General features: G+C 59.0%; 91 protein-coding genes (2 of these 91 cut by a window edge). 58 read left to right on the forward strand and 33 right to left on the reverse strand.

Annotated elements, in window-relative coordinates; translation table 11 throughout:
• Both rph and FAES_RS23880 read right to left on the reverse strand, forming a co-directional pair.
• Nucleotides 1-2,482, reverse strand: the 5' portion of a protein-coding gene (gene rph / locus FAES_RS23875) for a rifamycin-inactivating phosphotransferase (protein ID WP_229364527.1). It extends 134 nt beyond the left edge of the window; the window shows 2,482 of its 2,616 coding nt (coding positions 1-2,482); its start codon is at nt 2,480-2,482; the stop codon falls past the left edge of the window.
• Nucleotides 2,483-2,484: 2 nt separating this feature from the next.
• Nucleotides 2,485-2,940 carry a MarR family winged helix-turn-helix transcriptional regulator gene (locus tag FAES_RS23880; protein ID WP_015333767.1) on the reverse strand — a complete coding sequence of 152 codons (456 nt, stop codon included), beginning with the start codon at nt 2,938-2,940 and terminating at the stop codon, nt 2,485-2,487.
• 327 nt (nt 2,941-3,267) lie between these two features.
• Here FAES_RS23880 and FAES_RS23885 point away from each other — a divergent pair, with 327 nt between their 5' ends.
• Nucleotides 3,268-4,260 carry an NADP-dependent oxidoreductase gene (locus FAES_RS23885; RefSeq protein WP_015333769.1) on the forward strand — a complete coding sequence of 331 codons (993 nt, stop codon included), beginning with the start codon at nt 3,268-3,270 and terminating at the stop codon, nt 4,258-4,260.
• Nucleotides 4,247-5,155 (forward strand): helix-turn-helix domain-containing protein, encoded by a 909-nt coding sequence (locus FAES_RS23890; protein ID WP_041258343.1) that lies wholly within the window; start codon nt 4,247-4,249, stop codon nt 5,153-5,155. Before FAES_RS23885 ends, FAES_RS23890 begins: the two co-directional genes overlap by 14 nt.
• Nucleotides 5,156-5,258: 103 nt before the next feature.
• On the opposite strand, the gene FAES_RS23895 is transcribed toward FAES_RS23890, so the two are convergent.
• Entirely contained in the window at nt 5,259-7,766 is a 2,508-nt protein-coding gene (locus FAES_RS23895; RefSeq protein WP_015333771.1) for a phosphocholine-specific phospholipase C, read from the reverse strand.
• A 236-nt stretch (nt 7,767-8,002) separates the two neighbouring features.
• On the opposite strand from FAES_RS23895, the gene FAES_RS23900 reads away from it, so the two are divergent.
• The 6 genes from FAES_RS23900 (at nt 8,003) to FAES_RS23925 (ending at nt 17,765) form a co-directional block, all read left to right on the forward strand.
• Nucleotides 8,003-9,673: a carboxylesterase/lipase family protein gene (locus FAES_RS23900; RefSeq protein ID WP_015333772.1), complete on the forward strand. Its 1,671-nt coding sequence runs from the start codon at nt 8,003-8,005 to the stop codon at nt 9,671-9,673.
• A gap of 127 nt (nt 9,674-9,800) precedes the next feature.
• Complete coding sequence (locus tag FAES_RS23905; RefSeq protein WP_015333774.1) at nt 9,801-10,583, forward strand: phytanoyl-CoA dioxygenase family protein; 783 nt, start codon at nt 9,801-9,803, stop codon at nt 10,581-10,583.
• Nucleotides 10,584-10,984: 401 nt separating this feature from the next.
• Entirely contained in the window at nt 10,985-14,176 is a 3,192-nt protein-coding gene (locus FAES_RS23910; RefSeq protein ID WP_015333775.1) for a SusC/RagA family TonB-linked outer membrane protein, read from the forward strand.
• 21 nt (nt 14,177-14,197) lie between these two features.
• On the forward strand, nt 14,198-16,045 hold the full coding sequence (locus FAES_RS23915) for a RagB/SusD family nutrient uptake outer membrane protein (protein ID WP_015333776.1): 1,848 nt from the start codon (nt 14,198-14,200) through the stop codon (nt 16,043-16,045).
• 9 nt (nt 16,046-16,054) lie between these two features.
• Nucleotides 16,055-16,726: a DUF3823 domain-containing protein gene (locus FAES_RS23920; protein WP_015333777.1), complete on the forward strand. Its 672-nt coding sequence runs from the start codon at nt 16,055-16,057 to the stop codon at nt 16,724-16,726.
• Between the two features lie 79 nt (nt 16,727-16,805).
• The gene (locus FAES_RS23925) at nt 16,806-17,765 is read left to right on the forward strand and encodes an arabinan endo-1,5-alpha-L-arabinosidase (RefSeq protein WP_015333778.1); all 960 of its coding nucleotides are present in this window, start codon (nt 16,806-16,808) and stop codon (nt 17,763-17,765) included.
• Nucleotides 17,766-18,061: 296 nt separating this feature from the next.
• On the opposite strand, the gene FAES_RS23930 is transcribed toward FAES_RS23925, so the two are convergent.
• Entirely contained in the window at nt 18,062-19,069 is a 1,008-nt protein-coding gene (locus FAES_RS23930) for an SDR family oxidoreductase (RefSeq protein ID WP_041258344.1), read from the reverse strand.
• A 282-nt stretch (nt 19,070-19,351) separates the two neighbouring features.
• Between FAES_RS23930 and FAES_RS23935 the strand changes: the two genes are divergently transcribed.
• Nucleotides 19,352-21,994, forward strand: a complete 2,643-nt coding sequence (locus tag FAES_RS23935; RefSeq protein WP_015333780.1) for an alpha-L-rhamnosidase — start codon at nt 19,352-19,354, stop codon at nt 21,992-21,994.
• A 99-nt stretch (nt 21,995-22,093) separates the two neighbouring features.
• Here FAES_RS23935 and FAES_RS23940 read toward each other — a convergent pair whose 3' ends face one another.
• Together FAES_RS23940 and FAES_RS23945 are read right to left on the reverse strand one after the other, a co-directional pair.
• Complete coding sequence (locus FAES_RS23940; protein WP_015333782.1) at nt 22,094-22,966, reverse strand: oxidoreductase; 873 nt, start codon at nt 22,964-22,966, stop codon at nt 22,094-22,096.
• Between the two features lie 82 nt (nt 22,967-23,048).
• The gene (locus FAES_RS23945) at nt 23,049-23,951 is read right to left on the reverse strand and encodes a helix-turn-helix domain-containing protein (RefSeq protein ID WP_015333783.1); all 903 of its coding nucleotides are present in this window, start codon (nt 23,949-23,951) and stop codon (nt 23,049-23,051) included.
• A 237-nt stretch (nt 23,952-24,188) separates the two neighbouring features.
• On the opposite strand from FAES_RS23945, the gene FAES_RS23950 reads away from it, so the two are divergent.
• The 5 genes from FAES_RS23950 to FAES_RS23970 all read left to right on the forward strand — a co-directional run bounded on the left by FAES_RS23950 (nt 24,189) and on the right by FAES_RS23970 (nt 30,516).
• A complete protein-coding gene (locus FAES_RS23950) occupies nt 24,189-24,977 on the forward strand; it encodes a 2Fe-2S iron-sulfur cluster-binding protein (RefSeq protein ID WP_015333784.1) in 789 nt (262 codons plus the stop codon).
• 120 nt (nt 24,978-25,097) lie between these two features.
• The gene (locus FAES_RS23955) at nt 25,098-26,105 is read left to right on the forward strand and encodes an FAD binding domain-containing protein (protein ID WP_015333785.1); all 1,008 of its coding nucleotides are present in this window, start codon (nt 25,098-25,100) and stop codon (nt 26,103-26,105) included.
• 34 nt (nt 26,106-26,139) lie between these two features.
• Nucleotides 26,140-28,260, forward strand: a complete 2,121-nt coding sequence (locus tag FAES_RS23960) for a xanthine dehydrogenase family protein molybdopterin-binding subunit (protein WP_015333786.1) — start codon at nt 26,140-26,142, stop codon at nt 28,258-28,260.
• Nucleotides 28,261-28,418: 158 nt separating this feature from the next.
• Nucleotides 28,419-29,531 carry an acyltransferase family protein gene (locus FAES_RS23965; protein WP_015333787.1) on the forward strand — a complete coding sequence of 371 codons (1,113 nt, stop codon included), beginning with the start codon at nt 28,419-28,421 and terminating at the stop codon, nt 29,529-29,531.
• 187 nt (nt 29,532-29,718) lie between these two features.
• A complete protein-coding gene (locus FAES_RS23970; RefSeq protein WP_229364528.1) occupies nt 29,719-30,516 on the forward strand; it encodes a DoxX family protein in 798 nt (265 codons plus the stop codon).
• A 25-nt stretch (nt 30,517-30,541) separates the two neighbouring features.
• Here the strand turns inward: FAES_RS23970 and FAES_RS23975 are convergent, their stop codons facing one another.
• The 3 genes from FAES_RS23975 to FAES_RS23985 form a co-directional block, all read right to left on the reverse strand.
• Entirely contained in the window at nt 30,542-31,276 is a 735-nt protein-coding gene (locus FAES_RS23975; protein WP_148289442.1) for a hypothetical protein, read from the reverse strand.
• Between the two features lie 165 nt (nt 31,277-31,441).
• Complete coding sequence (locus tag FAES_RS23980) at nt 31,442-31,822, reverse strand: hypothetical protein (RefSeq protein WP_041258346.1); 381 nt, start codon at nt 31,820-31,822, stop codon at nt 31,442-31,444.
• 206 nt (nt 31,823-32,028) lie between these two features.
• Complete coding sequence (locus FAES_RS23985; protein WP_015333791.1) at nt 32,029-35,475, reverse strand: ThuA domain-containing protein; 3,447 nt, start codon at nt 35,473-35,475, stop codon at nt 32,029-32,031.
• 210 nt (nt 35,476-35,685) lie between these two features.
• Here FAES_RS23985 and FAES_RS23990 point away from each other — a divergent pair, with 210 nt between their 5' ends.
• On the forward strand, nt 35,686-36,432 hold the full coding sequence (locus tag FAES_RS23990) for an NUDIX hydrolase (protein ID WP_015333792.1): 747 nt from the start codon (nt 35,686-35,688) through the stop codon (nt 36,430-36,432).
• A gap of 323 nt (nt 36,433-36,755) precedes the next feature.
• Here FAES_RS23990 and FAES_RS23995 read toward each other — a convergent pair whose 3' ends face one another.
• The 3 genes from FAES_RS23995 to FAES_RS24005 all read right to left on the reverse strand — a co-directional run bounded on the left by FAES_RS23995 (nt 36,756) and on the right by FAES_RS24005 (nt 39,243).
• On the reverse strand, nt 36,756-37,670 hold the full coding sequence (locus tag FAES_RS23995; RefSeq protein WP_015333793.1) for a helix-turn-helix domain-containing protein: 915 nt from the start codon (nt 37,668-37,670) through the stop codon (nt 36,756-36,758).
• 12 nt (nt 37,671-37,682) lie between these two features.
• Nucleotides 37,683-38,576 carry an NAD(P)H-binding protein gene (locus tag FAES_RS24000; protein WP_015333794.1) on the reverse strand — a complete coding sequence of 298 codons (894 nt, stop codon included), beginning with the start codon at nt 38,574-38,576 and terminating at the stop codon, nt 37,683-37,685.
• 109 nt (nt 38,577-38,685) lie between these two features.
• Nucleotides 38,686-39,243, reverse strand: a complete 558-nt coding sequence (locus FAES_RS24005) for a cupin domain-containing protein (RefSeq protein WP_015333795.1) — start codon at nt 39,241-39,243, stop codon at nt 38,686-38,688.
• A 269-nt stretch (nt 39,244-39,512) separates the two neighbouring features.
• Between FAES_RS24005 and FAES_RS24010 the strand changes: the two genes are divergently transcribed.
• Together FAES_RS24010 and FAES_RS24015 are read left to right on the forward strand one after the other, a co-directional pair.
• A complete protein-coding gene (locus tag FAES_RS24010) occupies nt 39,513-40,469 on the forward strand; it encodes a UTP--glucose-1-phosphate uridylyltransferase (RefSeq protein WP_041258347.1) in 957 nt (318 codons plus the stop codon).
• Nucleotides 40,470-40,596: 127 nt separating this feature from the next.
• The gene (locus FAES_RS24015) at nt 40,597-43,935 is read left to right on the forward strand and encodes a UTP--glucose-1-phosphate uridylyltransferase (protein WP_015333797.1); all 3,339 of its coding nucleotides are present in this window, start codon (nt 40,597-40,599) and stop codon (nt 43,933-43,935) included.
• A gap of 232 nt (nt 43,936-44,167) precedes the next feature.
• On the opposite strand, the gene FAES_RS29775 is transcribed toward FAES_RS24015, so the two are convergent.
• Both FAES_RS29775 and FAES_RS24020 read right to left on the reverse strand, forming a co-directional pair.
• Nucleotides 44,168-44,710, reverse strand: a complete 543-nt coding sequence (locus FAES_RS29775) for a CbrC family protein (protein ID WP_083891507.1) — start codon at nt 44,708-44,710, stop codon at nt 44,168-44,170.
• A 231-nt stretch (nt 44,711-44,941) separates the two neighbouring features.
• The gene (locus FAES_RS24020; protein ID WP_158408810.1) at nt 44,942-45,511 is read right to left on the reverse strand and encodes a hypothetical protein; all 570 of its coding nucleotides are present in this window, start codon (nt 45,509-45,511) and stop codon (nt 44,942-44,944) included.
• Between the two features lie 422 nt (nt 45,512-45,933).
• Here FAES_RS24020 and bla point away from each other — a divergent pair, with 422 nt between their 5' ends.
• From bla to FAES_RS24060, 8 genes are all read left to right on the forward strand, one after another.
• On the forward strand, nt 45,934-46,695 hold the full coding sequence (gene bla / locus FAES_RS24025) for a subclass B1 metallo-beta-lactamase (RefSeq protein ID WP_015333798.1): 762 nt from the start codon (nt 45,934-45,936) through the stop codon (nt 46,693-46,695).
• A 39-nt stretch (nt 46,696-46,734) separates the two neighbouring features.
• Nucleotides 46,735-47,334 (forward strand): class I SAM-dependent DNA methyltransferase, encoded by a 600-nt coding sequence (locus FAES_RS24030; protein ID WP_015333799.1) that lies wholly within the window; start codon nt 46,735-46,737, stop codon nt 47,332-47,334.
• Between the two features lie 204 nt (nt 47,335-47,538).
• Complete coding sequence (locus FAES_RS24035) at nt 47,539-47,940, forward strand: MerC domain-containing protein (RefSeq protein ID WP_015333800.1); 402 nt, start codon at nt 47,539-47,541, stop codon at nt 47,938-47,940.
• Nucleotides 47,937-49,187 carry a GTP-binding protein gene (locus FAES_RS24040; RefSeq protein WP_015333801.1) on the forward strand — a complete coding sequence of 417 codons (1,251 nt, stop codon included), beginning with the start codon at nt 47,937-47,939 and terminating at the stop codon, nt 49,185-49,187. Before FAES_RS24035 ends, FAES_RS24040 begins: the two co-directional genes overlap by 4 nt.
• 18 nt (nt 49,188-49,205) lie before the next feature.
• A complete protein-coding gene (locus tag FAES_RS24045) occupies nt 49,206-50,141 on the forward strand; it encodes an NAD(P)/FAD-dependent oxidoreductase (RefSeq protein WP_015333802.1) in 936 nt (311 codons plus the stop codon).
• Between the two features lie 90 nt (nt 50,142-50,231).
• Nucleotides 50,232-50,537, forward strand: coding sequence for a hypothetical protein (locus tag FAES_RS24050; protein WP_015333803.1), 306 nt, complete (start codon nt 50,232-50,234; stop codon nt 50,535-50,537).
• Nucleotides 50,538-50,673: 136 nt separating this feature from the next.
• On the forward strand, nt 50,674-53,079 hold the full coding sequence (locus tag FAES_RS24055; protein ID WP_015333804.1) for a glycoside hydrolase family 95 protein: 2,406 nt from the start codon (nt 50,674-50,676) through the stop codon (nt 53,077-53,079).
• Between the two features lie 55 nt (nt 53,080-53,134).
• Entirely contained in the window at nt 53,135-55,639 is a 2,505-nt protein-coding gene (locus FAES_RS24060; RefSeq protein ID WP_015333805.1) for a glutaminase family protein, read from the forward strand.
• A gap of 112 nt (nt 55,640-55,751) precedes the next feature.
• Here FAES_RS24060 and FAES_RS24065 read toward each other — a convergent pair whose 3' ends face one another.
• The gene (locus tag FAES_RS24065) at nt 55,752-56,312 is read right to left on the reverse strand and encodes a carboxymuconolactone decarboxylase family protein (protein WP_041258350.1); all 561 of its coding nucleotides are present in this window, start codon (nt 56,310-56,312) and stop codon (nt 55,752-55,754) included.
• Nucleotides 56,313-56,463: 151 nt separating this feature from the next.
• Between FAES_RS24065 and FAES_RS24070 the strand changes: the two genes are divergently transcribed.
• The 4 genes from FAES_RS24070 (at nt 56,464) to FAES_RS24085 (ending at nt 64,063) form a co-directional block, all read left to right on the forward strand.
• Nucleotides 56,464-57,513, forward strand: coding sequence for an LLM class flavin-dependent oxidoreductase (locus tag FAES_RS24070; RefSeq protein ID WP_015333806.1), 1,050 nt, complete (start codon nt 56,464-56,466; stop codon nt 57,511-57,513).
• 239 nt (nt 57,514-57,752) lie between these two features.
• Nucleotides 57,753-58,589, forward strand: a complete 837-nt coding sequence (locus FAES_RS24075; protein ID WP_041258351.1) for an alpha/beta hydrolase — start codon at nt 57,753-57,755, stop codon at nt 58,587-58,589.
• Nucleotides 58,590-59,168: 579 nt separating this feature from the next.
• Nucleotides 59,169-62,948: a PAS domain S-box protein gene (locus tag FAES_RS24080; RefSeq protein WP_015333808.1), complete on the forward strand. Its 3,780-nt coding sequence runs from the start codon at nt 59,169-59,171 to the stop codon at nt 62,946-62,948.
• A 14-nt stretch (nt 62,949-62,962) separates the two neighbouring features.
• Entirely contained in the window at nt 62,963-64,063 is a 1,101-nt protein-coding gene (locus FAES_RS24085; protein ID WP_015333809.1) for a hybrid sensor histidine kinase/response regulator, read from the forward strand.
• A 51-nt stretch (nt 64,064-64,114) separates the two neighbouring features.
• Here the strand turns inward: FAES_RS24085 and FAES_RS24090 are convergent, their stop codons facing one another.
• From FAES_RS24090 to FAES_RS24120, 7 genes are all read right to left on the reverse strand, one after another.
• A complete protein-coding gene (locus FAES_RS24090) occupies nt 64,115-66,562 on the reverse strand; it encodes a TonB-dependent receptor (RefSeq protein WP_015333810.1) in 2,448 nt (815 codons plus the stop codon).
• Between the two features lie 295 nt (nt 66,563-66,857).
• Nucleotides 66,858-67,556 carry a DUF4097 family beta strand repeat-containing protein gene (locus FAES_RS24095; protein WP_015333811.1) on the reverse strand — a complete coding sequence of 233 codons (699 nt, stop codon included), beginning with the start codon at nt 67,554-67,556 and terminating at the stop codon, nt 66,858-66,860.
• A 33-nt stretch (nt 67,557-67,589) separates the two neighbouring features.
• A complete protein-coding gene (locus FAES_RS24100) occupies nt 67,590-68,366 on the reverse strand; it encodes a DUF4097 family beta strand repeat-containing protein (protein WP_015333812.1) in 777 nt (258 codons plus the stop codon).
• A gap of 51 nt (nt 68,367-68,417) precedes the next feature.
• Nucleotides 68,418-69,218, reverse strand: a complete 801-nt coding sequence (locus FAES_RS24105; RefSeq protein WP_015333813.1) for a HEAT repeat domain-containing protein — start codon at nt 69,216-69,218, stop codon at nt 68,418-68,420.
• Entirely contained in the window at nt 69,202-69,720 is a 519-nt protein-coding gene (locus tag FAES_RS24110) for a GFO_1088 family ECF-type sigma factor (RefSeq protein ID WP_041258352.1), read from the reverse strand. Before FAES_RS24110 ends, FAES_RS24105 begins: the two co-directional genes overlap by 17 nt.
• Nucleotides 69,721-69,829: 109 nt before the next feature.
• Nucleotides 69,830-70,300 carry an RES family NAD+ phosphorylase gene (locus tag FAES_RS24115; RefSeq protein WP_015333815.1) on the reverse strand — a complete coding sequence of 157 codons (471 nt, stop codon included), beginning with the start codon at nt 70,298-70,300 and terminating at the stop codon, nt 69,830-69,832.
• An 8-nt stretch (nt 70,301-70,308) separates the two neighbouring features.
• The gene (locus FAES_RS24120) at nt 70,309-70,719 is read right to left on the reverse strand and encodes an Xre family toxin-antitoxin system antitoxin (RefSeq protein WP_015333816.1); all 411 of its coding nucleotides are present in this window, start codon (nt 70,717-70,719) and stop codon (nt 70,309-70,311) included.
• Nucleotides 70,720-70,930: 211 nt separating this feature from the next.
• Between FAES_RS24120 and modA the strand changes: the two genes are divergently transcribed.
• From modA to FAES_RS24135, 3 genes are read left to right on the forward strand one after another with little or no spacing between them, the layout of a single operon-like run.
• A complete protein-coding gene (gene modA / locus FAES_RS24125) occupies nt 70,931-71,674 on the forward strand; it encodes a molybdate ABC transporter substrate-binding protein (RefSeq protein ID WP_015333817.1) in 744 nt (247 codons plus the stop codon).
• Nucleotides 71,675-71,685: 11 nt separating this feature from the next.
• On the forward strand, nt 71,686-72,351 hold the full coding sequence (gene modB / locus FAES_RS24130) for a molybdate ABC transporter permease subunit (RefSeq protein WP_041258353.1): 666 nt from the start codon (nt 71,686-71,688) through the stop codon (nt 72,349-72,351).
• On the forward strand, nt 72,348-73,160 hold the full coding sequence (locus FAES_RS24135; RefSeq protein WP_015333819.1) for a sulfate/molybdate ABC transporter ATP-binding protein: 813 nt from the start codon (nt 72,348-72,350) through the stop codon (nt 73,158-73,160). The genes modB and FAES_RS24135 overlap by 4 nt, the downstream gene beginning before the upstream one ends.
• A gap of 8 nt (nt 73,161-73,168) precedes the next feature.
• On the opposite strand, the gene FAES_RS24140 is transcribed toward FAES_RS24135, so the two are convergent.
• Complete coding sequence (locus FAES_RS24140; protein WP_015333820.1) at nt 73,169-74,074, reverse strand: SDR family NAD(P)-dependent oxidoreductase; 906 nt, start codon at nt 74,072-74,074, stop codon at nt 73,169-73,171.
• 174 nt (nt 74,075-74,248) lie between these two features.
• Here FAES_RS24140 and FAES_RS24145 point away from each other — a divergent pair, with 174 nt between their 5' ends.
• The 7 genes from FAES_RS24145 (at nt 74,249) to FAES_RS24175 (ending at nt 80,778) form a co-directional block, all read left to right on the forward strand.
• Nucleotides 74,249-76,519 (forward strand): glycoside hydrolase family 88 protein, encoded by a 2,271-nt coding sequence (locus FAES_RS24145; protein ID WP_015333821.1) that lies wholly within the window; start codon nt 74,249-74,251, stop codon nt 76,517-76,519.
• Nucleotides 76,520-76,573: 54 nt separating this feature from the next.
• Nucleotides 76,574-77,338, forward strand: a complete 765-nt coding sequence (locus tag FAES_RS24150) for an SDR family oxidoreductase (protein WP_015333822.1) — start codon at nt 76,574-76,576, stop codon at nt 77,336-77,338.
• Nucleotides 77,339-77,459: 121 nt separating this feature from the next.
• Nucleotides 77,460-78,578, forward strand: coding sequence for a glycoside hydrolase family 130 protein (locus tag FAES_RS24155; RefSeq protein WP_015333823.1), 1,119 nt, complete (start codon nt 77,460-77,462; stop codon nt 78,576-78,578).
• A gap of 70 nt (nt 78,579-78,648) precedes the next feature.
• Complete coding sequence (locus tag FAES_RS24160; protein ID WP_015333824.1) at nt 78,649-79,308, forward strand: DUF6766 family protein; 660 nt, start codon at nt 78,649-78,651, stop codon at nt 79,306-79,308.
• Between the two features lie 204 nt (nt 79,309-79,512).
• On the forward strand, nt 79,513-79,884 hold the full coding sequence (locus FAES_RS24165; protein ID WP_015333825.1) for a VOC family protein: 372 nt from the start codon (nt 79,513-79,515) through the stop codon (nt 79,882-79,884).
• A complete protein-coding gene (locus FAES_RS24170) occupies nt 79,881-80,315 on the forward strand; it encodes an EVE domain-containing protein (RefSeq protein WP_015333826.1) in 435 nt (144 codons plus the stop codon). Before FAES_RS24165 ends, FAES_RS24170 begins: the two co-directional genes overlap by 4 nt.
• A complete protein-coding gene (locus FAES_RS24175; RefSeq protein ID WP_015333827.1) occupies nt 80,308-80,778 on the forward strand; it encodes a MarR family winged helix-turn-helix transcriptional regulator in 471 nt (156 codons plus the stop codon). The genes FAES_RS24170 and FAES_RS24175 overlap by 8 nt, the downstream gene beginning before the upstream one ends.
• Nucleotides 80,779-80,822: 44 nt before the next feature.
• On the opposite strand, the gene FAES_RS24180 is transcribed toward FAES_RS24175, so the two are convergent.
• From FAES_RS24180 to FAES_RS24195, 4 genes are all read right to left on the reverse strand, one after another.
• On the reverse strand, nt 80,823-82,442 hold the full coding sequence (locus FAES_RS24180) for a hypothetical protein (RefSeq protein WP_015333828.1): 1,620 nt from the start codon (nt 82,440-82,442) through the stop codon (nt 80,823-80,825).
• Complete coding sequence (locus tag FAES_RS24185) at nt 82,439-83,146, reverse strand: hypothetical protein (RefSeq protein ID WP_229364529.1); 708 nt, start codon at nt 83,144-83,146, stop codon at nt 82,439-82,441. Before FAES_RS24185 ends, FAES_RS24180 begins: the two co-directional genes overlap by 4 nt.
• Nucleotides 83,147-83,378: 232 nt before the next feature.
• The gene (gene aac(6') / locus FAES_RS24190) at nt 83,379-83,819 is read right to left on the reverse strand and encodes an aminoglycoside 6'-N-acetyltransferase (protein WP_015333831.1); all 441 of its coding nucleotides are present in this window, start codon (nt 83,817-83,819) and stop codon (nt 83,379-83,381) included.
• A 26-nt stretch (nt 83,820-83,845) separates the two neighbouring features.
• Complete coding sequence (locus FAES_RS24195) at nt 83,846-84,280, reverse strand: energy transducer TonB (RefSeq protein ID WP_015333832.1); 435 nt, start codon at nt 84,278-84,280, stop codon at nt 83,846-83,848.
• A 199-nt stretch (nt 84,281-84,479) separates the two neighbouring features.
• On the opposite strand from FAES_RS24195, the gene FAES_RS24200 reads away from it, so the two are divergent.
• The gene (locus FAES_RS24200; RefSeq protein WP_015333833.1) at nt 84,480-85,127 is read left to right on the forward strand and encodes a hypothetical protein; all 648 of its coding nucleotides are present in this window, start codon (nt 84,480-84,482) and stop codon (nt 85,125-85,127) included.
• A gap of 3 nt (nt 85,128-85,130) precedes the next feature.
• Here the strand turns inward: FAES_RS24200 and FAES_RS24205 are convergent, their stop codons facing one another.
• Entirely contained in the window at nt 85,131-86,651 is a 1,521-nt protein-coding gene (locus FAES_RS24205; protein WP_015333834.1) for a GH3 family acyl-acid amido synthetase, read from the reverse strand.
• A 226-nt stretch (nt 86,652-86,877) separates the two neighbouring features.
• Entirely contained in the window at nt 86,878-87,225 is a 348-nt protein-coding gene (locus FAES_RS24210; protein ID WP_015333835.1) for a nuclear transport factor 2 family protein, read from the reverse strand.
• A gap of 106 nt (nt 87,226-87,331) precedes the next feature.
• On the opposite strand from FAES_RS24210, the gene FAES_RS24215 reads away from it, so the two are divergent.
• The gene (locus tag FAES_RS24215; protein WP_015333836.1) at nt 87,332-88,528 is read left to right on the forward strand and encodes a sensor histidine kinase; all 1,197 of its coding nucleotides are present in this window, start codon (nt 87,332-87,334) and stop codon (nt 88,526-88,528) included.
• A gap of 117 nt (nt 88,529-88,645) precedes the next feature.
• On the opposite strand, the gene FAES_RS24220 is transcribed toward FAES_RS24215, so the two are convergent.
• Nucleotides 88,646-89,542 carry a porin family protein gene (locus FAES_RS24220; RefSeq protein ID WP_015333837.1) on the reverse strand — a complete coding sequence of 299 codons (897 nt, stop codon included), beginning with the start codon at nt 89,540-89,542 and terminating at the stop codon, nt 88,646-88,648.
• Nucleotides 89,543-89,729: 187 nt separating this feature from the next.
• Nucleotides 89,730-90,800 (reverse strand): sensor histidine kinase, encoded by a 1,071-nt coding sequence (locus tag FAES_RS24225; protein ID WP_015333839.1) that lies wholly within the window; start codon nt 90,798-90,800, stop codon nt 89,730-89,732.
• 247 nt (nt 90,801-91,047) lie between these two features.
• On the opposite strand from FAES_RS24225, the gene FAES_RS24230 reads away from it, so the two are divergent.
• From FAES_RS24230 to FAES_RS24240, 3 genes are all read left to right on the forward strand, one after another.
• Nucleotides 91,048-92,175, forward strand: coding sequence for an NHL repeat-containing protein (locus FAES_RS24230; protein WP_015333840.1), 1,128 nt, complete (start codon nt 91,048-91,050; stop codon nt 92,173-92,175).
• A 132-nt stretch (nt 92,176-92,307) separates the two neighbouring features.
• Nucleotides 92,308-93,420 carry a glycoside hydrolase family 18 protein gene (locus FAES_RS24235; protein WP_041258355.1) on the forward strand — a complete coding sequence of 371 codons (1,113 nt, stop codon included), beginning with the start codon at nt 92,308-92,310 and terminating at the stop codon, nt 93,418-93,420.
• A 77-nt stretch (nt 93,421-93,497) separates the two neighbouring features.
• A complete protein-coding gene (locus FAES_RS24240) occupies nt 93,498-94,883 on the forward strand; it encodes a DUF4403 family protein (RefSeq protein ID WP_015333842.1) in 1,386 nt (461 codons plus the stop codon).
• 38 nt (nt 94,884-94,921) lie between these two features.
• On the opposite strand, the gene FAES_RS24245 is transcribed toward FAES_RS24240, so the two are convergent.
• Complete coding sequence (locus FAES_RS24245; RefSeq protein WP_015333843.1) at nt 94,922-96,310, reverse strand: sensor histidine kinase; 1,389 nt, start codon at nt 96,308-96,310, stop codon at nt 94,922-94,924.
• 139 nt (nt 96,311-96,449) lie between these two features.
• Here FAES_RS24245 and FAES_RS24250 point away from each other — a divergent pair, with 139 nt between their 5' ends.
• The 14 genes from FAES_RS24250 to FAES_RS24320 all read left to right on the forward strand — a co-directional run bounded on the left by FAES_RS24250 (nt 96,450) and on the right by FAES_RS24320 (nt 115,191).
• Nucleotides 96,450-97,772, forward strand: a complete 1,323-nt coding sequence (locus FAES_RS24250) for a glycosyltransferase (protein ID WP_041258356.1) — start codon at nt 96,450-96,452, stop codon at nt 97,770-97,772.
• Between the two features lie 79 nt (nt 97,773-97,851).
• Nucleotides 97,852-99,558 (forward strand): gamma-glutamyltransferase, encoded by a 1,707-nt coding sequence (ggt, locus tag FAES_RS24255; RefSeq protein WP_015333845.1) that lies wholly within the window; start codon nt 97,852-97,854, stop codon nt 99,556-99,558.
• Between the two features lie 471 nt (nt 99,559-100,029).
• Complete coding sequence (locus FAES_RS29310; protein ID WP_158408811.1) at nt 100,030-101,094, forward strand: sensor histidine kinase; 1,065 nt, start codon at nt 100,030-100,032, stop codon at nt 101,092-101,094.
• Nucleotides 101,091-102,125 (forward strand): sensor histidine kinase, encoded by a 1,035-nt coding sequence (locus FAES_RS24270; RefSeq protein WP_041258358.1) that lies wholly within the window; start codon nt 101,091-101,093, stop codon nt 102,123-102,125. The genes FAES_RS29310 and FAES_RS24270 overlap by 4 nt, the downstream gene beginning before the upstream one ends.
• A 193-nt stretch (nt 102,126-102,318) precedes the next feature.
• On the forward strand, nt 102,319-102,762 hold the full coding sequence (locus tag FAES_RS24275) for a response regulator (protein WP_015333847.1): 444 nt from the start codon (nt 102,319-102,321) through the stop codon (nt 102,760-102,762).
• 5 nt (nt 102,763-102,767) lie between these two features.
• On the forward strand, nt 102,768-103,520 hold the full coding sequence (locus FAES_RS29315) for a polysaccharide biosynthesis/export family protein (protein ID WP_158408812.1): 753 nt from the start codon (nt 102,768-102,770) through the stop codon (nt 103,518-103,520).
• A 65-nt stretch (nt 103,521-103,585) separates the two neighbouring features.
• A complete protein-coding gene (locus FAES_RS24285) occupies nt 103,586-105,781 on the forward strand; it encodes a GumC family protein (RefSeq protein ID WP_015333849.1) in 2,196 nt (731 codons plus the stop codon).
• Nucleotides 105,778-107,067: a lipopolysaccharide biosynthesis protein gene (locus tag FAES_RS24290; protein WP_015333850.1), complete on the forward strand. Its 1,290-nt coding sequence runs from the start codon at nt 105,778-105,780 to the stop codon at nt 107,065-107,067. Before FAES_RS24285 ends, FAES_RS24290 begins: the two co-directional genes overlap by 4 nt.
• Complete coding sequence (locus FAES_RS24295) at nt 107,019-108,140, forward strand: glycosyltransferase family 4 protein (RefSeq protein ID WP_015333851.1); 1,122 nt, start codon at nt 107,019-107,021, stop codon at nt 108,138-108,140. Before FAES_RS24290 ends, FAES_RS24295 begins: the two co-directional genes overlap by 49 nt.
• 15 nt (nt 108,141-108,155) lie before the next feature.
• On the forward strand, nt 108,156-109,463 hold the full coding sequence (locus FAES_RS24300) for an O-antigen ligase family protein (protein ID WP_015333852.1): 1,308 nt from the start codon (nt 108,156-108,158) through the stop codon (nt 109,461-109,463).
• Between the two features lie 126 nt (nt 109,464-109,589).
• Nucleotides 109,590-112,010, forward strand: coding sequence for a hypothetical protein (locus FAES_RS24305; RefSeq protein ID WP_041258359.1), 2,421 nt, complete (start codon nt 109,590-109,592; stop codon nt 112,008-112,010).
• The gene (locus FAES_RS24310) at nt 112,007-112,783 is read left to right on the forward strand and encodes an acyltransferase (RefSeq protein WP_015333854.1); all 777 of its coding nucleotides are present in this window, start codon (nt 112,007-112,009) and stop codon (nt 112,781-112,783) included. Before FAES_RS24305 ends, FAES_RS24310 begins: the two co-directional genes overlap by 4 nt.
• Nucleotides 112,770-114,092, forward strand: coding sequence for a glycosyltransferase (locus tag FAES_RS24315; RefSeq protein WP_015333855.1), 1,323 nt, complete (start codon nt 112,770-112,772; stop codon nt 114,090-114,092). Before FAES_RS24310 ends, FAES_RS24315 begins: the two co-directional genes overlap by 14 nt.
• The gene (locus tag FAES_RS24320) at nt 114,040-115,191 is read left to right on the forward strand and encodes a glycosyltransferase family 4 protein (RefSeq protein WP_015333856.1); all 1,152 of its coding nucleotides are present in this window, start codon (nt 114,040-114,042) and stop codon (nt 115,189-115,191) included. Before FAES_RS24315 ends, FAES_RS24320 begins: the two co-directional genes overlap by 53 nt.
• A 4-nt stretch (nt 115,192-115,195) precedes the next feature.
• Here the strand turns inward: FAES_RS24320 and FAES_RS24325 are convergent, their stop codons facing one another.
• Nucleotides 115,196-115,343 carry the end of a PAS domain S-box protein gene (locus tag FAES_RS24325; RefSeq protein WP_015333857.1) on the reverse strand. Its footprint extends 3,236 nt past the window's final position, so 148 of the gene's 3,384 nt are visible here — the last part of the coding sequence; its start codon lies beyond the right edge, outside the window — the gene reads right to left on this strand; it ends in the stop codon at nt 115,196-115,198.

The raw sequence follows: 115,343 nt of genomic DNA on the forward strand, positions 1-115,343 counted from the left end.
TCAGCCCGCCGACCTCGGTAATCAGGCCTTTGATGGTAACGAATAAGGGCGTCCAGCCGGGGTCGGTGAAGGGCGTAACGAGAATATCACCCTCTTCCAAATCGGCCGCCTCCAGGCTGAGCACCACGCGGGCCCGCCCCTCCACGACGCCCGCCGAAACCGCCAGCCCAACTATCGCCCCGGCGGGTAGATCATCACGCCGGTAGCGCCCCGTCAGGATTTCCCCCTCCGAGGTAATCACCCGGGGTGGGCTGAGTTTTTCGAAGCGTTGGTAGTCGGCTTTTCGCTGGTTGATAAGCGCGTAGTCCACCGTCTGGGTACGTATCGTTTCGGCCAGTTCGTCGAACGTGAGGTAGTAACTATCTTCGCTGTCGTGAAGCACCCCCGCCGCCACGAGTCGTTCGGCTTCGCGGCGCAAGGCCTGTTTATACACGAAATAGCGGCTGATGATGTCGTATTTGGGGTATTCGCGGTAGCCAGTCAGGTTGCGGACCAGATCGATCATTCGCTTGGTTTCGTTCGCTTTGCGGTCGCCATCCGGCAATTGGGTCAATCGGGCCAGCAGTTCCTGTTCTTTGGCCAGCGCTTCCTGTTGGCCCTGCTCGAATTTTCGCTTCCCGGCATTCGGCTCAACGTTTTTGATGTTGTTGAGAATCAGGGGCACCAGGGTGCTGGGCCGTTCGCGCCAGCGGGGTCGAGTGATGTCGATCTCACCGGGGCAGCGCATGCCGTATTTGTCCAGAAACGCATCGATGGCGGCGCGGGCTTCCGGGCCACCCGCCAACCGGGGTAGTTCGTCCAGAAAGGTGTCGTCTTTTCCGCACTGTTGTACGTACTGGATCACGGCCGGGTAGGGCCGTAGCGCATCGGCCACATCCAGCAGGGCCAGCCCCATTTCCGAGGTAATGTTGTTGGGAACGGATTGGGTCAGTGTGTCGGCGACGTTTTTCTCGCCTAACCACGCGGCGATGTGCTCATTGAGCCATAAGGCTGCATTCATGGCCGTCATGATGACCCCGAAGCTTTGTGGGATGCTCCTCTTCACGGCCCCGACGTCTTCCCGAATGCACTGGATGAGCGCCGGCCCCTGTTCCGTTTCAACGGCTTGCTTCAGGGCGGCGAGGGCGGCCTGACTACGCTGGATCAGGTCAGCCACGATGGCCGGGTCGTAGTCCTTCAGCGTCTGGTAGTCTGGCAGCGAGGACGCCGGATGGCTTGTCCCGGGGTTCGGCTCGTGATCGGGTAAGGCGGGGATAAAATCGCCCCGCTCCAGAATGGTCGTCAGGGCGTCTTTAATGAGCGGATCGAATCGCCCCAGCACATCCAGGATATTGGCTCGGCCAGCCGGTGACGCCAGCATCGGGGCGACATCCACAAACAACCGACCACCCGCGACACGCATCGGGGCGTTGGCCATGAACTGCCAGGTAGACCAGCCCAGGGGTTTCATGGCGTCGGTCATCATCTGCTGGTGACCGACGGATATGTAGACGTGGTTTTCGGGGTCAGTCGCGTCGGGTATCGGGTACAGCGTGGTGATTGGCCGACTCTGAACAATGTGGAACGTGTCGCCCACCAAACACCATTCAATATCCTGCGGACAGCCGAAATGCGCTTCGATCTGCCGCCCGATGCGCTCAAGCCGGATGGCCTGCTCGTCGGTCAGCGCCGGACGCTGTTGCTGGTCAGGCGCAATCGGCTGCTGTTCCGTGCCACCTCCGCTTACCGCATAGCTGGCCCGTTCCTTGGTCGCTAGCTGCCTGCTGATTACCTCTCCGGCTCGCACGCTGTAATTATCGGCGTTGACCAGCCCACCCACCAGCGCCTCGCCCAGCCCAAAACTGGCGTCGATGGATGTGATCGTCCGGTTCGACGTGACGGGATCGGCCGTGAACAGGATGCCCGATACCTGCGGCACGACCATCTGCTGTACCACCACCGCCAGTTGAACACTTCGGTGGTCAATGCCGTGCTGAAGGCGGTACAGGACGGCCCGCTCGGTAAACAGCGAGGCCCAGCATTTGCTGATGTGTTGCCGAATAGCCGCCTGCCCAATAATGTTCAGGTATGTATCCTGCTGACCGGCAAACGATGCCGTGGGCAGGTCTTCCGCCGTGGCGCTGGACCGCACCGCAAAGGCATGTTGTTCGCCAAAGGGTTTGAGATGCCCGGCAATCGCATCCTGCATGTCCTGTGGCATAGCGACCGCTTCGATCGCGTCACGAAGTTGGCCGCTCAGGGTAGCGATCAGGGCGCGGTCGGCCACCGTCAGCAGGGCTAGCTGGGCCAATAAGTCGTCTATCGACGGCGCCTGCTCGATGATCCGCTTGTAAGCTTCTGTGGTCACACAAAATCCGGGCGGCACCCGGATGCCCTCGATCCGGGTCAGCTCGCCCAGGTTGGCCCCCTTACCTCCCACAAGCGCTCCGCTTGTTTGATCAACGGCTTGCAAACCGAGCACCAGCGATTGCATCGTATCCATCCTTAGTTGTCGTTGAGTGTCTGGGTGGTGTCATTCATGATGGCGATGGCCTTCAGAAAATAGGTTTCAAGCGTGGCGATTTCCTCGGCCGAAAACGACGCCAGCAGCGCGGCCGACTTTGCCCGAAAGTCTTTGTAGAGCGGGGCCAGCAGCGCCATAATCGTCTCGGTGTTCGGGACGATGATCACCTTACGCCGATCGCCTTCGGCCAACTGGCGCTGCACCAGCTGTTTCTTTTCAAACCGATCGATCAGGCCCGTTACGGCACCCGTCGTCAGGCCGGTCAGGGTGGCGAGTTCACCGGCGGTCATCTGTCCTTTCTCGATCAGAAAACCCAGGTATTTGTGGTCGGTACCCGACAGCCCCGCCCGACGGCCAACTGCTTCGTGCATCTGAATCGACGTGTAGGCATATTGCTGGCTCAGCTTTCTAATCCGGGTGAGTGAATCACTATCCATTTAACTTAGCTTCTAAATATCTTAGCAACAAAGATAATTAGATAATAGCGAAAAAAGCAAACCGGGCGGCACCTACTAGTGGTTAGGTGGCTCTAGGGCGGATTGGCGCCAACGTACCTGATCAGGGTCAACAGCAGCCTTCAGGTACGTACCTAGTGCAGTGGCAAACCGCCATAAAACGGCCCGTGCCATGGCTGGGTTACCAGACAGGCTATTCCAAGGCAAGGCTTACCGGCTGTTTTGGCTAAGACAAAGGGCATTCTTACTAAATCTGCTTTCGACCGGGCGGTGACCTTTGCAGCATCAACCAATGAAAAACGATTTAGTATGAAAGCGATTCGAGTTCATGAATTTGGCGGTCCTGACGTGATGAAGCTGGACGAGATCGAACGGCCCGTTCCGGCACCCGACGAACTCTTGATAAAAGTCTATGCCAGCAGTGTTAATCCGGCCGACTACATCATTCGCCAGGGTGGCAACGAAGCCCTTCGGTCGTACCTGACATTACCGTTGGGCCTGGGTCTGGATGTGGCGGGTGTCGTTGAGGAGATCGGCAGTGCGGTAACGACGTTTAAAAAAGGCGATAACGTGTACGGCGTCCCGAATTTCCCCGGCGACGGCAGCTACGCCGAATACGTTGCTGCCAAAGCCAGTCAGTTCTGGATTATGCCCAGCCACATACGCTTCAATGAGGCTGGCGCGCTTCCTTCCTGTGCCCTTATTGCCTGGAACGGCATCGTCGATACGGGTAAAGTAAAACCGGGGCAGCGGGTACTAATTCACGGGGCAGCGGGCGGAGTCGGGAACCTGGCGGTCCAGTTTGCCAAAGCCATGGGCGGGTATGTAATCGGAACGGCCTCGGCTCATAACGCTGCTTTTTTGAACGAGTTAGGAGCCGATGAAGTGATTGATTACCGCAACCAGCCTTTTGAAGACCTGTTGCGCGATGTGGATGTGGTATTCAATGCCTCGCCCGTTCGTGACGAGAGCGTCAGGTTGAAATCGGCGGAGGTAATCAGAGAGGGCGGTATCTTTGTGTGTACTCACCTGGATGAGCCCTTCTCGGACGCTTTTTTGGCCGCGATGGCCAAAAAGAACGCCACGGCCACGATGGTTGGCGAAGGCAGTATAACCGCCTACACATCCTCACTGGATGGGGTCACTCAGCTCATCAATGAGGGTAGAGTAAAAGCCGTTGTAAGCCAGGCATTTCCCCTGGAGCAAGTGGCCGAGGCCCACCGCCAGAGCGAGACTAAACATGTGCGCGGTAAACTTGTGCTGGAGATACAGAAAGAAGACCGACTCGATGAAACGGTTTAAAACGATCAGTGAGTTTCATGAATTCAGGCAGTTGCCTAAGCCGCTGCACCCGCTCATCGGCCTCATCAATGTGGGCGATGTAAAGGAATTGCATCCCGATGAACCGACGAGCCTGGTCTTCGATTTCTACAGTATTTCGCTGAAACGGGTAGCCAATGTAGCGGTGAAGTACGGGCAGCAGCCGTTTGATTTCAATGAAGGTGTGCTGTCGTTTGTAGCCCCCGGTCAGGTCATCCGGCTCGCCCTTGCCGACGGGGAGAAAGCCTTGAACCAATCAGGATGGATGTTAACCATCCATCCTGATTTTCTATGGAATACGTCGCTGGCCAAAACCATCAGGCAGTATGATTTCTGGAGCTATGCCCTGCATGAGGCCCTGTTTTTGTCGGAGAAAGAAGAAGCTTTTCTTCATCAGATTATTCAGACTATTCAGCAGGAATACAACGCCAACATCGACCGTTTCAGCAAGCCGATTATTATAGCGCAGCTGGAAACGATGCTGACTTATTCGGATCGATTTTATCATCGGCAATTCATCACCCGGGAGAAAGCGAACCACCAGATACTGGATCGGCTGGACGAATTACTGAATGCTTATTTTGACAATGACTCGCCAGACAAAGGCGGGTTGCCATCGGTACAATCCGTAGCCGACCAGTTAATTGTTTCCCCCAAATACCTCAGTAATCTGCTCCGCACGCTGACGGGACAAAACACCCAGCAACACATTCACGATAAGCTGATTGACAAAGCCAGGGAGAAACTCTCAACCACCGATCTGTCAGTGAGCGAAATCGCGTATGCGTTGGGCTTCGAGCACCTGCAGTCGTTCAGCAAACTGTTCAAGACCAAAACCAGCCTCTCGCCGTTGGCCTTCAGGGCGTCGTTCAATTGACGGTGCGACCTTGCCCGCTGCCGGGCGCTCACCGACGCCGGTTGACGGCCTGGCGCCTACCTACTCAGGTACGTATGGGTCGGCTGTGTGATGGAACTGTGTTTTAGCTCAGCAGCGGATCGCTGACGCTGCTGTTACCCGTTTCGATACGGCCGGCGTAGCGCTGCTCAAACGTCGTGTCGCCCACCACCCGGATGCTGACATCGTACCAGCCGCCGCTCTTCGCCACGGCCAGTCTGAGCGTCGTTTGCCCGGTTTGTTCTCCGGCCGGGCGCAGCACCTGCCGTTGCATCGGGTAGCCATAGGCGTTCGATACCAGTTCGACGGTTACGGGCTTCGTGCTCCGGTTGGTCAGCCGAAGCAGAAGGTCTGCCGACGTGCTACCGGCAGTTACCGCCTCGTCGCACTGGATGCTTACTGCCTTGGGGCTTCCCTGCCCGGTAAACTCACGAAAGAACCCATTCGGGCCATACACCCGAAAGTGGTAGGCCGTCCCCACCGCTACGGGCCAGGCGTCGGTTAGTTGGTCGCCGGGTTTTACGGCATAATTCCGCACCGAAAAATCAGCCATGTTGTACACCATGAACGGGGCACCCGCTGCGCGTTTCCCAAACCGATCGGCCTTGATGGCGAACGTCATGCGAAACTGCCCGTCGGCCGTTAGTTGGCCATCTACGCGCAGGTCGTAGGGCAGGGCGCAGGCGGGGCGGCTCCCTTTCTCCTGCTGGGGCATCAGCGCCGTAGGGTCCTGCTCCTGATTGAGGCGGGCGACGTCGTCGGCCGACAGGGCGCGGAAGTTGGCGGGCGCCTCCTTGAATTTGGCTTTATGGATGCGCTCCACGAAAGCGTCTTTCGGCACAAACGTCGGCAGCTTAATGGGCTCGCCCTGATACGGCCGGAATACCGACGTCAAGTCGCCGCAGACCGTGCGCCGCCAGTCGCTGATGTTGGTTTCGCGAATGGCTTTTCCCGTCTTGTGGCTCAGGAAACCTTCCAGAAATTGGAGCGTCGAGGTGTGGTCGAACACCTGCGAGCAGACGTACCCACCCCGGCTCCAGGGCGAGGCCACCACCAGCGGCACCCGGTACCCCAGGCCAATGGCACTGGCACGAGCCCCTTTTTCGGGCTGGCTGACGGGCCGTTTCAGCTCCTGCTCCATGCTGACGTGCTCGGTGCGCGTGTCGATACCAGCCGAGGTCAGGCCCGTGTCGGGGCGGTCGGGATGGGGTGGTACAAAGGGCGGTACGTGGTCGAAATAGCCGTCGTTTTCGTCGTAGGCCAGCAAGAAAATGGTCTTCTGCCACACCTCCGGGTTTTGGGTCAGGATATCCATCACCTCTGATACGTACCAGGCGCCATACCAGGGCGCGCCGGGATGATCAGAGAAGTTTTCGGGCGCCACCAGCCACGATACCGTGGGCAGTTGCCCGCTTTGCACGTCGGTTCTGAACTGGTGTAGCACGTCGCCTTTGGGCACCGTCATGTCGCGGGTGTCGGCCCCATCCTGATACGAGAGGCTGGCCAACTCGCGGTAATGCGGGTCGTTGGCGTTGGTCGTAAAAGCTTTCTGATGCAGGGCTTTCTCCCGTTCCGGCAGTTTCTCAAACCGGTCGGCCTGCCAGTGGTCACCTTCCGCCGTCAACAAGGCCAGCAGGTCTTTTTTCTGTTGCAGCGACCGCCGCAGCGCCTTGCCTTCTTTAGTGCTGTCGGGCAGGGTAGGCACCTTTTGTTCCAGCGCGCTGATTTCGGCGGGTAGCTGCTGAAGTCGCGCCTGCCGGAACCGCTGGTAATTGGCCGAAAACCGCACGTTGTACTGAGTGAACCATTCCAGCGGGTTGTCGCTGAAATTGGCCAGCCACGCCTCTTCATCGCCCGATAGGCCTGTCGACAGGTTGATCTCGTTCTGGTAGATGCGCCACGAAATGCCGTTGGCTTCCAGGCGCTCGGGGAAGGTGGGCCAGCTGGCGGGTTTGTCGTAGTCCAGTTCTTCGTTGCGCACCCGCGCCGGGGCGTTTTCGTCTTCGCGGATGGTACCGCTCCAGAAATACAGCCGGTTGGGCGTCGTGCCGGTCAGCGACGAGCAGAAATTCTGATCGCAGACGGTAAAGGCATCCGCCAGGGCGTAGTAAAACGGAATATCGGTCCGGTCGTAGTAGCCCATCGTAAGGGGCATGTGCGCGTATTCGGGGTGGCCCGAGGGTTTGGCGTCGAGCCAGCGGTCGAATTTTCCCTCGTTGCGGGCGTCGACCTGATTGGCCCACGAATGGGGCAGCGAGCTCATCCAGGTGGCTTTGGTTTCCCACATGTTCAGCCGAAACGGGGCAAACGTCTGACCGGCGGCGTTGGTCTGTAGCCACACCTTGTTTTTGTTGGGCAGCGTAATGGCCCGTGGGTCGTTGAAACCGCGTACGCCCCGCAAGGCCCCGTAACAGTGGTCGAACGAGCGGTTTTCCTGCATCAGGATCACCACGTGTTCGGCATCCAGGTACGTCGTGCCCGGCTTAGGGGCGATCGCCAGCGCTTTCTGAATGGAAGCAGGCAGGCCGTCGGGCAGGGCGGCACTACCCGCCAGCAGGGCCGCTTTTTTGAGAAACTCGCGTCGGGTATCCATCGTGCAGGGAGTATGCAGAAACAACTACAAACCTACAGCTTACCCGCGTTCCTTGTCGGCGTATCGGGGCGTTTCGCTTCAGTTTAATAATTTCATTACATGCCGCCCCGCCCCCGGCGCGCAGCCTGTTCATAATTGGCTGGTTTAGACTAGTAAAAAGGCCCAACCAAACCCCTTTGGTAACTAGCTCTCCCCTAGCCGGTCAGCTTATTCCAAACCGTTATTCTTCTTCGCTTATGAAGCCGTCAAGACGTAATTTTTTACAGTCGCTGGGTGTTGGCGCCGCCGCCTCAGCGACGGGGTTAGGCGTTGCAGCGCCCGCCCTCGCCACCGGGACACGCCCGCCCAAAGCGGCAAAGCCCACTGCCGATGAGCAAGTGCTGTTTGTGGGAGATACCATCGCCATTGCCAACACCGAATCCGGCAAGGTCAGAGGGTTTATCCTGCGCGGCATCCATCAGTTTCTGGGCATTCCGTATGGCGCCGACACCTCGGGCAAAAACCGGTTCATGCCCCCGCAGAAACCCACGCCCTGGACCGATGTGCGCCCGGCGCTCTGGTGGGGCAATTCGGCTCCGCAGATTATGGACAAGCGCTACGCCAACCCGTATGCGTCGTTTGTCGACCACTGGAACTACGACGACGTGTCGGAAGACTGCTTGAAGCTAAACGTCTGGACGCCCGCGCTCGACGGCCAGAAACGGCCCGTCATCGTGTGGTTGCACGGGGGCGGCTTCACCAACGGCAACGGCATTGAACAGGACGGCTATCACGGCGAAAACCTGGCCCGGCTGGGCAACGTGGTGTTCTGCTCGCTCAACCATCGGCTCGGGCCGCTGGGCTACACCCATTTGAAAGCTGCCGGAGGGCACCCGGCCTCGGGCAACGTGGGCAATCTGGACATGGTGGCCGCGCTCGAATGGGTGAAGACCAACATCGCCAATTTTGGCGGTGACCCCGCCAACGTCACCATCATCGGGCAGTCGGGCGGCGGGGCCAAAGTGACGAGCCTGATGAATATGCCCTCGGCCAAAGGGTTATTTCACAAAGCCGTGGCGCTGAGTGGCAGTTCGCTGTCGGGCACCAATCCCGAATACGCCGAGAAGCTGGGCTTGAAGGTACTGGAAGAAGCGGGGCTGAAACCCGGCGACATCGAGAAGCTCCAGCAGATTCCGTGGCGGGAGTACATCGACATTGCCAACCGGGCTGCCGACAAAATGGCCGCCGAAGCCAAACGGCTCAACCTGCCGCGCGGTGGCTACGCGCCCGTAGCCGACGGAACGTACCTGAACGGCGGCGCTTTTTTCGCCGATGCCAATCAATTCTCGGCCGACATTCCGCTGCTGATCTGCTCGACCTTCCACGAGCAAAGCCCCAGCCGGACCGACGCGGCACTCGAACAGATTTCGCTGGCTGAGGTGAAGGAGAAAATCAAACCCCGCTTCGGCGACAAGTCAGGCGAGATCGTGGACGCCTACGCCCGCAACTTCCCGAAGGCACGCCCCATCGAGATCTGGGCACTGGTTATGTCGAACCGGAAAAACGCCGTTGCCGCCGCCGATGCCAAAGCGGCGCAGCAGAAAGCGCCCGTTTACGTAGCCTGGTTTGGCTGGCAACCGCCGCTGTTCGATGGCCGGATGCGGGCCTTCCACTGCGACGATATCTGCTTCTGGTTCTATAACACCGACCTGATGCTGACGCACACGGGCGGCGGCAAACGCCCCCGCGCCCTGTCGGAGAAGATGGCCAACTCGTTTCTGAACTTTGCCAAAACGGGTAACCCCAACGGCGGCGGCCTGCCCAACTGGAAGCCCTACACCAGCCAGCACGGCGAAACGATGGTGCTCGACGACGCCCCGATGCTGGTGAACGACCCTGACCGCGAAGCCCGCAAAACGCTGGCCTAGCCAGTAAGCCCGTTGCTTTACGCCGCTACTGAACGTACCTGACAGGCTGCCGGGTACGTTCAGTAGCGGCGTTTTCACGAATGCTGGTTGCTTCTGAACGTACCCAGCACACACACGCTATCACGTTATGCAAAACGACCTCACTTCCGACCAAATCGACCAGTTCATCCAGAACGGTTTTGTTCGAATCGACAACGCCTTTGCCACCGACGATGCAGCGGCTGCGCGGTCCCTTCTCTGGCGCGACCTACCCGGAAAACCCGACGACCCAACGACCTGGACCCAGCCCGTCGTTCGGCTGGGCATGTACGATCAGCCGCCGTTTGTTCGGGCGGCCAACACGCCGGTGTTGCATCGGGCGTTCGATCAGCTCGTTGGGGCGGGTCGATGGCTGCCTTGCCGACAGCTGGGTACGTTCCCGATCCGGTTTCCATCGCCTGCAGATCCGGGCGACACCGGCTGGCACGTCGACGCCAGCTTTCCGGGGGCCGACCCAACCAACTTTTTCGACTGGCGCATCAACGTACGCTCGACCGGCCGGGGCCTGCTGATGCTGTTTCTTTTTTCGGACTGCACGGCGCAGGACGCGCCCACCCGGCTCCGGGTTGGCTCCCACCGCGACGTGGCCGCGCTGCTGGAACCCTTCGGTGCCGCCGGGCTCTCATTTATGGAGCTCGCGGGTAAGCTATCCGACCTGCCCACGCGGCCCGAGACAGTAGCTGTCGGGGCGGCTGGCACCGTTTACCTCTGCCATCCTTTTCTGGTCCACGCCTCCCAGCCCCACAGCGGCACCGAACCCCGGTTTCTGGCGCAGCCCCCACTCCTGCTCCGTCACGAACTGACCATCGAGGCATCGGCCACGGGCTACACGCCCGTCGAACAGGCCATCCGCTCCGGGTTGCGCCGTTAACCACCTCATCCGGCCTCGTTACCAAAGCCGCGCCAGCCAAAGCTGGACGCGGCTTTGGCTTTATAAGGGTAGCTCAGGTACGTGTTGAACGCTCACAGAGACGCTTACCGGCGTGCTTTCTACCTGCGTATCGCCTGAGTCGTTTTATAACCATTAATTAACTTATCCTCATGTCAAATTTGAGTCAATAAATGCCATTTATTTATATATGCTCTTTTCAAATTTCTATTCTGATAGCCACTATTGATCGATACTGACTCTATTTTGATCTTAATTTCGATTTAATCATGCAGTATTATAGCTTTGATTTTTAGGATTATTCTGCTTCAGCTGAAGCACTACACACCGCCTAGTTATCAGTACCATTCAGCGTTTAATAAACCCGTTAAACAGTCAGACTCATGAGACGATCAGTACCTCGCAAGACGACGCTATGCGCCCTCATCTCGCTGGCCTGTGGCATGATGGTGAACACGACCTTAGCCAGAGCCCCCGGCGGCGCAGCGTTTGGCAACGAACGGCGCACGACAACCAGCCCCCTCGCCGACATTGTGGTAACGGGCAAGGTGACCGACGAAAAAGGGGAAACCCTGCCGGGTGTCAACGTAGTCATCAAAGGCACCGTGCGCGGCAGCACCACCGACAACCAGGGGCAATTCTCGATTACCGTGCCCGACCCGAATACCGTGCTGGTGTTCTCGTTTGTGGGCTATCAGAAACAGGAAATCACGGTTGGCAATTCGGTCAAATTATCGGTCACGCTGCTGGCCGAAGATCAGTCGCTCGACGAAGTGGTGGTGGTGGGCTACGGCACGCAGTCGCGCGGTACGGTGACGGGGTCGGTCGCGGCGGTCAAGGCCGATGACATCATCCGGACACCCGCCGTAGCCACGTCGAGCGCGCTGGTTGGGCGCGTACCGGGCATCACGGCCCGGCAAACCGATGCCCGGCCGGGGGGCGGCACCAACATTCAGATTCGCAACATGGGCGCGCCGCTGTACGTCATCGACGGCATCGTGGCCGATGCGGGCCAGTTCAACAACTTAGGCATCAACGATATTGAGAACATCTCCATCCTGAAAGACGGCTCGGCCGCCATTTACGGGCTACGGGCCGCCAACGGGGTCGTGCTGGTCACCACCAAGCGGGGCAAGGCCGGGCAGAAACCCGTCATCAGCCTGTCGGGTTATTACGGGCTGCAAAACTTTACGCGTTACCCCCGGCCCGCCAACGCCTATCAGCACGTGCGGGCGCTGGCCGAGTCGGATCAGAACCGGGGCATCGCCACCTCGATTACCCCCACGGAACTGGAAAAATGGCGCGTCGGTACCGAGAAAGGGTTTCAGAGCTTCGATTACTACAACATGGTGATGCGGCCAAACGTACCGCAGGCCTACCTCAACGCCAGCGTGTCGGGCGGGTCAGACAACGTTACCTACTATGTATCGGCCAGCCATTTGACCCAGGACGCCCTCATTCGGGACTACAACTTCAAGCGGAGTAACTTCCAGGCCAACGTGGAGGCGGGCCTGAGCAAGCGGCTACGGATCGGGACGCAGATCAGCGGGCGCATCGAAGACCGCTTTCAGGTGGGCGTACCGGGGCTCGACGATTACTTCAACCCCTTCCTGAGTATCTTCTCGATGTGGCCAACCGAGCGACCCTACGCCAACGACAACCCGAACTACATCGCCCAGACGCACAACGTGAACGTGAACCCGGCTACGTACCGGAAAGAAATTACTGGAACGATCAGCGAAATCTGGCGGGCGGTCAAAGCCAACTTCACGGCGCAGTATGACCTCGACTTCGGGCTGAACGTGAAGGGAACGTATTCGTACAACTTCACGAACTTCGATTTCGACGGGTTCGAGTACACCTACGACGCCTATACCTACGACGCCGCTACCGATACCTACAATGTAGTGCCGGGCGGGGGCAACCAGAACCCCTGGCGCGAGCGCCGGAAGCGCAACATTGCCGACCGGTTCATGCAGTTGCAGGCCACCTACAACAAGCAGTTTGGCAACCATGGCCTATCGGGTGTGCTGGCCTATGAACGCTACGATACCGATAACAAATACTTAGTGGTGCATACAGTGCCGCCCAACAACTACATCCCGCTGATGTCGTTTGCCAACCAGGACGTGCTCATCGACGAATGGAACGTGTCGGCGCGGGCGGGTTACATTGGCCGGCTCAACTACAATTTCAAGCAGCGGTACCTGGTCGAAGTGCTGGGTCGGTATGATGGGTCGTTCCTGTTTGCGCCGGGTCGGCGGTACGGCTTCTTCCCCGGCGCCTCGCTGGGCTGGCGGCTGAGCGAAGAGCCGTTCTTCAAGGATAAGGTGGGCAGCACGATCAGCGAACTGAAGCTGCGGGCCAGCTACGGCCGGACCGGTAGTGACCTGATCAACGACGCCTTCATTGTGGCGCCGTTCAGCTACCTGCCTGGCTACAACTTCCTGTCGGGCAGCGCCATCTTCAACGGTAACTACGTCATTGGCGTGCAGCCGCGCGGCCTGCCCATCACGACCCTGTCGTGGGTGAACAACATCGCCACCAACGTGGGGATCGACTTCGGGCTGTTTGGTGGTAAAATCTCGGGGCAGTTCGATGTGTTCGAGCGCAAGCGCACCGGCTTGCCCGCCGCCCAGTATGACGTGCTGCTGCCGAGCGAAGTAGGCTACACCCTGCCCAACGCCAACCTCAACTCCGACGCCATCCGGGGCATCGAGGGCGCGCTGTCCTATTCGGGTAAAGTAGGTGGGCTCACCTACACCCTGGGCGCCAACGCCACGCTGGCCCGGCAGCGGAGCCTCGACATCTACAAACCCCGCTTCGGCAACTCGTGGGATCAATACCGCAACTCGGCCGTCGATCGCTGGTCGGGTATCAACTGGGGCTACCAGGTCGAGGGGCGGTTCCAGTCGCAGCAGCAGATCGATGAGTACCGGGTCGACAACGACGGGCAGGGTAATCGCACGCAATTGCCCGGCGATTTTATCTACAAAGATGTCAACGGCGACGGCACCATCAACGCCCTCGACGAGCGGCCGATTGGCTACGCCGAAGGCGCTACGCCCTACTTCAACTACGCCTTCAACGGCACGTTTGGTTACCGGGGCTTCACGCTCCAGGTCGACGTTGTCGGGGCGGGGTTGCAGACGTTCCGGCGCGAAGTGGAGCAGAAGATTCCGTTCCAGAACAACGGTACGTCGCCGTCGTACATCTTCGAAGACCGCTGGCACCGGGCCGATCCGTTCAACGCCGACAGTCCGTGGGTGTCGGGTACGTACCCGCCCGTTCGGAAAGACAGCCCCAGCCACGTGAACTACAGCCGCCGCAGCGATTTCTGGGTGACCAACGTGCGTTACCTGCGCCTGCGCAACCTCGAGATCGGCTACAACCTGCCGAAAACGTTCCTGGGCAAATTCGGTGTGTCGGCCATGAAAGTGTACGTCAACGGCACCAACCTGGTCTCGTTCGACAACCTGAAGGCCATCGAGGTAGACCCGGAAATTTCGTCGAACGGCGCCCTGGTGTATCCGCCACAACGCCTCTACAACGCTGGTTTCGCGCTGAGTTTCTAACCCATTTGACACGACTTGTCCATGAAACGCATTCATAAATACCTGTCGCTTGGCCTGCTGACCCTTGGTCTGACCGCCTGTAAGGACGACTTTCTGGAGCGGCAACCGCCCAACATTATCCTGGAAAGCCAGGTCTGGAACGATACCAAGCTGATCACGAGCCTGCTGGCCAACTACTACGACCGGCTGCCGGCCCACACCCAGATCGACAACGGCTGGGATCAGTTTGCGGCCTACGACGAGGCTATGTGGTCGGGCAACAACGATGGCCCCAACAACATCATCTCGTATGGGTTCGACCGCTGGCGGCTGTGGGATTACGGCCTGATCCGCGACATCAACCTGGCGCTGGAAAACATCGAAACCAAGAGTACCGCCCTGAACGCGGCGCAGAAAGCGCAGTTTTCGGCTGAATTCCGGTTTCTGCGCGCCTACATGTATTTCGAGCTGGTAAAACGGATGGGGGGTGTGCCCATCATTACCAAACAGCTCATCTACGACTTCAGCGGCAACCCCACGTCGTTGCAGTTTCCGCGCAACAAAGAGTCGGAGGTGTATGATTTCATCGCTACTGAACTCGACGCCATCAAAAACGACCTGGGCAACGCGGGCAGCAACACCCGCGCTAACCGGTACACGGCCATGGCGCTGAAAAGTCGGGCTATGCTCTATGCGGGCTCTATTGCCAAGTACAACAACCGCATGGGCGCGCCCATCAGCACACCGGGCGGCGAAGTGGGCATTCCGGCGGCACGGGCGCAGGAGTATTATACTAAGGCGCTGGAAGCGTCCAAAGAAGTAATCGCGGGTCCGTACCGGCTCTACAAGGCCAACCCCAACCTGGGCGAAAACTTCTTCGAGGCGATCACCAAGAAGCTGAACAACTCGGAAGTAATTCTGGCGAAGGATTTCCTGACGGCCAAAGACAAACGCCACAGCTTCAGCTACGACAACATTGCCCGCAACATCCGCGAAGACAACCTGTCGTCGTCCAACGTCACGCCCGTGCTGAATCTGGTGGAGGCCTATGAATACCTGGATGGCAGCGCCGGTACGTTGAAAACCCGCACGGCCGACGACAAGGACTACATCTACTACGATAACCTGAGTGGCCCCTTTGCCAACAAGGACGCCCGCCTCTACGGCACGGTGATCTACCCCGGCACCAGCTTCAAAGGGCAGGAGGTGCAGATTCAGGCGGGGGTGATGGTCTGGAACGCGGCCAACAGCACCTATCAGGTGGTCGAGGGCGGTACGCTGGGCTCAAACTACACCGATGGCAAACTGCTGACGGGTGGCTCGGGCCCGCAACGCTCGCAAACGGAGGTGTCGAACACGGGCTTCTACCTGCGGAAATACATCGATCCGGCGCCGCTGTCGAGCACGCGCGGTATTCGCAGCGACATGTGGTGGGTACGTTTCCGGCTGGGCGAGGTGTTGCTTAATGCCGCCGAAGCCGCCTTTGAACTCGGCCAGAACGCCGAAGCCCTCACCTACGTCAATCAGGTACGTGAACGGGCGGGTTTCCCGGCCAACAGCCTCACTACGCTCACGCTGGCCCGGCTCCAGAACGAGCGGCGCGTGGAGCTGGCCTTCGAAGACCACCGCGTGTGGGATCTGAAACGCTGGCGTATTGCCCACGAGCTCTGGAACGGCAACACCACCAACCCCGACGCGATGATGTATGCGCTCTACCCCTACCGCATTGTGCGGCCCGGCGACGCCCGCGACGGCAAGTATGTGTTTGTGAAACTGCTGGCTCCACGTTTCCGGGCGCCGCGCCTGTTCCAGTTGGGCAATTACTATTCATCGATCGATCAGGCGGTTATCAATAACAACCCGAAAATTATCCGTAACCCCTTTCACTAAGAACCGACTATGAAAGCGATCTATCTTGGTCTGCTGGCGGGCAGTCTCCTGCTGGGCGGCTGCGCCAAAGACAATTTCGAACCACCTACCTCCACCATCACGGGGCGGGTCGTTTACGAAAATCAGCCGGTGGGGGTACGGACCAACGGCGTTCAGCTGGAGTTGTGGCAGCCGGGTTACCAACTCTACACCAAAATTCCGGTCTACGTAGCGCAGGACGGGTCGTTCGCGGCCACCGTCTTCGATGGCGACTACAAGCTGGTACGGCTGCGCGGCAACGGTCCCTGGGTCGACAACACCGATACCATTCAGGTGCAGGTACGTGGCGCGGTACAGGTCGACGTACCTGTGCAGCCCTATTTCGTGATCCGAAACCCGGCGATTCAGCGGAACGGTACCAACCTGACGGCGAGTTGCACGGTAAATCAGGTGGCGACCGGGCGGGCAATCGAACGGGCGACGCTCTACGTGGGTACGACGCAGTATGTCGATGCGACCAACAACGCCGGGGCCGTCAACCTCAGCGGCACGGCCCTCGCCGACCTGACCAAAAGCCTGGCGTTCTCGCTGGCGCTGCCCGCTTCGCTCAGTGGCCGGGGGTACTTCTACGCCCGCATCGGGGTGAAGACCGTCGGGGTGGCTGAGCTGATTTACACGCCCGTGCAGAAAATTTCGATTTAACTGAAGGCACCAATGGAGCGGATAAGCCTGATTTACCGGGTTTATCCGCTTTGTTTTTGGCTTTCCTAACGCCTCCTTTATGAGAATCCGATTTGGCCCCTGGATCGGCCTGCTGGCCCTGCTGTGCGGCGTCGCGGCGCGGGCGCAAGACCCGGACATCGTGACGCACGACCCCAGCACGGTGCTGAACGAAGCCGGTACGTATTGGTATTTCGCGACGGGCAACGGCATTCAGGTGGTTAGTTCGCCGGACCGCAAACGCTGGACACCCCAGAAGCCCATCTTCGAGAAAGGCACCTGGCCCAACTGGATCGACAGCACCGTGCGCGGGTTTAAAGGCCATTTCTGGGCTCCCGACTGCATTCGGATGAACGGGCGGTATTTTCTGTACTATTCCTGCTCCACCTTCGGGTCGCCGGTGTCGGCCATTGGCGTGGCCACTTCCCCCACCCTGAACCCGCAGTCGCCCGACTACCGCTGGACCGACCAGGGCATGGTCGTCTCATCAAAAGTCCGGACGGATATCAACGCCATCGACCCCAGCCTGTTGCGCGACACCGACGGCCGGGTGTATCTGGCTTACGGTTCCTTTCATGGCGGATTGGGCGCCGCCGAGATCGATACACTGACGGGCAAACTCAAAGCCGGTGCCACCATAAAGACCGTGGCGGGTGGGCGGCAATCCGATTGGGAAGCGGCGGCACTAATTCGGGAAGGCAATTATTACTACCTCTTCGCCAACAACGGCCTGTGCTGCAAAGGCCTGAACAGCACCTATTACATCGTGGTCGGGCGGTCGACCAGTCCGCTTGGGCCATTCGTCGATCAGTCGGGTCGCGACCTGACGGCTGGCGGAGGCACGCTGGTACTGCGCACCGACGGCCGCTACATCGGGCCGGGTCACGTGGGGCTGCTGCGCGATGGTAACCGGCAACTGGTCTCCATTCATTTCTACGATGCCGACGACAAAGGCAAAGCCCGGCTGGCATTCCGGCAACTCACCTTCCGCAACGGCTGGCCGGTGTTGGCACCCGAGTGAGCGCCAGAGAGGAGTTCGTCAATCACGACAGGCAACGATCAGCTCCGTAAGTCGTTGTGGCCTATGAACGTAGTCGTTGGGGAAATAGCCTATTCTTTATCATCCCCGCTTTTTTGTTACGCCTCCTTTTTTGTCATCCCGACGTCAGGAGGGATCTTGATGTATCCCTGCTCACAAGTCAGGATACCTCAAGATCCCTCCTTGCGTCGGGATGACAAAATAGCCTACGTACTACTGGCAGTCAGCCTATTACTGATAGCCAACCAGTTAATCCCAATCAATACTCGCAAACCTCGTTACGGCTGGCCGTTGCCACCGGCAGCGCCGTAAACCTGCCCTGTAGCGTAGCTGGCATCGCTGGCGGCCAGTTGCACGTAGATCGACGCCAGTTCGGCGGGTTGGCCGGGGCGGCCCAGTGGAGTATCACCACCAAAGGTTTTGAGTTTCTCCTGCGTGGCGCCGCCGCTGGGTTGCAGGGGCGTCCAGATTGGCCCCGGTGCCACACCGTTGACCCGAATACCTTTCGGCCCGAGCTGCTTGGCCAGCGACTTCACGAAGTTCATGTTCGCCGCCTTGGTCTGGGCGTAATCAAACAGATTGGGCGACGGATCATAGGCCTGCTCCGACGTTGTGCTGATGATCGCCGAACCCGGTGGCATGTGGGGCAGGGCGGCCTTCGTGAGCCAGAACGGCGCGTAGATGTTCGTTTTGATCGTGGCATCGAAATCCTCCGACGTCAGCTCCAGAATCGACGCCCGCTGTTGTTGCCGGGCCGCGTTGTTGACCAGAATATCCAGCCCGCCCAATCCTTTCACGGCCTCGTCGACCAGGCGTTTGCAGAAGGCTTCGTCGCGCAGGTCGCCGGGAATGGCAATCGCTTTCCGGCCCGCCGCTTTGATCAGCGCAACCACTTCCTTGGCATCCGGTTCTTCGGCGGGCAGGTAGTTGATGGCCACGTCGGCCCCTTCGCGGGCGTAGGCAATCGCCGCCGCCCGACCCATACCCGAGTCGCCGCCCGTGATGAGCGCCTTCCGGCCCGTCAGTCGGCCCGAGCCTTTGTAACTCTGCTCGCCGTGGTCGGGGCGGGGGTCCATTTTACTGGCGAGGCCCGGCCACGGCTGCGGCTGCTCTTTGAAGGGCGGCTTAGGGTATTTGGTCGTGGGGTCCTGCAAGGCAGGCGCAGACGGTGCGTTGGTCGGTTCGGGGGCCGCGTTAGTCAATATAGGCGTTGCCATCACGGCAGCCAGGCCACCGCCAATGCCACCGATCACCTGGCGTCGGTTCAGTTGATTCTCCTTGTTCATGGTTGTATGCGATTGTTGATTACTGTTGATCGGCTTTTCATACTTTACCGATAGACTATAACAGCTAACTAACATGCGTGCAGAAGGTTGCCGGTTGGGGCTTCTTTTGCTCTGTCGCATTTGCTTAATCGAGCCTCTGGTCGATAGTATCGCTCAGGTACGTTGCCAACGGCGCCGGGTACGTTCCTGAAGGGCAATCGGCCAGGAAGTTTGGGGCTGAGGGGTTAAAAAGGGGGCAGTAACTGGCTTTGTCGTGATGGCACCTCCCCTGTCACGCGCCCCATGATCAAGCGACTCCTGCTCAACCTCGTCTCTATTTATTCGCTCACGTTTTTTGTTCTGTTCGTCGCGCGGGCCGGTGAAGCAGCCCCGGCCCCGCCCTGCCTGCCCGTTGGCTTGCGCTGCGAATACCTGGTGAATCCGCTCGGCATCGACTCGCCCGAACCCCGGCTTACGTGGCGACTGGCCGACACCCGCAACGGCGCAAAGCAGACGGCCTATCAGGTGTACGTCGGCACCGATTCGCTCGCGCTGGGCAAGGGCTGGACATCGGGGCGCATCGACGCCGACGCCCAACTGGTGTCGTATACCGGGCCGGCGCTTCAGCCGTTTACGACCTACTACTGGCGGGTCGAGGTGTGGGACAAAGACAACAAGGCGTCGACCTCGGCGGTGGCCCGTTTCGAGACCGGCATGGGCAACAGCCGCAACTGGCAGGGTGCCTGGATCAGCGACGGCAACAGCATCGACCTGAAGCCCGCCCCCTACTTTCGGAAGACGTTTTCGGCGACCAAAGCCATCCGATCGGCGCGGGCCTACATTGCAGCGGGGGGCTTGTATGAGCTATACCTGAACGGGCAGAAGATCGGCAATCACCGCCTCGACCCCATGTACACCCGCTTTGACCGGCGGACGCTCTACGTTACTTACGACGTGACGCAGCAGCTACAAGCGGGCAAAAACGCGATTGGCGTGCTGCTGGGCAACGGCTGGTACAACCATCAGTCGACCGCCGTCTGGTATTTTCACCAGGCCCCATGGCGGGCGCGGCCCACCTTCTGCCTCGACCTGCGGATCACGTACACCGACGGGTCGGTGGAAACCATTTCGTCGGGCAAAGGCTGGAAAACGAGCCTCAGCCCCATCGTCTTCAACAGCATTTACACCGCCGAACATTACGACGCCCGCCGCGAACAGCCCGGCTGGAACACCGCCGCGTTTGTCGATTCGACCTGGAAAGAGGTGGCCTACCGGGCGGCCCCCTCGACAAACATCGTGGCGCAGGCGATGCACCCCATCCGGAACGTGGAGGCCATTCCGGCCAAACGCATCACCCGCATCAACGACACCGTTTTCGTGTATGACCTGGGCCGAACCATCGCCGGGGTGAGCCAGTTCCGGATCAAGGGGGCGGCGGGTACGACCATCCGCCTCAAGCACGCCGAACGATTGTATCCCAACGGCCGGGTCGATCAGTCGAACATCGACGCGCATTACCGGCCCGTGGGTACGTCGGACCCGTTCCAGACCGACATATTCATCCTGAGTGGCCGGGGCGAGGAGACCTTCATGCCGCATTTCAACTACAAGGGGTTTCAGTACGTGGAGGTGACCACGAGCCGCCCGCTCGCCCTAACGAAAGAGGCACTCACGGGCTACTTCATGCACAGCGACGTGCCGGTGGTGGGGCAGGTGACGTCGACCAACCCGACGCTGAACAAGATCTGGGCGGCGACCAACAGCTCGTACCTCTCGAACCTCTTCGGCTACCCCACCGACTGCCCGCAACGCGAAAAAAACGGCTGGACGGGCGACGCGCACATTGCGGTAGAAACGGGCCTGTACAATTTCGACGGCATCACGATCTATGAAAAATGGCTAGCCGACCACCGCGACGAACAGCAGCCCAACGGCGTGTTGCCCTCCATCATCCCTACGGGGGGCTGGGGCTACGAATGGGGGAACGGCCCCGACTGGACCAGCACGATCGCGCTGATTCCGTGGAACGTGTACCTGTTTTACGGCGACAAGAAAATCCTGGCTGATAACTACGACAACATCAAACGCTACGTCGATCACATCACCGAGATCAGCCCGACCGGACTAACTACCTGGGGCCTGGGCGACTGGGTGCCGGTGAAATCGAAAGCGCCGGTCGAGCTGACCTCGTCGATCTATTATTTCACCGACGCGTCGATTCTGGCGAACGCGGCCCGGTTGCTGGGCCGGCAGGCCGACGCCGACCGGTACGTGGCCCTGGCCGCAAAAATCAGGGATGCGATCAACGCCAAATACCTTAACCAGACGGCGGGCAGCTACGGCACCGGCATCCAGACCGAACTGAGCGCGCCGCTGCATTGGGGCGTGGTGCCCGACAACCTCCGGGGCCGCATCGCCACGACCCTGGCCAATCGGGTCGTGGCCGACAGCGCGCACATCGACGTGGGCCTGCTGGGCACCAAAACGATCCTGAACGCGCTGAGTGACAACGGGCAGGCCGATCTGGCCTACCGGGTGGCAGCGCAGGAAACGTTTCCGTCGTGGGGCTGGTGGATCAAAAACGGCGCGACGACCCTCTACGAAAACTGGCCCATCGACGCCAAAAGCGACATTTCGATGAACCACATCATGTTTGGCGAAATCGGGGCGTGGTACTACAAGGGGCTGGGCGGCATCAAACCCGACCCGGCCCGGCCGGGGTTCAAGCACGTGCTGCTGGAGCCGCATTTCGTGGCGGGCCTCGATGGCTTCGACGCGACGCACGAGGGGCCCTACGGCACCATCCGGTCGGCCTGGAAACGGACGAAGAAGGGCGTCACCTACAGCGTGACCATCCCGCCTAACTCCACAGCCACATTGCGGCTGCTCGGCTCAGGTACGTTGCAACAACTCGACGCCGGTACGTATCAGTTCGACAACCTGTAGGTACGTTCAGGTACGTTGGGGGAGCCATCGGCCAGCCCGTAACAAAGAAGCCGGACCACGTAGCTACGCAGTCCGGCTTCTTTATTGTAGGTCAATACGTTACGCCATAGCCGGTTCCGTAAAATCGGTCGATTGCGTGAGCGTTTTCCACGTAGTCATATCGGCCTGCAACGAGGTGATCTTCGCTTCGGTCACGGCGTAGGCATCCCGCCCGAGTAGCAGGTGCAGGGGTGGGTTGGCTTCTCCCGCAATCTGAATCATGGCTGCAACGGCCTTTACCGGATCGCCCGGCTGGTTACCCCTGATTTGCGACTGATGCGCTTCCTCCGACTCACGTACCTGCGTGTAGTCGCTCAGCTTGTCGCCGGCCGTCCGCAGCGACCCCGACGCCAGGAACTCGGTGCGGAAGTAGCCCGGCTCTACAATCGTGACCTTAATGCCAAATGGGGCCGCTTCGGCCGCCAACGATTCCGACAAGCCTTCGACGGCAAATTTGGTGGCGCAGTAAATGCCCCAGCCTGGAAAGGCGCCCGAGATACCGGCAATCGATGAAAGGTTCAGGATATGCCCGGACTGCTGTTTCCGCAGCTGCGGCATCACCTGCCGGATCACGTTCAGGGTACCGAAGACATTCACCTCGAAATTGGCGCGGGCCTCTTCGTCGGTCAGCTCTTCCAGGGCACCGACCTGCCCGTAGCCCGCATTGTTGACGACCACGTCGATCCGGCCAAAGTGGGCAATGGTTGCCTGAATCGCCTCCGCGACGCTTGCTTCCGTGATCAGGTCGACCGTCATTGGCAGAAAATCAGCCGATTCGATACCGGCAGCCCGGCGTAGCTCGGCCCCGTCGCGGGAGGTAGCCGCCACCCGATGCCCCTGCTGGATTAGTTGATGAACGAGTTCGAGCCCGAAGCCTTTCGAGGCTCCGGTTATAAACCATACTTGGATTTGCTGTTGTGATTGATTGGTCATGTTCGTACCTGGTTAACGGTCACAAAAGTAGCCGCTCAGTCAGCGCAGGCGCTTACTCGATTCAAGCAGATACTTACCAAATTCAAACACGACGAAAAGCAGAAGGGGCCATGCCCGCTCGCTTTTTAAAGAAATAATTGAAATGCGCCGGTTCGTCGAACCCCAGGCTATAGCCGATCTCGGCGATGTTCCAGTCGGTATGGCGCAGCAAGGCTTTTGCCTCGCCCGCCAGGCGGTCGGCAATGTGGTCGGTGGTGGTTTTGCCGGTCGTATCGCGGACGCAGCGGTTAAGGTGGTTGACGTGCACCGAAAGTTGCTGGGCAAAGTCGCCCGCCGAACGTAGGGTAAACCGCTGCCCCGGCGACTCGATGGGAAATTGCCGTTCGAGCAGCTCGATAAAGATAGCCGTTAACCGCGCCCGGGCGTCGGGGTGGTGATACAACGCATCGGACGGGCGCAGCTTGAGCGCGTAGTGAATCAGCTCGGAGACGTACGTCCGAATCAGCTCATATTTGAAGGCATAGCCCGATGTGAGTTCGGCGAGCATCCGTTCGTAGAGGGCACTCACCTCCCGGTCCTGATCGGTAGTAAGTGGGTAGGCGGGCTTACCGGCCGGGCTGAAGACCGGCAAATCGGTCAGGTTGGCGCTAAACCGACCCGCAAAAAACGCCTCCCGAAAAATGCAGAAATAACCCGACGTGTCTTCGGCCACCGGTTGCCAGGTATAAGGCACCTGCGGGTTGAAAAACAACAGCGTGGGGCCGTCGATCTCGATGCTTTTGTCAGCGTAGTGATAGACGTTTTGGCCCCGGATGAGCGAAATCTTGTAGAAATCCCGTCGGCTATACTGCACCGGACTGGCGTTGGGGGCCAGGCATTCTTCCAGCCGAAACACGTTCACCTGCCCAATGATGGCCTGTAGCTCGTCGGGTAAGTGGTTGAATTTGTGCTGATAAAACTCCTCGAGGGTCTCTGTCTTGGGCATAGCCAAAATTACTAAATTCAAATCAAAACCTACAGCCAGGCACCACTTTGCGGCTGTACCCGTGACCCCGTTTATGGCGGGCGGTTCGCCGCAAAACTACCCGATGCGGCCAAAGCGTGGGCTTGTTGGTAACAACCAGTCGTTTAGATCGTTTTATACCCTAGTTATACCCTAGGCGGCTTATCCCCGCCACGCCTTGGTGCAACGTACCCAAACCTTGTTTTTCAGAAGAAGCGCATGCTGGACGAAAACGAAACCCCTGACCTGACGGAGGACGAGAAGAAACTGTTTGCGGACCTGATGCCCGACGACCTCAGCGAGATCCTCGACACGGGCGTCAACCGGCGGCATTTTCTCAAACTAATGACCCTCGCGGGCGGCGGCATGCTGGCAGCGCAGTCTGCAGTGGCCGAGCAGTTGCTGACCCGGCCATTGAGCGAAACGCCCGCCGCCGACCTCGCCCCCACGGCGATTGAAAACGGCGTCGAGGTGGCGTTTAAGGTAAACGGAACAGCCCGCAAGCTAACCGTCGACTCGCGCATGACGCTGCTCGATACGCTACGCGAACGCCTCGACCTGACGGGCTCCAAGAAAGGCTGCGATCATGGTCAATGCGGCGCCTGCACGGTCATCGTCGACGGGCAACGGGTGCTGTCGTGTCTGACCCTGGCCGCGAGCTGCGAGGGCAAAACCGTACAGACCATCGAGGGACTGGCCAAGGGCAACACCCTTCATCCCATGCAGGAAGCCTTCCTGAAACACGATGGGTTCCAGTGTGGCTTCTGCACGCCCGGCCAGATTTGCTCAGCCGTAGCGGTGCTCGACGAAGCCCGGCGCGGCGACGCGAGTTACGTGACCACCGACGTGCGGAAGAAGCCTGGGCCGGTACAACTATCACCCGACGAAATTCGGGAGCGCATGTCGGGCAACCTGTGCCGGTGCGGCGCTTACCCCAACATCGTGGCGGCCATCCAGGAAGTGCATACCGGCAAACCCGTTGAGCAACAATTCCGCTTTACGGCCTAGCCTACCAACGAGATCCAATTCCATCTGCTGCCAGTCAGCAATTCATAAAGCAACAAAGACCTCCTCAACTCCCCTCCCCTGTCTTTCAGGGGAGGGGCTGGGGGTGGGGTCCACTACTCGATGCGACCGTTCACCTATTCCTGTGCCAAAGACGCCACCAACGCGCTGACGCAACTGGCTGGCAACCCCACCGCTAAATTCCTGGCGGGCGGCACCAACCTGCTCGACCTGATGAAGGAAGACGTGGAGCGGCCTACCGCCCTGGTCGACATCAGTGGGCTTAAACTCACCGAGATCAAATCCATCACGATGGGCGCTACCAGCGGCGGCGTGTCGATTGGCGGACTCGGCAAAAACACCGACGCGGCCAACCACCCGCTCATTCGGCAGCAGTACCCGTTGCTGACGCAGGCGATTCTGGCGGGGGCGTCGGGGCAGATTCGGAACATGGCGACCAACGGCGGCAACCTGTTGCAACGGACCCGCTGCCCTTATTTCTACGAGGTGTCGATGCCCTGCAACAAACGGGCGCCCGGCTCGGGTTGTGGCGCGCTGGAGGGCGTCAACCGACTCCACGCCATCTTCGGTTGGTCGGAGAAATGCGTGGCCGTGTATCCATCGGATATGGCCGTGGCGCTGGCGGCGCTGGATGCCGTGGTGCGGGTGCGCAACGCGCAGGGTCAGGAACGTACTATCGCCTTCACCGACTTTCACCGGCTGCCGGGCGACAAACCTGAGCAGGACACTAACCTGCAACCGGGCGAGCTGATCACGGCGATCGACCTCCCCAAAAACGCCCTTGCGGACCATTCGTATTACCTAAAAGTGCGCGATCGGGCCTCCTACGCCTTTGCCCTGCTATCGGTAGCGGCCGGGCTGGAACTAAGCGGTAACACGATTAAGCAGGCGCGAATTGCGATGGGCGGCGTGGCGCACAAACCCTGGCGCGCCCTGAAAGCCGAGCAGTTTCTGGTCGGCAAAGAAGCCACGGACGAGAACTTTAAAGGTGCCGCCGACGCCGAAATGGCCGACGCCAAACCGCTGGAACACAATAAATTCAAAGTAGAGCTAGGCCGACGAAGCATCGTGCTGGCCCTGCAAACAGCCCTGAACGGCGGCAAAGCGTAAAAGAGTGCCTACCCGGTTAACCGCAACAACTCGCATGAACACCAAATCCATCGGCACGCCCGTTAGCCGCATCGACGGTATCGCTAAAGTGACCGGCAAAGCCACGTATTCGACCGATTTTCCGGTGAAGAACCTGGCCTATGCCGTACTGTTCAAAAGCACCGTTGCCGCCGGCACGATCCGCGACATCGACACCGCCGCAGCCGAAAAAGCACCCGGCGTACTGGCTGTGATTACCCACAAGAACGCCCCGAAACTGAACGTAAACGGTGGTCTGCGCGGCGGTGCCCTGTTGCAAAGCCCCGAGATCGAGTTTCACGGACAGCATATCGGGCTGGTAGTCGCCGAGACTTTCGAGCAGGCCCGGTACGCGGCGCGGCTGGTGACGACCACTTACGATAAAAAAGACGCCAAGGTCGACTTTGAGAAGCTAATGGGGCAGGCCCAGATGCCGAAAGACAAAGACAAGGCCGACGCCAAACGGGGCGATGCCAAAGCGGCGTTGCGTCAGGCAGCGATTAAGGTGGAGGCGGTCTACGAAACACCTATCGAGCACCACCACCCGCTGGAACCCCACGCCACCATTGCCGACTGGAACGGCGACCGGGTCACGCTTTACAACAGCTCGCAGATCGTCAACGGGGCGCAGAGTGCCGCTGCCGCCACGCTCAACCTGAAACCCGATCAGGTACGTATCGTGTCGCCCTTCATCGGCGGCGGTTTTGGGTCGAAAGGCGGGCAGTGGGCCAATCTGGTGCTGGCGGCCGTAGCGGCCAAACAGGTGAACCGGCCCGTGAAGCTGGCACTGACCCGGCAGCAGATGGTCAATTCGGTGGGACTACGGCAACACAACGTACAGAAGGTGAGCCTGGCCGCCACGCCCGACGGCAAGCTGACGGCGCTGGCGCACGAAACCACCACCCACAGCGCCATCAACAACGAGTTTATCGAACCCTGCGGCGACTGCTCGAAGATCCTATACGACGTACCCAACTCGCTCATCAGCTATCGGGTGGTGCCCATGAACCTGATTCTGCCGACCTACACGCGCGGCCCCGGCAAATCGACGGGTAGCTTCGCGCTTGAATCGGCGATGGACGAACTGGCCTACGCGCTGAAGATGGACCCCATTGAGCTGCGGCTGAAAAACGAGCCCGAACGCGACCCGTCGAACGGCAAACCCTGGTCGTCGCGAACGGTGGTGCAATGCCTGCGCGAGGGAGCCAAGGCGTTTGGCTGGGACAAGCGAAAAGCGGAACCCCGGCAGAATCAGCAGGGCAACTACCTCATCGGCTACGGCGTCGCTTGTGGCACGTACCCAGCGCATCAGCGGCCCACGTCGGCCATTGTGAAGCTGAAACGGGCCGGCAACGATGTGCTGGCGACCGTCGAGCTGGCCGCCGCCGACCTCGGCACCGGTACGTATACCATCCTGACACAGACCGCCGCCGACGCGCTGGGTATACCCATCCAGCACGTGAAGGTGCTCATCGGCGACTCCAACCTGCCCCCGGCAGCCGGGGCGGTGGGTTCCGTGGGCGCGTCGAGTTACGCCAATGCCGTCAATGAAGCCTGCCAGAAGATTACGTCGGAACTGGTGCTCCGCTCGGGCAAGCAGTTTTTTGCACCACCGACCGCCATGCAACTGATGCTGGCCGAGAAAATCACCGAGTACCAGACGCGGGTCGATACCAAACCGATGGAAGAAGCGGAGCAGTATTCGGCGCATAGCTTCAACGCCAATTTTGCGGAAGTCGCCGTGAACGCCTCGACCGGCATGGTGCGCGTGACCCGGTTTCTGGCCGTGACGGGCGCGGGCACCATCCTGAACCCCAAAACCGCCCGCTCACAGATTATCGGCGGCAACATCTGGGGCATCGGCATGGCCCTGACCGAAGAATCGGTAACGGACCCGCGCTGGGGCAATTTCGTAACCCGCTCCTTCGCCGATTACCACGTACCCGCCAACCTCGACATCGGCGACCTCGACGCCATCTTCATCCGCGAAGACGATCAGCGGGCCAACAAAATGGGCGTCAAAGGTATCGGTGAAGTGGGTATCGTGGGCGTAGCTGCCGCCGTCGCCAATGCCGTGTTCAACGCCACCGGAAAGCGGGTACGCGAGCTCCCCATCACCCCCGACAAGCTGTTGTAACATACCTGAACAGCAGAGGCCCTGTTTCAATTGTATATGAACGATATACAGGAAACGGCGTGCCCCAACGTGCAGCTGTAGCGATAAAGTAACTAAAGATTGTCGTCCATTCCTTCTTTAGTCTGTTTATCGCGTTGTGGTGACGCGTCGCTGTCTTGATGAATAACAACGAACTGAGTACAAAGCCGCATTACCAGATTTTGGATGGGCTGCGGGGGGTAGCCGCCATCATCGTGGTGCTGTTTCACCTGACTGAGCCGCTTGCCAGCAGCCACCTCGACAACAAGGTCAATCATGGGTACCTGGCCGTCGATTTCTTCTTTCTGCTGTCCGGTTATGTCATCGGGTATGCCTACGATGATCGATGGGACACCTTAACCATCGGTGGCTTTCTCCGGCGCCGGTTCGAGCGGCTGCAACCCCTCGTTGTGCTGGGCATGACGCTCGGGGCCATCGGCTTTTACTTCACCGACTCAACCATCTGGCCGCTCATTCACACCGTGCCCGTCTGGAAGCTGCTCGTCGTGATGCTCATCGGCTACACGCTGCTACCCATACCGCTGTCGATGGATATACGCGGCTGGCAGGAAATGCACCCGCTCAATAGTGTCGGCTGGTCGTTGTTTTTCGAGTATATAGCCAACATCCTCTACGCCCTGGGGCTCAGGAAATTATCGAATACAGCCCTGTCTTGCTTTGTCACGCTGACGGGGGCGTTGCTGGTCCATTTTGCACTGACGAACCCCAACGGTGACGTCACCGGCGGCTGGACACTCAACGTCGAGCACATGCGCATTGGCATAACGCGCACCCTGTTCCCTTTCTTTGCGGGGCTGCTGCTGTCGCGGGTAGCGCGGCCGACTCGCATCAGGCATGCGTTCGGCTGGTGCAGCCTGCTGGTAGCGGCTGTCTTGTTTATGCCACGAGTGGGCGGGGCCACCCACCTCTGGCTGAATGGCCTGTACGAAGCGGGTTGCATCATCGTTGTTTTTCCGCTCATTGTCTACATCGGGGCCAGTGGTGTAGTACACAGCCGGACGGAAGAACGGATCTGCCAGTTCCTCGGTACCCTATCTTACCCCCTATACATGACCCACTACGTGCTGGTCTATTTCTACGTGGCCTGGGTCAGCAACCACAAGGGCATCACGTTGGGGCAGGCGTGGCCCTACGCCCTGCTCACCTTTTCGGGCGCTATCGTCTTGGCCTATGCCAGTTTGAAGCTGTACGATGAGCCGGTACGAGCCTGGTTGCGCAGAAAGCTGGCGTAACCGGCAGAAGCAAACCGGCCAGGTCACCCCCCTGCCTACAGAAGGCTAGCCTTGGGCGAGCCGTGCCCGACCGGCGGGGCTTTTTTTTCGTACAACATTCTACGAGTTACCTGTTGGAATTGAGTGAATTTAAAAAGTACTTTGCTTTACAAAGCACTAGAACGTACCTAGCGCAGCCGAGTGCGTCATGGCAACGACTGCGCTGGGTACGTTCCGCCAAAACCAACGTCTATCCGCACCCCGACGGGTGCTGCTCGCTATGGCTCTTTCTTCTACGCTCGACCGGATTCATGCGCAGGTAACCCACAACCGCTGGCTGCGGTACTTTACGGTATTCGTCCGGCTGGCGCTGGCGGCGGGCTTCTTGCCATCGGGGTACGTGAAAATTGCGGGGGAACGGTTTACCTCGCTGTCGGTGAACCACCCGATGGGCAACTACCTGGAAGCGCTGCACCATACCGGCTATTACTACACGTTTATCGGCATTGCCCAGATGACAGCCGCCGTTTTGCTGCTCATTCCGAGAACGGTGCTGCTGGGGGCGCTGCTTTATTTTCCCATTATCCTGAATATCTGTATTCTGTCGTTGGCGGTCCGCTTCGAGGGGTCGCTGGTGACGTCGCCGCTGATGGTGCTGGCCGACCTGTATTTGCTTTGCTGGCATTACGACCGGCTAAAGTTCATCCTTGTGCCGACTCCGGTTGCCGACGCGGCGGCTCACAAACCCGTATTGAGTAACCGCTTCCCGATCGGCTTTCTGGGCGGTGTGTTCGCCACGATGGTCCTCGTCGTGCTGACCGTCACGACCATATACGACCTGATGCCGCGCAACACCCTCGGCGACTGTCAGCGGCAGTGCCCGGACAGCAGCAACCCCGCCGCCTGTGAGCAATTCTGCGACTGCATCCATACGCAGGGCAAACCCCTCTCCCACTGCCTCGACGCCTACAACAAAGCCAACGCGCTGGTGGGTCAGGCCAGGTGAATTACGCAGACACCTTCCGGTACCGTCACTTGTTTTTGGCTGCTTGTATGCCAATAAATTGAAAGTGGTCGGCTGTCAACTGATACAGTATACGCCGATTCGATACCTTACCCTCGTCATTGACAACGGGTATGGCGACGATTTTCTGCTTCGCATCATACGTGATCAGTTGAAGCGGACGTTCGGGCCGGTCGACGACACTGGAAAAATCAAAGTCGACATCGATTCGGGCGAATGATTCGCGTTTGGTTCTGAATAGCGCGTCTGTGGTGATGAGCCGGTTCTTGTCGACGCGGTAAACGGCGATGGACTGCCGGGCATCTTTCGTCGAAAAAATGCTGTTTTCCACGGCCAGATAGTACCGCCCCTTACCCACGTCGACGGTAAAGATGGCCGAGCAGAAACTGCCCGCATCGCCTTCTTCCTTAGCACGGCTAGGTACGTTCACCACTACCTGACTACCATTCTGCCATTGATAGGCTGTATTGAAAGAGCGCATCGTCCCACCCAATTGATCGTCCCAACTGTATATCCTGAACCTCCCGTCGGCTGACGTCACCACGCGCACACCATTGTTGGCCGACAACTGCCGGAATGGGTAGGTGAGCGTTTGCGGGTTTGCCTTTAGCAAGCTTACAAATGCCTTGTCGAATTGAATGCTGTAGCGGGTCCGTTTGTCGTAATCGGTCTCCCCAAGTCGCGCCCGCAGGGCGACCAATCGCGTTTCGTCGGCCACTAACTGCCCGGCTTGTTGCGCCACTGCCTCCGAGGAACTGGCAAATAGCCATACTATAATTCCTACTAAAAAAACGCTCGTTGGCCCCATACCCGTTCTCTTTGCTTGACCGTTGGCAACAAAAAAACCTATAAGGTCTGGACGGGGCCGCCCAGACCTTATAGGTTTAATAAAAAGGCAATCGTGCTTTTAGTTCTTAATGCGCTTGGCAGTGGCGTCGAACATACCGTTCATGATTGAGCCTTTCAGGTTATCATCGTCGACTTTGTTCAGCTCCATCGCAATGTTATATCCCTGCGCCGTAAACGTCAGGTTCAGCTTGTTGGCACTTTCTTCGATGCTTTCGATGGGAATCTTCGCAGCGTTCGCGTCAGCCGGGGTCAGTTGGCCGGTCAATTTGCCGTCTTTGCGGACCAGATCGGCCACCATTTTGGCATCACCATTCGGCGTACCCACGATCACGATGTCCCACTTACCGGCGTAGAAATCGTCGGGGGCGATCCGCGACGTAAAACCCATGGCAGCTACGCCAATGAACAACAGGAAAAGGAACAGATTTAGCTTTTTCATGAGGTAAACGGTTAGAAGGTTATTAGTGGTCATTGGTAGTCATTAGCCTTCGGCGTCATTTGCTGCGCGTCATTCATGGTCATTGGCTACGCCGTTGTTGGTTGCATTTACGACGAATGACCATGAATGACAACCAATGACAATGAATGACGGCGCAGCCAAATGACCACCAATGACGCCGAAGGCTAATGACGGCGCAGCCTAACTTATTGCCCGACGGAGCCCAGCATCACTTCGGTACCCATCACAATCATCAGGGTGCCCGTTGGTTCGGCGGGGTTCACGAAAACGAGGTACACATCGTGCGGTTTGTTGTCGAACGGCGTCGGCAGCTTCACCGGGATCATCAGTTGCGACGGGTTGAAATCCATCTTCTCCGAGGCCGTCAGCATGGGCGATTCACCGATCAGTTTGCCGGTCGGGCTGTCGAGCCGTAGTTCGATCTTACCGCCTTTAGCGTTAACCTGCGGCTTGGGGGCCATCGCCATCACGCGCACCGCCGTTACACCGGTCAGGTCGGTCTGTTTGAGGCTCATGTACGCACCCGACTTGGCCGGCATCGCCAGGTTATTGCCCCCGAACGACATCTTGTTCACGTTGTCGTACTGATCGAAGCCGTGGGCATCGACTTTGGCGTTCCGCAGCACATACGTTTGCTCCGACCGCAGCGATGGCAACCCTTTGGCGCCTTTGTCTTCGTACGACGCCCGCACGATGTATACGCCTTTGCCTTTGTCACCAGCGGGCAGCTTGGCCGTGTAATCGCCCTTCACCGGCAGCGAATTGGTAGCCGCATCGCCCGACAGGCTCAGAATGTACTTGACCATGTCGGCCGCATCGGCGGTTGCCAGTTGTGGGTGGGCCGACATCGGCGTTTCGCCCCAGACACCCGCGCCACCGGCGATCACTTTCTTCGTCAGGCGTTCCACCGCCGAGTTGTCGCCTTTGTACTTCTTGGCCACGTCTACGTAGGCCGGCCCGATCGACTTCTTCGAGATGCTGTGGCAGCCTTTGCAGTCGCTCGCTTCGATCAGCTTCTTACCACCGGCAAACAGGGCGCTGGCATCGGCCGAGCGGTGCCCCTGCGCAATGGCCACTTTGTCGTAGCCTTCGGCCAGGTAGTCGATGTTGACCGCTACGCGCTCGGGGTCGATGCCCTTGCCGAGCGTGCCGTCTTCTTTATCCCGCACCTTCACGTCGTAGCTAAACGGCTTATCAGGCGTGAAGAACGACTTGTTGCCGCCGGGCATATCCACGCTCAGCACGGGCGGTTCGTTACCCACCGTGATGTCCATCGATTGGCTCGACACGCCACCTTTGCCGTCGTTGACCGTGAGCGCCGCCTTATACGTACCTGGCTTGGCGAGCGTCAGGTTGGCATCGGGCGTGTTGATGACCTTGGTAAAGCCGTTTTTCGACGTGATTTTCCACGTATACGTCAGGTTATCGCCGTCGGCATCGGTCGTGCCTTTGGCCGTGAGGTTCAGCGCCAGCGGGGCCGAGCCACCCTGCTTGTTAGCCGCCACCTGAAGCTGTGGCTTGCGGTTACCGCCGTTGTACTCGATCCGAATCAGCCGGGCGTCGTCGTTGGCCGAAAACCAGCCCGAGCCGTATTCGAGCATATACAGGTCTCCGTTATCGGCAAACTCCATATCCATCGGGTTGCTGAATTTATAGCTCGGCATAAACCGCTCCATCGACTGGTAGTTGCCGGCTGCGTCCATCGTTACGGCCATAATCCAGCCGCGCATCCAGTCGTAGGTCAGCAGCTTGCCGTTGTAATAGGCCGGGAAGGCGTTGGGTGATCCCTTGAAATCGTCGGCATAGAACACCGGCCCGGCCATGGCGTTGCGACCACCGGCGCCCACCAGCGGAAACTCGGGCGAGGCGTCGTAGGGATACCAGATAAAGGCTTTCTGCGCCGGGGGCAACGTGGTCAGGCCCGTGTTGTTGGGCGAGGTGTTGGAAGGCGCATTGGCGTCCCACTTCTCACCTGACTTGGACGCGGCAAAGTCGTATTTATTGTAGGCTTTGTTGTCGCCCACAAAGTGCGGCCAGCCGAAGTTACCAGCTTTGCGCGCCTGCCCGACCTCATCGTGACCGGCCGGTCCGCGATCGGCGCCGGGTTTGGCGGCGTCGGGGCCAACTTCACCCCAGTAGACGTACCCAGTGCGGGGGTCGACCGAAATGCGGAACGGGTTACGGTGGCCCATCGTGTAGATTTCGGGGCGGGTCTTTTCGGTGCCTTTGGCAAACAGGTTACCCTCGGGAATGGTGTATGTGCCGTCGGGTTGGGGCTTGATGCGAAGGATCTTGCCGCGCAGGTCGTTGGTATTGGCCGACGATTTCTGGGCATCCCAGGCGCTGCGGCCTTCCCGCTCGTCGCTGGGGCTGTAGCCGTTCGAGCCGTGGGGGTTGGTGTTGTCGCCCGTCGAGAGGTACAGGTTGCCGACCCGGTCCCAGGCAATGGAGCCGCCCGTATGGCAGCACTCCTCACGCTGCGTGGGTACGTCGAGCATTTTCTTTTCTGACGCCATCACCAGCTCATCGCCGCGCAGTTCGAAACGCGACAGCACGTTTTTCGACTCCTTGGGGTCCGAGTAGTACAGGTAGATCCAGTGGTTCTGGGCAAAATTGGGGTCTTTATTGAGGCCCATCAGCCCATCTTCCCCCATCGACTCCTTGCCTTCCTTGCTCACGTACTTGATGCTGACCGGCAGCTTGGCGATGGTTTTCAACTCCTTGGTTTTGGTGTTGTAGAGCCGCACTTCGCCTTTGCGCTGAATGAACAGGATCCGGCCATCGCCCAGCACGCTCAGTTCCATCGGCTCGTCGAGTTTCTCTTCCAGCACTACCTTGGCAAAGCGGTTTTCTTCGGGACGGGCTTTGGCAAAATCCAGTGATTTGGGCGAATCGCCACCCGAGGTGTAATTGATACCCGCCCACAGGTGATTCAGGAAGAGCGTCTCCGAAAACGACTCGTCGGTATGGCCCATCGCCGTGTAAAACGAGCGCCCGCCGTCGAACTCCTGATACCAGCTCATGGGGTGGAAATCGGGATTCTTGCCGCCGGTGTAGCTCTTTTCATCGATCGTCAGCAGCACGTTGATCTTCGGCGAAATGTTCTTGAAGCTGTAAAATTCATCCGAGCGCTCAAACTCGTCGGGCATGCCTTGGGTGGCCCAATGGTTTTTGAGCTTGACCATGAATTTGCCCTTCTGCACGTTGTTGGGCATCGGGTGATCCAGAAAATAGGCTCCGGCCAACTGGCCATACCACGGCCAGTCGTATTCGGTGTCGGTGGCGGCATGGATACCCACGTACCCACCACCCGCCTGGATGTAGCGCTCAAAGGCCGACTGCTGCTCGTTGGTGAGCACGTCGCCCGTGGTATTCAGGAAAACAACGGTGTTGAACTGCTTCAGATTCGACTCGGCAAACTGGGCAGCATCTTCCGTGAAACGTACCTCGAAGCCCTTCTCCGTAGCCATTTTGGCCAGCGCTTTCTTGCCCGCGTCGATCGACTGGTGGCGGAAAGCGGCCGTTTTGCTGAAGACGAGTACATTACGTTTGGGAGCCTGCGCGAAGGCAGTCTGCACCAGACACCACATGCCAAAAGCCAACAGGCTGATGGTAAAGGACTTTTCTCGCATATTGATTGGCGTTTTTACTCAACGAATGGAGCAAAGGTAAACGAGAAACTTTCGTATTGTCTGAAATATAGACAATAAATTTTGTCCAATTCAATACATTTGTAGTACCACCCACTGGCACTTGCCTAAGCACCATCGTACGGGCGTATTCGCCGTTTCCGATGTAGTCCCTAGTTTACGAATTCCCCACAGCGGCCAGCCAGACCAACCATGCACGCACAACCAGCCATCAATTACATCCATCAGCTTTCCATCGATTGCGTCATCTTCGGCTATCAGGACAAACAGCTTAAAGTGCTAGTGCCCAAACTGGACTTCCGGGGCGATTTCTGGGCGCTTCCCAGCGGCTACATTTTGCAGGACGAAGGCATCGACGAAGCCGCCCGCCGCATTCTGGAGGAGCGCACCGGCCTGCGGGCCATTTACCTGGAGCAGTTCAGGGTATTTGGTAACGCCCATCGGAGTAACCGGGATTTCATGGATCGGTTGCTCCGGCAAAACGAAGCCCGGATGATCGAGCGGGGCCTCGACCGGCAAGCGCTCGAATGGGTGACCCGTCGGTTTGTGTCTATCGGCTATTACGCGCTGGTTGACATCAACAAAGTGATCCCTCAAAAAAACCACATCGACGAGTCGATCGAGTGGTACCCAATCGGGCAATTACCCACGTTGATCATGGACCACCACGACATGGTGACGCACGCCCTCGATACCCTGCGGCTGCACCTGGATGAGCACCTGCTGGCGTTCAACCTGCTGCCCGAGACGTTTACGATGAAGGAGTTGCAGGAACTCTACGAAGCCATTTTCGACAAGCCGTTTGCCCGCAATAATTTTCAGAAAAAGATGCTGGATATGAACGTGCTGGAACGCCTCGAAAAGAAGTTTACGGGCGCGGCCAACAAAGCGCCCTACCTCTACCGCTGGCAACGCCCCGAGCGGGCACTGATCAGTTGAACGACCAGTTCAGTGTGAAACAGATGGCGGCCCGTTCAGGACACTAAGAATCAACCTTGGACGCCGACTTTTCTACAGATTGAGACAGAAACGTCTTAAACCGATCGAAGGTCATACCGTACGTTTCCTGGGAGATGCGCTCTCGTATTTCACGAAACGTCTTGACAGTGTCAAATGCTTTATGTTTTCTATTCTTCGTTTTCATACCCAATAATATCTTTTGGCGAACGGATTTCAAGGGTCTGATACCGATACCTCCCTCAAAAACTGACGTGTCCAAATAGTAGCGCTGTGTCGTATCACGAAAGTAGCCAATAGCCTGCTCAGTTGAACGACTGCCGGAAGGCCAGGGGCGAGAGGCTGGTTTTTGCCTTGAATAACTTGCTGAACGACTGCGGGTGCTCGAACCCTAACGCGTAGGCGATTTCGCTAACCGACAAATCAGTGATCGACAATTTTTCCTTCGCTTTTTCGATCAGCTTATCGTGGATGTGCTGCTGCGTGCTTTGGCCGGTCAGGGTGCGCAGCAGACCACTCAAATAGTTGGGCGATACGTTCAGCGCGTCGGCAATGTACTGCACCGTAGGCAACCCGTTTTTCTCGATCGAATCACCGTCGAAACAAGCCGCGAGTAACGCCTCCAACCGGTCCAGGATCTGGTGGTTGGTTATTTTCCGGGTGATGAACTGCCGGTGATAAAACCGCTCGGAATAGTTGAGCAGGGTTTCCAGCTGCGAAATGATGATTTGCTGGCTGAATTGATCGATGTTGGCCTGGTACTCCTGGTTGATGGTCTGGATGATGCCCGTTAGGGTAGCCTCTTCTTTCTCAGACAGAAACAGGGCTTCGTTGGTAGAGTAGTCGAAATACTCGTACTGCTTAATGGTTTTGGCCAGCGGCGTATTCCACAGAAAATCGGGGTGGATGAGCAGAATCCAGCCCGAGTGGTGAAAGCCAGCCCCCGGATTGATCGAATAGACTTGACCGGGGGCCATGAAAAACAGCACGCCTTCCTCAAAATCGTAGACCTGCTGACCGTATTTCAACTGGCCGTTGGTCATGCGTTTCAGGGCAATGGAATAGAAATGCTGCACCAGGGTCTTCGGCTCCTCATCGCCTTTCGATTGGATATCCGCCACGTTGATCACGCTGATCAGCGGGTGTTGCGGGCGGGGCAGGTTCCTGAACTGGTGATACTCCCGGATCGTCTTGAGCAGATGGGGTTGGTTGCCGACCATGATGCAGGTACGTTATGACGGTTGATTGAACGCAGTAGCAAACTCACTGGCGAACGCCTCCAGTTTGACGCTGCCCAGCGCGGGTTTGTGTCGGTAATAGTCAGTGGCCATCGCCCCGCTGCGCAGGCTGGTATACATCTCGACCAAACCGGTGGCCAGAATGGAAGGCAAGCCGTTGGCTTCCATGCCCTGCTGCACCTGCTCGTCAGAGATCAGCACCCAGGCCAGATCCGGCTGACCGATCGCTGCCCCCAGAACGCGCGCCACCTCGTGGCCGGTTCGTTCGTCGCTGCCCACATAGCGGATTTTTCTAGAGTCGGTAGCGGGCGTGCCCAGTTCGTCGGCAATGGCGGCGGCAATATCCACGGGCGCTACCATCGGAATAACATCGTCGCCTCCGTAATTGGCCATAATGCGACCCGTCTGTTTGATCATCCCGATGAACGCATTCAGATTGTAGTAAAAATACGTCGGGCGCATATGCGTGATCGCGACCCCGGTCAGTTCGTTCAGAATGTGTTCGGCGTCATACGCCCCCAGAATAATCCCTGTGCCCTGGTCGAGGTCGGCGCCAAAGCTGCTCAGGTGAATCACCCGCGGCACGCCCGCCTGCCGGATAGCGTGGGCGTAGTTGCTCGCGATCTGGCTGTAATGCGCCCGGCGATCAGGCTCGGCGAAGTGGGCCGGCGGGATCATGCAATAGACCGCATCGGCACCCGTGAAGGTGGCTGTCAGGAAGTCCACGTCGTCGATGGTGCCAATAGCGGCGGTAGCCCCCAGCGCGTCGATGTCGGGTTTCCGGTCGGGGCTGCTGCTGACCACCGTGACCCGGTGTCCTTTCTCAATTAATTCCTGCGTCAGGGGCTTGCTGATATGGCCCAGCGACCCGGTTACGATAACGTTCATCTTCCTGTTTGTTTGGTGGCAACAAAGGTCAGGATCGATAAACGGGGCGGTGTAGCCAAATCTACGCTTATTGTAGTCGAAACGGCCCTGGGCAGGTTACCAGCCCCGACTAGTTCGCGGTCACCGGAGCGGGTGCATCGCTGAAATGGTCGTACTTCTTCAGCAGCTTACCCGTCGCGTAGATGATCGGGATGACGACCCGCCGCACAAACCGGGGCATATCGATCATGTCGTACTCGCTGGCATAGCGGGTCAGCAGGTAGGCCGCGTCGAAGAGTTCGGGCCGTAGGCTATTCGACTTTTTCTGCGCCGCAAAAATGGCCGACAAATAGAAGACAAGCGTGTTGGCGGGCTTCACCCAGGCGGTGCACTGAAGTGCATCGGTGCCGGCGTTCCAGAATCGGTGGGCCTCACCGCGTTTGAATAGGATTGTTTCGCCCACACCGGCAAACTGCTCGGGTTGCCCCTGAATCTGGTAGCCGATCGTGCCCTTCACCACCGTGAAGCACTCTTCCTGAAGCCAGTGCACGTGCATGGGCGGGCCGCTACCCGGCGCGACAAAATTTTCGCCCAGCAGCTTGTCGCCGTCGGGCTCGCGAACAACGCCCAGGAAGGTGAGGCGCTCCCCCTGGCTGTTTTCGATGGTGTATGGATACGTGGTGTTCATGGTAGTTGCTGTTTATATGACAAAGGTGGGCACCCGCTTTTCCCACCGGCGCGGCCACACCGATGAACCGGCAGAAGCGGCCGATGGAGCCGCCTTTCCACCCGATGACCACGTACCCAGCCCTGCCCAAACGTACCTGTTGGACTACCCGGCAACGTACCTACGCAATCCATTGCATAGACCAACGCAGCGAATTGGCCCACCTATTGGGTTCCGTGCGTCTTTTTGGCAAACTTTGGGCTTCCAATTGTCTCTGCCGTCTGTTGTCAATGAAAATCAGAAAAGCCGTTATTACCGCTGCCGCCCGGGGCGAGCGCCTGTACCCCGTTGCCGATACCATTCAGAAAGCCATGTTGCCGGTGATCGACACCGACGGCCTGCATAAACCCGTGCTTCAGGCCATTGCCGAAGAAGCCTTCCTGAGTGGTATCGAGGAAATCTGCGTGGTCTGCGCACCCGGCGACGGCCCGCGCTACGTCAGTGCGTTTACCTCCCTGCGGGATAACCTGGTGAAGTCGTTCAAAGACGTAGACTGGGCGCGCGAAGAAGCCGACAAGATCGATCAGCTCATCAGCCGCACGCAGTTTATCGAGCAGCCCGAACCGCTAGGCTACGGTCACGCCGTACATTGCGCCAAACCGTTTGTCAACGACGAACCTTTTCTATTGCTGCTGGGCGATTACCTCTACGTCTCGAACCTGATCGGCAAGCGCTGCGCCACCCAACTGATCGAGCTGGCCACGCAGGAAAACTGCTCGGTATCGGCCGTGAACCCCACCATCGAGCATCAGATTGGCCGCTACGGCACCCTCACGGGCAAGCACGTACCGAACCGTAGCGGCGTGTACCAGATCGAAAAACTAATCGAGAAGCCGTCGCTGAGCGTGGCCGAGCTGGAGTTGCAGACGCCCGGCCTACGCGTGGGCTATTACCTCTGCTTTTTCGGGATGCACGTGCTGACCCCGACGGTGTTCGACATCCTCGAGAAACACATCGCGCGCGGGCAGGCCAACACACCGCTGACGCCCGCGCTCCAGGACCTCGCCGACACGGAGACGTACCTGGCGCTGGAAGTGAAGGGCAACCGCTACGACCTGAGTGGCCGCAATGGCCTGCTACGGGCGCAAATGGCGCTGGGCCTGGCCGGCGAAGCCCACGACGAAACGCTGTCGTCGATGGTCGAGATCCTGGCCGAAGCCAATTCCCGCAAGGCCCAATTGGGGTAAATACCATTGTCTACGCCGGCAATACCCCCCGCCCTAAAGGGGCCTGCTGGCGCAACCTTATTGCTGCCGCACCACTACTAACGCGCCAGCAGGCCCCCTTTAGGGCGGGGGGTATTGTATAGCCATCATGAACGTATTCATAGAAACCATTACCTCAACGGACCCGGCCGTGCGGAACCGCTCGTTCTTTGACCTGAGCCGGACGCTGTCGACGCCGAATCTGTTGAAGGCCCTGCGGGAACTGGACGATTTCCGGAAGGCCACGCCCAACCTCTACGACAAGGTGCGGGCCATCCTGTTCCTGTACGCGGGCTTCCGGTTTGCGGTCATCGACGCGCCCGAAACTCCGACCATCGGCAAGATTCCCTACGCCGGGTTCGAGGATCTGCTCGCCCGCCGCTTCGAGCAGGCGATTGTCCGGTTCCTGCACGACCTCGACAAACAGGGGCCGAGCGCCACACTCTTCAGTGCCCTGGCCGACAGCTACCATCAACTCTCGTTCCAGATTCTGGCCGATCAGGTGCGCAAAAGCGTGCGGTCGAGCAAGGGCAACCAGTGGATGTTCCGGGTGGGGCATCAGGCCGAACACCCCATCCGCATTCACCCCCGGCTGCTGCAACGGCCCGACAGCTCCCTGTTCTACCCCATCCTGCACGAGCAGACGTCCGTGCGCATGGACCTGACCCACAGCGGCTGGTCGGATATTTTCTTTCTGGGCATGGACTACCCCGAGGGCGCGCGCGTCATCAACATCTCCATCGATCTCGGCGTCTTTGGGCGCGACAAGGATATCCGGCCACCGCTGCACGGCTACGTGCGCGTGATTTCGGAGCCGGTGTTGCGCCTGACGAGCGTCGATCTGAACACGACCAAGGACGTGACCGACCTGGCCGACCTGTTCAACTTCGGCAATGACTACCTGAGTCTGGTGAAGGCGGGCGTGATTGCGTCGGGCCTGATTCCGCCCTCGTTTGAAGGCACGAATCAGTCGCTGGCCGAGATTCTGGCCCGGATCGTGGCGCCCGGCATGGGTATCGAACTGGTCACGAAAGTGAACGACATTCCCAAAGGCTCGCGCTTTGCCGTATCGACCAACCTGCTGGGCTGCATTATCAGCCTGCTGATGCGGGCGACCGGCCAGACCCGAAACCTCGAAGGCGGGCTCGACGAGAATGAACGGCGGCTGGTGGCGTCGCGGGCCATTCTGGGCGAATGGATCGGTGGCTCGGGCGGCGGCTGGCAGGATTCGGGTGGCGTGTGGCCCGGCATCAAAGCCATTCAGGGTACGTTTGCGCAGGAAGGCGACCCCGAATACGGCATCAGCCGGGGTACGTTGCTGCCCCGCCACCGCGTGCTGGAAGGCGAGGCCGTTCACCCCGACATTCAGGAGAAGATCATGAACTCGCTGGTGCTGATGCACGGCGGCATGGCGTCGAACGTGGGGCCGATTCTGGAGATGGTCACCGAAAAGTACCTGCTCCGGGGCGAGAAAGAATGGGCCGCCCGCCAGCAAACCAACCAGATCTTCGACAACATCCTGGGGGCAATCCGGGAAGGTGACATCAAGAAACTGGGGGCCAACACCGCCCGCAACTGGGAGGGGCCGATCAAGACGATCATCCCCTGGGCATCGACCTACTTCACCGAGCAGATCATTGCCAAAGCCAAAAAGCAGTTCGGCGACGACTATTACGGCTTCCTGATGCTAGGCGGCATGTCGGGCGGCGGCATGGGCATGTTCGTGAATCCGGCGCAGTACGAGGATTACAAACTTCAGGTGCTGGACCTGCTGCGGACGACGAAGAACGAACTGTCGGATTCGCTGCCGTTCGCAATGGAGCCGGTCGTTTACAACTGGAGCATCAACCCGCGCGGCAGTTGGTCGAACCTGCAGGAAGGCAACGACGCCCTGATGCCGGAGTCGTACTACGGCATTCACGTGTCGGAACTGGTGCGGAAAGACCCCGCCTCGATTCCCTACGGACGCCGGGCCGAAATCGACTTTTTCACCACCCACTGCGAGCAGAACAATCAGGCTTACCCGCTGCTGCGCACGGTCGTCAGCAACCTGTTCAAGGTGTCGGACCCCACGTCAGGCGGCAACCGCAGCGCCGAAAACGAGAAAGCCGACCGCATCAAGAAAGACAACGGCTTCGATTTCATTCAACACGAAGAGATTCGGGAGGAACTGCAAAAAGGCCGCATTGGCCTGTCGCGTAACCGCCTGCCCGTCGACACCACCATCGACGACGTACAGCCGGGCGATGCCGTACAGCTCGATGGGGTGACCGCCTCGGCTCACCGGGGCGAAGCGGCGATCCGGGCCGGGAAAGTGGGCGTACTGAGCCTGGGCGCGGGTATCGGCAGCCGCTGGACCAAGGGCGCGGGCGTGATCAAGACCATCAACCCTTTTGTCGAGATCGACGGTACGCACCGGAGCTTCCTGGAAATTCACCTCGCTAAAACCCGGAAGCTGGCCGAGCAGTATGGCGCGACCATCCCGCACGTGGTCGCCACCAGCTATATGACCCACGAGCCCATCCGCAAAAAGCTGGCGCTGACGGGCAACTTCGGCTACGCGGGCCCAACGTACCTGTCGCCGGGCCGGTCGATCGGGCAGCGGTTTGTGCCGATGGAGCGCGACCTGCGTTTTCTGTGGGAAGAAATGCCGCAGGAACTGCTCGACGAAAACAAGCAGAAAGTGCGCGACGCCGGGCGGCAGGCGATGATTGCCTGGGCGAAGTCGAAAGGCGAAGGCACCGATTACGTCGACAACATTGCGGCGCAACGGTTTTCGCCCCTCGGCCACTGGTACGAGGTCTCGAACCTGCTGCGCAACGGCACGCTGGCGAAGCTGCTGGCTGAGCACCCGGCCGTGGAAACACTCATGCTGCACAACATCGATACGCTCGGTGCCGACGTAGACCCCGCCGCGCTGGGTTACCACCTCGAATCGGGCAATGTGCTGACGTTTGAGGTCGTGCCCCGCCGCATCGAGGACCGTGGGGGCGGACTAGCGCGCGTCAACGGGCATGTCCGGCTGCTGGAAGGCCTGGCCCAGCCCCGCGAGGAAGACGAGCTGAACCTGAGTTACTACAACTCCAACACCACCTGGATTCAGGTCGACCCGTTGCTGCAACTCTTTGGCCTCACCCGCGACGACCTGCAACGGGGCGACGAGGCGCAACTGGCCAAAGCCGTGCGGAGCGTAGCCCACCGGATTCCGAGCTACGTGACCATCAAAGACGTGAAATACCGCTGGGGCCACGGACAGGAAGACATTTACCCCGTGGCGCAGATCGAAAAACTCTGGAGCGACATGTCGGCCCTAACGGATGTTCAGTGCGGCTATCTGGTGGTGCCTCGTCTACGTGGTCAGCAGCTTAAAGATCCCGCCCAACTCGACGCCTGGGTCACCGACGGCAGCAAAGACTACGTAGCCAGCCTGTGTTCATTCCCAGGTTGAGATAACCGTTTGACTTGCCCGCATCTATTTCTCCTACCTGCAAGGTTTTGTACAGGAAAATAGGTGCGGGTCATTTTTTGTACTTGTCAGTAACGTTTTCGGGCTTTGAGTTCGGTCGGGTTTCGGAGCGCAAAAACAAACTTTATTACCTAATCTCAAGTAAAAAACTGCTACCTTTTACACCTTAGCCTGCCTGACGTAAAGAACCCAGTAATGGCGGTTTTTTCATCTTTTAATCACAGTCAATATGAAGCCTATGGTGTCCACATTTGACACATTGAAATAAATAACCTACCAAACTTCCGTCTTTTGATAAAGCCACCCTTATTAACTCAGGGTCATATCCACTAGTTCCTATATCATCATTCAGTTCCTCTGACAACAACTTTATTGTTTCTGTATCAGCGTAATCAATAAATGCACACGGCCTATCGCAGTGCGTCAACCAAACTTCTTGTTGCCAAGAAACATAACTTGGAGTTTTATTAGTAATTTCCAGTAATAGTTCTTCGTCGATTGCATAATTAAGATCGTTGGAATCTGATGAAACTCCTTCAATCCCTAAATAATCATTGAATTTCCCACTGTACTTTTCAGCAGCCTTGCCACTTTCGATACACCAAGGACAAATGTATTCAGGCACATCAACGCTGTAGAATGAACTTGTATATTTAATCTGTCTTCTCTCGTTACAGATTGAACAAGTCCCAGCAATATTTTCAAAAACCCCAATTTTATATGCGTTAGGGCTATATTTAAATTCAGGTAAATTCATTGGTATTTTCTTGTCATCTGCATATCTCTATATGCAGTAGTCTGTTTTAATTATACAATATTTATACGCTACCTCTCTTAGTTTCTTAAAATATCATATTCCTAAATCGATGCTTAGCTCATATGACAACAAAAACTACTTATTTTTTTGCCATCTATTATTAGATTCTCATCAAACTAAACCTAGTTCATCAATTCCCCTATAGAAAAATATTATACTACTTTCAGCGCGTCACAATTCAATTTTGGTCTGCCGCCCAGGAATTGCACTTGTCTTGCCAAATCGGTTATAACAATTATTAACTGCTAACCGTCTGAAACTACTAACTTTTAGAAAATCTTGGATTAGGTTATCTGTCATTTTGTTCAAAGTACTAACATGCAAATTACCATATTGACAAATGTAACCTAGCAGATTCTGCCCACCATCTATAAAATAAAAACATGGTAAAGATGCATTACAACGTATCATCCATGAAAGATGTCTGATAAATAAAATCACTTCTGAAATTTCAACCAGAATCGATCCATTAAATCCCTTTCCAACCTTATTATATTCCAAATATTCTTGCGCTTTTTTTACAGGATCATATCTATTTTCTTGACTTAGCCAAGCAACTTCTGTATCACCAAGGAATACTAGTTTATTATATCCTAATTCTCCTGTGAGCCTTGCTAGTTCGGCCGCTAAAACCTTAATATGTCCTTTAAATGATTTAGAATCTATCGTAAATATATAGCTTTCGAAGACATTGGGGTATTTGTAATCGTATTCGTCTTCATCATGATTATAGACGTACAATGGGAGTAACGGGTAGAGCTTTATGGTGTCAAGTCGGTTTAGCTTAGTCAGCATAGAGTGTTCGATAGCATAGCGGGCTACTCCTAGATATATACAATCCCAGTTCCTTAATCCACTTGAAGCTACCGTATTTTTGCATATCACTTACTTTTTACTCCTTAAAAAGTTGGTCAACAATGCCGAAAAGATTACACAGCAAGCCCACATGCTCGTTTCTGGTATTGGAAGCCACTATCTAACTATAAGAGTGTGTTGTCTGATCCTCGATTCAACGAAAGATACAACTGCCAAAGGCAAACCAAATTTTTTCTGGCAGCTGTTGACCTTAATTTTGTTGGGCCGAGTATTCGAAGGCTGTCAATTGGGATAGGTCCGGCCTTCGAGCTAACTAACTAGTAATCAATCAACCTCTTTCCCCTCATATGCCCCACCCCATGCGTTTTCTGTTCATTCTGCTTGCTAGCACTTTATTTACTCACTTAGCCGTAGCGCAGGCGGCCCAGAAGCCGCCGCTGCGAGTGAGTCGGTTGAGCGATCGGGTGTTTGTCCATACGACTTACGGCATGTATCAGGGCGAGCCGGTGCCGTCCAACGGGCTCATTGTCCGCACCGACGACGGCGTGGTGCTGCTGGACACGGGCTGGGATACCGAGGGTAATACCGACAACACCCGGCAGCTACTCCGCTGGGTGGCCGACAGTCTGCGCCTCCCCGTCCGGCTGTGCATCGTGACGCACTCCCACGACGATAAAGTGGGCGGCATCGTCGAGCTGCAAAAGGCGGGTATCCGGGTGGTGAGTACGCCGCTGACTGCGCAGAAAACTGTGAAACAGGGCTATCCCTCGCCCGACGGCATCCTGCCCGCCGACACTACGTTTACGATCGGCAATGTACCCATCCGCACTTATTTTCCGGGTGAAGGCCATACGGTCGACAACATCGTGGTGTGGCTCCCGAGCGAGCGCATTCTGCACGGCGGCTGCTTCGTCAAGAGTGTGGCGGCCTTCGGGATGGGCTACGTCGGCGAGTCGAACCTGACCGCCTGGAGTGGCTCGATCCGGAACGTAAAAAAGCGTTTCGGCAACGCCCGCATCGTCGTGCCCGGCCACGAAGAATGGACTGGCCCGCAGGCGCTCGACCACACGTTGCGCCTATTGGAAAAATACAACGCCAATCGTCATTGATCGCCAGCGCCCGTCCCGCCCGAGCGGGATACCCAGCCTATGATGCCCGCCGATCAACTCATTGGCCTCTACCAGCGCCACGCCCTGGCTTATGACCACGACCGCGACCGGAGTCTGTTCGAGAAAGGCTGGCTCGATCGGCTGCTTGCCCTGCTCCCACCGGGCGCGGCGGTGCTCGATCTGGGTTGCGGCATGGGCGAACCCATCGCCCGTTACCTCATCGAGCAGGGTTGCGCCCTCACGGGTGTCGACGCCGCGCCGCTGTCCATCGAGCTGTGCCAACGTCGCTTCCCCGACCATACGTGGCTGGTGGGCGACATGCGCAACGTAGACCTGCCCCGCACCTACGACGCCATTCTGGCCTGGAACAGCTTGTTCCACCTCACCCACGCCGATCAGCGGCAGATGATGGGCGTCTTTGGGCGCTACGCCGCGCCCGACGCCTGCCTGCTGTTTACCAGCGGTACTACCCACAGCGAAGCCATCGGCAGCTACCAGGGCGAGCCGCTCTACCACGCCAGCCTCGACACCGCCGAGTACCGGGCGCTGCTCGAAGCGCATGGGTTCTCGGTCGTGGCGCACGTGGTCGATGATCCCACCTGCTGCGGTCACACCATCTGGCTCTGCCAACGCCGCTAGCGTTACCCTTTTCGCAACACAAACGAACGTACCTGACGCGGGCAAGCACCCACTGTTGCGTCAGGTACGTTGCCGTTTGGGCCAGCCTAAGCATGAAACGGGTTATCCACTTTTGCATCATAGTTGCATTTATTTTAACCAATCGGTTGGGCGAAGCCATGTTTGTGTTTTATTTGCAACATAGTTGCATTTATAAGCACCAGCATGCCTTACTCGCTTCCACGCCGACATAAAGCGGATTACCTCGGTATCACCGGTTCCGTGCTTTGCCTCATCCACTGCCTCGTCACGCCCGTTCTGGTCATGACCTCCACCCTGCTCAGCCATGAGTCGTTGCGAGTCGGGTTTCTGAGTCTGGATTACGTCTTCATCGCCATCAACATCGCGGCGGTCTGGTCGGCGGCGCGGCATACGTCGCGGGTCATCGGCCGCTGCCTATGGGCCTTTCTGGCCCTGTTTGTAGCGGGCCTGCTCCTCGAATCGACCTACGAATCGGCGGCTTATCTGGCGTACGCCGCCTCACTGGGGCTGGTCGGTACGCACGTCGCTAACATCCGCCATTGTCGGAAAACCCACGCCCACCAAGCTAACACTACGTACCTATGAACACCATCCGACAACTGCCCGTAACTGTGCTCAGCGGCTTTCTGGGCGCGGGCAAAACCACCCTGCTCAACCACGTCCTGCACAACCGCCAGGGGCTTAAAGTCGCCGTCATCGTCAACGACATGAGCGAGGTGAACGTCGACGCGCAACTGGTCAACGCCCAGCATACGCTGTCGCGGACGGACGAAAAGCTCGTCGAGATGAGTAACGGCTGCATCTGCTGCACGCTGCGCGAAGACCTGATGCTGGAAGTGGAAAAGCTCGCCCGTGAAAACCGCTTCGACTACCTGCTCATCGAATCGTCGGGTATTTCGGAGCCACTGCCGGTTGCCCAGACGTTCACCTTCCAGTCCAACGAGTCGGCAGGCGACGAAAACCGCATCGACCTCTCGCGCTTTGCTCGGCTCGACACGCTCGTGACGGTAGTGGATGCCTACAACTTCCCCCGCGATTTCGGCTCGATCGATACCGTGCATCAGCGCCATCTGAACCGGACCGCCGGACCGCTCGATCCCGCTGACACGCGTACGATCGTGAACCTGCTCACCGATCAGATCGAGTTTGCCAACGTCATTATCCTGAACAAGACCGACCTGCTACCCCGCCACCGCGTGGGCGAGCTGAAAGCCATTCTGCATAAGCTCAACCCCAAAGCCCGGCTTATCGAGTCGCAGTTTTCGAAGGTCGATCCGGCCCATATCCTGAACACTCGCCTCTTCGATGTCGACGAAGCGTCGCAGTCGGCGGGCTGGATTCAGGAATTACAAAACCATAAGAATGGCGTTGCTCACACGCCCGAAACCGAGGCGTACGGCATCGGGTCGTTCGTTTTCCGGGCGCGACGGCCATTTCACCCGGCTCGGTTCTGGACGTACCTGAGCGAGCATTTTCCAGCGGGCATCATCCGTAGCAAAGGCTTGTTCTGGCTGGCGTCGCGACCCAACGATGCGCTGAATTTCAGTCAGGCCGGGGGCAGCCTGCGGGCCGAATACGCCGGTGTCTGGTGGGCTTCCATGCCGTTGGGCCAACGTACCCGGCATGCTTCGTTTCTGGCCAATCAGCCGCAGATCGAGGCCCGCTGGCACAAACGATTTGGCGACCGGCAAAACGAACTGGTCATCATCGGGCAGGACCTCGATCAGGAGCAAATCACCGTCGAACTGGAGGAGTGCCTCTGCACCGAGCGGGAAATCAAACATATGGACAACCAGGGCGCTTTTCAGGACCCCTTCCCGGTCTGGGCGTAAACCAAAAACAACAGTACTATGACAAACCAACAGCCCTATGATGTCCTGATTATTGGCGGCAGCTACGCCGGCATGAGCGCCGCGCTCGTATTGGGTCGCTCGCTGCGCCGCGTGCTGGTCATCGACGCGGGCCAACCGTGCAACCGACAAACGCCGCAGTCGCACAGCTTCCTGACCCGCGACGGCGAAACCCCGGCGCGGCTGTCGGCCATGGCCCGCGAGCAGGTGAGCCACTACCCAACCGTCGAGGTACGTTCCGGTACCGTCACCAACGCCGAACAGACGCCCGACGGGTTTCGGATAACGACGGCCCCCACCGACGGGGGCGCGGGCGAGTCGGCAACGGGCCGGAAGCTGCTGCTGGCAACGGGCGTTGTCGATAGCATGCCCGACCTGCCGGGTTTTGCCGAGTGCTGGGGGCGGTCGGTGCTGCACTGTCCCTACTGCCACGGCTACGAGGTACACGGCCAGCCGCTGGGCATCCTGGCCAACGGTGAGGTGGGCTACGAAATGGCTACGCTCATTCAGCAATGGAGCCGCCACCTCACCCTGTTTACCAACGGCCCCGCCACCTTCGATCCGGCCCAGCGCCAACGGCTCGACCGGCTTCAGATTCCGATCGTTGAAAAACCCATTGCAGCCTTTGACCACGAGGCAGGCCAACTGACGGCCCTGCGCTTTACCGATGGCTCGCTGGCGCAGCCCACGGCGCTGTTCGCCCGCGTTCCGTTCCGGCAGTCAACCGATCTGGCCACGCAACTGGGCTGTACCCTCACGGAAAACGGCCTGCTCGACGTAACCGACTTCGGCGAAACCAACGTACCTGGCGTATTCGCGGTGGGCGATGCTACCACGCCCTTCCGGCAGGTCGCCATTGCGGTCGCTAACGGGGTTAAAGCGGCTGCCTGGATCAACCGGGAGCTGCTGACGGACGACCTGAGCCGGTTGGGCTGACGGGCAGCGACGCGGTTGACAAACTCCTTGGCGAAAACGGGGTTAATCCAAGCGGTAATCGTCTCTAGAAACCCAGCCTGTTTGCCCCTTATGCACCAGCAACGTACCCAGCACACCATCGACGTACCGGCGCGGGCCTTCGCCGATCGCGTCGGGGCGCTTAGCGCGGCTCAGTCGCCAACCGGCTCGGTCTATTCCCGCCTCGCGCTCATTCATCAGGTCGCCAAAGCGTATGCGGTCGAAGCCGTTGTGGCGGCTGGGTACGTGCCGACTGATCAGCCTGGGGACGAACAGACGATGCTGGACCGGATCGACATCGACGAACTGACGGACCCACCGCTCTACGAAGGCGTCGTCGACCCCGAAGACCGGGTCGTCATCCACTTCAGCTATTGATGCCGGCCAACCAATTTTAGGGTATCGGTGCCTGGTCCCCGTCTTTATTGTAAGTAGTCGCCATCATCGCGTGTCAACGCACCAGACGCCCGCATAAACCCTGCTCTGGCCTGATGGCTGGCCCCGCTCACTTGCCATGAAGCCGTTCATTTCCCTTTTTCTCGCCACCTCGCTTGGTCTGTCGGTCTGTGCAGCCCAGCAACCCGACAAAACACTGTGGTACAAGCAGCCCGCCCACTACTTTGAAGAAACCCTGGTGCTGGGCAACGGCACGCAGGGCGCGTCGGTGTTCGGCGGCGTCCGGTCCGACAAAATCTACCTCAACGACGCCACGCTCTGGTCGGGCGGGCCGGTCGATCCCAACATGAACCCGGAGGCCTATAAAAACATACCGGCCATTCGGGAGGCGCTGCAAAACGAGAACTACCAACTGGCCGATCAGTTCCAGAAAAAGCTACAGGGCAAATTCTCGGAGTCGTATGCGCCGCTGGGTACGTTGTTTATCGATACCGACGCCCCCGCCGACCCGCAAAACTATTACCGGCAGCTCAACCTCGCCGATGCCACTTCGCAGGTACGTTACACGGTCAACGGCGTCACCTTCACCCGCGACTACTTTATCTCGAAGCCCGATCAGCTCATGGTGATCCGGCTCAAAAGCAGCCGGAAAGGCGCGCTGGGCTTCACGGTGCGGTTCAATAGTCAGCTACGAAACCAGGTGAGCGCCACCGGCAACGTACTGAAAGCGACGGGCTACGCGCCGCAGAAGGCCGAGCCCAACTACCGGGGCAATATCCCTAACGCCGTTGTCTTCGACCCCGCCAAAGGCACGCGCTTTACCACACTGATGGGTATCAAAACGCAGGACGGCGGCACCGTGGCTACCACCGATACGTCGCTGACCCTGAAAGGCGGCACCGAAGCGCTGCTATTTGTGTCGATCGCCACCAGCTTCAACGGGTTCGACAAAGACCCCGCCACCAACGGGCTGCCCCACGAAACCATCGCCGCCGAACGCCTCAGCCGGGCCATGAGCAAGTCGTATGCGCAGTTGCTGGCGGCGCACGTGAGCGACTACCAGCGGCTGTTCAACCGGGTGAGCCTGCGCCTGACCTCGGCCGAAACGATTCCCAACCTGCCCACCGATGAGCGGTTGCAGCGCTACGCCGAAGGCAAACCCGATACCGATCTGGAACAGCTGTATTTCAACTTCGGGCGGTACCTGCTCATCAGCAGCTCGCGCACGCCAGGCGTGCCGGCCAACTTACAGGGCATCTGGAATCCCTACATGCGCCCACCCTGGAGCAGCAATTACACAACCAACATCAACCTACAGGAGAATTACTGGCCCGCCGAAACCGCCAACCTCCCCGAGATGCACGAGCCGATGCTGTCGTTCATCGGGAATCTGGCCAAAACGGGGACCATCACGGCGCGTACCTTCTACGGGGCCAACGGCTGGACCGTCGCGCACAACTCCGACATCTGGGCCATGACCAACCCCGTGGGCGACTTCGGGCAGGGCGATCCCGTCTGGGCCAACTGGAACATGGGCGGCGCCTGGATCAGCACGCACCTGTGGGAACATTTCACCTTTGGGCAGGACAAGACGTACCTGCGCGAAACGGCCTACCCGCTATTAAAAGGGGCCGCGCAATTCTGCCTTGACTGGCTGGTTCGGGATAAAGCGGGCAAACTCGTGACCTCGCCGGGTACGTCGCCCGAAAACCAGTACCTGACACCCTCGGGCTACAAAGGCGCGACGCTCTTCGGCGGCACGGCCGATCTGGCGATGGTGCGCGAATGCCTGAGCCAGACCCTACAGGCGGCGCAAGTGCTGAACACCGATGCTGATTTTCAGGCGACCCTAAAACAGACCCTAGCCGACCTCCACCCCTACCAGATCGGTAAGGCGGGCAATCTCCAGGAATGGTATTACGACTGGGCCGACGTTGATCCCAAACACCGCCATCAGTCGCACCTGTTCGGGCTGTATCCCGGCCACCAGATCCGGCCCGATCGCACACCCGAGCTGGCGCAGGCCTGCCGCAAGACGCTGGAGATTAAAGGTGATGAAACGACGGGCTGGTCGAAAGGCTGGCGCATCAACCTGTGGGCGCGGCTCTGGGACGGCAACCACGCCTACAAGATGTACCGCGAACTGCTCCACTTTGTGCTGCCCGACGGCGTCAAAACCGACTACGCCCGCGGTGGCGGCACGTACCCGAACCTCTTCGATGCCCACCCGCCCTTCCAGATCGACGGTAACTTTGGCGGCACCGCCGCCGTGGCCGAGATGCTGCTGCAATCGTCGGACAACGAAATCCGGCTGCTACCCGCCCTGCCCGACGCCTGGCCTGCGGGCAGCGTATCGGGCCTGCGGGCGCGGGGCGGCTTCGAACTGACCCTCGACTGGCAGAACGGCCGGCCGGTAAAAGCGACAGTCTTTTCGAAAATGGGTGGACAGACAACCCTCGTCGGGGGCGGCAAATCCCAGTCACTCAACCTGAAACCGGGGCAAAGGATAATAATCACCTGGTAAGCCCTTTGCTCCTGACAGGTGGCCGCGGCCGCCCATACCTGCAAACCTACTCTTCATGCGTTCACCCTCATCCGTTGGCCTGCTGGCCACAGCCTTCGCCCTGTCGTTTACGATGGGCGTCGCGCAGGAGCTCCGCCCGCCCGCTTACCCGCTCATTACGCACGACCCGTACTTCAGCATCTGGAGCACCACCGATAAACTCACTGACAGCCCCACTCGCCACTGGACCGGCAAACCGCAGTCGCTCGAAGGCATCGTGCGGGTCGATGGCAACGTCTACCAGTTTCTGGGCGCGGTGCCGACCGTCTACAACGCGCTGCTGCCCACCGGCGAAGCCAAACCCTACACGGCCCAATACACGCTCACTGCCCCCGGCGCAGGGTGGGAAAAGCTCGACTACGCCGCCTCCGGCTGGAAAACCGGCCCCGGCCCCTTCGGCGACACGCCCGAGTCGCGCACGCCCTGGCTTAGCAGCCGCACCGACAAAAACGGGATTCACATCCGCCGCGAGTTTACGTACGATGGCAACGTGGACCCCGCCAAACTGCTGCTGGCCATCAGCCACGACGACGATGTGGAGGTTTACCTGAACGGGACGCTGCTGCTCAACAAAACCTGCTGCGCGGGCGAATACCTGTACCTGCCCCTGTCGGAGGCCGGCCAGAAGGCGTTGCGCAAAGGCCGCAACGTGCTGGCGGTGCATTGCGTGAGCCCCGTAGGTGCATCGTTCATCGACGTGGGGCTGGTGAGTCCCGCCGCCACGGCCACCCTGCCCGTTGCCACCCAGACCGAAGCCCACGTCGCCGCCACCCAAACCGACTACACCTTCACGGCCGGTCCGGTCGACCTGCACGTCAACTTCCTGTCGCCGCTGCTGCTCGATGAGCTGGAAATCGCAGCCCGACCCGTCAGCTACGTCACCTTCGAGGCCCGCTCCCGCGACAACAAACCGCACTCAGTGCAGGTGTATTTTGGCGAGTCGGCAACCGTCGCGACCAACACGCCGGGGCAGGATGTAGTCACCAAAGCCGGGCAGGGCTCAGGCCTGACGTTCGCCGCCGTGGGCACCAAAGCCCAGCCCGTGTTGGGCAAGAAAGGCGACAACGTCCGCATCGACTGGGGCTATGCCTACCTGGCCGTCCCACAGGGCGCCGACAGCCGCGTGGTCACCGGTATGCCGGGCGCACTCAAGCAGGCGTTTGCGGCCAAAGGCCAACTACCCGTGACGAAAGGCGCGGCCGACGTGGCCAGTAATGTCACGCTGGCGACGGTGCTCAACCTGGGCAACGTGTCGAAAGCGGGCGCGGCCAAACACCTGCTGCTGGGCTACGACGACGTGTATTCGGTGCAGTATTTCGGGCAAAACCTGCGGGGCTGGTGGCATCGCGACCCGAACATGACGATGGAAAACACGCTGCAAGCCGCCGAAACCGACTATACCCGCCTGCGCCAGAAAAGCAGCGACTTCGATAAACAGCTCTACGCCGACGCCCGCAAGGCCGGCGGCAAGGAATACGCCGACCTCTGCCAGCTCGCTTATCGGCAGGCCATTGCGGCCCACAAGATCGTGGCGGGGCCGAAAGGCGACGTCTTCTTTCTGTCGAAAGAGAATTTCTCCAACGGCTCCATCGGCACCGTCGACGTGACGTACCCATCGGCGCCCATGTTCCTGCTCTACAACAATGAGTTGGCCAAAGGGCTGCTCCGGTTCATTTTCGACTACAGCGAGTCGGGCCGGTGGAAGAAAGATTTTCCGGCGCACGACATCGGCACGTACCCACTGGCCAACGGACAGACCTACGGCGAAGACATGCCCGTGGAAGAAGCCGGTAACATGATCATTTTGACGGCGGCTTCGGTGAAGATGGACGGCAACGCCAACTTCGCCCGCGAGCACTGGCCCACGCTCACCAAATGGGTGGGCTTCCTGAAGCGCGACGGCTTCGACCCCGGCAACCAGCTTTGCACCGACGATTTTGCCGGTCACCTGGCCCGCAACGCCAACCTGTCGGCCAAGGCCATCGTCGGGATTGCGTGCTACGGACAAATGGCCGCGCAACTCGGCGACCAGAAAACCGCCGACGAGCACCTCACGCTGGCCCGCGATCTGGCCAAACGCTGGATGACGATGGATAAACTCGACGACGGCCCGCACTACGCGCTGACGTTCGACAAAACGCCCGGTAGCTGGAGCCAGAAGTACAACATCGTGTGGGATAAGCTGCTGGGTCTCGATGTGTTCCCCAAAGAGGTGATCCGGGATGAACTGGCGTTCTACCTGAAAAAGCAGCAACCCTACGGCCTGCCCCTCGACAGCCGCAAGACCTACACCAAGTCGGACTGGATTATCTGGACCGCCACCATGGCCGACTCGGATCGGGATTTCCGGGCGCTGGTCGAGCCGATCTGGAAATACGCCAACGAAACCCCAACCCGGGTGCCCTTGTCCGACTGGCACGAAACCACCGACGCCAAACAGGTCGGTTTCCAGGCCCGCTCGGTGGTAGGTGGGTACTTCATCAAGCTACTGGACGAACGCCTGAAACAGACGAAGAAGTAATCACGTGACTGATTACAAAAGGCCCACCGGTACGTTAGCGCTAACGTACCGGTGGGCCTTTTGTACGTGGCAGGCGAAACGTGGCTGTCGCGACTGAATTGCACTATTTATATCAAACCGGTTGGGGATCGACAACGCTGGGGTACCCACGGGTGGCCAGCGACTCACCCATACCCAGATAAGCGGCGGGGTCTTCGGGGGACCAGGTGGCCAGCCCATCTACGTACCGGTTGAACATACTAAAGGCGGCGGCAATCAGTACCGTATCGTGAATATCGCGGTCGTCGGCCCCCAGCTCGCGGGCGGCGGCAATCTGTTGAGAAGTCACGCTCAAGCCGCTTTCCCGCACACTATCGGCGATAGCCAGCAGGGCTTTGAGCTTGTCGGAGATGGGGGCCGTATCCAGATCGGCCCAGGTTTGCGCCACCACCTGATTGTCGCGTCCCAGCAAAAAATCGGCGACGGCACCGTGGCATTTCGAGCAAAACGAGCAGTCGTTACGCCTTGATACGTAAGCGGCAATCAGCTCGCGTTCACCCTGCGTCAACGATTCGCTGGCGTTGGTGCGTAAGATCACCTCGGCCAGTTCGTTCAGGGGTTTAGTCGTTTGAGGACTGTAGGCCATTGGCCCGACAATGCCAGGCAGGCCTTCTGGTAAAGAAATGTGTGCCATTGCAAGTGAATTACATATGAACGATGACTGGCAATGTACTGATTTCAGGGTTGATAATGCTGGATAAGTTACTGACCGCAAGACGACTAAACCTACACGGAACCCGCCGGGCCGTTTGCTGTTTTTATACGTAGACTTGTCAACTAGCATCATGGAATTAGGCATCAGCAGTTTCGGAGAAGTGCAGCCCGATGGCGTCGCGGGGAAAGCCGTCAACGCGCATCGTCGCATGCAGGAGTTATTGGAAGAAATCAAACTGGCCGACGAAGTCGGGCTGGACGTGTTTGCGCTGGGCGAGCACCACCGGCCCGACTTCGTTATTTCGGCCCCCGAAGTGGTGCTGGCCGCCGCCGCTACCCAAACCCGGACCATCCGGCTGTCGAGCGCCGTGACGGTGCTCAGCTCGGCCGATCCGGTGCGGGTGTTTCAGAATTTCGCCTCGCTCGATCTGATTTCCGAGGGACGGGCCGAGATCATGGCGGGCCGGGGGTCGTTCATCGAGTCGTTCCCGCTGTTTGGCTACGACCTGAACGACTACGACGAGCTGTTTACCGAAAAACTGAACCTGCTACTGGCCATCAACCAAAACGAGATCGTCGACTGGCAGGGAAAATTACGCCCGTCCATTGACCACCGGGGCGTGTACCCGCGTCCGCTGCAACCGACGTTGCCCATCTGGCTCGCCGTTGGCGGCACACCCGCGTCGGCGGTGCGGGCCGGCACGTTGAACCTGCCCATGACGCTGGCCATTCTGGGGGGTACGCCCGATCGGTTTGTGCCGTTTGTGCAGCTGTTCAGGCAGGCCGCCGAGCAGGCCGGGCACGACCCCAGTCAGCTCCAACTGGCCATCAATTCGCAGTTTTACGTGGCCGACACCGAACAGCAGGCCGCCGACGAGTTTTTTCCGCCCTACCAGACGCTGATGAACCGCGTGGGCAAAGAGCGGGGCTGGTCGCCCATCGGTCGGGCACATTTCGAGCAGATGCGTCAGCATGGCCCGCTGATGGTGGGTAGCCCGCAGCAGATCATCGACAAGATCCTGTATTTTCACGAGCTGTTTGGCAACACGCGCTACATCGCCCAGACCATCAGCGGCTACGGCATTCCGCACGCCAATACGCTGCGAGCCATTGAACTGTTCGGCACGAAAGTCGCCCCCGCCGTTCGCAAAGCTCTGAATCAGAAGCCGGTTACCGCTTAGTTTGACGTTTATTGTTAACGTTTGACGTGTTGATTTGTAAGAGAGTCATGCGGCTAGTTCTTTGTCATTCCGACGAAGGAGGAATCTTGACGTGTCATAGCGCTCAACTAAGGACGCTTTAAGATTCCTCCTTCGTCGGAATGACAAAGAACCAGCCCCCTAGCACAGTCCCCGATCAGCGCGAAGCCACATGCGTCAGCAACTACGCCAACAATACTTACCTAATCCCTAACACCCCTATGCGCCACCTTTTCCGCTTAACGTACCTGTTGCCCCTATTTCTCGCCGTTTGTACCTTCAGTTTTGCCGCCAAAGTCGACACGGTCGATACCTACAGCGCGTCGATGAAGAAAACGATCAAGGCAGTCGTCATTACGCCCGACTCCTACACGACGGGCGCCGAACTGCCGGTGGTGTATCTGTTGCATGGTTACAGCGGCAACTACGGCGACTGGATCAGGAGATCGGCAGCCCTCCCGGCGACCGTCGATGCCCAGAACCTGATTGTCGTCTGCCCCGACGGCAACTACGGTAGCTGGTATTTCGATAGCCCCGCCGACCCGGCGTTTCGCTACGAGACCTACGTGGCCAACGAACTCGTCGCCTGGGTCGATAGCCATTATAAAACGATCAAAACCCGGCAGGGGCGCGCCATCACGGGCCTGAGCATGGGCGGGCATGGTGCGCTGTATCTGGCGATGCGGCATCAGGACGTGTTCGGGGCGGCGGGCAGCATGAGTGGTGGCGTCGACATCCGGCCGTTTCCCAACAACTGGGACATTGCCAAGCGGCTGGGTACGTATGCGCAGTTTCCCGACCGCTGGGAGCAGAACACGGTCATCAACCTGCTGCACCTGCTCACGCCCGGCGCCCTGTCGCTTATCATCGACTGCGGCACCGAGGACTTCTTCTTCCGGGTAAACAACAACCTGCACGACAAGCTGCTGGAACGCAACATCGCCCACGATTACATTACCCGGCCCGGTGGTCATAACTGGCCTTATTGGAACACGGCGGTTACGCACCAATTGCTCTACATGCGGCAGTATTTCGACAAAGCACAAAAGCGTAGTTGATTGAAGCAATTCGATCGCGCTTTCTCCATTATAACACACCAAAAAGTAAGCGCATATTGTCGAATTCACAGAGCTCAATACGCTTTTTTTACGTGCCAACCGTATACAGTTTAGCCTGGTTCGACTAAAACTTGGGGCTATTTTTTATGACACCTGCACTGAGTTTAATCACAGCCAATAAGTGATGATTAAACTCAGTGCAGGCAAAAAATACATGATATAAATCACCTTTACCAAACCCACATCGTCGATAAAGGCAATCTAGTACCACTATAATCCTATTATCACGTATAGTTATTGTTAACTATAATTTTATTATATAAATAGTTAAGTACATTTACGAAAAAATAGGCTATCCTATTGTCGTTCAACATCGTTGATATCGTATACCTATTGTAGTCAAATCGAACTAATTACTCATTTCACTACGTAGGCTGGCATTGATTTTGTCCATTTACCTATTGAAAATTTGGCTAGCTGATTTGATTACCAGCAGCAGCACGTTCGTCAACACTAAAAAAAGTAAGCCTAAACACCCCCACGAGCTAAGTTGAAACAAGTGAACGCATCTATCCACACATGGATCAATTATTACAAGTTTGGTTTAATACCTCATCCCAGGGTGTTGCGTTCTTAGAACCTATCCGAAATAACCAGAAGAACGTTGTCGATTTTCGGTATAAGCTGGCTAATCCCGCGTTTGTAACAATTTGCCAGACAAGCCTCAACGAGCTAATCGACTTACCCGTCAGTAAGCTACTTCAACCCGGGCAGGAAGCCCTCTTTTTGGACCCAATCATAGCCGTTTTTCAGACCGGCCAGCCGCAGCAGTTGAGCAATCAATACTGGTTGCATGGCGAGCCAGTCTGGCATGATATCACCCTGAGCCGTACCGATCAGTTGGTGATGGTAACCGTTCAGGATATCAGCGAGCAGAAACGGTCAGAGCATCGGCTACAGCGCCACCTCGCCATAGCCTCCATTCTCTCGGCGGTTTCCAGCCGTTTCATCACCTTGCAGGCCAATGAAGTGGATAGCTGCATTGTTGAAGCGCTGGGGCAGGTCAGTAACCACATTGGAGCGCAACGGGCCTCGGTGTTTACCTATACCAGCGATTACGAAGCGGGGCGTTGCATCTATGAGTGGTGTGCGCCGGGCATCGAGCCGCGAAAGGAGCGCGTTCAGGCACGGCCTAAGGAATGTTTCGACTGGATGCAGCCCCAGTTGGAAAAGGGTGAAACTGTTTGCCTGCGCATCGACGAACTTGGCCCGGAGCACCCTCGGGAGCGGGCTTTTTTCTCGTTCATTGCGGTCAAGTCGATGGTGGCGGTGCCGCTCGTTCAGCAGGGCAAAACGCAGGGCTTTATCGGTTTTTACACGATAGACGAGCCCTACACCTGGGCTCAGAACGATGTGGCCCTGCTCGCCACCTTCGGCACGCTCGTCGCCAACGTGTTGTACCGGCTGCAACAGGAAGCGGCCATCCGGCGCGTCAGCCAGCGGCTGGAGGGTTTACATGCCATTGACCATGCGCTGCTCAGCTACCGCATGGCCGATCAGTCGCCGCTTCAGATTGCCATGCAGTATTTGCATTTCATGGTAGCCTGTAGCCAGATTACGGTCTTTCAGATGGAAGCCGACCTGGAGTGGGCCGTAGCCAAATGCCAGGCCATCGATGGTGCGCTGAACATGACGCCGACTGTCCGGATACCGGCCGCTTTTTTGCAGCAGTGGTTTGAGCAGGACCAGCCTAAGGTGGCGGTTTACCACCCCGATCTACAGCAGCTGGGTGCTGCCATTTCCCCGGCGCTACCTGACTTTCCGGGCGATTTTCAATCGCAGGTCATTATTCCGTTATACAGCCAGGCCAAGTGCATTGGTGTTCTTTGGCTACTGTCGACCGATGCGTATTTCTTCAGTGAAGACGACCGGCAGGTGGCGCAGGAACTCGCGGGCCCGCTGGCGATCGTGCTTCATCAGCAGCAACTCGATGAGCAGATCAAACGCCACACCGAACAGCTGGAACAACAGGTAGAGGAACGTACCCAGGAAGTCAGGCAGTTATCGACCCTCCACCAGGCGATTCTGCGGCATGCGGGGCAGGCCATTATTTCGACGGATATTCACGGCGTCATTCAAACGGCCAACCAGGCCTGCGAACTCCTGCTGGGCTATCGGATCGATGAGTTGATCGGGCGGACGGTGTACCTTCAGCCCGGCCCGCCCACCAACCCGCTCCCTGTGGTTACCTACCGGATGAATGGCCGCGGCCGCCCCCTTACCGATTTCTTTGCCGAATCGCTCGCTACGCAGGGTTACTTTTACTGCGAGTGCGTCACGCTCACCAAAACCGGGCAACGCACCCCGATCCTGCTGGCGGCCAGCGCCCTTCAGGCAAATGACGGCACAATCATCGGCTACGTGGGGCTGTCGACCGATATATCGGCGCTGAAAACGGCGGAGATTAACCTGCAGCGTAAAAATCAGGAGCTAAATACCTTCTTCCACGGCGCCCTCGACATGCACTGCATTTCAGACAGCCGGGGTAACATCTCCGATGTCAATCAGGCCTTTCAGGAGACGCTGGGTTACGCAGCCGACGAACTGAAATCAATTCCGTTTTTGCAGCTCATCCACCCCGACGAGCAGAAGTTTGTGTACGCCAACCTGCTGGTCCCGATTCTGCAAAAGCCGGTTCGCAACCAGATCAACCGCATGCGCCGGAAAGACGGGCACTACCGGATTATCGAATGGAATGCGATCGGGATCAATCACGTCGTGTATGGGTCGGCCCGCGACATTACCCAGCGGCAGGAGGTCGAGATGCAGTTGCGCGGCCTCAACGAACGCCTCAAGCTCGCCACTCAGGCGGCGGGTCAGGGCATCTGGGAGGTCGACGTGCAAACCAACCGGTTGTTCTGGGATGAGCGGGCCTACGAAATCTACGGCATCCCGACGAGCCAAACCACCGTTTACTTCGACGATTACCTGCGGTTGATTCACCCCGACGACCTGGCCGCTTTTTGGGCGCAATACAACCGCGACATCGAGGGCGACACCATTACCAACGTAGCCCGGATTATCCGGCCCGATGGCGAGCTCCGCTACATCAAGGTCAACGGCAACCTAATCCGGAACAAGCGGGGAGACGTCGTGCGGCATATCGGCGTCATCTGGGATGTCACGGAGCAGGTGCTGGCCGAAGAGGCGCTGCGCGAAAGTGAGCAGCGCTTTCGGGAGATTGCCGAGAATGTGGACGAAATCTTCTGGATTCATTCCGTGGAGCCCTTCCAGCTGCTCTACATCAACCCAACCTACGAGCGCGTGTGGCACCGAAGCTGCCAAAGCCTGTATAACGACACGTTCTCTTTTCTGCCGGGCGTTTACGAGGAAGACATGCCGATCGTCGGCAAAGCCATCACGCAATACTTGTCGGGCAAGGAGTCGCAGATCCAATGTCGCCGCAAAAACGCCGATGGCTCGCTGTCGTGGGTATCGGTCCGCACCTTCATTATCCGCAACGAAGCGGGTAAGCCCATCCGGCAGATCGGGATTGCCAACGACATTACCGACCAGAAAGAGAAAGAGCTACTACTCCAGCAGGCGCTCGTGCAGGAACAGCAGCTCAATCACCTTAAGTCGCAGTTTGTGTCGACGGCTTCGCACGAGTTCCGTACGCCATTGGCCACCATTCAGTCGAGCGTCGATCTCATCAAGCTGTACCTGAACGTACCTGACGCCAGCGCGTCGATTCAGAAGCACCTGGGTGTCATCGAAAAAGAGATTCTTCAGTTCAGCGGCCTGCTCACCGACATGCTGACCATCAGCCGCATCGAAGCCGGCAAAATACAGGTCAACCCGAAGCTGATTGACCCAATCTTGGTGGCGCAGAACGTCATCAACACCCATTTCAGCCAGCGGAGCGATCACCGTAGCGTCGATTTCACCGTTGAAGGCACGCCCTACCCCGTCTGTCTCGACGAAAAGCTGATGAGTCATGTCATCGTCAACGTGCTGTCGAATGCCTTCAAGTTTTCGAAAACCAACCCGACCCTGCGCCTGTCCTTTCAGGACGACAAACACCTGCTCATCCAGGTTACCGACACGGGCATCGGCATACCGACCAATGAGTTGTCGATGCTGTTTCAGGCTTTTTTCCGGGCCAGCAACGCCAATGGGGTGTCGGGCACCGGGCTGGGGCTGGTGATCTCGCGGCAGTTTGTCGAATTGCACGGTGGCCAGCTGACCATCCAGAGCGAAGAGAAAAAAGGCACCTGTTGCACCATTACCCTGCCCGTTGACGCACCCGAGGGGGCGTTTGGCGCCGATGAAGTTATCACACACCGCACGCTGTCTTAACAGCCGTTGAACCAATGGATACACTGATACTACTGATTGAAGACGATACTCAGATACGAGAGAATATCAAAGAATTGTTGACCCTGCGCGGGTTTCGGGTAGAAACCGCCAGCAACGGCCGGGACGGCATCAGCCAGGCCATGCTGCTGTCGCCCGATCTGATTCTGTGCGACATTATGATGCCCGACGTCAACGGCTATCAGGTGCTGGACGTGATTCGGGCCAACCGCGTCTTCGCCACCACGCCGTTTGTCTTCCTGACGGCCAAATCCGACCCCACCGATATCCGCTGGGGGATGAACCTGGGCGCCGACGATTACCTGACCAAACCCTTCACGTTCCAGAGTTTACTACATACCATCGAGAGCCGGCTGAAGCGGGAAGAGCTACGCAAGAGCGCGCTGAAGACGCAGATGGATACGTACCGCAGCACGCTCACATCGGTGGCCGCCCACGAATACAACACGCCCCTCACCGGCATCATCGGCTTTTCGTCTATCCTGGTCAACGACTACCAGCGGTACACCGCCGACGAAGCCGTTTCGATGATGACGATGATCAACCTGAGCGGATTGCGCCTGAAACGCTCCCTGGACAACAGTCGCCTGATGAATATCCTGACGAGCCTCGACCCCACCCAGAAAGCCTACGCCCACTTTTCGACGGGCAGCACGGTGGTGACCCACGAACTCGTTGAGCGCGCGATGCAGGCTGTGCAGCATCGGCTCGACCGGTCGGTGACGCATACGCTTGACGTACCAACCGCAACCCTGGGCCTATCGACCGAAAACCTGCGCATCTGCCTGGAAGAGCTGATCGACAATGCCGTTAAATTCTCCGATCAAACCCAGCCGATCCAGATCAGCGGTGGCCCCGATGGGGCGCTCTACCGCCTTACGTTCGTGAATAAAGGCCAGCCGTTCCGGTCGGAGTTTACGGCCCAGATAGCCCCGTACCAACAGTTCGAGCGTGGTCAATACGAGCAACAGGGCTTTGGCCTGGGGCTGGCCATCGTACAAAAACTCCTTGACCTCAACCAGGGGCGTCTGGCGATCGACAGCCCGGTCGAGGGCGAAACGATTGTAACGATCTGGGTACCCATGACTGGTGATTGACCATTGCGCGGAGGGGCAGACGCCGCCCGCGCAACGGTCAACCAGTAACGGCTAACGCCCACCGGCATCGTCGTTCTGCACTTTGCGGCTTTGCTTGCCGCCGGCGCTCATCTGGCCAAACCGCCACTCAAACGCCAGCCGCACCGAGCGCGTCAGGAAGAAAAAGCGGGTGTCCGACGTAAACGTGGGTGCCGACTGGCTGTTGGTCTGCGACACGCCCCGGTTGAACGGGTTGTTGACCCCCAGCGTAAGGCTCGCTTTTTTCGCCATCAGGTCGCGCTTCAGGGCGAATCCGTACCAGTAAAAACTGGTGCTGCGGCCCTGTAGGCTGATCCAGCCCGTGTTGGCATTGCCGTTGGCCTGCAGGGTGTAGTTGTGGGGCAGTTTGTAGGTGCTGCTCACGTTAAAATTGCCCACCAGCCCGCTGTTGCGCTGGTTCAGGCCGGGGCTGTTCAGGTCCACATACCGCAGGTCGGTACCGCCATTCAGCGTCCAGTTCTTGTTGGCCTGCCCCGACAGGTTGACGTTCAGGCCGTAGGCGCTGCGTTGAGCAATGTTTTCGGGCTTGCTCAGTGATACGCCCGCCTCGTCCACCGTCCGGATAAACTCGATGGCGTTGTTGGTCATGCGCCAGTAGAAAGCCGAGTTGATCGACAGCCCCGATTTCGTGCTCACGCTATGCCCCAGTTCGACGGCGTGGTTCAGCTCCGGGTTCAGGTAAGGGTTGCCGGTTTGCAGGTTGCGCGGATCGCTGGCATTGACCCAAGGGTTCAGAAACCAGAGTTGCGGTCGCTGTATCCGTTGGGTGTAACTGGCCTTCAGCGTGTGTGACTTGATTCCTTTCGAGATCGTTACGCTCGGAATCAGGTTCTGGTACTGCGTGGCCAGCGCCGTCTGGGTCGTCAGGAAATTACCGCTGATCTCGGTGCGCTCGAAGCGGGCACCCAGGTTGAGGTTCCACTTCTGCCTGGTTTCCACCCGAAGCGCCGTGTAGCCCGCGTAAATCTGCTGGTTGTAATCGAAATCATTCGACTGGCTCGGGTCGGCCACAAACGGCTGTTGCCCATCCAGCGATTGCTCTACCCGGTACTCGCTGCCAATGTCGCGCCGGATCGCCTTCACACCCACTTCTAGCTTCATCTGAGCCGTATCGCGGCGCATCCGAACCAGAAACGGGTGCGTATAGTCGGCCTGAAGCGTGTATTCCTTGTTGCGGCTGTAGTTGGTGCTACGCTGCCGATAACTCAGTTGCTCCACCTCGTTGATCGTGTAGCGGTCGGTATCGTAAAAGTAGTTGTCGGGCATCCGGCTAAACTGCGTCAGCAGGGTAAACTCTTTCTCCGACGTTACCCCGGCAGGTTTACGAAACGTTTTGGTATAGCCCAGATCGAACTGACTGTTGCCGTATGGATTGCGGAACCGGATGTCGTTGCGGAAGTATTGCAGCGTCGTGCCGGCCGGGTCGGTCAGGCGGTTGATGACCGAGCTATTGTTGGGGTACGAACCGCCCCAGGCGTTGGCCGAGAAGTTGATCCGGCTGGTCGAATCCGGGTCATAATCCAGGCTGAATTCGCCGTAGCCACCCGTGCCAGTGTTGTCGGCGTTGCTGTCCTGATACAGGTAGTTGAGGGGCTGTCCGTTCAGCAAGGTGGTGCGTAGCGTATGGGCCTCGCGGATGTTCCGAAACTGGTAGCCATTGGCCGAGAGCGAAACGCCCAGCTTTTTAGTCTTGAGCGCCAGTTTAGTGTTGGTGCTGCGGTTGAACGTACCCACCGACGCCATCACCGACCCGTTGAAACCCTGCAAGGCTTTTTTGGTGATGATGTTGATCACGCCCGCCGCGCCTTCGGCATCGTATTTGGCACCGGGGCTGGTAATGACCTCGATCGACTTGATGTTGTCGGCGGGCATCTGCTTCAGGGCGTCGGCCAGGTTACGCGCCATCATCGCCGACGGTTTCCCGTTGATCAGCACCCGGATGTTGCTGTTGCCCCGCATCTGAATGTTCCCGTCCAGGTCGAGGCTCAGCGACGGCACCTTGCGCAGCACGTCGGCCGCCGAACCACCCGCGTTGGAGATGTCTTTCTCGGCGTTGTAGATCAGCTTATCGCCTTTTTCCTCGATCAGCGCCTTCTGCGCCGTTACGGTCACTTCACCCAGCGTCCGGCTTTCCGAGCGCAACACGATAGCCCCCAGTTGCACGATCGGCTCATCGGCCGTCAGGGTGACGGGGTGGTTTTTAGTCCGGTACCCTACCGACGAGAGGCTTAGCGTGTAGCGCCCCAGCGGCAGAGTGGGCAACCGGAACGTACCGGCGCTGTCGGTGGTGATACCGGCGATGAGCCGGGCGGCATCGCGCACGGCCACCGTCGCGAAGGGGATCGGCTGCGTCGTTGCCGAGTCGATTAGCGACCCCGACAGGCTAACCGTGTGATCAGATTGGGCAACAGCATCCCCAACCCATAGCGCCAGAGCGGCTACAGCTAGAAAAAGTTTCATACGTGATTGATTGATAGTAAGCGATCCTGGCGCTACGTCGTCAGTGGACAGTCATGTTGTTGTCGATAACCGGTGTACTTCTTTGACCATTCATGACCAACACAGTGAGTAGACGAAGCCTGATGCCCAAAACTAAACGCAGCCTAAAGGCCTAGGTTGGCAATGGGACGAACCAGCCTGAAAATGGGATAAACCGAAATCCCTCGCCCTACCGGTGCACCTGAGGGGATTGACGTTACATGGGGAGAGATGCGATCTGCGCCCGAGCGTTGCACCATCCCGCAAAAAGGAGCACTTATTTTTCTTTCCGCAGAAACACGTTGTTGCTGATCGACTCCAGCCGGACCTCGGGGCCACCACTCAGCAGGGTGCCTTCCAGTTGGTAACCTACGATGGGGTGCTTTGGCCGTTTGCCTTTAAAGTCGATGGTCAGGTCAGAGTAGGCTTCGCCCGTGATGGTCTTCATCGACACGTTGGCGCCTTTCGAGCCGGGCCAGCTTACGTCAACAAACCCGCTGATCGACTTGGCCCAGACGGGGCTGGTCGCGCCCTGAATATCGATGTTGCCGTTGATCGTTTCGACGCGCAGGGCGGCCTGCCGCGGCAGCGTGACTTCGTAGTTGATGGTGCTGCAAACCGAATACGAACGCCCGTCCCGATCGGTGCTCCAGTTCGACCGCGTGCCGGGACAATCCTCGGCCCTCCCCTGTTTGATCAATTCCTTGTCAAAATCAGTCGTGAGCCGGACGGCCTGCGCATCAGACCCCGTCTCGACGGTCAGCGCGTCGTCCAGTTTACCGTTGTTGATCGTGGCCGCGATGCGCACCGACACCTCTGGCTTGTCCCAGTAATGTACCTGGATGTTCTCGCCAAACTTCAGGTTCAGGTGCACCGCCTGTCCCGAGGCCACAGGCAGCGTTTTCGTGATGATTTTTTGGGCAAAGACAGGCGCAACCAGCAGCCAGATCAGCAGAAAGAGGATTGAGTTTTTCATGGCAGACGAAGGAAAAAGGGTTGAGGAAAGACGTTATTTCTGCTTGCGGATGTAGATGTCGCTGCTGATGGTTTTCAGCTGAAGGTCAACGCCGCCGCCGTTGGTGGTGCCGTTGATGGCGTGGCCACCGCCCATGCGGGTCATACCGTCTTTTTTGTTCAGGCCCAGGTCGAAATCGGTATACATTTCGCCGGTGATCGAGCTGAGTTTAAAATTGGCTTTGGTCGATGCGGGCAGCGTCACGTCGATGGCACCGCTGATGGTCGAGATGGCGGTGGGCTTGCTTTGGTTCAGGGACGAATAGACCACCCTCACTTCTCCGTTGGTGGTATTGGCCACCACAGGCCCCGTTACGTTCAGCAGGTTGATATCGCCGTTTTTCGTTCGGATTTCCAGGTCACCCTCCACGTTTTGCACCGTGATATCGCCCTTATGCCAGTTGGTCTGTTCGTAGAGAATGGCCACTTTCTGCGGCACCCGAATGGTGTAGGGGATGTCTTTCCGCGTTGCTTTCTCCACGCGCATGACTCCGTTCTCCGAGGTGACCGACAGCCCGATACCGGTGTTGTCGACGGCCGAATTGTAGAGCGGGCGCAGGCCTTTGGCCCGTTCGGGCGGCGCTTCCAGCTTCGATGACGTCTGCACGATCAATTCGTTACCGTTATACCCTTCGACTTTCAGGTTACCGGCATCCAGCAGGATCATCACTTTCTGATCGCCGTTGTTGGCCAGTTTGGTTTTGTACTCCTGTGCGTAGGACACAGTCAGTTGGGCCAGGCAGCCAAGGCCCAGCAGCAGCATTTTTTTCATGATTTAACTAGTTGATTGTTAGTAGTTTATCTCGCCGTCGGCGGCAGACCGTTACGACGTCGACTTCGTGACTTTACTCAAGGCACCGATCCCTTCTTCGGCTTTGAGGCGGACCACGTCCAGCACCTGCTGGTTGCGGGCCAGCCACTGCATTTCCGTGGTCGCTCGTTTCTCTTTGATAGCCACCAGCGCGTCAATCAGCGTCAGTTGCACGTTGGGGTCTTTCTGGATGCGCAGCGACTGGATTAACGCCTCCCGAACCCCTTCCTCCCGCTCGAACCGCAGCAAGGCCTGGCAGGCCGCCAGCCTCACGTTGACGTTAGCGTCGAAGTTGAGCGTATTGATCAGCAACTGTGTGATTTCGCGGTCAGCCTGATCGAGTTCCGAACTCTGGTTGACGGCATGAATCCGGTCGCTGGCCGAGGTTTGCGTCATGGCGTCGAAGGCCAGCGCTTTCTTGATCGAATCGGCCTCCGGTGAATCGGTCTGTGGTTGGTCGGCGGCGGCTATTTCGGTGGCCACCGTCGGTTCCCATTGGGTGTAGTAGCGCCCACCCACGAAGCCCAGCAGCAGCAGCGTCACCCCGGCCGCGAGGCGCAGGCTCCAGCTCGTCAGCTGCCGCACGGGTGTGGTACGCTGCGGCCCGAGCTTCCGGTCCAGTTGAGCCACCAGATTGGTCGAGGGTTGCCCGGCCTGCGCCTCGGTTACGTACTCAAACAGGGGGGCGTGGGGCCGCAGGTGCTCGGGCAGGGGCTGGGTACGTTGGAAAAAATCGCGCAGCTGCCGTTCTTCGTCGAGGGTGGTTTCCCCGGCATAGTAGCGCGTCAGCAGGTCATCAATAGTTGGCTTCATAGTCGTTCAGTTTAACGTACCCATCGCGCAGCCGTTGCCGGGCTCGCGAGAGGGTCACGCGGATGGTGTTGATCGACAGCCCGGTTACCTGTTCGATTTCCTCGAAGGAATATTCCTCCACGTCGCGCAAGTGCAGCACCAGTTTCTGGGTATCGGGCAGTTGGTCGATCAGCCGCCGCAGCTGGCTGGCGCTGTCGGTCAGTTCCGCCTGCCGGTGCGGCGACAGCTGATCGGCGGCGACGCTTCCCAAATCGGCATTGTCGACGCCCTTCTGCCGGTCGTGGGCCTTCAGCCGATCCAGACAGAGGTTTTTGGTCATTTGTACGGCCAGGGCTTCCACGCTTTGATAGGTATCCAGTTGCTGTCGATTCGACCACAGGCGCAGCAGCACATCCTGCAACGCATCCTCGGCATCTTCGCGGTTGCGCAGAAACATCGTAGCCAGCCGGAAGAGTCGGTTCTGAACGGGTAAGATCCGTTGCTTAAACGCCTGTAGGTCCATCTCACTGGCAAAGACGACCGAACAAACCAAACATTACACCATCACCGAAAATTTTTCTTGAATAGCCGTCAGGTACGTTACCAGACAGATGGCATTCGTGTAAAATGGACTAGTCAACCGGCCGCCAGAGCCGTCGATCTATCGGTTGAATTTCCTGCCCAACCACTTGTATCTGTTCGAACAGCGCGTGAGCCGGATGCAAGATCACGTTGTAGGATAACGGAACCAGCACCGATGGCACCGCGACGCCCAGGGAATCGGGGTTGTTCAACCAGTCCTTAAGCCAGGTCTGCGTTCGCTCATAGGTATCGTCCTGCCAGTAGTCGGGAAGTTCGTTTCGATGGTAATAGCGAATGTCATCGGGCACCGCCAGCGAGAACACCCAGTAGGTGGGTAACTCTTCATAGCGAATAGCCGGGGCATGAGCCAGGGTTTCGACCAGACCTAGTTCGGGTGTCGATGTCGCATACAGCACGCCTACGCCTTTGGGATTCCAGCGCCCCCCAAACAGCCGACTGCCCGTTACCGATAGGGGCTCGTGGCGGTACTTATCCCGGATGATTCGATACAGCGTTGGCATAAGGCGACTCAGGCAGGCAGGCCGTAGTCAAGTCGACCCAGCACATCATCAACCAGCCCAAAGCCGGTCACCGTGTCCAGCAGTTGCAGCGGTGCCTGATTGGCCAGTTCGCGGATGGGTGTGCGTAGCCAGGTCAGCACCGTTGATTTCCGACCCTCAAACGTGTCCAGCGCGTGTAGTAAGAGGTTTCTCAACAGGAGCAACCGCTCCGAAGCATCTACCCCGAAGCGCTGGTCAGCGGTTAGGCGATGCAGGTTGCGGGGCGTCATGTTCAGGGCATACGCCATCTCTTTGTCGGTCAGGCCAACCAAAGCCGCTACCTCATCGACTTCAGCACGTAACTGTCCCTGACGGGATGATTGCACCAGTGAAAACGGCGACAGTGAAGTGCCGGCAGGGGTATGAGTTTGGCTAGCCATCTACGAAAGAGACATAAGTCACAAAGCTAAGTGAAATAAGTCACCACACCAAATGCATCACGTACCGGGTCAATAGCTTACCTATCCCGTTCGGTCAGGTACGTTACCGCGGGGCCATTTCCTCTGAAAAAGGGGTGGTCGTAGTCCGAGGTGCCAACGGTCTGGGTCGTACCGTTATATTTGATCGAAAATAACGTACATCATCCCCACTATGCGCTGGCTTTACCTGCTACTCGCCTTCTGGACCGCCCCCCTACGGGCGCAGACCCTGCGCGTGGCGGTGGCGGCCAATGCCCAGTTTGTGATGGAGGCGTTGCGAACGACCTTTCAGCAGCAGACGGGCGTGCATATCGATGCCATTGTGAGTTCGTCGGGGAAGCTGACGACCCAGATTCAGCAGGGAGCGCCTTACGACGTGTTTCTCTCGGCCGACATGGATTACCCGCAGGCCCTGCATCAGCAGCAACTGACCACCGCTGCGCCGATGGCCTACGCCTACGGCTCGCTGGTGCTGTGGACGCTGACCGACCTGCCTCTGTCGGCTGACCTGCGCGTGCTGCAAAACCCGGCGGTGCGCCACATCGGCATTGCCAACCCGGCCACGGCCCCCTACGGCGCGGCGGCGGTGGCGCTGCTCAAGTACCGGAAACAGCTCGACGCGGTGAAGGCGCGACTGGTGTACGGCGAAAGCATCGCGCAGGTAAACCAGTACATCCTGTCGGGGGCGGCGGAAGTGGGCATTACGGCCAAATCCGTTGTGCTCGACCCAAGCCAGAAGCAGCGCGGCCACTGGATCGACCTGCCCCCGCCCGGCTACACGCCCATTGCCCAGGGGGTCGTGATCCTGAAACGCAGCGCACAGCCCAAGGTAGCGGCCCAATTCGTTCAATTTTTGCGTAGCCCGGCGGCGCGTCGTATACTGCACCAGTATGGGTATCGCACACCTACCCTCTAATGCCTTGCCTTATGCCTATTGACTGGCAACCGATCTGGCTCACGCTCCGGCTGGCCAGCGTCACCACCTTCCTCTTACTGCTGATCGGCGTACCACTGGCGAGTTGGCTGGCCCTGAGCCGGTTTCGGCTCAAACCCGTCGTCGAATCGCTGGTGAGTCTGCCGTTGGTGCTGCCACCGTCGGTGGTGGGGTTTTACCTGCTGCTGGCCTTCAGCCCTACCAGCCGCTTCGGGGCATGGCTATTGCAAACGGTTGATCTACAACTGGTTTTCTCCTTCCCCGGCCTGGTGGTAGCGTCGCTGCTTTATAGCCTGCCGTTTATGGTACATCCCATTCAGGCGGGCCTCGAAAACCTGCCCGCCTCCTGGCGCGAAGCGGCCTACACGCTGGGCCAATCACCCGTACGGACGCTCTGGCGCGTGTTGCTACCCAATTGCAAACCGGCGCTGCTGACGGGCGTGGTGCTGTCCTTCGCGCACACCATCGGCGAATTCGGGCTGGTGCTGATGATCGGCGGGAACCTGCCGGGCCAGACGCGGGTGGCGTCCATCGCTATTTACGACGAGGTAGAGCTGCTGCATTTCGACACGGCCCACGCCTACGCCGCCCTGCTGCTGGGGCTATCGTTCGCGATTTTGCTGCTGGTCTACAGCATCAACAAACAGGTGACGGTATGATCAATGCCGCCCTGCGCTTCCCCCGCCTGTTTGCCGACGGCGCTGGTGAACTGAACGTAACCCTGACGCTGGCGACGGGTAGCCTCACGGCGCTGGTGGGTCCGTCGGGGTCGGGTAAAACCACGCTGCTGCGCCTGCTGGCGGGCCTCGACGTACCCAGCGAAGGGCGTATCGTGGTCGACGGGCAGGTCTGGCTCGATACCCAACGTGGTATCAACCAGCGCCCGCAGCAACGCTCCGTGGGATACATTTTTCAGGATGCGGCCCTGTTTCCCAATCTCACAGTGCGCGAGAATATTCTGTTTGTCACGCCCAGGGGCGAACGTACCCGCGCTGACGACTTAATTGAGGCGACCGGCCTGACCCCCTTTGTCGATCAGAAACCAGCGAAGCTGTCGGGTGGGCAACAGAAACGGGTGGCGCTGGCGCGGGCGCTGGTGCGGCGGCCTCAACTGCTGCTACTCGATGAACCTTTTGCGGCGCTGGATACCCCCGCCGCCGACCAACTCCGGCAGGTAGTACTCGATCTGCACCGCGCCTGGGGCACCACCACCCTGCTGGTCAGTCACCACCGGGTCGACGTGGCCGCGCTGGCCGAGCGGGTCATTTCCCTCCATCAGGGCCAGATCCAGGCCGACCAGCCAACGTACCCAGCCGACAAACCAGCCGGTCGGATCAGTCGTATCTGGTTCGATGAGGCCGCGCAGGTGTGGGTGGTCGATACCGACACGTTCCAGGTACGTTCCGCCGATGCCCGGTGGGGACAGCGGCGCGTTGGCGACCGCATCGAGGTTTCCTGGCTGAACTAACCGCGTGCTCAGAGCGACGTAGTCAAGCCCGTTAGTCGTTCGCTGCCCAGCCACAGGTCGAGCGCCTTCTGCTGATCATAACTATCGGGCGATGAGGGGATAGCTTTCGCCCCATCGTAGTAGCCGCCCGAGGTGGTCACGCTGTCGATCAGGGCAACCGCCTGCCGCGCCGACTCGTCGGGCTGGGTGACAAAGCCCGCCAACCGCCCAAAAACACGCAGAAAAGCGCGCAACAGTTTGTCGGTCAGCTTACCCGACCGGCCAAAATTGGTGGCGGGCATAAACCCCGGATTGAACGCATTGACCAGCGTTTCGGGCGTGGCGGCCCTCGCTTTCAGCCGCCGATCGAGTTCGTAGGTGAACAGCACGTTGCAGAGCTTCGAGGTCGTGTAGAACGACTGCTGCTGCCGTCCCGGCTTCAGGCTGGGGTCGGGCGTGGGGTGGGCCATGTCGTCGACGGACCTGAACCGTGGTTTTTCAAACGGCGCGTTTACGGTTGGGTCGTGCAGGGCGCTCGATACCACCACGATGCGTTCGATCGGAAACTTGTCGAGCAGCAGGTTGGTGAGCAGAAAATGGCCGAGGTGATTCACGCCAAACGTTTCTTCGATCCCGTCTTTGGTGTACCGGAAGGGTCCGTCGTAGGTAAGACCGGCGTTACAGATCAGGCCATACACGGGTTCGTCGGCGGGTAGCTGCGCCACAAACCGCCGGATGCTGGCAAAATCGGCGAGGTCCAGCTCACGGATAAGATGCGGTTTCTCCCGATCGAGCGGGGCGAAGGTGCGCACCGCCTCGCGGGCTTTGTCGAGGTTGCGGCAGGCCAGTATGACCCGGTAGTCGCGGTCGAGCAGGTAGTGGGTCAGCCACAGGCCCAGCCCGCTATTGGCCCCGGTAACGATGACAGTCTTCATACCCAACAAGTTACAAAAAAGGGCGAAAGCAACTTACGGGTCAGTTAGTCGAGTGGTTCGTTGAACGGTGCCACCTCTCCCACTGGACCGCTGCCTTACTTTACAAAGCCAATTGAATTACTAGGCTGTTACCTTTTCACGTTTGTAAAAACACCTTCCAACCTCATTTTTACCATGCGTCGTAAACCGTATAATCAACCCGATTATTGGCAACCGTTTACCCAAACCGAGGACACCTCGCAGTGGGTAGCGGGCCTCGACAGTCAGTTGAAGCAAGCCGATCAGCAGGCCGATGTACCCTTGTCCGCGCATAAAGGTCGCCTGCGCTGCTGCCTGACGCCCAACTCCTTCTGGCTGCTCTACACCCTGGGCGAATCGGGGCAGGTGGCCATCCGCACCTGCTACGACCCGCAAACGCTTCAGGGATATCGCCTTGGCAAAAAAACCAAAACGTCGGTCGAGTACCTCATCGACGGGGCGCTGGGTACGTTCCAGGTAACGGTGAGCTGGCCCGGCGACGATGCCCTGTTGCATTACACCACCACCCTCACCCCGCATCAGCCGTTCAGCGTGCAGGCCTTCCCGCGCGATCTGTACCTGCTGGATGGTCAGTTCAATCCCATCACGACCGAGGGCATGGTCTACGTCACCCAAAGCGGCCCCACGTCGGGGCTGGCGTATCTGTCGGTGACCAAACCGCTGGAGGGCTCCCTCGTCTATTTCCAGAATTTCACCGCCCTCAACCCGTATTTCCAGGCGACGCAAACCGAGCCGTCGGACACGGTGAAGGCCCACTGGCCCGAGGTTGGCTTTGCGCTGCCGTCGTCGGAGCACCCGCTGGAAGCCGAGCAGGCCGTGGTGCTGTCCGACGCGTTCATCTACCTCAGCGAGACCGTTCCGGCAAGTGAGTTTGAGGCCGCCGATCAGTTCATGGCCGCGATTGCCTGCGTCTACCGGCAGCTACCCCGCCTCGAAACGACGTACTACGACTGGCGTAAGGCCGCCGAACGCACCATCGACGCCCTGACCGAATCGCCGCATTGCGGGCGTCGCATTCGCCAGCAGTATTACCTCAATGCCTACGTCGATGCGACCAACAAGCCGCCCGAGAGCATGGTCCAACTGGCCATTCTGGTGCCGCTCTGGGAATACCAGACGTGGGGCGAGCGGCCAATACCCCTGGTGGAAGCGCTGCAAAAAAGCCTGCCCACGTTTTACGACAAAAAGCAGGAAACCATCATGCGGTGGCTGCCGGGCGGCACCTTCACCGAAGAAAACCGCAGCGAGGAGCAGGACCCCAACAAAATCGACTCCTGGTACCTGCTCCATACCCTGATGAACCTGAGCCGGCTGGCTGATAAGGGCGATACCAAGGCCAAGGAATTGCTGTTTAGCTCGCTGGAGTTCGTGATCCGGGCGGCGCACCACTTCGCCTACGACTGGCCGGTTTTCTACGACATCCGCACGCTGGACGTGGTGAAAGCCGAAACCGAAAAAGGCAAGGGTGGTGAGCTGGACGTGGCCGGGCTGTACACCCACGTCATGGTGCAGGTGTATGAACTCACCCGCGACGAGCGCTACCTCGACGAGGCCGTCAAATCGGCGGAACGGCTGCGCGGGAAGGGGTTTGAACTGCTCTACCAGACCAACATTACGGTGATGAGCGCCCTCACGCTGGCCAAGCTCTGGAAGCTCACCGGCAACCGGCTGTACTTCGACATGAGCCGCCTCAGCATCGCCAACATTATGGCCCGCATGTGGATCTGGGCAGGCGATTTTGGGTTCGGGCAGGTCCGCAGCACCTTCCTGGGGGTCGCGCCACTCAACAACGCGCCCTACCTGGCGGCTTACGAAGAGGCCGAAATCGTGGCGACGATGATCAATTTCCTAAAAGAAGTGGGACAGGACGTACCCGACCCGATCCGGCTGCTGCTGTCCGAATACATGAAATACCTGCTGCACCGGGGGCGCTTCTACTACCCGTCGGAACTACCCGCCGAGATGGTTTGCCAGGCCCCCCGCGAGGGGCGGATTATCCGGGAACTGCCGATGCCGCTGGAAGACATGCCGACGGGCTGGAAACAGGCGGGCGAAGTTGGGCAGGAAGTCTACGGCGGCGCGCTGGCCTACATCCTGACGACCTACGCCTACAAGCGGTTTGCCCCGGTGCCGGTCGTCGTTTTTGCCGACTACCCCGTTTATCAGGCTGAATACCAGGCTGAACACAAAGACAGCGGGTACGTGATTATCCGGCTGGCGGGTACGGCCGACTATACGTGCCGGGTACGGTTACTGGCCAAAAGTCGCGAGTTACCCACGGTGCGACTACTGGACGATGCCGACCCGACCAACACACCCCTGAAGCCCACGGAGACAACCCGGCACTATGCCGATTATACCGTACCGGGCAATAAACAGCTACGGATCGAATGGGACCGTTCGTAGCCGCCGCATCAAGCAACGAACCTCACAACGAAAACTAACTCAACAACCAACGTTATGGAAACGACAACCGCGCACTACGCCCATACCGCCGTCGAATCGCTGACCGGTAAGCGTATCCTGATCACCGGCGGCACCACGGGTATTGGCCGCGCCATTGCGGTGCTACTAGGCTCCTACGGGGCGCACATCATTACGTTTGGCCGACAGCAGCAGGCCCTCGACGAAGCCCTCGACGCCATCCGAGCGGCCGGGGGGCAGGCCGACGGGCTGATCGCCGACAGCAGCAAGGCCGACGACATCAAGCGGCTCTTTGCTTTTGCCGACGAAAAACTAGGTGGCCTCGATGTGCTGGTCAACAATGCCGCACTGGGGGCCGAGTCGCTGAGCGAGATGAGTGATACCGACTGGCGGTACGTGATCGAGACCAACCTGATCGGGTATATGGCTACGGCCAAAGAAGCCCTGAACCGGATGCAGCCGCAGAAACATGGCCATATTGTGCTGATCGGCTCCATGAGTGCCGATGTGCGTGAGGCGGGCAGTTCGGTATACGTCGCCACCAAATCAGCCATTCAGGGATTTGCCGAAAGCCTGCGCAAAGAAGTCAACCCCGACGGTATCAAAGTGAGTCTGGTCGAGCCGGGCGCGGTCGGGTCTGACATGCAGGATACGACCTCGGACGAGGAACGCGACAAGCAGGCATCGGGCGAGATGCTGCGGGCCGAAGACATCGCCGTAGCGGTCCACTACATCCTGACGCAGCCACGCCGTTGCGATGTCGTTTCCATTCAGATCCGCCCGCACCTGCAATTGATCTGATACCAGTCGCAGCTGGGTATGTTGCTGATGCGCGGATGGTTGCTGACGCTCGGCTCTCGACTGGGCGTCAGTAATCATCCGAGCGTCAGCCATCATTAAGTATTCCAAAATCCTTCCCTCTATGCCCTTCCCGACCGATCTGCTTGTGTTTTCCCCCAACGACGTCGATCTCTCATACTCACCCCTGCGGTCGTCGATTCAGGCGCAAACGTATGTGCTGGGGGCGTTCAACCCCGGCCTCACGCGCCTGCCCAACGGGAATCTGCTGCTTATGATTCGGGTGGCCGAGGCGCTCAATCAGCCCATCATCGGCGAGCAGATTCACACTATCCGCTGGGATCAGGCGGGCGGCTACGTGCTCGATGCTTACCCACTCAACAGCGTCAATGCGGCCGATCCGCGCAAGTTTCAGCTGCTGGGTTACCCCTACAAGGTCATGGCGCTCACGTCGCTGTCGTGGCTGCTTCCCGTTGAGCTAACTCCCGATGGCACGCGCGTGGTATCGGTGCATTACGACAAAATCATTGCCCCGCAACGTACCTACCAAGAGTATGGTGTGGAGGATGCGCGCCTCTCGAAAATCGGCGACACCTATTACATGACCACCTGCTCGGTGAGCGCCGAGCGCCACTCAACCACACTGTACACCTCAACCGACGGCCTCAACTACACGCTGCGGGGCATTATCCTCGATCATCAGAACAAGGATATGGTCTTGTTCGAAGGCCTGATCGATGGAAAGTTCTACGCGCTGACCCGGCCACTGGGCGACTTGTACTTTGCCACCCGCCCCGGCAGCGACTCGTTTCCGGGCCCGTCGATCAACCTGTCGTCGTCGCCCGATGCGCTGCATTGGAAACCCGTCGACGAGCCCTTCATCCGCGCCCGCAAAGGGTCGGCCTCGACCATGAAGATCGGCGGAGGCACGCCGCCCATCCTGACCGAGAAGGGCTGGCTGCTCCTGTATCATGGCGTCGAGCTGAATGGCGTCGTGGGCATTTACCGCACCTTCTGGGCCTTGCTCGACGCCAACGATCCCACGCAGCTCATTCAGCTCCACGACACCACCCCCCTGATGGAACCCAACTCGGCCTTGACCGAACCCATCAAGGATCAGCTTTATCTGTCGGGCGTCGTATTCACCACGGGCATTGTCGAAGCGGGCGATCACTACATCGTGGCATCGGGTGAGGCCGATCTGGCCTGCCGGATAACTCACCTGCCCAAAAGCCTTTTTTAGCCGATTTGTGTTATAGTGTATGACGTATAAGCAATAGCGTTAATCCGTCCGTTACGTCATTCACTCAACTATGAAAACGTTTGTTCGCGAAAACGGGCTTTCGCTCGTTTTGGTTGTCATTACCGTACTGACGCTCCTGGGGCAGCTGGTGGTTGGTTGGCACGAGCTTAACAGCGACCTGACCGATTTTGGCCGAGCGCCCCTTTCTTTCGGCACGTACCTGAGCAGCGGCCACTGCATCGAGGCCGTTTTTGAGAACTGGGAGAGCGAGTTTCTGCAAATGGGCCTGTACGTGCTCCTCACTGCTTCGTTGTTTCAGAAAGGCTCGTCGGAATCGAAAAGCCTCGACGAGCCGGAGGAAGTCGACCGTGACCCCTCGCCCTCGCGGGCCGATGCCCCGTGGCCGGTGCGGCGGGGTGGCTGGGTATTAAAGCTCTACGAAAACTCGCTCAGCCTCGCGTTTTTCGCGCTGTTCGGGCTGTCGTTTTTTCTGCATGCCATCGGGGGTACCAAACAGTACAACGCCGAGCAGGCCATGCATGGCAAGCCCGAGGTGCTCACGCTCTGGCAGTTTATGGGCACCAGCCAGTTCTGGTTTCAGTCGCTGCAAAACTGGCAAAGTGAATTTTTGTCGGTGCTGTCGATTGTGGTGCTGTCGATCTTCCTTCGGCAGAAAGGATCACCCGAATCGAAGCCCGTCGACGCCCCCCACAGCGAAACAGGAAAGTAGACCAGTGTGGTCGTTGTTGACGCCTGCGCCTTTGAATAGACGTCAGCAACAGGCTGTCAGCGAGCCGATTGGGTTAAACACGAGCCCTATCGCCAGCTTGCTAGACAGGGCTTACGTGAGTTTCTGATTTATTGTGCTGACTACACTGAACCAATCGGATACGTGCGCGGTTGAATTAGTAGTCACGACTACTAATTCAACCCCATGGCAACACCAACCCAACTCGGCTTTGTTTCGCTCCAGGTGAGCGACCTGGATGCCTCGCGTCAGTTCTACACGGATGTGATGCAGTTTGAACCCGCTCCTCAGTCGCCACCCGATGCCTGCGTGTTTGCTACCGGGAGCGGGGCCATCTTCACGATTCGGAAGCCACTGGTTGACCTAAACGCGTCCCCGAAACTGGGCTGGGGCGTCGGTCTCTGGTTTGCAATCACTGAACTGGACGCCTTTTTGGCGCGTATCGAGGGAAAGGCTACGGTGGTCCGAGGTATACAGCCAACCCCCTTCGGAAACACCGCTATCCTTGCCGATCCCGACGGGTATTGGCTTACACTGCAAGAAACCAACGCGCTATGAATCAACCACGCTATTGGGTGGTGGTCGCTAGCCGCGACCACGCCCTGAATGGTGTCGAGCAAGGCATTTTGCAGGCTAATCATGGCAAGCCCGCTCCCCTGCGCCGCATGCAACCCGGTGATGGGGTGGTTATCTACGCACCCAAGCGGCAATATGGCCAAACCGAACCGTACCAGCACTTTGTCGCTTTGGGTGTCGTATGCCAGGGGCCGGTGTTTCAGGCAGATGTCAGTCCCGATTTTCGCCCCTTTCGGCGTCATGCCGATTACCAGCCCGTTACCGAGATACCCATTCAGCCTTTACTGGAACGCCTCACGTTTATCGAGAATAAAACGCATTGGGGGAACAAGTTTCGGTTTGGCTGCTTTGACATTCCAGCGGCCGACTTCGCGCTGATTCGGTCGGCCATGACTTCTGACGCCCATGACTAAAACCGCCATTTTCAGCTTTGCCCAACCCGAGGAAAACAACGGTTATCTGCTCTGGCAGGTGAGTATGCGCTGGCAATTGCTCATGAATCAGCGATTGCGTAGTGTGGGGCTTACGCTGACTCAATTCTCGCTGCTGGCCGGTCTGTACTGGCTCAATCGACAGGGCGAGCTGGTCACCCAGCAACGACTGGCCGATTACGCGAACACCGATAAAATGATGACCTCCAAGGTCGTGCAAACCCTGGCCGGCAAGGGGTTAGTGCAACGGGTTGACAATCCGCAGGACGGACGGGCCAAGCACCTGCACCTGACGCCGGCAGGCGAAACGGTGTTGGCTCAGGCCAATACCCTGGTTGAGCAGGTCGACCGGGCTTTTTTCAGGTCCATCGAGCCCGACACCAGTCTCTTTAATCAGCTGATGCAACGGTTAGCCTTGCCGCCTCACGGACCACCGGTGCGTTAACCGTCGACGCAGCATTCTTGCAGCAAGCCAGCTAAGCTATTGGGCTATTTGCAGTACGAGTCCAGGTTGATTTTGAGCGTCCACTGCGACTGTTCGACGAGGTAGTTGTTCTCGCGCAGGGGCCAGGTGGCGCCGCCGTCGGTACTCGCCCGGAAATCGTAGCGTCGGCCTGTTTGCAGTTTGAACGAGGCTACGTTGCGGACGGTGCGGGTGGCGGTAATGAGGCTGCGCCACGACTCTTTGCCCACCTCGCTGTACTGGGTAATGATCTGCGCGGGCAGCGAGGCTTCGTCGAGCGTTTTGCCCGATGGGCAGCGAAAATCGAGCACCAGTTTGATGACCGGCGGCACAGGCAACTCAGCCAGGCTGACCGGGATGGGCTTGGGTTCGCAGGCCTGCCCAACCGCCGACTCAGCGATCAGCCCGCCGTTGGTGCCTTTCCCCCAGGCGTCGGTTTCGTCGTAAATACGCAGTTTGAGACGTCGGCCGCTGCGCTGATTCGAGATGCGGATCAGCGCCCCGTTGTTGACGTTGGCGTAGAACGTCGTGACGCGCTGCCCGTTGTCGGCGTCGATCAGCTCGCAACGGTAATTGATGTCGACATTGGCCAGTTTGCTGGTCACGCTAAACACCGGCCCCACGTCACATACCGACTCGGTCCAGGCGGCTACGTACGTGGCGACCCGGCTTGCCGTTGCCCCGTATTCCAGCTTGCCGGTCTGGGCGTTGCGCACCACCACGCCGGGCGTTTCGGCCTGCCAGCGGTTCAGAAACGTATCGTAGCTATAGAGTGGAATCGAATCGCCGGGCTGCACCACGCGCCCGGTCACCGCGTTGGTCGTGGCCGGGTTGATCTCCATCGTCCAGCGCGCCGCCGGAGCCAGTTGGGTTGCCAGTTGGTACGACTCGTTGAACAGCTCCAGTGCAACCGATCCCGCCAGCGACAGAACCCGCATCGACCCCAGCGCGGGCTTGCCCGGTAGCCCCGCCACATTCGACAGAATACCACCGCCAGGTACGTTGCCCAGGGCGTCGTCGTAGCGGTTGGGTACGTAGAGTACCTGCAGCGTGTTGGGGCCACCCACGGCCTGCCCGTCGCGGTCGGTGAGTTTGGTACCGGTTAGGAGCACCACCGACGCCCGCCACGCATCGGCCGTGGGGCCATTGGTGGTAGCCGTCAGCTCGCCCGACAGGCTTCCCGAGGCATCGGCGCGCCCCGACGACCGCGCTGGCAGCAGCGACCGCGGGGGCTTGCTCTGGCTGATCTGCCGCACCGAACGCCCCACCCGGCTCGGGTTGGTGAGCACCATCGGTTGCAGCACGGTGAGGTACCCGTTGGTTTCCACCACCGCCGTAAACCGGAACGGCTGCTGCGTCGACAGCACCGTTTCGGGCGCCGGAGCCAGCAGCAGTACGCCTTCCGGGTTGACTTTGTATTTAGTGGTGTTGAGCGTGGTCACCACCCGGTTGGCGTCGGGGCCTGCCACTTTCACCCGGTTGTCGGTGGGGCGCGGGTTGTTGGCCGGGTCGTAGAGGCGGATTTCGACAACGCCCTGTTCGATCGGGTCTTTCAGACCGATTTTGACGCCATCGATGGGGTTCTGGCAGGTAAAAAGGCCACCCGCCAGCACAAGGACGGCGAAGGAAAGCATCCGGTGGGTCATAACGTGGGTCGGTTTAAGTTGTACGTCAGCCGGAGGTTCAGCGTGGGCAGGTAGCGGTAGTTGCGCAGGTTATTCTCCACGATCGGCACCTGTTCATCGAGCGTCGTCGTTTCCAGAAAGCCTTCATAGGCGAGGTTCACGCGGGGGCGGCCCAGGTAGTAAACGCCCATCTCGACTCCTACGCCGAAGCGTTTGCGGGGAACGGCGCGGCCAAAACCCCAGCCAACGTACCCAAGCACCGATTGCCATTGCAGGCGCAGATCGACCGTGCCAACGTCTTCGGGTGTGAGTTCGAGCCCGTCGAGTTTCAGCTTGGTGTCGGTGGTCGCCACGGCACCGATGTACGGATGCCAGCTATAGGCGATACCGCCCGCCACAAAAAACGAACTGCGCCGGAACGGGTGCCAGTTGACGCCCGCCTGCACCAGCCCGATCATGACGTCGGGGGCAATATTGAGGTATGATTCCGACGAAACATCGACCTTGATAGGTTTGCGGTAGGCGATGTACTGCCCCTGCACCACCAGGTCGAGCCGATGCGTTTGGCTTACTGTCCGGCTGAGCATGATGCCGGGGCCGGTGGTGGTGAGCTTGATACCGACGGCGTCGATGAGGCGGGGAGCACCTTGCCCACTTTGCCCATAGCCTAGCTGTGCAATCAGCGCAAAACCAACGACCAACCCGTAGCACTGTCCTGTTTTCATACGCTTTCCGTAATGCCTTTCTTTGTCCCTGCCGACGCAAGCCGAAGCCCGGTACATATGTAAAGATGTACACAGCGGCATTACCTGCTCCGCCAATCTGCGTTTAGTGCAAAAGAATAAGCCAGAAAGAGAATTAATTTTTGCAAGCGGTTGGTAACCAACGGGTCACTAGTCGCGCGTCTGTTCGGCAACGTACCCGGCGCGTCGGGTACGTTGCCGAACAGACAGCGCCTTACACCTGCTTGATGTAAAAGACTACCCGCTCGACTTCGGTGAAGCCGCTCCGTTTGTGAAAAGCCTGCCCCAACTGGTTGTCGAACAGCACGTCGGAAGCCAGCTCAGTGCAGCCCTGCTCACGGGCCCACTGCTCGGCCCGGCTGATCAGCGCCCGGCCAATGCCCTGGTCCTGCCGGTCGGGCTGCACGTAGATGCCTTCCAGGTACGCAACCGGCGTCTGGCTGGCGCCAGGTACGTAGTCGATACGTAGCGACAGGTTCATGAAGCCAATAGCCTTGCCCCGTTCGTCGCGGGCCAGAAAACCCGCTTCTCGGGGCGACTGATCAATAGTGCCCAGGATGGCCTGCATGTCGGCGGCATCATAATCGGGCCATAATTCGAGCGCGAGTTGCAACCAGTCGTCCAGGTCTTTTTCCGCTACTTCGTGAATCGTCATAAACTCGTTTTCTCGTCACAATGCCGTTACAGCATTGTAAATGAAAAGGGCTTACTGGTTTTTACGTTCACGGGCTGCCCATTTTTTTGGCCGGGCGTCCAGTTAGGCATCAGCTTGACTACCCGCATGGCTTCTTCGTCGCAGCCACCACCCAGCCGCTGCGCAACCTGCACGTCGGTAATGCTCCCCTGTCGGGTGACGACGAAATCGACCACGAGCCGGCCCATAATCCGGGCACGCTGGGCTTCGGCCGGATAGCGGAGGTTGGTCGCCAGGAATTGATTCAGGCCCGAGTCGCCGCCCGCGGGCATTGGTGGCTGATCGACCTCGGCCAGCGTATACACGGCGTTATCGGCGGGGTTTGGGTCGGTCGGCCGACATAACTGGAGTAGCGGCATGGCGGCGAGCAGCAACAGCACACGCAGGCCAGCTTTGGCGCGGCAACGGATCATCTGGTTCATAAGCGATCGAAGATCGACAAAATAAGAACCCCCATAAAGCCATTGCGTAAACTTAATAGTACCGTAAAGCGAAGTATCTTTTTGAGCGACGTACGCTTTTCTGCCATTCCGAGGGAGCTAGCCGAAACAGACCTGGCGCGACCTGGCTCTGAAACCAACGGCCGAATAGCGAGTTAGACTAATAGCCAACGAAGCAAGCATGGAAACACCAACGACAGCCGCCAGCATTGAGGCCCAACAGCGGGGTATCACGCCCGAACTAGCCGCGTTTGGGCAACACAAGCACATTCCGGCGATCATCGAGAAAAATGTCCTGACGGCCCTGTCGTTCTACCCGGAACTGGCCGACACGGTCATTCATTTCGAGTTCAGGCAGTACATCAAGTCGTCGGTGATGCTGGCGCAACCGGTGTTCAGCAGCCTGCTGGGGCCGCGGCAGCACCGCACCTACCGCATCTACATCAGCGCGCTCTTCAGGCTCACGCACACGGCCATCCCGATCCATCAACTGCCCGACGAGATCATGATTGGCTGGATCGGCCACGAATTGGGGCACATCATGGATTACGAACAACGCAGCAACCTCGGCATGGTGCGGTTTGGCCTGTCGTATCTGTTGTCGGCCAGGTACGTTAAGGAAGCCGAACAGTTGGCCGATGGCTACGCCGTCAACCACGGGCTGGGCAACTACCTGATCGCCACCAAACGGTTTATCCTGGACCATACCGAACTGCCGCAGGCCTACAAAGACAAAATTGCCCGGCTGTATGTGTCGCCGGAGGAAATAACGGAGCAGGTGCGGCGGCTGGAAACCGAGAAGCTCGACGCCCAGCGCGCCGCCCTCTAGCCCTTACCCCAGGCTGTTGATATACTGCTCGAATTCCAGAAAATCGGCTTCTTTCATCACGCGCGGAATCTTCGCCTGCCCGCCCAGTTTCTTGAATTCCTCGCTCCAGCGGTAGAATTTCTCGACCGGAATCACCTCGGCCTCCACGCCTTTCAGCGATTTGGTCCGGGCGACCTTGTAGTTTTTGTTGGCCACCTGCAACGCCTCGTCGAGGGCGGGAGCCACCGGTGCGTCGGGGAGCGTCTGGTTGGCGCCGATATACCATTTGTTGATGTATTCGCCGTTTTTACGCACCGCCGCCACCACAAATTCGGGAATCTCGATGTTGAACTGCTGCTGTAGCTGCTGCATGGCCTGATTCATCTGAAACACCGACAATTGCTCGCCGACCACGTTCAGGAAATGCTTCGTGCGGCCGGTAATCTTGATCTCAGCCCGCTGCTTGTCGGTGATCATCACGGTGTCGCCGATCATGTACCGCCACGCGCCCGATACGGTCGAAATCAGCAGCACGTAGTCCACGTTTTCGTCGGCCGCTTCGAGGGCCAGCACCGGCGCGTCGGGTTTTACCCGGCCGGCTTCGTCCATGTTTTCGTCGGTGAAGGGCACAAACTCGAAGAAGATGCCATTGTCGACGATCAGCGCCATCGACTCGGTATCGGGGCGTTTCTGCGTCGCCAGGTACCCTTCCGACGTCAGGTACGTGTCGATGTAGGTGAGGGGGCGGGCCAGTAGCGTTTCGAGGCTTTTCCGGTACGGCTCAAACGCAACCCCACCCGAGGTGTAGACCTGCAGGTTGGGCCAGATGTCGTGGATGGTGTCGAGCTTGTTGTAGGCGATTACTTCCTTCAACATCATCTCGATCCACGACGGAATGCCGCTAAGGCTACCGATGTCCCAGCCGGGGGCCTCCTGCGCGATGCGTCGCACGCGCTCGTCCCAGTCCAGGATGGAGGCGATCTCGGTGCCGGGTTTGTAGTAGCCCCGAAACCAAGCCGGAATGTTGGCCGCGCTGATGCCGCTGATTTCGCCTTCCTGATGGTCGTCTTTCTGGATCAGGTTGACGCTGCTGCCCAGCATCATGATCTGCTTCTCGAAAAAATCGGCGGGCAGATCGAAGTTTTTGAGGCTCATCACCTGCTGAATCCCCGATTTCCGAATCGAATCGAGCATATCGTCGGTAACGGGAATGGCTTTGCTGGTGCTGGTGGTGCCGCTGCTGAGCGCGAAATAATGCTGTCCGCCGGGCCAGGTTACGTTCTGGTGCCCTTCTTCTAGGTAGTGCCACCAGTCGGCATGTAGTTTGTCGTAGTCATGAACGGGCACCGCCTGCTGAAAGGCCGCGACCGGATCGGCGCTGTGCAGGATGTCGGTAAACGTATACCGTTTGCCAAAGGCCGTGAGCCGGGCTTTTTCCAGCAACTGCCGGAGTACCTCGCGCTGCGCCTTGGCCGGATTAGGTTCCGACGTAATGAAGCCATATACATCAATGGCCTTTCGAATCAATTCACCAATAACGGCCATATAGAAGCTCTATCGAATAGATACACTACCCGATTAACCCGCTCACCCCGCCTTTGTTGGTAAGTCGACCACAATACTGATGTATGGCAATCGAGTACCAAGCGTCTGGTTGGCATACAGACCTCGTGCCAGGGCATGGGGATTCGGCAGGCCGCGGTTACGGCCAACCCTTGTTTTGGCAACGTACCTGAGCACTGCAGCCGGGCCGCTCTCAGGTACGTTGCCGTCAAGCCGTCACGATATCCATCCGGCTGATGAGCCCGTTTTCAATCGTGTAGACGTGTTTGATCAGCCCGTCGGTGAGCAGCGCGCCTTGTTTGTCCTCGATCAGCTGATGCACAACCACCTCCGTTTGGCCAGTCGGCAACTCGCGATACGAGATGGGCGTCACAACGGGGTTGATCGACTGCCACTGGCGCTGCCAGTAGTCGCGCACGGCGTCGTGCCCGTGCAGGTAGCCGCCTTCCCAACCGTTTGGCCAGTCGACGGTTGGGGTTAGCAGGGGCAGCACGCCGTCGATGACGCGCGCATTGAAGGCCTCGTAGGCCCGGCTGATCAGGTCCTGATTGGTCATCGTCGTCTGGGGGTTGTGTTGGCCAAAACTAAGCGCCGGGCCGGTGGGTAACGCGTCGGTGCCGGTTGAGATTTTGTCGGCTGCGCCGAGGTGTCACCAGCCCGAAATGACGGTTCACCCACCTGATGTTCCGGTTCATGGGTATTTCGCTTGCTCAGCCGCCCGGAGGGGCGTAATCTGTGGCTCTCTAACCGCTACCCGCTTCCCCTTGGATCCGCTAAACGACCGCTGGCTACGCATCGTGGGCATTCTGTTGCTGATGCTGCTCTATACCAGCGGCGCGGGTGTTTTCCAGCAACCCTTCAGCGGTAAACTGCTCCTGCGCATTACGCTGACGTTGTTACTTTTCGTCACGTACTGGCACGTCCTGCGCGGCCTGATTTTCGTTTTCCGGCGGCGGTTCCCCCAGCGGCGGAAAACCCTCCTGCGCCTGTTGCTCACGGTGCTGACGGGCGTTGTGGCGGCGTCGATCCTTGGTTTTCTGTCGGCAGTGCTGCGGTTCTGGGTGCGGTATGGTACGCTGGCCAATTTCCGAAACACCGATCAGGCGGCGAGTTTTACGCTCAACAGCCTGACCCTTTCGTTTCGCCTGTTTGGCGTCGACGTCTTTCAGTCGGTCATCATCGTTGCCTTCTACCTGACCCTCTACGAAACCCTCTTCTACATTCACGACTCAACGCAGAACCACAAACGACTCAAGCAGGCCGAGCAGGAGAAAGAAAAGCTCCGCATCGCCAACCTGCAAAGCCAGCTCGACGCGCTGAAACAGCAGGTCAACCCGCATTTTCTGTTCAACAGCCTCAACGTGCTCGACTCGCTGATCGAAGAAGATCCGCAGCAGGCGCGCGTGTTTCTCGATGAACTGAGTTCGGTGTATCGGTATTTGCTCCGGTCCAACGAGAGCCGACTAACCCCGCTCACGACCGAACTAGCGTTTATTCAGTCGTATTTTCACCTGCTGAAAACCCGGCACGGGGAGGGCCTGACGCTGACGGTCGCCATCGACGAGGCCCTTGCCGATTACCAGTTGCCGCCGCTGACACTGCAATTGCTGGTGGAGAACGCGGTCAAGCATAACGTAGTGCTACCCGATCAACCCCTTACGATTCGGATCGAAACCGACTCGCAGGCCCGACTGTCGGTGCGGAATACGCTGCAAAAAAAGCCGTCGCGGGTACTGAGCAACGGCGTGGGGCTGGGTAATATTCTGGCGAAATACCAGATGCTGGGGCAGGCAGCACCCACCTTCTTCGAGATCGACGGTGAGTTTGTGGTCACCCTCCCGCTCATTCAGCCGGAGTAGGGAGTTGGCTTCGCCGTCATTGGTTGTCATTGATGGTCATTCGTTGTAAAAACAATAAATGACAACGAATGACCATCAATGACAACCAATGACGGCAAAGCCAACTGACCATTACCCCTACCGCCCGATCGGAATCAGGTAGCCGACGGAGAGTTTGCCGTTGAGCAGGTTGCCATCGGCATCGCTGGAGGTCAGGTACGTGCCGCGGGCTTCGATGTGCAGGCTACCCGGTCCGGCTTGCAGCGCCACCCCGATACCCACCGAACCGCCGTAGTTGATCCGGCCGTCGTTCGGGCCAGGTTCGATGGGCGCTTCGCCGGTTTCGCCGCCCTCGCGCACCGAGATTGTGCCGCCGAGCAGGTACGTTGCCGTGGGGCCCGCGTTGACAAAAAAGCGGGCGTTCGCTTGGCCGAAGGTGTATTTCAGCAACAGCGGCACTTCGATGACGTTGAATTTGAACTGCAGGTAGTCGGAACCGGCTACGGCTTTGAAGCCATACTGCGCATAAAGCACTTCGGGCTGCACGGTGAAGGCCCGCCGGCCGAAGCTCAGCACGACGCCCGCGTGGAAACCCGTGATCGGAACAAGCTGCGACCCACCCAGATCGGCGGCGTTCAGGCCACTCACCGAACCGGCCCCATACCCGGCCCGGAAGCCCACCCGAAAGCCGCTGTCTTCACCAGTCGAGGTGGTGGTTTTAGCCCGCCCAACGGGCGCTGCCGGGGGTTGCTGACGCGCCATCTGGGCAGCCGTCGCGGTGGTGGCCGCCGTTGGCTTTTCGGCCAGGGCGGGGGCGGGCGGGGTTGCTGCTGGGCTGGGTACGTTGGTGGCGGGGGCCGGGGTCGCCGACGCCTTCGCCATCACCATTGGGTTGGCCGGTGCCCGGCGAACGACGGGTCGGTTGGCTGATGAGCGGGCGGCAGCGGGCGCCGGTTTGCGCGACGTGGCTTTGGTCTGAGCCGATACGCTGACGGGCAGCGCAATTAAAGCGAGGAAAAGTAGGGACTTGTTCATGGTAAGAGGAAGGTGCCGAAGCGGCGTTTACTGTTCGTTTACGCCGTAAAGTTGACCCCACCCCCACCGGCCCGAAACGCCTTTCGGTATGGATCGTCCTTTTCGCGGGTTGAACCGGCAGAATACGCCACCTGGCGCGGTGGTTGGGGCTACCGCGCTGACTTTACCTGAACAGAGAGGAAACGGCTTACGGGCGGCTTTCGGCCAGTGAGTGGGTCGTGGCGGCGGGTTGCAGCAGGGGCAGCGTCACCCGGAAGTGCGTGCCGGTGTCTTCGATAAGGGGCGCGGGCTGGCCGAGCATCTGGTATTTGGCCAGAATGTTGCTCAGGCCCACGCCGTTGCTCAGGGCGCGGCTGGGCTTGCGCTGTAGCGAGTTGCTCACCACCAGCCGCCGTTGGTCATCGGTAGCAATCGTGATCGTCAGGGGCAGATCGGGCAAGACCACGTTGTGCTTGACGGCGTTTTCCACCAGCAATTGCAGCGTCAATGGCGGCAACTGGCAGGCATCCAACCCCGGCTCGATCCGGGTCACCAATGTCAGCGCGTCGCCGTGGCGGGTTCGGAGCAGGTGGTAGTAGGAATTGATAAACTCCAACTCGCCGGCCAGGGTCACCAGCGACGCGTCGTTGCTTCGCAGGAGGTAGCGATACACCGAACTCAACTCTTCGGCAAACATCCCGGCCTGGCGCGGATCTTCTTCAATGAGTGAAATCAGCGCGTTGAGGCTATTGAACAGAAAGTGCGGATTGACCTGCTGCCGCAGCGCGTCGAGCTGCGCCTGAAGCTGGGCTTTATTGAGCGTATCGACCTCCCGCCGCGATTGCTGCCAGTAGTCGTAGCTCTCGATGCCTTCGTAGGTGATCACCACCAGCGCCACGATCACGAGGGTATACAGAATGGCAAACCCCAGCCGGACGGGGTCGGCGACAAAATTGGGCAGGCCGATGGCCCAGTACACACCATACAACAGGCTCACGTTTACGCTGGATGTGATGGCCGTCCCTATATAGCGTATGATGGCGCGTTTCAGGTACTGCCGGGGATCGGTAAAGGTGCGATTGGTGTAATGCGCGACCTGGTTGTTGATGAGCCAGTTTAGAAACGATTCGGCAAACGCGATACCGGTCGCCAGCAGCAGCGTCGTGGGGTGGCGCCAGTATGCATCGCCGATCAGAATCCAGTTCAGCAGCCCGATATAGAGGGGTAGCACAAAGATCTGAAGCAGCCAGTCGTAGCGAGAATAGCTCAGCGACTTCATGAACAGCAGGGAGAGAAGAGTCAGGTACCCAAATCTACAGAATTGCGCGTAATTGTTTACCAACTCAGCTAGTTGTAACGCTGCCTACTTATTGACCGTCAGGTACGTTCGCTGTCCTGAGCACGCTTTAGCGCCGTTTCACCGTTGGGGTTTACCGGTTCATCGGGAACTGTACTTGGGGCGTGCCGGGGCTCGTGCAGCTTTGGGGCATCGAACACAAAGCAACAAGCGCTCCGGCGCTTTCCCCATGAACCTGTCTGTTACTCCCCTGCTGTTTCTGGCAGCCGCCCTGGTCACCCTGGCCTGCACTAAACCCACCACCGAAGTCGTTACGCCGGGCACCACCACCGGCAAGACGCCCTACGTGACCATCACCACGATTGCGGGCGCCGATACCCAGAAAGGCTTTATCAACGGCAAAGGCAAAGCGGCCAAGTTCAAGTATCCCTGGCAGCTGACCATCGACAAAAACGACAACCTGTATGTCATCGATCAGCGCATCAGCTATTACGGCGGCAGCGTGATCCGCAAGGTCGACCCGGCGGGGAACGTAACGACGTTTGCCCAGGGGCTGGCTTCCGTTACAGACCTTTGCGTTGACCCGCGCGACGGTGTCACGCTCTACGCCATCGAGAGTGGCGATGCACCCGGCGTGCCCAACGGTATTTTCCGCATCAACAGCGCGGGGCAGGTTACCCGCCTGAGTGGTGGCCCCGACCCCGACGGCGGCTATTCGTTTGGCTACCGCGACGGGCCGCTGGCGAGGGCTAAGTTCAGCAACCCCTGGAGTATCATTATGGACAAAGCCGGGATGCTCTACATCGGCGACGGGCTGAATCACTGCATCCGCAAGGTCGATCTGAGCACCAACACCGTGTCGACGTTCGCGGGTAAGCCGCTGGAAAACACGGCCGTTTGCAAGTACGCCGACGGAAAAGGCCCCGCTGCGCAGGTCTGTACGGTCGAGGATCTTACCCTCGATCAGGACGGCAACCTGTTCATTCCCGACTGGGGCAACAACAGCGTCCGGATGGTGACGCCCGACGGCAGCATGTCGACGTACCTAAAGCTGAGCACCGGCTACACCCCCGACCGCCCCCGTAGCCAGAGTGGCGTATACCAACCCTATCGGGTGCAGTACGATCCGGTTAACAAACGGCTGATCGTGGTGGTAGACACCGGCAGCGGCCTGATCATGGTGACACCCGACGACTACGTACACAGCCTGGGGCGCGTGCTGTCGAGCGATTATGCCGACACGAGCCCCGGCACTACGCATGGCACCTACAGCCTGGCCGTCAACAGCAAGGGCGAGCTGTTCACCCTCGACACCTACAATCACTGCATCCGCAAGCGGGTTATTAGCTGGCAATAGACTTACGCCGCGAGTCTGTCTGGCGCAGGTACGTCTCTGGTCATCATCGTATTGACTCAGAAACGTACCGGTAGCGGCATTAGCTTTGGGGGCGAGTACGCCTTTATCCGGTATACCCCTCAACGCACCCACATGCTCCGTTCCTTTTTGGTCGCCAGTATGGTCGCCCTGTCGCTGCTGACCCTCTGTTTCAAACCGAAACCCAAACCCATCGTGCTGGCCTACGTGGGCGGCTTTCGGGGGCTGGTCGATGCCGAGGCGATCGCCGTGGAGAAGCTGACGCACATCAACTACGCCTTTGTCGACATAAAGAACAACCGGGCGTGGCTGCACAACCTCGCCACCGACTCCACCAATTTTCGCCGACTGACGGCCCTCAAGCGCCGGAACCCGGACCTGAACATCCTGATCTCCATTGGTGGCTGGGCCTGGAGCGAGAACTTTTCTGATGCCGTGTTGAGCGACACGTCCCGCAGGGCGTTTGCCGCTTCGGCCGCCGCGATTGTCGGGGACTACGGGCTGGACGGCATCGATATCGACTGGGAGTATCCGGGCATGAAAGGCGAAGACAATGTATTCCGGCCCGAGGATAATGCCAATTTTACCCTGCTATTCAAAGCCCTGCGCGGGCAGCTCGACAGCCTCGGGCGGCAAACGGGCAAACGCTACCTCATCACGACCGCCCTGCCCGGTTTCCCGGCTATTTTCACGCATACCAACATGGCCGAAGCGCAGCAGTACCTCGATTACATCAACGTGATGTCGTACGATTTCTTCACGGGCGGGCCGCAGGCGGGGCACCATACCAACCTGTTCCCGTCGGGTAAGGTCGACGATGAGCAGTCGGGCGACCGGGCCGTAACGCTGTACCGGCAGGCGGGCGTTCCGGCCAGCAAGCTGGTGCTGGGTGTGGCGTTCTACGGACGGGCCTGGCAACTACAGACGGCCAACCCCGACGCCTTTCCGCGTACGATCACGAAGGTGGAGCGGGGCGGCGGCTACACCTTCATCAAAGACAGCCTGCTGACCAACCCGGCCTATGAGCGCCGCTGGGACCGGCGGGCCAAAGCACCTTACCTCTACAATGCCAGCCTGCAACGGTTTGTGTCGTACGACGACGAGCAGTCGGTGAAGGCCAAGTGCCGGTACGTGGCGAAAAATGACCTGGCGGGCGTGATGTTCTGGGAGTATTTCAGCGACCCTAAGGCCTATCTGTTGGGTACCATCGATCGGGCATTTCACTAGATACCGCGGCAGGCGCTGAACAGACGGCTTTCCTGAAGGTTACTTGAACGTAGATACACATTCACTCATTCCGTTCAATGAAGTTACCTGTACTCAGCCGGTATGGACTGGGGCTGGCGTTGCTGCTGTTGCTGACCCGCTGCCAGCGCGTGAACCCGGCCCCGCCCAAAGCCGAAGGATTTGATGCCCCCTTGCCGCAAACCGCATCGTACGTGGCCGGTTCCCTCACCTTTCAACTGACGCAGCTGGAAGAAAAAATCAACCGGGAACTCGACCCGGTGCTGGTGGGAAAAGGCACGCCCGGCGGCAAGAAAGGGAGCCTTTTCCCGTTTCGGGTGGCGCGGTCGGGCAAAGTGCGCATCGCTTACGTTAATCAGCAACTTCGGTTTTCGACACCCTTACAGCTATGGGTCGCCAAACCGTTCAGCGGTGATCCCGCTCCACCCGACAAGCCCTTCTGCGCGCTCAACGTCGGCTTCCAGAGCCCGCTGACCGTCACGCCCAACTGGCGGCTGGCCAGCCGGGTGAAGTTCACCCAGTTTGAGTGGGTCATCAAGCCCGAAATCCGCATCCTGGGGCAGGAAATCGAACTCACCAACCTGGCGCAGCGGCTACTCGACCGCTACCAGTCGAGCATTGAAGCGGCCATCGACACGGCGATTTACAAGGAGCTACGGCTCGATCAGCTGGTGAGCCCGGTCTGGCGGGACATGCAGAAGCCCCTGCTCATCGACCGCCAATTTGGGTTATGGCTGTTGCCCAAGCCGGTGGCCGTAGCCGCGAGCCCCATCACGGGCAACAGCCGGAGCATTACCTCGCACCTGGGCATTACGTTTGAAACGAAAACCGAACTGAAACCAACGGAGCCCCCGCACACGCCGACCACGCTACCTACGCTCGAGAAACGGGATCAGTTACCGTCGGTATCGGATCTGCGCCTGACGAGTTCGATTCCCTACGCCGACATCAACCGGATTCTGGCGCTCAATCTGGCCAAAAAGCCGCCTGAACTGGCGCTGGGTACGTTGACGATCAAGAAGGTGTCGGTGTATGGCGGGCAACGGTCGCTCATTGCCAAAACCGAAGTGAGCGGCCTCATCAACGGGACGATCTACCTGCTTGGCCGCCCCGAATTCGACACGCTCACCAACACGCTGGTGGTGAAGAACCTGGACTTCGACCCCGGCACCAGCGAGGTGTTGTCGGGGCTGAACAACCGGCTGGTTCATAAGGGGTTAGTACGGCTGCTGGGTACGTTGCTGACCATCCCGCTGGGCGACGACATTGCCAAACTGCCCCAAAAGATTACCGAGGCCTTTGCCAAAGGCAAGCCGGGCGAGAAAACCAGTTTAGCAATTCAGAACTTCCGGTTTACGCCAAAGCAGATCGCCATCCGACCCGACGGCGTGCAGGCGCTGATTCGAGTGCAGTCGACGGTGTCGATGCAGGTAAAGAAATTGTGAATAAGTGAGTGATCCGTGCGGGGTTACCCGTCCTGTACTTAGTGCGCTTCTACGGAAGGGTCGTTGGCGGATACGGCGGTCACCAAAGGCAGCGTCACCCGAAACCAGCCATCCACCTCTTCGATCCGTGGCAGCGGCTGATTCAGCAACTGGTATTTCTCGGCGATGTTCGACAGCCCCACCCCGTTGGACTCGACCCGAACCGTCCGGGGTTGCCGGTTATTTTCAACAATCAGCTGCCCCGCCGCTGAGGTGCGAATGCAGATCGTCAGGGGTTCTTCGGGCAGCACACGGTTGTGCTTGACGGCGTTTTCCACCAGCAATTGCAACGTCAGCGGCGGCACACAGGCGTCCATGAACGACTCGGCCACCCGTATCGCTGGCTGAACACCATTCCCGAAGCGGGTTTTCAGCAAGTGGAAATACGACTGAATGAAATCCAGCTCGGTGCTAAGCGGAGCCAGCTCCTGGTCGGCCGCCCGCAGCAGGTAGCGGTATACAGTCGACAGTTCATCGACGTAATCGGTCGCCTGCCGGGGATTTTCGTCAATCAGCGCCGAGAGCGTATTGAGTGCGTTGAACAGAAAATGCGGATTGACTTGGCTTTGTAGCGCGCGCATCTGCGCCTCGGTATGCTGCTGCCTTAGTTTTTGCAGGGCCAGGTCAGCCTGAAGCTGCTGGCGCAGGTGCTGTTCGCGTGCGCGCATCAGTTCCTGTTCGGCCATGAGTTGGCGTATAGCCTGCTGGTGTTGCCGATACGACAGGCCCAGCGAGACGCAGGCCAGATCGAGCAGAATACCCACCTGCATGAGAAACCCCAAATTGATGGGCAGCGGCAAGCTTTCCATTTCTTTGGCGCTCAATCCACTGTGTGTGAGCACCGAAACAACCGCCAGAATTTCGCCGATCCAGAGCGCAATGGTGCCCACCACAAAGAAGCGGGCGAGCTTATCGGTTTGTTTTACCTGGGTGCAGAACGAGTAAACGATGGTCAGGTTGGTGCCCAGGATCACCGCGATACGGCAACTGGCAAGCCAGATTGCGTGCCAGTCGGTTTGCCAGAGCGACGAGAACAGGTTGAAATACACCGTCGGCACGGTCATCACAAACCACGTCCACTGCATGATACGGTACCAGCGCATCAGGCGGGTATGCGGTGCCAGATTGAGGAAGACGATGGCCAGTTCGAGGTACAGCAACGAAAACAGCGGCAGATTAATCGTCCGCAAAAAGGCAATGATGTGCGCGGGCTCGTCGATGAATTGGATACCGAACGAAACGACCCACACCAGGATATAGCCGCTGTAGAGCAGGTAAATTCGCTCGCGGCGGATGACCCACTGAACGAGGTTGGCTGCCAGCATGATGGTAGCTCCACCCGTAAAAAGGAGCAACCACTGTTCGTAGGTGGGAAGCGGGAAGGCCATAAGCTGCTGCAAACCGGATTCAGAACGAAGGTACGTAGCCGTTGCTTCATGGCGCGTTTATGACGCTTCATCTGGTTATCCATTGGTCATGGCTTGGGTTAACGGCCATTTTTGGGCGAACAACAAATCCGAACAACACATGAATCCCCAACGCATCCTCTTCGCCACCATGCCATTCGACGGGCACTTTAGCCCCCTCACCAACCTGGCCGTTCACCTTAGCCAACTCGGGCACGATGTGCGCTGGTTTGTGGGTGGGCATTACGGCCAGAAAGTAACGCAGCTGGGCCTGCACCATTACCCGTACGTGAAAACGCGCACCGTCAATCAGGAAAATCTGGATCAGCTCTTCCCCGAACGGGCCACCATCAAAGGCGCCATTGCCCGCATCCGTTTCGACCTGGGCCAGATTTTCCTGCTTCGTGTGCCCGAACAGATCGACGACCTCAGGGCGATTTACGACGAATGGCCGTTTGACCTCATTGTGCAGGATCTGGGCTTTGTGGGGGGTACGTTCCTGCGCGAGCTGCTGCCGGTGAAGGTAGTGGGCGTGGGCGTGGTGCCACTCACCGAATCCGACGACTGGGTGCCCCCGACCAGCCTGGGCATGAAACCGCAGTCGGGCCGGGTGGGCCGGCTGGTAAGTCGGCTGCTCAACTACCTGGTGCAGGACGTTATGCTGAAGCCCGCCAATGACCTGCACAACGAGTTAAGGGCGCAGTACGGCCTTCGGCCGGTGCCGGGTTTTATCTTTGATGCCACCGTTCGGCAGGCCGATCTGTACCTGCAAAGCGGCGTGCCGGGTTTTGAATTTCCCCGTAAGCGCATCAGCCCCAACGTGCGGTTCATCGGGCCCATGCTGCCCTACAGCCGGGCAAACAGGCAGCCGTTTGAGCAGGCCATCAAAACGCTGGCCTATAAGCGGGTGGTGCTCGTCACGCAGGGGACCGTCGAGCGGAACGTGGAGAAGATCATCGTGCCCACGCTGGAAGCCTACAAAAAAGATCCCGATACGCTGGTGATTGTGACCACCGGCGGCTCAGGTACGTTGGCGTTGCGGAAACGGTACCCACAGGCCAATTTTATCATCGAAGACTTTATCGATTTCAACGCCGTGATGCCCTACGTGAGTGTGTACGTGACCAACGGCGGGTATGGCGGCGTGATGCTGGCGCTGCAACACAAGCTCCCGATTGTGGCGGCGGGCGTGCATGAAGGCAAAAACGAAATCGCCGCCCGGATCGGCTACTGCCAGGTGGGTGTCGACCTGCGCACCGAAACGCCCACCCCCGACCAGATTCGCCGGGCGGTGGCCACCATCCTGGGCGACGAAACCTACCGGCGTCAGGTACGTCGGTTGAGCGACGAGTTTGGCCGGTATAACCCTAATCAACTGGCCGAACAGTACATCAACGAGCTACTGGCCCAGTCGGTGGGGGAGCCCGTTGCCGCCCTGTCGTGAAGCAGGTGCGACCCCGGTAACGGGCAGGCGTTGAGGCTAGTTAAAAACCGCTATTTTAGCTGTGTTAACCTTCTATCGAATGCATACAGCTACAACACGCATAGTTCTGGCCGGGCTGCTCATAGCCGGTGCTTGGTCGGCCACTGCTCAGGACCGCCTGACGGGCAAATCGTTTGCAACGCGGGCGGTGGTGATGGCCCGGAACGGGATGGTCTGCACCTCGCACCCACTCTCCACGCAGGCGGCCATCGACGTGCTGCGCAAGGGGGGCAACGCCATCGACGCGGCCATTGCCGCTAACGCGATGGAAGGCGTGGTGGAACCCCACGTGAACGGCATCGGGGGCGATCTGTTTGCCATTGTCTGGGACGCCAAAACCCGCAAGCTCTACGGCCTCAACGCCTCGGGCCGGTCGCCGTACAGCCTGACCCTGGCCGAGCTGAAAAAGCGCGGCCTCACCCACATCCCGTCGGCCGGGCCGCTGCCGGTATCGGTGCCGGGGTGTGTGGATGGCTGGTTTGAACTGCACAAGCGATTTGGCAAAACGCCCATGCCCGACATCCTCGCGCACGCCATTCGCTACGCCCGCGAGGGCTACCCCGTTCACGACGAGGCGGCCTTCTACTGGGGCAGCATGATCGCCCGGATGGGTAAATTCCCCAACGTGATGGACGTGTATGCCCCCACGGGAGCCGCCCCTAAACGGGGAGAACTGTTCCGAAACCCGGCGCTGGCCAATACACTCGACAAACTGGCCAAGGGCGGGCGCGATGCCTTCTACAAAGGCGACATTGCCCGTACGATCGATACCTTCATGAAAAAGAATGGGGGCTTTCTCAGCTACCGCGATCTGGCGGAGCATACCTCCGACTGGATCGACCCCGTCTCGACCAACTACCGGGGCTACGACGTGTGGGAGCTGCCGCCCAACGGGCAGGGCATTGCCGTGTTGCAGATGCTCAACGTGCTGGAAGGGTACGATTTCTCGAAAATTCCGTGGGGCAGCCCCGAGCACATTCACCGGTTTGTGGAAGCCAAAAAGCTGGTGTTCGAAGACCGGGCGAAGTATTACGCCGACATGGCGTTTGCCAACGTACCGGTGCAGGATCTGATCGCCAAGCCCTACGCCGCCAAACGCCGGGCCCTGATCAACGACGAGCGGGCAGCAGCCAGTGTGGAAGCGGGCAACCCGGCGCTGAAAGACGGCGACACCATCTACCTGACCGTGGCCGACAGCGACGGCAATATGGTTTCGCTGATTCAGAGCAATTACCGCGGATTTGGCTCGGGCATGGTACCCGACGTCCTGGGCTTTACGCTGCAGAACCGGGGCGAGCTCTACAGCCTGACCGAGGGGCAGAACAACACCTATGCGCCCCACAAACGGCCTTTTCACACCATCATTCCGGCGTTTATCACCAAAGACGGGCAGCCGTTTATGAGCTTCGGGGTGATGGGGGGCAGCTTCCAGCCGTTGGGGCACGTGCAGATTGTCATGAACATGATCGATTTCGGCATGAACCCGCAGGAAGCCGGCGATGCCCCCCGCATCGACCACGCGGGTTCGTCGGAACCGACCGGCGAACGCAGTACGGGCGTCGGCACCATCACGCTCGAGTCGGGCTATCCCTACGAGACCATCCGCGCCCTGATGGTCAAGGGGCATAACGTGGGGTATGGATTGGGGAGTTACGGCGGCTATCAGGCCATTATGTACGACGCCAAAAACAAGGTTTACCACGGCGCCACCGAGTCGCGCAAAGACGGGCAGGCCGCCGGGTTCTGACCGCCTCAGGTACGTTGCCAGCCCGCCATGCCGGGAGACATGGCGGGCTTTTTTAGCCGCCGCTCGACCCGTTTTTCGCCGTTGCCAACGCCTGGCGAGGGGCTGCCGGCCAGGCGGCTTTAGGCAGCGCAGTTGCTGACTCGTTTGTTCCGCTTCATCCAGCGCTTTTGCGGGTTCGCCCGTCTGCCGGTTGGACCGGCCGAAGCAGGGTGCGAGTTTTAGGACAAAGCCGCTGACGCACCGCAACCAACGTCCTGACCTTATGCACCCTCGCCCATAACCAGCCCGGCAGCCCCAATGCGTCTGAGTAACTTCGCCCGAACCCCTATACAGGTGGCTGGGTACGTTCCTCCGCCCATGAAGGGCTTTTTCTGGTCGAGTTCCCTACTACTTTGCGGGGCTTGGCGCTGTGAGATCGCCCGTAGAATCGGTACGTTTGTCATGGTTCGTTTTTTTCTCCCTCCTACCCCGTTGGAACGTCCCAATGATGTCTGGCTTCGTGCCATCTGCATACCGCTCATCATTCTGATGGCGAACCTGCTGTACCTGGAAGACAGCCACTACAACCTGGTGGCCTATGCCTTCTGGTCGGCGGTGGGGATTGCCTATGCGCTGCTGATGTGGGAGATCACCATACGGTGGCTGCTGTTTGTACGGCGGCGTTACACCGGCATCGGGCAAACCCGGCGGCGGGTACTCATCACCTTCGGCGGGTATTTCGTGATTACCTCCTCGCTACAGGCCCTGATCATCTGGCTCGCCGACCTCACCAACCTCGCCGCCATCGCGATCAACTGGACCGTCTACGCCCGCCTGATCGCCGTGGGGCTGGTCTGCGTGCTTTTTGTGGGGGCCTTCTACGAACTCATCTACTACATCCAGAAATACCGCGAGGCCGTACAGGAGTCGGAGGCTATCAAAAAAGTGGGCCTGCAAACCCAGTACGACAACCTTAAAAACCAGGTCAACCCACATTTTCTGTTCAACAGCCTCAACTCGCTCTCGGCGCTGATTACCGAAGATCGCGGCCGGGCGGGCCTCTTTCTCGATGAACTGTCGAGCGTATATCGCTACCTGTTGCAGGCGGGGCAGCGGCCACTGGTAACGCTGGACGAAGAGATGACGTTTTTGCAGGCCTACCGTTACCTCCTCGACACCCGATTCGGCGAGTCGCTGCGCTGGGAAATCAACGTCGGTGAGCAATACCTCGACCAATGGCTGCCGCCGCTCTCGTTACAGACGCTGATCGAGAATGCGCTGCGACACAACGTGCTGCTGCCCGACAAACCGCTGACGCTGCACCTGGCCACGCCGGCCAACGGCTCGTTGGTGGTCTGCAACGGCATTCAGCGCAAACGAGCCGTCGTGTTTGCCCAACAGGGTGGCCTCAGCCTGCTGGCAGCCCGCTACGAATCGCTGCAGCTACCGCCACCACTCATTACCGACAACGGCCAGCAGTTTGTGGTGAGCCTGCCGCTGGCGCAGAAAGAGCAGGTACTGGACACCCTTTCGCTAACGAATGTGCCCATGAAATGAAGGTGACGCGCTACTCCAATCAGGATGAACTCTTGCAGTTGGTGATCATTCCCGTTTACGTGGTCATTCTGAACACGATTTTACTGGGAACCCGCTATTGGCAAGACTGGCCCACGGCCCTGTTTGCCACGGTAGTGGCATTGGGGGTCGCCTTTGCCACCTGGTTGGTCAACAACGCAGCGGGGTTATACCTCAACCGGCTTTTTCCGAGCCTCAGTCAGCTCTTTCCCCGGCTGCTGTGGCTGCTGGGCTGGTGTTTGTGTTCGGGCAGTGTGGCCGTGGTGCTGATCTACAGCCTCTACAGCTGGGCCGACGGCCTGCTGTTTCCGCTACGGCCGGGGCGGCTGGGCTGGGCGCTGGGGTATGAACTGCTGGTGGTGGTGCTGGTCATTACGCTGTACGAGGGCGTCAGAACGTTTGAGCGCTGGGAACAGAAGCTGCGCGAAACCGAGGAGTTGAAAAAAGCGAACCTGCAAAGCCAGTTTGAAAGCCTGAAGAGCCAGATCAACCCGCACTTCCTCTTCAACAGCCTCAACACCCTCTCGTCGCTGATTGAAGAAGACCCGCAGCAGGCCGAACTGTTTGTGGATGAGATGGCGAGTGTGTATCGCTACCTGCTCCGTAGCAACGAAAGCCAACTGGCGACGCTGGCCGCCGAACTGGACTTTGCCCAGTCTTATTTCCATTTGCTACGGACCCGCTACGGCGAACACATTCACCTCGATCAGGACGTAGACCCGCAGTTCCATGAGCGGCTGCTGCCACCGCTGACGCTGCAACTCCTGCTCGAAAACACGGTCAAGCACAACGTGATCCTACCCGAACAACCGCTGACCATTCAGATTCAAAGCCAGCCGGACGGCCACCTGGTCGTGCGTAACAACCTGCAACGCAAAAACAGCCGGGTGCTCTCGAACCAGATCGGGCTGGCGAACATCGCGACCCAGTTCCGGCTGCTGGGCGGGGGCACCATGCGGGTCGACGACGACGGCCTGTTCTTTGCGGTCACGCTACCGTTGTTGCAACGCTAGGTTACTGCCTCTTCTGTTGAAAAACAGGCATCATATCCGGGCAAAGGGCCTGCCTTTTCTGCGTTCCACAAAATGGAACGGCTTTCCACCGGCGGGAATCCAGACACGCACTCCATAATACAACTTACTGATAATCAGAAGATTTACCGTACTGGCACAGATTTCGACTTCATGCTGACAAAATCGATCAGCTATGGACAGCAACGAATCTCTTTCCATCTTCATCGTCGACGACGATCTCTTCTGCCAGAACCTCTACGAGCAGTTTATCCGTAACCTCGGCTACACCAACATCACGTTGTTCAGTGACGGCCAGGAGTGCCTGAACCGCCTCACCGATCAGCCCGACGTAATCCTGCTGGACTACCGCATGGAACCCCTCGATGGCCTCGACGTGCTGCGGAAAATCAAGCGGTTCAACCCCGACATCTACCTGGTGGTCATCTCCGGGCAAGACGACCTGCAGGTGGCCGTCGACGCCCTGAAGTACGGTGCCTTCGATTACATCATCAAAGGCCAGAACGACTTCGAAAAGATCGAGTCGGTGCTCAAAAAGATTCAGAACGTGATGGCGCTGTTGCAGCAACGCCCACGTGGCCGCTGGCAGAAACTATTGACCATGCTGGGTGCCATATGAAACCGATGGTACGCCCACTATTCTACACGCTGATGGTGGTCCTCGCGGGCTGGCTGTCGAGCTGTGCCCCGCGCAACCTCTTCCAGGCTCCGGCCACCCCTGTAGCCGCGCCCGTCGATTCGACTTTCTTTGGTCAGCAACAAACGCAGTACCGCATCCGCAAAGACGACAAAGTGAGCATCAGCATCTGGAACCACGACGACCTGAGCGTGGGCTCGCTCTACAGCATCTACAGCGCCAACGAAGTCTACGGCAAGTGGGTGCTGGTGGACCCCAACGGCGACGTGGCCGTGCCGAAAATCGGGCGCGTACACCTGGCGGGGCTTACGCTGCTGGAAGCCCGCGAGCGGCTGCTGGGTGAGTTTAAAAAGTGGCTCGTCGACCCGATCATCGACGTGCGCGTGCTGAACCGCGAAGTGACCGTGCTGGGTGAGCTGAAAAGCCCCGGCAAATTTCTGATTGAAAAAGAGACCAATTCGCTGGTGGAACTGGTAGGCCGGGCGGGCGACTTCGACATGTATGCCGACCGGCAGGCCGTAAAGGTCATTCGCACCATCAACGAACAACCGCACACCATCACCATCGACCTGACGCATATCGATCAGTTCGACCGGCGGAACATCGCCATCCTACCCGGCGACATCATCTACGTACCAGCCCGGAAAGGCAAATTCTGGGACAAACGGGCGGGCCCCAGTGTGCTGCCCATTGCCAGTGCCATTACCACCCTCGCGGTGCTGTTCAAAACCTTCTTTTAAACACTGTACTCCGTTCACTGCCGCCAGCGTACGTTGTCGCCAGCCAACAGAGCACTCAACATAGTATGTCGGAGCTATCAAAAACGCTGGGGCTGCTGGGGCCATTTGTGCGCGGCCTGCCCTTCACCATCCTGGTTATGGCCATCGCGCTGTTTCTGGCAGGCCGGTACCTGCAATACGCGACGCCCATGTATGACAGCATGGCGAAGATTAAGCTGGCCGACGTAAACGAGGGGGCTCCCAGCGCCAACCTCTACAAAGATTTCGACGTGTTTGTCAATGCCAACAAGATTCTGGCCGAGGTCGAACTGCTGAAGTCGAACGTGCTGCTGACCAAAGCCCTGTCGACCCTCGATCTGGCCGTGAGCATCTACCGGGTTGGTAGCCTGCGCAAAACCGATCTGTATGGGCAGTCGCCGGTGCGGATCACGGCGGCCCTGTCCAACCCCAAGCTCTATAACCAGGTGTTTGGGCTGGCGATCCGGCGCGACACGCTGCTGACGATCACGTTGCCGGGCGGAAAAACCCTTCAGGGCAAACTCAACCAGATTCTCACCTTCGACGACGGCACGCTCTTCATCGGACGCAACGATGCCCTGCTGGCCAAACGGCCGAATCTGGTCATCAACGACCGGTTCGAATTCATTGTCCGCAGTCAGGAAAACGTGGTGGAGTCGGTGGTGGGTGATCTCGACGTGATGGCCGTCGACAAAGACATTCCGGTGCTGCGCATCAGCTACAAAAGTCCGGTGCCTCAGAAAGCCGCCGACGTGGTGAACGGCATTGCGGCGGCTTACATCGCCGACGGTGTCAACGACCGTTTCCGGGCCGCCGACACCACCTCTGGTTTTCTGGCTAAAGAGCTGAAAGCCTACCAGGACCGGCTGTCGGCCAGCGAACGGGCCATCGAAGCTTACCGTAACAACAAAAACATCATCAACATCCGGCAGGAAACCGAAACCGACCTGCGCAAAATTTCGGACCTGAAAAAACAGCTGTCGAGCGTCCACATGAATATGCTGGCCATCGACAGCCTGAGCCGCTCCATCCGGCAGCATCCCGATTTCCTCAAAACGGCACCCAACTTCGAGGCCTTCACCGACCTGCTGTCGACGGAGATCATCAAGAAAATGAAGCAGTTGCAGGGCGACCGCCGCGAGTTGCTGGTGCGCTACACCCCCGACCACGAGAAGGTGCGGCTGCTGGACACGCAGATGAACGACCTCGCCGACTACATGCGCGAGAGCATCAACAACACGCTCACCAACCTGAGAATCAAACACCGCGACCTGAGCGAAACCATCAGCGAAGCCGAGGCCACGTTTATCGGGTTGCCCACCAAGGAAAAAACCATGACGGTGCTGGAACGCAACTTCAGCCTCGACGAACAGATTTACCGGTTTCTGCACCAGAAGCGCACCGAAGCCGATATTGCCCGGGCGGCGACCATTTCGTTTCACCGGGTCATTACGGAAGGCAAGGTGGCCACGAAGCCCATCTCGCCCAACCCCATGCTTACCAAGGTGCTGGCAGGCTTCCTGAGCCTGCTGTTCAGCGTGCTGATCATCTACGGCGTGCATTTTATGAAAGCGCGGGTGAACTCCGTAACCCTTATTCAGAAAAACTCCGAAACGCCCGTTGCCGCTGCCGTTCCGTTTCTGGCCAAACCCACGCAGGCGCAGTTGCTCTTCCGGCAGTGGGCGCTGCACATGGACCTTAAACAACGCCTCGAATCGGGCGCGGTGGTGGTGGTCTCGTCGTTTGACAGTCAGGAAGGCAAGCGAACCATCACCCGCGGGCTGGTGCAGGCCATGACCAACCTGGGCAAATCGGTGCTGGTGGTTGATGCCGACGGCACCATGACGGCGGGCATCGACCAGCCCGACGTGACGTATGTCGATCTGCCGCAGGTCGACGAGCACTGGCAACGGCCCATCACCTGGCAACCGCTGCTCAACGCCTGGCGCAACCAGTTCGACGTGATCGTGGTCAAAAATGCGCCCCTCGCGCAGGAGTCGGCGGCGGCGATGCTGATGGCCTCGGCCACGCTGAACCTGCTGCTGCTCGACAGCCGACGTACCCGGCAAAACCGGATTCTGGAGGCCGATCTGCTCAAGGAGAACCTGCACCTGCCCCCCATGGAGTTTGTGCTCAACCGGGCGGGCTACACGCCATCGATCTTCCGCGAGGCGTTCCAGTTTTTGCGGAAGCTGGGCCGACGCCGCCCCGCTCAACCCAAACCCAAAGCCCTGCCCGCATGATCGCGCAACGCATCCAACGCGAACTAGCGTCTCAAAAAGGGCTGGTCCTGGCAGACCAGGTCGTTGTTAGCGGCTCGGCCTTCCTGACCAACCTATTGCTGGCCCGGGCGCTGGGCGCCGTAGCCTACGGCCAGTTTTCGGCGGTGGTGCTGTGCCAGTTGTTTCTGCTGTCGGTGCAACAGGCGGTGGGCAGCGGCATCTACCCCATCGTTTGGGCTAACCTCGCCCCGCCCCTTCGCAAACGCTACACCGACGGGCTGCTCTACGCCCAACTGGGCTGGCTGCTTGGGCTGGCCGGGCTGGGTACGTTGGCGACGCAACTGCCCTTCTTTCTTACCGGCTACGAGACGGGCCTGCTGGTGGCCGCGGGCATCGGCACGGGCCTTTACCTGTTGCAGGATTTTTTGCGGAAATTGCTGCTGACCCAGCAACGGGCCGGGCGGGCGCTGTTGCTGGACGGCCTCACGAATGCCGGGCAACTGCTGTTGCTGGGGGGAAGCCACTGGCTGGGTACGTTGTCGCTGCTATCGGCGCTCTGGATCGTGGGCCTCACGTTTCTGCCTTCCGTGGCGCTGGGGCTGGTGGGGCTACGGCCCGGCCGGTTTCGGGTAGCGTCGCTCACGCTGGTGGGGCAACACCACCGGCAGCAGGGCGGCTGGATGCTCCTCTCGGCGCTCACGCAGTGGCTGGCGGGCAACTTCTTCGTGCTGGCGGCGGGCTGGTGGCTGGGCGCGGCGGCCCTGGGCGCGCTGCGGCTGGCGCAGTACATCTTCGGGCTGCTCAACGTGCTGTTGCAGGCGCTGGAAAGCTACGTGCTGCCCCGGGCCGCCCAACTGGCGCCGACGCCCGACGCCCTGATCACGTACCTGCGGCGGGTGCTGCTCAAAAGCCTGCTTGGGTTTGGGCCGATCCTGCTGCTGCTCACGATCGGGGCCGAGCCGCTGCTCACCTTCGCGGGCGGGGCCGACTACCGGGCCTTTGCCTACGTCATGTACGGACTCACGGCGGTCTATGTGCTGGTCGTCAGCAGCTACCCCATCCGGCTGCTGCTGCGGGTCCGGCAACTCAACCGGCACTATTTCGTCGGTTACGCGCTGGCGACCCTCGGCAGCCTTAGCACCGCCTCCTGGCTCATCGGAAACTACGGACTCGCGGGCGTGCTGGCGGGGCTGTTTCTCACGCAAGTCATCCTGCTGGCCTACTGGCTGCTGGTCTTACAACACAACGGTTTATCTCCATGGAAATCATTCACCTTATTCTCGGCAAGGCCAATCCGGCCCGAATGAACGGGGTCAACAAAGTCGTGCATGAGCTGGCTACGCAACAGCAGCAGGCTGGCTTTGCCGTTGAAGTCTGGGGCTTCTCGGCCAACCCCGTCCACGACTACCCCGAACGTACCTACACCACGCGCCTGTTCAACGCCAGCCGAAATCCGTTCGGGATTGACACCGCCTGGAAGCGAGCCATTCGGCACCATAAACCCACCGTGGTGCAGTTGCACGGCGGCTTTGTGCCCCGGTTCTACGCCGCCGCGCGGTTCCTGCAACAGGAGCAGATTCCGTACCTGATTACGCCCCACGGCAACTACAACTGGCACGCTCTGCAACGGAGCCGCCTGCGCAAACGGCTTTACTTTTCCCTCTTCGAACGCCCGCTGCTGCTGGGTGCCAGTGCCATTCACGCGCTGGGGCAAAGCGAAATCGACGGGCTGCAACGCATTTTTCCAAACCAGAAATCGGTGCTGATTCCCTACGGTTTTTCGGCCACTACGCCCCCCATCCCGCGCGTGTCGTCCGATTTCGTCGTGGGCTTCTGCGGACGGCTGGATAGCGACCACAAAGGGCTCGACCGGCTGCTCGATGGCTTTGCACAGTTTCGCCAGACAGCCCCCAATGCCCGACTGTGGCTGCTGGGCGACGGCCCTCACCGCGCCCAACTCACCAGTCAGGCCAATGCGCTCGGGCTGGGCGAGGCAGTCACGTTCTGGGGCAGTCAGTTTGGCGATGATAAGCTGCGCCTGCTCCAGCAGTGTAGTGTGTTTGTGCACGCCTCGCGCTACGAAGGTTTGCCGGTCGCGGTGCTCGAAGCCGCTTCGCTGGGCATTCCCTGCCTGATCTCGGAGGCCACCAACGTGGGCGATGCCGTCCGGTCGTTTGGGGCGGGGTGCGTGGTGAAGCAGGGCACCGCGGATGAGGTGGCCGACGGCCTCGCGCGCCTCTACCAGCAGTGGCAGACCGACGGGCTCACGAGCCTGCAGCAAAACGCCCGGCGGATGGTCGACGATGCCTTCAACTGGCCCCGTCAGCTCGACCTGTTCGACCAGTTGTACCGGCTCATTAGCCATCGCCCACTCGCCTAATCTCCCCCAACCCCCATGACCCTCCAACGCACCACCGAGGTCGACCATAGCCGTTTTTTGCGGATGGTCAGTTTCTGGCTCACCGTCATTCTGTTCATCAAACTGGGCGGCTTCTTTACGTGGAGCAACAACATCGCCATCACGCGGGTCATCAAAGTGATCAGCCGGATCGCCATGACGAGTTCCATCTGGTGGTTGTATCGGGTCATCATTAAACGCGGGGCGGTGGCGTCGTTTGGCTGGCAGCATAGCCTCTCGCCGCTGCTGTATTCGGCCTACCTGCTGCTTGGTTTCGTCTCCATCACCTGGTCCACCGACCCCGGCTATTCGGGGCTGCAATGGTTCATGGATTTCGAGGGGCTGGTGTTCTGCTATTACTTCATCGCCTGCTTTATCCTGCTCGACCATTTCTTTGCGGGGAGCATGGTGAAGATGTATCAGGTGGTCGGCAACGCCGTCATGATGATGATCTCCATCTTCCTGGTCGGCATGTACGTCGATCCCGACACCTTTTACCGGCTTACCCACGGTGGCGAAGAGGCCCGGCTCGGCGGGTTCATCATGAACCCCAATGAGCTCGGCATGCTCTGCGCGGTGGGCGTCTCCTGCTTCATCTTCAACTTCTACCGGCAGCACCGCGTCGTCTGGACGATCGTCAAGATCGGGTTGCTGATGTGGGCGATCGTCCTGACCGGCTCGCGCTCGTCGACCATCGGCTGTCTGCTGATCGCCTTTTTCCACATTCGGCAGTCGTCCAACACCCGCCTCAAGCTGATGATGTATGCCGGGGCCGTGCTGGCGGTGCCGGTAGCCGTGGAAAAGCTGCTGATCAAGGAAAACGGCGGTGGCCTCGACGAGGTGATGAGCATGACCGGCCGTCTGCCGTTCTGGACGGCGCTGATTACCGAAGGCCTCCCCCGGGCGCCTTTCTTCGGCTTCGGGTTTATGCGCATTGCCAAAACCGATTATTTCCAGGGCGAGCACGTATTCACCTACGCCGCCAAAATGACGCACAACACTTTCATTCAGGTGCTCATGAACCTGGGGTTTGTGGGCTTTACCATCGTCTTTTTCCAACTGCTGTTCACGATCCGGGGCTTTTTGCAGGTGGCCGAGCGCGAAAAGAGCCTTATCTGCGTGGGTATTCTCATTCCCATCATGATCAACTCCTTTACCGAGTTTGGCATTTTTGGCGAAACCAACTACGGCATCCTGTTCTATCAGCTCCTGATTTTTTACATCAGCCTGTCGGTCAATCCCCGCCTTACGCCCGGCGAACGGCTATACCTGCGCCGTCGTCGGCCCGAGTTGGTGGGTGCCTGACCGACCCTCTTTCCAGATTTTGGAATGGCTTTCCTGTCTTCGGAACGTACCAATCACGCCAGGGCCTCAATCCGCTTAATTACGCCTTTTTGGGCAACTGGCACAGAACTGGCAGAAGGCGCTGGCATGAGAACCCACCGCTACGCTGCCGATAGTCGGCTGATCAAAGCCGGCCTGAGAACCATCGGGTTGCCGTTGGCCTTTGCCCCCTCGGCCACCTACGATCAGCCCCTGCCCTGCCACCTGTACCGCAACCCGGACGGGAGCATCCGCTGGTTGTGGCCCAGCCACGCTACCCAGCCCGATTTCCTGCGTTTCTACCACCGCAGCAGCTGGCGCGCCCGGCTGTTTGTCTGGGTAGTCCAGTGGTTGTTCCGTTTGAAACTGGGCCGCTGGGTCGCGCACGACACACTGACGATGTACACCACCGAAGCGGGAACGGCTCTGCTGCAACACACCCGCGTCAGCCGCTGGGCGCTGTTCACGGGCACCGTCGGCCCCAATCGCAAGCTGGCTATCTGGTTCGATTCGTTTCGCGGGAAAAGCTGTTTCCTCAAAATCGCCCTGGCCGAACCCGCCATTCAGACGGTCCGCCGCGAAGCGCTGGCCTTGCAACAGCTACAGGCGCAGCCCTTCAGACTAGTCGACGTACCGGCCGTATTCGCCCATGGCCGGGGGATAGTATTGCAGGAAGACCTGGGCACGACCGAGATTCGGCCCGTCAACCAGTTGACCGATCTACCCACCGGGGTGATGCGGGAACTGGCCCGCCGGAACTGGCACCGGCAACCGCTGCGGCAGGCCGCCTTCTGGCAGCAGGCCCAGCAAACCCTGGCCGACCTGCGCGCCACCAACGACCCGCGCCTGCCGGTAACCCTGCTCGACAAGGCAGACCAGTTGATGCAACACCTCGACGGTCAGCCGTCGGTAGCGCTGGCGGCGGCCCATGGTGATTTTACGCCCTGGAACCTGTTGCTTCGCCATAACCGGCTGTGCGTGATCGACTGGGAATTGCAACACGACGCGCTACCGGGCCTTTACGACCTGTTTCACTTCATCTACCAGTCGCATATCCTGATCGGCAACCGGGGCTACCAGGCCATCCGGCAAACAATCGAGCGCACGCTGAATGAACCGGAATGGCAGCTTTTCTGCCAACAACAGGCCGTTGACCCGGACCTGGCCGAACTGCTCTACCTGGTCCACACGCTCACCTACTACCTTTCAATCTACAACCGGCAACCCAACTGGCACCGGCAGATTCACTGGCTACTCGCCACCTGGAACGACGCCCTCACACACTGGCTTCACCGGCGGCAGGTAGCCACCGACCGCCAGCTGCTGCTGGCTGATCTGGCGTTCTGGCTGCACGACCGCCCCCACGCCGCGCTCAAACTTCAGTGCGATCGGCTGGCCAACCTGCCCGACTCGTCGGATCTGGACCTGTGTCTGCCCCGCCCGGTCGCCGCCCAGCTCACCGCCTACCTGCGGCAACACCCGCTGGCGCATCACCTCGTGGCCGAGTCACGCACCTTCATGAACCAGCTGCATCTGTTTGGCGCCGATGGCTCCTGCCTGCACGTCGACCTGATCTGGCAATTCAAGCGCAAACAGCTCGATTTCATGCCCGCCGAACCCGTTTGGCAGGAAGCCACGCGGGCGAGCCACGGCCTGAACGTACCCAGCCTGCTGCACACGCAGACCTACCTCCGCCTGTTCTACGGCCTCAACAACGCCCCCCTGCCCGACCGCTACCGCCCCCTGTTTTCAACCCAGCCCGACAACGTACCCAGCCCGGCCGAACTGACGCGCGCCGTGCAGCAACGCCCTGCCAACCAGGGCTGCCGGGGCCTGCGCAACCGGCTGGCCTACGGCTGGGATACGCTCCGCTCCTTTGCCTTCCGGCGCGGCCTGATCGTTACGTTTAGCGGGGTCGACGGCGCAGGTAAATCAACAGTCATCGAGCAAACCCGCCACCAGATTGAGAAACGGCTGCGGCAACGGGTGGTGGTGCTGCGTCACCGCCCCTCGCTCCTGCCCATCCTGAGCGCCTGGCAGTACGGTAAAGCACAGGCCGAACAGCGGGCCGCCAGCACCCTGCCGCGGCAGGGCACCAACCAGAGCAGCCTCTCATCATTGCTACGCTTCGCCTACTACTACACCGACTATTTATTGGGGCAGTTTTACGTGCAGGTCAAGTACGTCTGGCGGGGGTACATCGTGCTCTACGACCGCTATTATTTCGACTTTATCAACGACGGCCGCCGCAGCAACATCAACCTGCCGACGGGGCTGGTGACGAGCCTGTACGGGCTGCTGCTGAAACCCCGGCTTAACGTGTTTCTGTATGCGCCCGCCGACGATATCCTGCGCCGCAAACAGGAACTCGACGCCGCTACCATCACCGAACTGACGGGGCAATACCTGCGGCTGTTTGAACGACTCCAGAAACGCTATCCGTCGTCGGAGTACCTACCGGTGCTCAACCAGCACCTGCCCCGCACTCTGAGTCAGATTTTCGACCGCATCCAGACCTATTCCCTATGAAAGCCCTGCTCGAACGAATCATCCGGCTGCGTAACCCGCAGTTTCGGCTCGCCCCGGCGCTGAGTGAGTACCTCCTCTGGGCCTTTGGCTGGCAGCAGGGGCTGGCGTTGCTGCGGGGTAGCCGGGTGCTGCTGCACGGGCGCAACCCCAAAGCGATGCTGCGGGGCCGGGGCGTCCGGTTCTTCAACCTGCCACAGATCCGCTGGGGTCGTTTTCTGAAGCTGGGCGACTACGTCTATTGTTCGGCGATCAGCACGGGCGGCATTCAGTTGGGTGATCACGTCAGCCTGGGTGCCTTCAGCCGCCTGGTCGTCTCCACTACCCTCGACAACCCCGGCCAGTTCATCCATCTGGGCGACCGCGTGGGCATTGGGGAGTTTGCCTACCTGGGTGGTGCGGGCGGGCTCGTCATCGGCGACGACTGCATCATCGGGCAGTATTTCAGTTGCCACCCTGAAAACCACCAGTTTGCCGATCCCGACGTACCCATCCGCCTCCAGGGCGTTGAGCGGCAACCCATCGTGATTGGGGCCAATTGCTGGATTGGCAGCAAGGTTACCGTGCTCAGCGGGGTCACCATCGGTGCGGGCAGCGTCGTGGCCGCCGGGGCCGTCGTCACCCAAAGCTTTCCACCTAACAGCCTGATCGGCGGCGTACCGGCCCGGCTGCTGCGCCCACGCACCCACGTACCCACCGACTCTGTCCGTATGGACGTACCCAGTACGGACGTACCCAGTATGAACGTACCTGACTCACTGTATGCCAACGGATAACCTACCCACCGTGCTGGTTACCACCTACGCCGTCAACCCCTACAAGGGGTCGGAAGACGGTATGGGCTGGCACTTTATCCTGCAAATTGCCCGTTACCAGCGGGTCATTGCCGTCACGCGGGCCAACAACCAGCCCGCCATCGAGCGCTATTGGGACGAGCACCCCGACCTGGACCCACTCCGGCAACGGATACAGTTCCTGTATTTCGACTGGCCCGCCTGGCTGCGTTTCTGGAAGAAGGGGCCGCTGCTGTCTATGATCTATTACTACGGCTGGCAGCTGAGCCTCGCCCTCTGGCTGCGGCGCAAAAAGCTCCCCGTCGACCTGGTGCATAACGTCAATTTCCACAACGACTGGACGCCCACGTTTCTGTGGCTGCTGGGTAAACCGCTCATCTGGGGGCCGGTTGGGCATCATCCGCCCGTTCCCACGGCCGAACTACGTACCCACGGCCGCAAAGCCTGGCTGCAAGACCGGCTGCTCTGGACGATGAAACGCGCCTTCTGGACGTTCGACCCGTGGCTGCGCCTGAGCAAGCGCCGCGCCGCCCACGTGCTCTGCATGAACGAGGCGGCGGCAACAGCCCTGCAACTGCCCGCTCACCGCTATAGCATCGTGCCGTCGGTGGCGTCACCGCCCGTTGGCCCGGCACCAGTAGCGACCGACCTCTTCCGGGTGTTATCGGTGGGGCGGTTTGTGGCCCTGAAAGGCTTCACCACCACCGTGCGGGCGTTTGCTCAGTTTTATCACCAGCTTACCCCCTCCGAGCAACTGCGCACCCGCCTCACGCTCGTGGGCAGTGGGCCCGCCGAACCGCTAATCCGGCGGTTGATCGCGCAGGAACGGATCGGGCACTGCACCGACCTCATCAACTGGTTGCCCAAAGACGAGGTAGCCGCCTGCTACCGCTCAGCGTCGGTGTTTCTGTTTCCGTCGCACGAAGGGGCGGGTATGGTGGTGGCCGAGGCCATGAGCTACGGCCTACCCGTTGTTTGCTGGGCCAACGAAGGCCCCGGTCGCTTTGTACACCCCGATTCGTCGCTGCGCGTACCCGATCATGACCTGGCCGCTGGTGCCGCCCAGATGGCCAGCCACCTGAGCGCGCTGTTGCGGCAACCCACCCATTACCAGCACGAACGCAGGCTGGCGCTGCATCGCTTCGAAACGGCCTTCGACTGGTCGGTACGGGGCGAGCAACTACATCAGATTTACCAAACTGTTTTATCCATAAACCCTTGCGTTACGCCACCGGTGCATGAAGACCAATCGTATCGTTGCCATCCACTTATTGAACGACTGGAGCGGTAGTCCGCTCGTTTTTCGGCAAGCCCTCGACGCCCTCCGGCACGACGGCTACAGCGTTAACCTCTTTACGGCCACGCCGGGCGGCTGTGGGTTCCTCAGCGACCTGCCCGGCGTTACGCTCCACCCCCTTCCCTACCGCTGGTCGCCGACCAGGCTCGTGACACTGCTGAACTACCTGCTCGTGCAGGGGCGGCTTTTTTTCAGGCTGCTGTTCTTCCTACGTTCGACCGATCGGGTCTACATCAACACGCTGCTGCCGTTTGGGGCCGCGCTGGCGGGCTGGCTGCGCGGGTGCGCGGTGGTGTATCACGTGCACGAGGTGAGCATCAAACCCCGCCTGCTGAAGGCGTGGCTCGTGGCCGTGGCGAACCAAACCGCCCGGCGAGCCTTGTTCGTATCGGCCTATACCCAACAGCAAACGGGCCTGCGCCGCCCCGCGAGCCAGCTCATCTACAACGCCCTGCCCGATTCATTTCTGCAACAGGCCCGGTCCATCAGCTCCCCCAACATGGTGTCGCCCTTTACGGCGCTGATGCTGTGTTCCAACAAAGCCTACAAAGGCATCCATGAGTTTGTGGGGTGCGCGCGCAGCCTGCCTCATATTCAATTCACGTTGGTGCTGAATGCGGGCGAAGCCGACGTCGACACGTTTGTGCGCACGGCGTCTCCCCCCGCCAACTGCTTCGTGTATTCGGCCCAGGCTGATACCATTCCGTTCTACCAGCAGGCGCACGTGGTGCTCAACCTGTCGCACCCCACGGCCTGGGTCGAAACCTTTGGGCTGACGATTCTGGAAGCGATGGCCTGCGGACGCCCCGTAATCACGCCCACCGTGGGTGGCATCTGCGAGCTGATCGACCACGGGAAGGAAGGCTTTCAGATCGACGTCAGGCAGTTGCCGGTGCTGGTAGAAACCCTGCGGCGGCTCTCGTCCGACGTTATCCTGTACCGCCAACTGGCCGCGGCCGCGCGCCAGCGGGCAGCTCAGTTCTCAACGCGTACGTTCCAGACCCGGCTGCTCAGCGCGTTTGCGGCGCTCGATCCATCGGCGGCCCTTGCCGATGCCGCGCACTTGCCCTACCCCGGTCCGGCGCAAAGCTAGTTGGTCAGGCGCGGGCTTTTAATTGCTCAACCACCACATTCATCACCCGATCGAGCTTATCGATCAGGGTTTCCAGCTCGGGCGAGGTCTGCCAGGTTTCGGCGTTGGCTTCAATCGCCCGGATGTCGGCGGTGAGGCTGCTGATTCCCATG

Source organism: Fibrella aestuarina BUZ 2 (assembly GCF_000331105.1).
GTDB lineage: Bacteria > Bacteroidota > Bacteroidia > Cytophagales > Spirosomataceae > Fibrella > Fibrella aestuarina.

What these genes read in the sequence shown, in the direction of transcription:
- FAES_RS24030 (WP_015333799.1), top strand. Translation starts at nt 46,735, where the DNA reads ATGATGCCCGCCGATCAACTCATTGGCCTCTACCAGCGCCACGCCCTG.
- FAES_RS23945 (WP_015333783.1), bottom strand. Translation starts at nt 23,951, where the DNA reads ATGCCCAAGACAGAGACCCTCGAGGAGTTTTATCAGCACAAATTCAAC.
- ggt (WP_015333845.1), top strand. Translation starts at nt 97,852, where the DNA reads ATGCATACAGCTACAACACGCATAGTTCTGGCCGGGCTGCTCATAGCC.
- FAES_RS24165 (WP_015333825.1), top strand. Translation starts at nt 79,513, where the DNA reads ATGGCAACACCAACCCAACTCGGCTTTGTTTCGCTCCAGGTGAGCGAC.
- FAES_RS24175 (WP_015333827.1), top strand. Translation starts at nt 80,308, where the DNA reads ATGACTAAAACCGCCATTTTCAGCTTTGCCCAACCCGAGGAAAACAAC.
- FAES_RS24320 (WP_015333856.1), top strand. Translation starts at nt 114,040, where the DNA reads ATGAAGACCAATCGTATCGTTGCCATCCACTTATTGAACGACTGGAGC.
- FAES_RS24120 (WP_015333816.1), bottom strand. Translation starts at nt 70,719, where the DNA reads ATGGCTAGCCAAACTCATACCCCTGCCGGCACTTCACTGTCGCCGTTT.
- FAES_RS24075 (WP_041258351.1), top strand. Translation starts at nt 57,753, where the DNA reads ATGCGCCACCTTTTCCGCTTAACGTACCTGTTGCCCCTATTTCTCGCC.
- FAES_RS24305 (WP_041258359.1), top strand. Translation starts at nt 109,590, where the DNA reads ATGAGAACCCACCGCTACGCTGCCGATAGTCGGCTGATCAAAGCCGGC.
- FAES_RS24135 (WP_015333819.1), top strand. Translation starts at nt 72,348, where the DNA reads ATGATCAATGCCGCCCTGCGCTTCCCCCGCCTGTTTGCCGACGGCGCT.
- FAES_RS24215 (WP_015333836.1), top strand. Translation starts at nt 87,332, where the DNA reads ATGACGGTTCACCCACCTGATGTTCCGGTTCATGGGTATTTCGCTTGC.
- FAES_RS24060 (WP_015333805.1), top strand. Translation starts at nt 53,135, where the DNA reads ATGCGTTCACCCTCATCCGTTGGCCTGCTGGCCACAGCCTTCGCCCTG.
- FAES_RS24160 (WP_015333824.1), top strand. Translation starts at nt 78,649, where the DNA reads ATGAAAACGTTTGTTCGCGAAAACGGGCTTTCGCTCGTTTTGGTTGTC.
- FAES_RS24010 (WP_041258347.1), top strand. Translation starts at nt 39,513, where the DNA reads ATGAAAATCAGAAAAGCCGTTATTACCGCTGCCGCCCGGGGCGAGCGC.
- FAES_RS24195 (WP_015333832.1), bottom strand. Translation starts at nt 84,280, where the DNA reads ATGAACCAGATGATCCGTTGCCGCGCCAAAGCTGGCCTGCGTGTGCTG.
- FAES_RS24140 (WP_015333820.1), bottom strand. Translation starts at nt 74,074, where the DNA reads ATGAAGACTGTCATCGTTACCGGGGCCAATAGCGGGCTGGGCCTGTGG.
- FAES_RS29775 (WP_083891507.1), bottom strand. Translation starts at nt 44,710, where the DNA reads ATGAATTTACCTGAATTTAAATATAGCCCTAACGCATATAAAATTGGG.
- FAES_RS24290 (WP_015333850.1), top strand. Translation starts at nt 105,778, where the DNA reads ATGATCGCGCAACGCATCCAACGCGAACTAGCGTCTCAAAAAGGGCTG.
- FAES_RS23960 (WP_015333786.1), top strand. Translation starts at nt 26,140, where the DNA reads ATGAACACCAAATCCATCGGCACGCCCGTTAGCCGCATCGACGGTATC.
- FAES_RS23910 (WP_015333775.1), top strand. Translation starts at nt 10,985, where the DNA reads ATGAGACGATCAGTACCTCGCAAGACGACGCTATGCGCCCTCATCTCG.
- FAES_RS24310 (WP_015333854.1), top strand. Translation starts at nt 112,007, where the DNA reads ATGAAAGCCCTGCTCGAACGAATCATCCGGCTGCGTAACCCGCAGTTT.
- FAES_RS24080 (WP_015333808.1), top strand. Translation starts at nt 59,169, where the DNA reads ATGGATCAATTATTACAAGTTTGGTTTAATACCTCATCCCAGGGTGTT.
- FAES_RS24235 (WP_041258355.1), top strand. Translation starts at nt 92,308, where the DNA reads ATGCTCCGTTCCTTTTTGGTCGCCAGTATGGTCGCCCTGTCGCTGCTG.
- FAES_RS24275 (WP_015333847.1), top strand. Translation starts at nt 102,319, where the DNA reads ATGGACAGCAACGAATCTCTTTCCATCTTCATCGTCGACGACGATCTC.
- modB (WP_041258353.1), top strand. Translation starts at nt 71,686, where the DNA reads ATGCCTATTGACTGGCAACCGATCTGGCTCACGCTCCGGCTGGCCAGC.
- FAES_RS24000 (WP_015333794.1), bottom strand. Translation starts at nt 38,576, where the DNA reads ATGAACGTTATCGTAACCGGGTCGCTGGGCCATATCAGCAAGCCCCTG.
- bla (WP_015333798.1), top strand. Translation starts at nt 45,934, where the DNA reads ATGCCCCACCCCATGCGTTTTCTGTTCATTCTGCTTGCTAGCACTTTA.
- FAES_RS23970 (WP_229364528.1), top strand. Translation starts at nt 29,719, where the DNA reads ATGGCAACGACTGCGCTGGGTACGTTCCGCCAAAACCAACGTCTATCC.
- FAES_RS23895 (WP_015333771.1), bottom strand. Translation starts at nt 7,766, where the DNA reads ATGGATACCCGACGCGAGTTTCTCAAAAAAGCGGCCCTGCTGGCGGGT.
- FAES_RS24285 (WP_015333849.1), top strand. Translation starts at nt 103,586, where the DNA reads ATGTCGGAGCTATCAAAAACGCTGGGGCTGCTGGGGCCATTTGTGCGC.
- FAES_RS23940 (WP_015333782.1), bottom strand. Translation starts at nt 22,966, where the DNA reads ATGACCAATCAATCACAACAGCAAATCCAAGTATGGTTTATAACCGGA.
- FAES_RS24040 (WP_015333801.1), top strand. Translation starts at nt 47,937, where the DNA reads ATGAACACCATCCGACAACTGCCCGTAACTGTGCTCAGCGGCTTTCTG.
- FAES_RS24100 (WP_015333812.1), bottom strand. Translation starts at nt 68,366, where the DNA reads ATGAAAAAAATGCTGCTGCTGGGCCTTGGCTGCCTGGCCCAACTGACT.
- FAES_RS29315 (WP_158408812.1), top strand. Translation starts at nt 102,768, where the DNA reads ATGGTACGCCCACTATTCTACACGCTGATGGTGGTCCTCGCGGGCTGG.
- modA (WP_015333817.1), top strand. Translation starts at nt 70,931, where the DNA reads ATGCGCTGGCTTTACCTGCTACTCGCCTTCTGGACCGCCCCCCTACGG.
- FAES_RS24050 (WP_015333803.1), top strand. Translation starts at nt 50,232, where the DNA reads ATGCACCAGCAACGTACCCAGCACACCATCGACGTACCGGCGCGGGCC.
- FAES_RS23995 (WP_015333793.1), bottom strand. Translation starts at nt 37,670, where the DNA reads ATGGTCGGCAACCAACCCCATCTGCTCAAGACGATCCGGGAGTATCAC.
- FAES_RS24055 (WP_015333804.1), top strand. Translation starts at nt 50,674, where the DNA reads ATGAAGCCGTTCATTTCCCTTTTTCTCGCCACCTCGCTTGGTCTGTCG.
- FAES_RS24090 (WP_015333810.1), bottom strand. Translation starts at nt 66,562, where the DNA reads ATGAAACTTTTTCTAGCTGTAGCCGCTCTGGCGCTATGGGTTGGGGAT.
- FAES_RS24185 (WP_229364529.1), bottom strand. Translation starts at nt 83,146, where the DNA reads ATGAAAACAGGACAGTGCTACGGGTTGGTCGTTGGTTTTGCGCTGATT.
- FAES_RS24095 (WP_015333811.1), bottom strand. Translation starts at nt 67,556, where the DNA reads ATGAAAAACTCAATCCTCTTTCTGCTGATCTGGCTGCTGGTTGCGCCT.
- FAES_RS23930 (WP_041258344.1), bottom strand. Translation starts at nt 19,069, where the DNA reads ATGAACAAGGAGAATCAACTGAACCGACGCCAGGTGATCGGTGGCATT.
- FAES_RS24070 (WP_015333806.1), top strand. Translation starts at nt 56,464, where the DNA reads ATGGAATTAGGCATCAGCAGTTTCGGAGAAGTGCAGCCCGATGGCGTC.
- FAES_RS23990 (WP_015333792.1), top strand. Translation starts at nt 35,686, where the DNA reads ATGCACGCACAACCAGCCATCAATTACATCCATCAGCTTTCCATCGAT.
- FAES_RS24150 (WP_015333822.1), top strand. Translation starts at nt 76,574, where the DNA reads ATGGAAACGACAACCGCGCACTACGCCCATACCGCCGTCGAATCGCTG.
- FAES_RS24045 (WP_015333802.1), top strand. Translation starts at nt 49,206, where the DNA reads ATGACAAACCAACAGCCCTATGATGTCCTGATTATTGGCGGCAGCTAC.
- FAES_RS24065 (WP_041258350.1), bottom strand. Translation starts at nt 56,312, where the DNA reads ATGGCACACATTTCTTTACCAGAAGGCCTGCCTGGCATTGTCGGGCCA.
- FAES_RS24315 (WP_015333855.1), top strand. Translation starts at nt 112,770, where the DNA reads ATGCCAACGGATAACCTACCCACCGTGCTGGTTACCACCTACGCCGTC.
- FAES_RS23950 (WP_015333784.1), top strand. Translation starts at nt 24,189, where the DNA reads ATGCTGGACGAAAACGAAACCCCTGACCTGACGGAGGACGAGAAGAAA.
- FAES_RS23965 (WP_015333787.1), top strand. Translation starts at nt 28,419, where the DNA reads ATGAATAACAACGAACTGAGTACAAAGCCGCATTACCAGATTTTGGAT.
- FAES_RS24110 (WP_041258352.1), bottom strand. Translation starts at nt 69,720, where the DNA reads ATGGACCTACAGGCGTTTAAGCAACGGATCTTACCCGTTCAGAACCGA.
- FAES_RS24295 (WP_015333851.1), top strand. Translation starts at nt 107,019, where the DNA reads ATGGAAATCATTCACCTTATTCTCGGCAAGGCCAATCCGGCCCGAATG.
- FAES_RS23890 (WP_041258343.1), top strand. Translation starts at nt 4,247, where the DNA reads ATGAAACGGTTTAAAACGATCAGTGAGTTTCATGAATTCAGGCAGTTG.
- FAES_RS24205 (WP_015333834.1), bottom strand. Translation starts at nt 86,651, where the DNA reads ATGGCCGTTATTGGTGAATTGATTCGAAAGGCCATTGATGTATATGGC.
- FAES_RS24145 (WP_015333821.1), top strand. Translation starts at nt 74,249, where the DNA reads ATGCGTCGTAAACCGTATAATCAACCCGATTATTGGCAACCGTTTACC.
- FAES_RS24210 (WP_015333835.1), bottom strand. Translation starts at nt 87,225, where the DNA reads ATGACCAATCAGGACCTGATCAGCCGGGCCTACGAGGCCTTCAATGCG.
- FAES_RS23915 (WP_015333776.1), top strand. Translation starts at nt 14,198, where the DNA reads ATGAAACGCATTCATAAATACCTGTCGCTTGGCCTGCTGACCCTTGGT.
- FAES_RS24155 (WP_015333823.1), top strand. Translation starts at nt 77,460, where the DNA reads ATGCCCTTCCCGACCGATCTGCTTGTGTTTTCCCCCAACGACGTCGAT.
- FAES_RS23925 (WP_015333778.1), top strand. Translation starts at nt 16,806, where the DNA reads ATGAGAATCCGATTTGGCCCCTGGATCGGCCTGCTGGCCCTGCTGTGC.
- FAES_RS24085 (WP_015333809.1), top strand. Translation starts at nt 62,963, where the DNA reads ATGGATACACTGATACTACTGATTGAAGACGATACTCAGATACGAGAG.
- FAES_RS24300 (WP_015333852.1), top strand. Translation starts at nt 108,156, where the DNA reads ATGACCCTCCAACGCACCACCGAGGTCGACCATAGCCGTTTTTTGCGG.
- FAES_RS23905 (WP_015333774.1), top strand. Translation starts at nt 9,801, where the DNA reads ATGCAAAACGACCTCACTTCCGACCAAATCGACCAGTTCATCCAGAAC.
- FAES_RS24105 (WP_015333813.1), bottom strand. Translation starts at nt 69,218, where the DNA reads ATGAAGCCAACTATTGATGACCTGCTGACGCGCTACTATGCCGGGGAA.
- FAES_RS23900 (WP_015333772.1), top strand. Translation starts at nt 8,003, where the DNA reads ATGAAGCCGTCAAGACGTAATTTTTTACAGTCGCTGGGTGTTGGCGCC.
- FAES_RS23985 (WP_015333791.1), bottom strand. Translation starts at nt 35,475, where the DNA reads ATGCGAGAAAAGTCCTTTACCATCAGCCTGTTGGCTTTTGGCATGTGG.
- FAES_RS23935 (WP_015333780.1), top strand. Translation starts at nt 19,352, where the DNA reads ATGATCAAGCGACTCCTGCTCAACCTCGTCTCTATTTATTCGCTCACG.
- FAES_RS23955 (WP_015333785.1), top strand. Translation starts at nt 25,098, where the DNA reads ATGCGACCGTTCACCTATTCCTGTGCCAAAGACGCCACCAACGCGCTG.
- FAES_RS24250 (WP_041258356.1), top strand. Translation starts at nt 96,450, where the DNA reads ATGAATCCCCAACGCATCCTCTTCGCCACCATGCCATTCGACGGGCAC.
- FAES_RS23880 (WP_015333767.1), bottom strand. Translation starts at nt 2,940, where the DNA reads ATGGATAGTGATTCACTCACCCGGATTAGAAAGCTGAGCCAGCAATAT.
- FAES_RS24245 (WP_015333843.1), bottom strand. Translation starts at nt 96,310, where the DNA reads ATGGCCTTCCCGCTTCCCACCTACGAACAGTGGTTGCTCCTTTTTACG.
- FAES_RS24270 (WP_041258358.1), top strand. Translation starts at nt 101,091, where the DNA reads ATGAAGGTGACGCGCTACTCCAATCAGGATGAACTCTTGCAGTTGGTG.
- FAES_RS24220 (WP_015333837.1), bottom strand. Translation starts at nt 89,542, where the DNA reads ATGAACAAGTCCCTACTTTTCCTCGCTTTAATTGCGCTGCCCGTCAGC.
- FAES_RS24225 (WP_015333839.1), bottom strand. Translation starts at nt 90,800, where the DNA reads ATGAAGTCGCTGAGCTATTCTCGCTACGACTGGCTGCTTCAGATCTTT.
- FAES_RS24200 (WP_015333833.1), top strand. Translation starts at nt 84,480, where the DNA reads ATGGAAACACCAACGACAGCCGCCAGCATTGAGGCCCAACAGCGGGGT.
- FAES_RS24005 (WP_015333795.1), bottom strand. Translation starts at nt 39,243, where the DNA reads ATGAACACCACGTATCCATACACCATCGAAAACAGCCAGGGGGAGCGC.
- FAES_RS24035 (WP_015333800.1), top strand. Translation starts at nt 47,539, where the DNA reads ATGCCTTACTCGCTTCCACGCCGACATAAAGCGGATTACCTCGGTATC.
- FAES_RS24180 (WP_015333828.1), bottom strand. Translation starts at nt 82,442, where the DNA reads ATGACCCACCGGATGCTTTCCTTCGCCGTCCTTGTGCTGGCGGGTGGC.
- FAES_RS23885 (WP_015333769.1), top strand. Translation starts at nt 3,268, where the DNA reads ATGAAAGCGATTCGAGTTCATGAATTTGGCGGTCCTGACGTGATGAAG.
- FAES_RS24170 (WP_015333826.1), top strand. Translation starts at nt 79,881, where the DNA reads ATGAATCAACCACGCTATTGGGTGGTGGTCGCTAGCCGCGACCACGCC.
- FAES_RS24240 (WP_015333842.1), top strand. Translation starts at nt 93,498, where the DNA reads ATGAAGTTACCTGTACTCAGCCGGTATGGACTGGGGCTGGCGTTGCTG.
- FAES_RS24015 (WP_015333797.1), top strand. Translation starts at nt 40,597, where the DNA reads ATGAACGTATTCATAGAAACCATTACCTCAACGGACCCGGCCGTGCGG.
- FAES_RS23980 (WP_041258346.1), bottom strand. Translation starts at nt 31,822, where the DNA reads ATGAAAAAGCTAAATCTGTTCCTTTTCCTGTTGTTCATTGGCGTAGCT.
- FAES_RS24115 (WP_015333815.1), bottom strand. Translation starts at nt 70,300, where the DNA reads ATGCCAACGCTGTATCGAATCATCCGGGATAAGTACCGCCACGAGCCC.
- FAES_RS23920 (WP_015333777.1), top strand. Translation starts at nt 16,055, where the DNA reads ATGAAAGCGATCTATCTTGGTCTGCTGGCGGGCAGTCTCCTGCTGGGC.
- FAES_RS24230 (WP_015333840.1), top strand. Translation starts at nt 91,048, where the DNA reads ATGAACCTGTCTGTTACTCCCCTGCTGTTTCTGGCAGCCGCCCTGGTC.